Source organism: Enterobacter sp. DTU_2021_1002640_1_SI_PRY_ASU_LCPMC_013 (assembly GCF_032389435.1).
GTDB classification, from domain to species: domain Bacteria; phylum Pseudomonadota; class Gammaproteobacteria; order Enterobacterales; family Enterobacteriaceae; genus Enterobacter; species Enterobacter hormaechei_C.
Map to the genome: position 1 here is coordinate 3,564,623 of NZ_CP135594.1, position 115,343 is coordinate 3,679,965.

104 protein-coding genes, 1 tRNA gene, 3 rRNA genes, 1 other RNA gene and 1 other annotated feature (2 of these 110 running past the window's edge) are annotated in these 115,343 nt (G+C 54.9%); of the genes, 35 read left to right on the forward strand and 74 right to left on the reverse strand.

Annotated features, from left to right (window positions below):
- From bamB to RS584_RS17060, 13 genes are all read right to left on the reverse strand, one after another.
- Positions 1 to 11: the beginning of an outer membrane protein assembly factor BamB gene (bamB, locus tag RS584_RS17000; RefSeq protein ID WP_315748366.1), read on the reverse strand. The gene continues 1,168 nt to the left of window position 1, outside the view; the window shows 11 of its 1,179 coding nt (coding positions 1-11); its start codon is at positions 9 to 11; the stop codon falls past the left edge of the window.
- 10 nt (positions 12 to 21) lie between these two features.
- Positions 22 to 642 (reverse strand): YfgM family protein, encoded by a 621-nt coding sequence (locus tag RS584_RS17005; RefSeq protein WP_017383526.1) that lies wholly within the window; start codon positions 640 to 642, stop codon positions 22 to 24.
- A gap of 13 nt (positions 643 to 655) precedes the next feature.
- Entirely contained in the window at positions 656 to 1,930 is a 1,275-nt protein-coding gene (gene hisS, locus RS584_RS17010) for a histidine--tRNA ligase (RefSeq protein ID WP_022649001.1), read from the reverse strand.
- 81 nt (positions 1,931 to 2,011) lie between these two features.
- Positions 2,012 to 3,130 carry a flavodoxin-dependent (E)-4-hydroxy-3-methylbut-2-enyl-diphosphate synthase gene (gene ispG, locus RS584_RS17015; RefSeq protein ID WP_017383528.1) on the reverse strand — a complete coding sequence of 373 codons (1,119 nt, stop codon included), beginning with the start codon at positions 3,128 to 3,130 and terminating at the stop codon, positions 2,012 to 2,014.
- A 26-nt stretch (positions 3,131 to 3,156) separates the two neighbouring features.
- Positions 3,157 to 4,167 (reverse strand): cytoskeleton protein RodZ, encoded by a 1,011-nt coding sequence (gene rodZ / locus RS584_RS17020; protein WP_032649072.1) that lies wholly within the window; start codon positions 4,165 to 4,167, stop codon positions 3,157 to 3,159.
- 291 nt (positions 4,168 to 4,458) lie between these two features.
- Entirely contained in the window at positions 4,459 to 5,625 is a 1,167-nt protein-coding gene (locus RS584_RS17025) for a bifunctional tRNA (adenosine(37)-C2)-methyltransferase TrmG/ribosomal RNA large subunit methyltransferase RlmN (RefSeq protein ID WP_003860623.1), read from the reverse strand.
- 147 nt (positions 5,626 to 5,772) lie between these two features.
- The gene (gene ndk / locus RS584_RS17030; RefSeq protein ID WP_003860625.1) at positions 5,773 to 6,204 is read right to left on the reverse strand and encodes a nucleoside-diphosphate kinase; all 432 of its coding nucleotides are present in this window, start codon (positions 6,202 to 6,204) and stop codon (positions 5,773 to 5,775) included.
- A gap of 124 nt (positions 6,205 to 6,328) precedes the next feature.
- Positions 6,329 to 7,204: a 4Fe-4S binding protein gene (locus tag RS584_RS17035; protein WP_315748367.1), complete on the reverse strand. Its 876-nt coding sequence runs from the start codon at positions 7,202 to 7,204 to the stop codon at positions 6,329 to 6,331.
- Entirely contained in the window at positions 7,204 to 7,983 is a 780-nt protein-coding gene (locus RS584_RS17040) for a dimethyl sulfoxide reductase anchor subunit family protein (RefSeq protein ID WP_032103986.1), read from the reverse strand. The genes RS584_RS17035 and RS584_RS17040 overlap by 1 nt, the downstream gene beginning before the upstream one ends.
- A complete protein-coding gene (locus RS584_RS17045; protein WP_015572168.1) occupies positions 7,976 to 8,605 on the reverse strand; it encodes a DMSO/selenate family reductase complex B subunit in 630 nt (209 codons plus the stop codon). Before RS584_RS17045 ends, RS584_RS17040 begins: the two co-directional genes overlap by 8 nt.
- Positions 8,602 to 10,980 (reverse strand): DMSO/selenate family reductase complex A subunit, encoded by a 2,379-nt coding sequence (locus RS584_RS17050; protein ID WP_315748368.1) that lies wholly within the window; start codon positions 10,978 to 10,980, stop codon positions 8,602 to 8,604. The genes RS584_RS17045 and RS584_RS17050 overlap by 4 nt, the downstream gene beginning before the upstream one ends.
- A gap of 88 nt (positions 10,981 to 11,068) precedes the next feature.
- On the reverse strand, positions 11,069 to 13,396 hold the full coding sequence (gene pbpC, locus RS584_RS17055; protein ID WP_315748369.1) for a peptidoglycan glycosyltransferase PbpC: 2,328 nt from the start codon (positions 13,394 to 13,396) through the stop codon (positions 11,069 to 11,071).
- A gap of 1 nt (position 13,397) precedes the next feature.
- Entirely contained in the window at positions 13,398 to 18,350 is a 4,953-nt protein-coding gene (locus RS584_RS17060) for an alpha-2-macroglobulin (RefSeq protein ID WP_315748370.1), read from the reverse strand.
- A 286-nt stretch (positions 18,351 to 18,636) separates the two neighbouring features.
- Here RS584_RS17060 and RS584_RS17065 point away from each other — a divergent pair, with 286 nt between their 5' ends.
- The 4 genes from RS584_RS17065 (at position 18,637) to RS584_RS17080 (ending at position 23,266) form a co-directional block, all read left to right on the forward strand.
- On the forward strand, positions 18,637 to 20,181 hold the full coding sequence (locus RS584_RS17065; protein ID WP_315748371.1) for a PTS transporter subunit EIIC: 1,545 nt from the start codon (positions 18,637 to 18,639) through the stop codon (positions 20,179 to 20,181).
- Positions 20,182 to 20,193: 12 nt separating this feature from the next.
- Positions 20,194 to 21,561, forward strand: coding sequence for a 6-phospho-alpha-glucosidase (locus RS584_RS17070; protein WP_062933302.1), 1,368 nt, complete (start codon positions 20,194 to 20,196; stop codon positions 21,559 to 21,561).
- 89 nt (positions 21,562 to 21,650) lie between these two features.
- Positions 21,651 to 22,496: a 3-mercaptopyruvate sulfurtransferase gene (sseA, locus tag RS584_RS17075; protein WP_017383536.1), complete on the forward strand. Its 846-nt coding sequence runs from the start codon at positions 21,651 to 21,653 to the stop codon at positions 22,494 to 22,496.
- Positions 22,496 to 23,266, forward strand: a complete 771-nt coding sequence (locus tag RS584_RS17080; protein WP_111962606.1) for a MurR/RpiR family transcriptional regulator — start codon at positions 22,496 to 22,498, stop codon at positions 23,264 to 23,266. The genes sseA and RS584_RS17080 overlap by 1 nt, the downstream gene beginning before the upstream one ends.
- 17 nt (positions 23,267 to 23,283) lie before the next feature.
- Here RS584_RS17080 and sseB read toward each other — a convergent pair whose 3' ends face one another.
- The 11 genes from sseB to trmJ all read right to left on the reverse strand — a co-directional run bounded on the left by sseB (position 23,284) and on the right by trmJ (position 32,081).
- Entirely contained in the window at positions 23,284 to 24,060 is a 777-nt protein-coding gene (sseB, locus tag RS584_RS17085; protein ID WP_023325069.1) for an enhanced serine sensitivity protein SseB, read from the reverse strand.
- 141 nt (positions 24,061 to 24,201) lie between these two features.
- Positions 24,202 to 25,488, reverse strand: a complete 1,287-nt coding sequence (pepB, locus tag RS584_RS17090) for an aminopeptidase PepB (RefSeq protein ID WP_032649094.1) — start codon at positions 25,486 to 25,488, stop codon at positions 24,202 to 24,204.
- A gap of 61 nt (positions 25,489 to 25,549) precedes the next feature.
- Positions 25,550 to 25,750 (reverse strand): Fe-S cluster assembly protein IscX, encoded by a 201-nt coding sequence (iscX, locus tag RS584_RS17095; protein WP_003860650.1) that lies wholly within the window; start codon positions 25,748 to 25,750, stop codon positions 25,550 to 25,552.
- A gap of 1 nt (position 25,751) precedes the next feature.
- Positions 25,752 to 26,087 (reverse strand): ISC system 2Fe-2S type ferredoxin, encoded by a 336-nt coding sequence (gene fdx, locus RS584_RS17100; protein WP_003860652.1) that lies wholly within the window; start codon positions 26,085 to 26,087, stop codon positions 25,752 to 25,754.
- A gap of 1 nt (position 26,088) precedes the next feature.
- On the reverse strand, positions 26,089 to 27,939 hold the full coding sequence (gene hscA, locus RS584_RS17105) for a Fe-S protein assembly chaperone HscA (RefSeq protein ID WP_032654486.1): 1,851 nt from the start codon (positions 27,937 to 27,939) through the stop codon (positions 26,089 to 26,091).
- Positions 27,940 to 27,953: 14 nt separating this feature from the next.
- Positions 27,954 to 28,469 (reverse strand): co-chaperone HscB, encoded by a 516-nt coding sequence (hscB, locus tag RS584_RS17110; protein ID WP_003860657.1) that lies wholly within the window; start codon positions 28,467 to 28,469, stop codon positions 27,954 to 27,956.
- A gap of 76 nt (positions 28,470 to 28,545) precedes the next feature.
- The gene (iscA, locus tag RS584_RS17115; RefSeq protein WP_003860659.1) at positions 28,546 to 28,869 is read right to left on the reverse strand and encodes an iron-sulfur cluster assembly protein IscA; all 324 of its coding nucleotides are present in this window, start codon (positions 28,867 to 28,869) and stop codon (positions 28,546 to 28,548) included.
- A gap of 13 nt (positions 28,870 to 28,882) precedes the next feature.
- Positions 28,883 to 29,269, reverse strand: coding sequence for a Fe-S cluster assembly scaffold IscU (gene iscU / locus RS584_RS17120; protein WP_003860661.1), 387 nt, complete (start codon positions 29,267 to 29,269; stop codon positions 28,883 to 28,885).
- A 24-nt stretch (positions 29,270 to 29,293) separates the two neighbouring features.
- Positions 29,294 to 30,508 (reverse strand): cysteine desulfurase, encoded by a 1,215-nt coding sequence (gene iscS / locus RS584_RS17125; protein WP_003860663.1) that lies wholly within the window; start codon positions 30,506 to 30,508, stop codon positions 29,294 to 29,296.
- Positions 30,509 to 30,627: 119 nt separating this feature from the next.
- Entirely contained in the window at positions 30,628 to 31,119 is a 492-nt protein-coding gene (iscR, locus tag RS584_RS17130; protein WP_089597799.1) for a Fe-S cluster assembly transcriptional regulator IscR, read from the reverse strand.
- Between the two features lie 236 nt (positions 31,120 to 31,355).
- Positions 31,356 to 32,081 (reverse strand): tRNA (cytosine(32)/uridine(32)-2'-O)-methyltransferase TrmJ, encoded by a 726-nt coding sequence (gene trmJ, locus RS584_RS17135; RefSeq protein WP_015572157.1) that lies wholly within the window; start codon positions 32,079 to 32,081, stop codon positions 31,356 to 31,358.
- 132 nt (positions 32,082 to 32,213) lie between these two features.
- Here trmJ and suhB point away from each other — a divergent pair, with 132 nt between their 5' ends.
- Positions 32,214 to 33,017, forward strand: coding sequence for an inositol-1-monophosphatase (suhB, locus tag RS584_RS17140; protein ID WP_003860668.1), 804 nt, complete (start codon positions 32,214 to 32,216; stop codon positions 33,015 to 33,017).
- A gap of 61 nt (positions 33,018 to 33,078) precedes the next feature.
- Here suhB and RS584_RS17145 read toward each other — a convergent pair whose 3' ends face one another.
- Complete coding sequence (locus RS584_RS17145) at positions 33,079 to 34,059, reverse strand: nickel/cobalt transporter (RefSeq protein WP_315748372.1); 981 nt, start codon at positions 34,057 to 34,059, stop codon at positions 33,079 to 33,081.
- Positions 34,050 to 34,688 (reverse strand): DUF1007 family protein, encoded by a 639-nt coding sequence (locus tag RS584_RS17150; protein ID WP_048973745.1) that lies wholly within the window; start codon positions 34,686 to 34,688, stop codon positions 34,050 to 34,052. The genes RS584_RS17145 and RS584_RS17150 overlap by 10 nt, the downstream gene beginning before the upstream one ends.
- Before the next feature lie 125 nt (positions 34,689 to 34,813).
- Between RS584_RS17150 and csiE the strand changes: the two genes are divergently transcribed.
- A complete protein-coding gene (csiE, locus tag RS584_RS17155) occupies positions 34,814 to 36,091 on the forward strand; it encodes a stationary phase inducible protein CsiE (protein ID WP_193360994.1) in 1,278 nt (425 codons plus the stop codon).
- On the opposite strand, the gene RS584_RS17160 is transcribed toward csiE, so the two are convergent.
- Complete coding sequence (locus RS584_RS17160) at positions 36,092 to 37,231, reverse strand: 3-phenylpropionate MFS transporter (protein WP_315748373.1); 1,140 nt, start codon at positions 37,229 to 37,231, stop codon at positions 36,092 to 36,094. It lies immediately after the preceding gene.
- Positions 37,232 to 37,403: 172 nt separating this feature from the next.
- On the opposite strand from RS584_RS17160, the gene RS584_RS17165 reads away from it, so the two are divergent.
- Positions 37,404 to 37,826, forward strand: coding sequence for a DoxX family protein (locus RS584_RS17165; protein WP_032649105.1), 423 nt, complete (start codon positions 37,404 to 37,406; stop codon positions 37,824 to 37,826).
- A gap of 53 nt (positions 37,827 to 37,879) precedes the next feature.
- Here the strand turns inward: RS584_RS17165 and glyA are convergent, their stop codons facing one another.
- Positions 37,880 to 39,133 (reverse strand): serine hydroxymethyltransferase, encoded by a 1,254-nt coding sequence (gene glyA, locus RS584_RS17170; protein ID WP_003860678.1) that lies wholly within the window; start codon positions 39,131 to 39,133, stop codon positions 37,880 to 37,882.
- A gap of 304 nt (positions 39,134 to 39,437) precedes the next feature.
- Here glyA and hmpA point away from each other — a divergent pair, with 304 nt between their 5' ends.
- The gene (hmpA, locus tag RS584_RS17175) at positions 39,438 to 40,628 is read left to right on the forward strand and encodes an NO-inducible flavohemoprotein (protein WP_315748374.1); all 1,191 of its coding nucleotides are present in this window, start codon (positions 39,438 to 39,440) and stop codon (positions 40,626 to 40,628) included.
- Positions 40,629 to 40,704: 76 nt separating this feature from the next.
- On the opposite strand, the gene glnB is transcribed toward hmpA, so the two are convergent.
- The 5 genes from glnB to purL form a co-directional block, all read right to left on the reverse strand.
- On the reverse strand, positions 40,705 to 41,043 hold the full coding sequence (glnB, locus tag RS584_RS17180) for a nitrogen regulatory protein P-II (RefSeq protein ID WP_003860685.1): 339 nt from the start codon (positions 41,041 to 41,043) through the stop codon (positions 40,705 to 40,707).
- A gap of 80 nt (positions 41,044 to 41,123) precedes the next feature.
- A complete protein-coding gene (gene glrR, locus RS584_RS17185) occupies positions 41,124 to 42,461 on the reverse strand; it encodes a two-component system response regulator GlrR (RefSeq protein WP_015572150.1) in 1,338 nt (445 codons plus the stop codon).
- Positions 42,458 to 43,210, reverse strand: coding sequence for a two-component system QseEF-associated lipoprotein QseG (gene qseG / locus RS584_RS17190; protein ID WP_315748375.1), 753 nt, complete (start codon positions 43,208 to 43,210; stop codon positions 42,458 to 42,460). Before qseG ends, glrR begins: the two co-directional genes overlap by 4 nt.
- Positions 43,207 to 44,640, reverse strand: coding sequence for a two component system sensor histidine kinase QseE/GlrK (gene qseE / locus RS584_RS17195; protein WP_003860691.1), 1,434 nt, complete (start codon positions 44,638 to 44,640; stop codon positions 43,207 to 43,209). Before qseE ends, qseG begins: the two co-directional genes overlap by 4 nt.
- A 532-nt stretch (positions 44,641 to 45,172) precedes the next feature.
- Positions 45,173 to 49,060, reverse strand: coding sequence for a phosphoribosylformylglycinamidine synthase (gene purL, locus RS584_RS17200; protein ID WP_315748376.1), 3,888 nt, complete (start codon positions 49,058 to 49,060; stop codon positions 45,173 to 45,175).
- A 267-nt stretch (positions 49,061 to 49,327) separates the two neighbouring features.
- Between purL and mltF the strand changes: the two genes are divergently transcribed.
- A complete protein-coding gene (gene mltF, locus RS584_RS17205) occupies positions 49,328 to 50,878 on the forward strand; it encodes a membrane-bound lytic murein transglycosylase MltF (protein ID WP_058700746.1) in 1,551 nt (516 codons plus the stop codon).
- Here mltF and tadA read toward each other — a convergent pair.
- From tadA to murQ, 4 genes are read right to left on the reverse strand one after another with little or no spacing between them, the layout of a single operon-like run.
- Entirely contained in the window at positions 50,766 to 51,305 is a 540-nt protein-coding gene (gene tadA, locus RS584_RS17210; protein ID WP_022649032.1) for a tRNA adenosine(34) deaminase TadA, read from the reverse strand. The genes mltF and tadA overlap by 113 nt on opposite strands.
- Before the next feature lie 24 nt (positions 51,306 to 51,329).
- Complete coding sequence (gene yfhb, locus RS584_RS17215; protein WP_017383550.1) at positions 51,330 to 51,965, reverse strand: phosphatidylglycerophosphatase C; 636 nt, start codon at positions 51,963 to 51,965, stop codon at positions 51,330 to 51,332.
- 3 nt (positions 51,966 to 51,968) lie between these two features.
- Positions 51,969 to 53,333: a PTS transporter subunit EIIC gene (locus tag RS584_RS17220; protein WP_315748377.1), complete on the reverse strand. Its 1,365-nt coding sequence runs from the start codon at positions 53,331 to 53,333 to the stop codon at positions 51,969 to 51,971.
- Between the two features lie 9 nt (positions 53,334 to 53,342).
- Positions 53,343 to 54,239: an N-acetylmuramic acid 6-phosphate etherase gene (gene murQ, locus RS584_RS17225; RefSeq protein WP_015572145.1), complete on the reverse strand. Its 897-nt coding sequence runs from the start codon at positions 54,237 to 54,239 to the stop codon at positions 53,343 to 53,345.
- Positions 54,240 to 54,357: 118 nt separating this feature from the next.
- On the opposite strand from murQ, the gene RS584_RS17230 reads away from it, so the two are divergent.
- Both RS584_RS17230 and RS584_RS17235 read left to right on the forward strand, forming a co-directional pair.
- Positions 54,358 to 55,206 (forward strand): MurR/RpiR family transcriptional regulator, encoded by an 849-nt coding sequence (locus RS584_RS17230; RefSeq protein ID WP_003860702.1) that lies wholly within the window; start codon positions 54,358 to 54,360, stop codon positions 55,204 to 55,206.
- A gap of 56 nt (positions 55,207 to 55,262) precedes the next feature.
- On the forward strand, positions 55,263 to 55,523 hold the full coding sequence (locus RS584_RS17235) for a YfhL family 4Fe-4S dicluster ferredoxin (RefSeq protein ID WP_003860704.1): 261 nt from the start codon (positions 55,263 to 55,265) through the stop codon (positions 55,521 to 55,523).
- Here RS584_RS17235 and acpS read toward each other — a convergent pair.
- From acpS to rpoE, 11 genes are all read right to left on the reverse strand, one after another.
- The gene (acpS, locus tag RS584_RS17240; RefSeq protein ID WP_023295169.1) at positions 55,520 to 55,900 is read right to left on the reverse strand and encodes a holo-ACP synthase; all 381 of its coding nucleotides are present in this window, start codon (positions 55,898 to 55,900) and stop codon (positions 55,520 to 55,522) included. The genes RS584_RS17235 and acpS overlap by 4 nt on opposite strands.
- On the reverse strand, positions 55,900 to 56,631 hold the full coding sequence (gene pdxJ / locus RS584_RS17245) for a pyridoxine 5'-phosphate synthase (RefSeq protein WP_015572143.1): 732 nt from the start codon (positions 56,629 to 56,631) through the stop codon (positions 55,900 to 55,902). Before pdxJ ends, acpS begins: the two co-directional genes overlap by 1 nt.
- A 75-nt stretch (positions 56,632 to 56,706) precedes the next feature.
- Complete coding sequence (recO, locus tag RS584_RS17250; protein WP_015572142.1) at positions 56,707 to 57,414, reverse strand: DNA repair protein RecO; 708 nt, start codon at positions 57,412 to 57,414, stop codon at positions 56,707 to 56,709.
- A gap of 17 nt (positions 57,415 to 57,431) precedes the next feature.
- Positions 57,432 to 58,337, reverse strand: coding sequence for a GTPase Era (era, locus tag RS584_RS17255; protein WP_003860709.1), 906 nt, complete (start codon positions 58,335 to 58,337; stop codon positions 57,432 to 57,434).
- Positions 58,334 to 59,014: a ribonuclease III gene (gene rnc, locus RS584_RS17260; RefSeq protein ID WP_003860711.1), complete on the reverse strand. Its 681-nt coding sequence runs from the start codon at positions 59,012 to 59,014 to the stop codon at positions 58,334 to 58,336. Before rnc ends, era begins: the two co-directional genes overlap by 4 nt.
- 223 nt (positions 59,015 to 59,237) lie before the next feature.
- The gene (lepB, locus tag RS584_RS17265) at positions 59,238 to 60,212 is read right to left on the reverse strand and encodes a signal peptidase I (protein WP_006811565.1); all 975 of its coding nucleotides are present in this window, start codon (positions 60,210 to 60,212) and stop codon (positions 59,238 to 59,240) included.
- 15 nt (positions 60,213 to 60,227) lie between these two features.
- Positions 60,228 to 62,033 carry a translation elongation factor 4 gene (lepA, locus tag RS584_RS17270; RefSeq protein ID WP_003860714.1) on the reverse strand — a complete coding sequence of 602 codons (1,806 nt, stop codon included), beginning with the start codon at positions 62,031 to 62,033 and terminating at the stop codon, positions 60,228 to 60,230.
- A 185-nt stretch (positions 62,034 to 62,218) separates the two neighbouring features.
- Entirely contained in the window at positions 62,219 to 62,695 is a 477-nt protein-coding gene (rseC, locus tag RS584_RS17275) for a SoxR-reducing system protein RseC (protein WP_006811609.1), read from the reverse strand.
- Positions 62,692 to 63,645: a sigma-E factor regulatory protein RseB gene (gene rseB / locus RS584_RS17280; protein ID WP_003860717.1), complete on the reverse strand. Its 954-nt coding sequence runs from the start codon at positions 63,643 to 63,645 to the stop codon at positions 62,692 to 62,694. Before rseB ends, rseC begins: the two co-directional genes overlap by 4 nt.
- Positions 63,645 to 64,295, reverse strand: a complete 651-nt coding sequence (rseA, locus tag RS584_RS17285; protein WP_315748378.1) for an anti-sigma-E factor RseA — start codon at positions 64,293 to 64,295, stop codon at positions 63,645 to 63,647. The genes rseB and rseA overlap by 1 nt, the downstream gene beginning before the upstream one ends.
- Before the next feature lie 31 nt (positions 64,296 to 64,326).
- Complete coding sequence (gene rpoE, locus RS584_RS17290; protein ID WP_006176728.1) at positions 64,327 to 64,902, reverse strand: RNA polymerase sigma factor RpoE; 576 nt, start codon at positions 64,900 to 64,902, stop codon at positions 64,327 to 64,329.
- A gap of 425 nt (positions 64,903 to 65,327) precedes the next feature.
- Between rpoE and nadB the strand changes: the two genes are divergently transcribed.
- Complete coding sequence (nadB, locus tag RS584_RS17295; RefSeq protein ID WP_315748379.1) at positions 65,328 to 66,947, forward strand: L-aspartate oxidase; 1,620 nt, start codon at positions 65,328 to 65,330, stop codon at positions 66,945 to 66,947.
- Here nadB and trmN read toward each other — a convergent pair.
- Positions 66,932 to 67,669: a tRNA(1)(Val) (adenine(37)-N(6))-methyltransferase TrmN gene (trmN, locus tag RS584_RS17300; protein WP_040117999.1), complete on the reverse strand. Its 738-nt coding sequence runs from the start codon at positions 67,667 to 67,669 to the stop codon at positions 66,932 to 66,934. The two genes, nadB and trmN, sit on opposite strands and share 16 nt — an antisense overlap.
- 132 nt (positions 67,670 to 67,801) lie before the next feature.
- On the opposite strand from trmN, the gene srmB reads away from it, so the two are divergent.
- Positions 67,802 to 69,130, forward strand: a complete 1,329-nt coding sequence (srmB, locus tag RS584_RS17305) for an ATP-dependent RNA helicase SrmB (RefSeq protein ID WP_017383554.1) — start codon at positions 67,802 to 67,804, stop codon at positions 69,128 to 69,130.
- Between the two features lie 52 nt (positions 69,131 to 69,182).
- On the opposite strand, the gene grcA is transcribed toward srmB, so the two are convergent.
- A complete protein-coding gene (gene grcA / locus RS584_RS17310) occupies positions 69,183 to 69,566 on the reverse strand; it encodes an autonomous glycyl radical cofactor GrcA (RefSeq protein WP_003860727.1) in 384 nt (127 codons plus the stop codon).
- Between the two features lie 315 nt (positions 69,567 to 69,881).
- Here grcA and ung point away from each other — a divergent pair, with 315 nt between their 5' ends.
- Complete coding sequence (gene ung, locus RS584_RS17315) at positions 69,882 to 70,571, forward strand: uracil-DNA glycosylase (protein WP_003860729.1); 690 nt, start codon at positions 69,882 to 69,884, stop codon at positions 70,569 to 70,571.
- Positions 70,572 to 70,610: 39 nt separating this feature from the next.
- On the opposite strand, the gene RS584_RS17320 is transcribed toward ung, so the two are convergent.
- On the reverse strand, positions 70,611 to 71,696 hold the full coding sequence (locus tag RS584_RS17320; RefSeq protein ID WP_315748380.1) for a tRNA/rRNA methyltransferase: 1,086 nt from the start codon (positions 71,694 to 71,696) through the stop codon (positions 70,611 to 70,613).
- Positions 71,697 to 71,900: 204 nt separating this feature from the next.
- Here RS584_RS17320 and trxC point away from each other — a divergent pair, with 204 nt between their 5' ends.
- The 5 genes from trxC to RS584_RS17350 all read left to right on the forward strand — a co-directional run bounded on the left by trxC (position 71,901) and on the right by RS584_RS17350 (position 77,622).
- Positions 71,901 to 72,320 (forward strand): thioredoxin TrxC, encoded by a 420-nt coding sequence (gene trxC, locus RS584_RS17325; RefSeq protein WP_032649129.1) that lies wholly within the window; start codon positions 71,901 to 71,903, stop codon positions 72,318 to 72,320.
- Between the two features lie 70 nt (positions 72,321 to 72,390).
- Positions 72,391 to 73,089, forward strand: coding sequence for a tRNA-uridine aminocarboxypropyltransferase (gene tapT, locus RS584_RS17330; protein ID WP_015572132.1), 699 nt, complete (start codon positions 72,391 to 72,393; stop codon positions 73,087 to 73,089).
- A gap of 35 nt (positions 73,090 to 73,124) precedes the next feature.
- Positions 73,125 to 75,788: a GNAT family N-acetyltransferase gene (locus tag RS584_RS17335; RefSeq protein WP_315748381.1), complete on the forward strand. Its 2,664-nt coding sequence runs from the start codon at positions 73,125 to 73,127 to the stop codon at positions 75,786 to 75,788.
- A 109-nt stretch (positions 75,789 to 75,897) separates the two neighbouring features.
- Positions 75,898 to 77,253: a CDP-diacylglycerol--serine O-phosphatidyltransferase gene (gene pssA, locus RS584_RS17345; RefSeq protein ID WP_026094276.1), complete on the forward strand. Its 1,356-nt coding sequence runs from the start codon at positions 75,898 to 75,900 to the stop codon at positions 77,251 to 77,253.
- Between the two features lie 45 nt (positions 77,254 to 77,298).
- Complete coding sequence (locus RS584_RS17350) at positions 77,299 to 77,622, forward strand: YfiM family lipoprotein (RefSeq protein WP_003860739.1); 324 nt, start codon at positions 77,299 to 77,301, stop codon at positions 77,620 to 77,622.
- Here the strand turns inward: RS584_RS17350 and RS584_RS17355 are convergent.
- The 9 genes from RS584_RS17355 to rluD all read right to left on the reverse strand — a co-directional run bounded on the left by RS584_RS17355 (position 77,619) and on the right by rluD (position 89,595).
- On the reverse strand, positions 77,619 to 78,926 hold the full coding sequence (locus RS584_RS17355) for an MFS family transporter (protein ID WP_315748382.1): 1,308 nt from the start codon (positions 78,924 to 78,926) through the stop codon (positions 77,619 to 77,621). The genes RS584_RS17350 and RS584_RS17355 overlap by 4 nt on opposite strands.
- A gap of 151 nt (positions 78,927 to 79,077) precedes the next feature.
- Positions 79,078 to 79,530: a DUF4385 domain-containing protein gene (locus RS584_RS17360; RefSeq protein ID WP_032619240.1), complete on the reverse strand. Its 453-nt coding sequence runs from the start codon at positions 79,528 to 79,530 to the stop codon at positions 79,078 to 79,080.
- Between the two features lie 128 nt (positions 79,531 to 79,658).
- Positions 79,659 to 79,774: ribosomal RNA gene (gene rrf / locus RS584_RS17365) — 5S ribosomal RNA — on the reverse strand.
- 193 nt (positions 79,775 to 79,967) lie between these two features.
- A 23S ribosomal RNA gene (locus tag RS584_RS17370) occupies positions 79,968 to 82,873 on the reverse strand.
- A 182-nt stretch (positions 82,874 to 83,055) separates the two neighbouring features.
- Positions 83,056 to 83,131: transfer RNA gene (locus RS584_RS17375), tRNA-Glu, on the reverse strand.
- 84 nt (positions 83,132 to 83,215) lie between these two features.
- Positions 83,216 to 84,757: ribosomal RNA gene (locus RS584_RS17380) — 16S ribosomal RNA — on the reverse strand.
- Together the 16S, 23S and 5S rRNA genes with 1 tRNA gene alongside form the textbook arrangement of a ribosomal RNA operon.
- A 426-nt stretch (positions 84,758 to 85,183) precedes the next feature.
- Positions 85,184 to 87,757 (reverse strand): ATP-dependent chaperone ClpB, encoded by a 2,574-nt coding sequence (gene clpB / locus RS584_RS17385; RefSeq protein ID WP_017692862.1) that lies wholly within the window; start codon positions 87,755 to 87,757, stop codon positions 85,184 to 85,186.
- A gap of 129 nt (positions 87,758 to 87,886) precedes the next feature.
- On the reverse strand, positions 87,887 to 88,618 hold the full coding sequence (yfiH, locus tag RS584_RS17390) for a purine nucleoside phosphorylase YfiH (RefSeq protein WP_023304261.1): 732 nt from the start codon (positions 88,616 to 88,618) through the stop codon (positions 87,887 to 87,889).
- Positions 88,615 to 89,595, reverse strand: a complete 981-nt coding sequence (gene rluD / locus RS584_RS17395; RefSeq protein ID WP_017383977.1) for a 23S rRNA pseudouridine(1911/1915/1917) synthase RluD — start codon at positions 89,593 to 89,595, stop codon at positions 88,615 to 88,617. Before rluD ends, yfiH begins: the two co-directional genes overlap by 4 nt.
- A 131-nt stretch (positions 89,596 to 89,726) precedes the next feature.
- On the opposite strand from rluD, the gene bamD reads away from it, so the two are divergent.
- The 4 genes from bamD (at position 89,727) to pheA (ending at position 92,493) form a co-directional block, all read left to right on the forward strand.
- Positions 89,727 to 90,464 carry an outer membrane protein assembly factor BamD gene (gene bamD / locus RS584_RS17400; protein WP_003863164.1) on the forward strand — a complete coding sequence of 246 codons (738 nt, stop codon included), beginning with the start codon at positions 89,727 to 89,729 and terminating at the stop codon, positions 90,462 to 90,464.
- Between the two features lie 266 nt (positions 90,465 to 90,730).
- Positions 90,731 to 91,072, forward strand: coding sequence for a ribosome-associated translation inhibitor RaiA (raiA, locus tag RS584_RS17405; RefSeq protein ID WP_003863162.1), 342 nt, complete (start codon positions 90,731 to 90,733; stop codon positions 91,070 to 91,072).
- Positions 91,073 to 91,176: 104 nt separating this feature from the next.
- Positions 91,177 to 91,302 (forward strand) — a sequence feature (Phe leader region).
- A complete protein-coding gene (gene pheL, locus RS584_RS17410) occupies positions 91,178 to 91,225 on the forward strand; it encodes a pheA operon leader peptide PheL (protein WP_100229775.1) in 48 nt (15 codons plus the stop codon). Its footprint overlaps the feature before it by 48 nt.
- A gap of 30 nt (positions 91,303 to 91,332) precedes the next feature.
- Positions 91,333 to 92,493, forward strand: coding sequence for a bifunctional chorismate mutase/prephenate dehydratase (gene pheA / locus RS584_RS17415; RefSeq protein WP_045906907.1), 1,161 nt, complete (start codon positions 91,333 to 91,335; stop codon positions 92,491 to 92,493).
- On the opposite strand, the gene RS584_RS17420 is transcribed toward pheA, so the two are convergent.
- The 3 genes from RS584_RS17420 to aroF are packed head-to-tail and all read right to left on the reverse strand — an operon-like array spanning position 92,490 to position 95,625.
- Entirely contained in the window at positions 92,490 to 93,362 is an 873-nt protein-coding gene (locus RS584_RS17420) for an SMP-30/gluconolactonase/LRE family protein (protein WP_017383978.1), read from the reverse strand. The genes pheA and RS584_RS17420 overlap by 4 nt on opposite strands.
- 60 nt (positions 93,363 to 93,422) lie before the next feature.
- A complete protein-coding gene (tyrA, locus tag RS584_RS17425; RefSeq protein WP_023295266.1) occupies positions 93,423 to 94,544 on the reverse strand; it encodes a bifunctional chorismate mutase/prephenate dehydrogenase in 1,122 nt (373 codons plus the stop codon).
- Positions 94,545 to 94,554: 10 nt separating this feature from the next.
- Positions 94,555 to 95,625, reverse strand: coding sequence for a 3-deoxy-7-phosphoheptulonate synthase AroF (gene aroF, locus RS584_RS17430; protein ID WP_006811632.1), 1,071 nt, complete (start codon positions 95,623 to 95,625; stop codon positions 94,555 to 94,557).
- 211 nt (positions 95,626 to 95,836) lie between these two features.
- Between aroF and RS584_RS17435 the strand changes: the two genes are divergently transcribed.
- The 4 genes from RS584_RS17435 to RS584_RS17450 all read left to right on the forward strand — a co-directional run bounded on the left by RS584_RS17435 (position 95,837) and on the right by RS584_RS17450 (position 98,612).
- Positions 95,837 to 96,211 (forward strand): DUF2799 domain-containing protein, encoded by a 375-nt coding sequence (locus tag RS584_RS17435; protein WP_315748383.1) that lies wholly within the window; start codon positions 95,837 to 95,839, stop codon positions 96,209 to 96,211.
- A 153-nt stretch (positions 96,212 to 96,364) separates the two neighbouring features.
- Positions 96,365 to 96,901 (forward strand): YfiR family protein, encoded by a 537-nt coding sequence (locus RS584_RS17440; protein WP_015571570.1) that lies wholly within the window; start codon positions 96,365 to 96,367, stop codon positions 96,899 to 96,901.
- The gene (gene dgcN / locus RS584_RS17445) at positions 96,894 to 98,114 is read left to right on the forward strand and encodes a diguanylate cyclase DgcN (RefSeq protein ID WP_017692859.1); all 1,221 of its coding nucleotides are present in this window, start codon (positions 96,894 to 96,896) and stop codon (positions 98,112 to 98,114) included. The genes RS584_RS17440 and dgcN overlap by 8 nt, the downstream gene beginning before the upstream one ends.
- Before the next feature lie 12 nt (positions 98,115 to 98,126).
- Complete coding sequence (locus tag RS584_RS17450) at positions 98,127 to 98,612, forward strand: OmpA family protein (RefSeq protein ID WP_315748384.1); 486 nt, start codon at positions 98,127 to 98,129, stop codon at positions 98,610 to 98,612.
- A 2-nt stretch (positions 98,613 to 98,614) separates the two neighbouring features.
- Here RS584_RS17450 and RS584_RS17455 read toward each other — a convergent pair whose 3' ends face one another.
- The 7 genes from RS584_RS17455 to ffh all read right to left on the reverse strand — a co-directional run bounded on the left by RS584_RS17455 (position 98,615) and on the right by ffh (position 104,032).
- Positions 98,615 to 99,985, reverse strand: coding sequence for a PepSY-associated TM helix domain-containing protein (locus RS584_RS17455; RefSeq protein WP_315748385.1), 1,371 nt, complete (start codon positions 99,983 to 99,985; stop codon positions 98,615 to 98,617).
- Positions 99,986 to 100,023: 38 nt separating this feature from the next.
- The gene (locus RS584_RS17460; protein WP_315748386.1) at positions 100,024 to 100,428 is read right to left on the reverse strand and encodes a DUF2946 domain-containing protein; all 405 of its coding nucleotides are present in this window, start codon (positions 100,426 to 100,428) and stop codon (positions 100,024 to 100,026) included.
- A 132-nt stretch (positions 100,429 to 100,560) separates the two neighbouring features.
- Positions 100,561 to 100,908: a 50S ribosomal protein L19 gene (rplS, locus tag RS584_RS17465; protein ID WP_002914145.1), complete on the reverse strand. Its 348-nt coding sequence runs from the start codon at positions 100,906 to 100,908 to the stop codon at positions 100,561 to 100,563.
- A gap of 43 nt (positions 100,909 to 100,951) precedes the next feature.
- Positions 100,952 to 101,719: a tRNA (guanosine(37)-N1)-methyltransferase TrmD gene (trmD, locus tag RS584_RS17470; RefSeq protein ID WP_003863138.1), complete on the reverse strand. Its 768-nt coding sequence runs from the start codon at positions 101,717 to 101,719 to the stop codon at positions 100,952 to 100,954.
- Between the two features lie 31 nt (positions 101,720 to 101,750).
- A complete protein-coding gene (rimM, locus tag RS584_RS17475; protein ID WP_015571575.1) occupies positions 101,751 to 102,290 on the reverse strand; it encodes a ribosome maturation factor RimM in 540 nt (179 codons plus the stop codon).
- A gap of 15 nt (positions 102,291 to 102,305) precedes the next feature.
- Positions 102,306 to 102,554 carry a 30S ribosomal protein S16 gene (gene rpsP, locus RS584_RS17480; RefSeq protein ID WP_003863133.1) on the reverse strand — a complete coding sequence of 83 codons (249 nt, stop codon included), beginning with the start codon at positions 102,552 to 102,554 and terminating at the stop codon, positions 102,306 to 102,308.
- Positions 102,555 to 102,670: 116 nt separating this feature from the next.
- A complete protein-coding gene (gene ffh, locus RS584_RS17485) occupies positions 102,671 to 104,032 on the reverse strand; it encodes a signal recognition particle protein (RefSeq protein ID WP_003863132.1) in 1,362 nt (453 codons plus the stop codon).
- 166 nt (positions 104,033 to 104,198) lie between these two features.
- Here ffh and RS584_RS17490 point away from each other — a divergent pair, with 166 nt between their 5' ends.
- Together RS584_RS17490 and RS584_RS17495 are read left to right on the forward strand one after the other, a co-directional pair.
- Positions 104,199 to 104,990, forward strand: a complete 792-nt coding sequence (locus RS584_RS17490) for an inner membrane protein YpjD (RefSeq protein WP_014832951.1) — start codon at positions 104,199 to 104,201, stop codon at positions 104,988 to 104,990.
- Positions 104,991 to 105,009: 19 nt separating this feature from the next.
- Positions 105,010 to 106,296, forward strand: a complete 1,287-nt coding sequence (locus RS584_RS17495; RefSeq protein WP_026094274.1) for an HlyC/CorC family transporter — start codon at positions 105,010 to 105,012, stop codon at positions 106,294 to 106,296.
- A 52-nt stretch (positions 106,297 to 106,348) separates the two neighbouring features.
- On the opposite strand, the gene grpE is transcribed toward RS584_RS17495, so the two are convergent.
- On the reverse strand, positions 106,349 to 106,942 hold the full coding sequence (gene grpE / locus RS584_RS17500) for a nucleotide exchange factor GrpE (protein ID WP_003863126.1): 594 nt from the start codon (positions 106,940 to 106,942) through the stop codon (positions 106,349 to 106,351).
- 122 nt (positions 106,943 to 107,064) lie between these two features.
- Here grpE and nadK point away from each other — a divergent pair, with 122 nt between their 5' ends.
- From nadK to bamE, 3 genes are all read left to right on the forward strand, one after another.
- A complete protein-coding gene (gene nadK / locus RS584_RS17505) occupies positions 107,065 to 107,943 on the forward strand; it encodes an NAD(+) kinase (protein ID WP_017383004.1) in 879 nt (292 codons plus the stop codon).
- 85 nt (positions 107,944 to 108,028) lie between these two features.
- Complete coding sequence (recN, locus tag RS584_RS17510) at positions 108,029 to 109,690, forward strand: DNA repair protein RecN (RefSeq protein ID WP_086523996.1); 1,662 nt, start codon at positions 108,029 to 108,031, stop codon at positions 109,688 to 109,690.
- Between the two features lie 138 nt (positions 109,691 to 109,828).
- Entirely contained in the window at positions 109,829 to 110,167 is a 339-nt protein-coding gene (gene bamE, locus RS584_RS17515) for an outer membrane protein assembly factor BamE (RefSeq protein WP_003863121.1), read from the forward strand.
- Between the two features lie 108 nt (positions 110,168 to 110,275).
- Here bamE and RS584_RS17520 read toward each other — a convergent pair whose 3' ends face one another.
- Entirely contained in the window at positions 110,276 to 110,563 is a 288-nt protein-coding gene (locus tag RS584_RS17520) for an RnfH family protein (RefSeq protein ID WP_017383006.1), read from the reverse strand.
- Positions 110,553 to 110,990 carry a type II toxin-antitoxin system RatA family toxin gene (locus RS584_RS17525; protein WP_003863117.1) on the reverse strand — a complete coding sequence of 146 codons (438 nt, stop codon included), beginning with the start codon at positions 110,988 to 110,990 and terminating at the stop codon, positions 110,553 to 110,555. Before RS584_RS17525 ends, RS584_RS17520 begins: the two co-directional genes overlap by 11 nt.
- 156 nt (positions 110,991 to 111,146) lie before the next feature.
- Here RS584_RS17525 and smpB point away from each other — a divergent pair, with 156 nt between their 5' ends.
- The 3 genes from smpB (at position 111,147) to RS584_RS17540 (ending at position 113,457) form a co-directional block, all read left to right on the forward strand.
- Positions 111,147 to 111,629: an SsrA-binding protein SmpB gene (smpB, locus tag RS584_RS17530; protein ID WP_003863115.1), complete on the forward strand. Its 483-nt coding sequence runs from the start codon at positions 111,147 to 111,149 to the stop codon at positions 111,627 to 111,629.
- 89 nt (positions 111,630 to 111,718) lie between these two features.
- Positions 111,719 to 112,082: a transfer-messenger RNA gene (gene ssrA, locus RS584_RS17535) on the forward strand.
- Between the two features lie 184 nt (positions 112,083 to 112,266).
- Positions 112,267 to 113,457 carry an integrase domain-containing protein gene (locus RS584_RS17540; protein WP_315748387.1) on the forward strand — a complete coding sequence of 397 codons (1,191 nt, stop codon included), beginning with the start codon at positions 112,267 to 112,269 and terminating at the stop codon, positions 113,455 to 113,457.
- Between the two features lie 39 nt (positions 113,458 to 113,496).
- On the opposite strand, the gene RS584_RS17545 is transcribed toward RS584_RS17540, so the two are convergent.
- Positions 113,497 to 115,343, reverse strand: the 3' portion of a protein-coding gene (locus RS584_RS17545; RefSeq protein ID WP_086626570.1) for an ATP-binding protein. 139 nt of this gene lie beyond the right edge of the window; only the last 1,847 of its 1,986 coding nucleotides appear in the window; the start codon falls outside the window, past its right edge; it ends in the stop codon at positions 113,497 to 113,499.

Consider the following 115,343-nt stretch of genomic DNA (forward strand, 5'->3'; position numbering starts at 1 on the left):
CGCAATTGCATTGGGTCCCTCTCAGACGGACAAATTATTTATTTTCATCTGCATCATTTCGCTCAGCGCAGGTGAAGCTTTACTATCCACGCCAGCTTGCCACGCTTTACGCGCGCCCGCTTTATCACCTTTACTCAGCAGTGCTTCACCGCGAAGATCGGCAACAATAGCGGCAAAGCCTTCGCCTTTGATGGTATCAAGCGTTTTCAGCGCGTCGTCGGCTTTTTTCTGCTGAACCTGGATACGCGCCAGACGCAGATTGATCACCGCTTTCAGATTTTCGTCACTGGCAGCAGCAAGCCCCTGAGACAGTTGCGCAGCGGCTTTGTCCAGTTCGTTTTTATCAACATACTGCTGAGCCACTTCCAGCGCAGCCAGCGCGCCGTAGGTGTTTTTGTTGTCAGCGGCAAATTTCTCCGCAGCCGTCAACGTTTGCGGCTGATCGGCACGGATTGCGCTAACGGTATTTTCGTAGTTCAGGGACGAACCGCGAGCAGAGTCAGCCTGATGATTGTTCCAGTAACGCCAGCCTACCAGCGCACCAACACCTAAAATAACCCCTACAACCAGTGCCTTGCCGTTTTCAGCAAAGAAGCGCTTAACCGCATCAACCTGGTCGTGTTCGTTCTCGTAAATTTCCACGCAGTCCTTCTCCTTAGCCCAATAGAGTGCGCAAGTGCGCCGCAACGCCATCCTGCGTTACCGTAGTTTGCTCACCAGAGCGCAGGTCTTTGACTACCACTTCGCCGTTGGCCACTTCGGACTCACCCAGCACCAGTGCGATACTTGCGCCCCACTTATCGGCACGAGCAAACTGTTTTTTAAAGTTGCCGCCGCCGTGGTTGGTCATCAGCTTAACGTCCGGCAGCGCATCGCGCACGCGTTCGGCAAGCTGCATCGCCGCAGACTGCGTATCCGCACCTGAGGCCACCAGGTATATATCGACAACAGGATCGGCTTTAAATTCCGGATTAACTGCCTGAACCAGCAAAACAAGTCGCTCAAGGCCCATCGCGAAGCCTACAGCCGGTGCTGCACGACCACCCAGTTGCTCGACGAGTCCGTCATAACGACCGCCGGCACAGACGGTGCCCTGCGAACCGAGGCTGGTGGTGACCCACTCAAATACGGTGCGGTTATAGTAGTCCAGACCGCGCACCAGACGCTGGTTAACGGTATAAGCAATGCCCGCCGCTTCAAGCAGCTTGCACAGGCCGGCAAAGTGTTCGCGGGAATCCTCATCCAGGTAGTCACCCAGCGCTGGCGCATCGTTCAGCAGCGCCTGTACGTCAGGATTTTTGGAATCGAGTACGCGCAGCGGGTTGCTGTACATACGACGTTTACAGTCTTCGTCGAGCTTCTCTTTGTGCTGTTCCAGGAACGCCACCAGCGCATCACGATAGTTCGCACGCGCTTCCAGAGAACCGATAGAGTTCAGCTCCAGGGAAACGTGCTCAGAAATACCGAGCGCACGCCACCAGCGGGCAGTAAGCATAATCAGTTCAGCATCGATATCTGGTCCTTGCAGACCAAACACCTCCACGCCAAGCTGGTTGAACTGACGGTAGCGGCCTTTTTGCGGACGTTCGTGGCGGAACATCGGGCCGATATACCACAGGCGCTGCTCCTGATTGTACAGGAGACCATGTTCGATGCCGGCGCGTACGCAACCCGCCGTCCCCTCAGGACGCAGGGTCAGGCTGTCGCCGTTGCGGTCCTCAAAGGTGTACATCTCTTTTTCAACCACGTCGGTTACTTCGCCGATCGCGCGTTTGAATAACGGGGTCTGCTCTACAATCGGCAAACGGATTTCGCTGTAACCGTAGCTGCCGAGCACCTGTTTCAGTGTGCCTTCAATGCGCTGCCAGATGGCGGTTTCGCCAGGCAGATAATCGTTCATGCCGCGGATGGCTTGAATGTTTTTTGCCACGTTTATTCTCTTTCTATATACAAAAAAGAACCCAAAGAATGGGTTCAATCATACATGGGAAGCAGCCTGCTTCCCATCACGTTATTTTTCAACCTGCTGAACGCTGATGCGCTTCGCTTCGTCCATCATCGTCGCTTTCGCGCGAATCCGGGCTTCGAGCTGGTCGATCATATCACTATTATCCAGACGATCTTTACGAACGCCATCTTCATAGAGACCACTTTTCTTGTTACCTCCTGTCACGCCCAGCGTGGACACCAGCGCTTCACCCGGACCGTTCACCACGCAGCCGATGATGGAAACGTCCATTGGGGTGATGATGTCTTCCAGGCGCTGCTCCAGAGCATTCACGGTGCCGATAACGTCAAACTCCTGACGTGAACAGGTTGGGCAGGCAATGAAGTTGATCCCACGCGCGCGGATACGCAGTGATTTCAGGATGTCGAAACCGACTTTGATCTCTTCCACCGGATCGGCGGCCAGGGAGACGCGTAACGTGTCGCCGATGCCTTCAGAGAGCAGCAGGCCGAGACCAATCGCCGATTTTACCGAACCGCTGCGCAGACCGCCCGCCTCGGTGATCCCAAGGTGGAGCGGCTGATCGATCTGTTTTGCCAGCAGACGATACGATTCAACGGCCAGGAAGACGTCAGACGCTTTCACGCTCACTTTAAACTGATCGAAGTTAAGGCGATCCAGATGATCGACGTGACGCATTGCGGATTCGAGCAGCGCCTGCGGCGTCGGCTCACCGTACTTTTCCTGGAGATCTTTTTCCAGAGAGCCAGCGTTCACGCCGATACGGATTGGAATGTTTTTGTCGCGGGCGCAGTCAACCACCATGCGAATGCGCTCTTCGTTGCCGATGTTGCCTGGGTTAATACGCAGGCAATCGACACCATATTCAGCGACTTTCAGCGCGATACGGTAATCGAAGTGAATATCGGCAACCAGCGGAACGCTCACCTGCTGCTTGATCAGTTTGAACGCCTCGGCGGCATCCATGGTCGGTACAGAGACGCGAACAATGTCTGCGCCGACGCGTTCTAATGCTTTGATTTGATTGACCGTCGCTTCTACATCCGTAGTACGCGTATTGGTCATCGACTGGACGGCGATAGGCGCCCCATCGCCGACTGGCACGTTCCCAACGTAAATCCTTTTCGATTTTCTACGTTGAATAGGAGCCTGGTTATGCATGTAAAATCTCCCGCATTGCCCGTCTGTTACTGTGCTGCTGATTGTTCGGCATTAACGGTAAGACGCGCAACCTGGTTAGTTCTGATAAAACGGCTCAGATCGACAGGTTTTCCTTGATACTGGATCTGTACCGCTGCCGGTGCGCCGATTTTAAGCTTGTAAGGTGCCTGGCCCGTTAGATTTAACGTGCCATCTTTACGTTGCAGGCCGCTGAACAGCTTTTTACCTGTCGCGTCAGTCACTTCCAGCCAGCAATCCGCCGTGAAATTCATCACCAGCGCATTCGGGTCAACGGCAGGTGCCGCCGTACCCGCCGGGTCAGTTGGCAGTGACGCCGCGGTGTTATCTGCCGGTGCCGTTGCCGCAGGGGCGGTATCAACATTGGCCTGTGAAGGTGATACGACCGCGTTCTGATCCTGGGCCTGGGTGGCTGGCGCGGTATTCGCCGTCGCTTCTGGCGTCGTCGCTGGCTCGGTTGCAGGCGTGCTGCTTGCTGCCGCTTGAGGTTCGCTGGAGGTCGCAGCTCCTTCGGTGCTCAGCGGCACGCTTTGCGCGCCGTTATTACCAGACTGATTGAGCTCAGCGGAGGACTGATCGGCCATGGTGGTGATCTCTTCCTGCTGCGCTTTGTGGTTTTGCCACCACCATGCGCCCGTCAGGCCGACAACCACGAACAGGACCAGCCAGGTAAAGCTCATCAGCCAGCCATCGCGTTTTTTACGACGTTTACCCAGAGAGAAGCTCTGCATCGGCGCAACTTTTGCCGCACGCACAGGCGCCTGCTTCTCCATCATCGGCAGTAATTCGTCTTCAGGGATATGAACCAGTTTGGCGTAAGAACGGATATAACCGCGCAGAAATGTTGAAGCCAGATCGGCGGGTGCCTTATCTTCTTCAATATCGCGAACGGTGGAAACCTTCAGGCACAGGCGTTCTGCAACGGCTTGCTGGCTGAGTCCGAGTTGTTCACGGGCGTTGCGAAGACGAACGCCAGTGGAGAGTGCTGCATTTTGATCGTGAGTGGCTTCAGTATTCATTCGCTACAACTACTGGTACGTGAAAATAAGGGTTCAGGTGCCGGTGAGTCACAATGCCACCCGCACCGCGAAACTTTAGGTCAGTTAACCTGGAACAAACAGTATAAGACTGTCGGGCCGCAGATGACAGCGCTGGCAGGCCTTCACGCTAAACTGTTGTTACGTCGTTACATACTGCCCGAAAGTCGTATGAAACGCACCGTAATTATTAATCAGTCATAAGGATTGTGACTGAATATTCAGTAAATTAATGCTTCACGGCGCAAAAAACGCGCCGTGTCTGCATAATAATCAAACGGTTTTGACCGCGATTGACTCACCCTGCATGCGCTTACGCAGCGTACGTTTGGTACGGTCAATAACGTCACCCGCCAGCTGACCACAGGCTGCGTCGATATCATCGCCACGCGTTTTACGAACGATGGTGGTGAAACCATACTCCATCAGCACTTTTGAGAAGCGATCGATACGGCTGTTCGAGCTACGGCCATACGGCGCGCCCGGGAACGGGTTCCATGGGATCAGGTTGATCTTACATGGCGTATCTTTCAGCAGTTCAGCCAGCTCATGTGCATGTTCGGTACCGTCGTTAACATGATCCAGCATCACGTATTCAATGGTCACGCGGCCCTGGTTCGCGTTGGATTTCTCCAGGTAACGGCGCACGCCAGCCAGGAAGGTTTCGATATTGTACTTTTTGTTGATCGGCACAATTTCGTCACGGATGGCGTCGTTTGGCGCGTGAAGGGAGATGGCCAGCGCAACGTCAATCATGTCGCCCAGTTTGTCCAGCGCAGGCACAACGCCGGAAGTAGAGAGCGTAACGCGGCGCTTGGACAGACCAAAACCGAAATCGTCGAGCATAATTTCCATCGCCGGAACGACGTTGGTCAGGTTGAGCAGCGGTTCACCCATCCCCATCATCACCACGTTGGTGATTGGACGTGTACCGGTGACTTTCGCCGCGCCCACGATTTTCGCGGCACGCCAGACCTGGCCGATGATTTCCGACACGCGCAGGTTACGGTTAAAGCCCTGCTGCGCCGTAGAGCAGAATTTGCACTCCAGCGCACAGCCCACCTGAGAAGAGACGCACAGCGTGGCGCGATCGTCCTCCGGGATATACACGGTTTCAACGCGCTGATCGCCAACGGCAATGGCCCACTTGATGGTGCCATCTGAAGAGCGCTGCTCTTCCACCACTTCCGGTGCGCGGATTTCCGCCACTTCTTTAAGCTTATTGCGCAGCACTTTGTTGATGTCCGTCATGTCATCAAAGTTGTCGCTGCAATAGTGGTACATCCATTTCATGACCTGATCGGCACGAAACGGCTTCTCGCCCATCTCTTTAAAGAACTCGCGCATCTGCTGACGGTTCAGGTCCAGCAGGTTAATTTTTCCATTTTTATTGGGAACCGCAGGAATGGCGACTTCGGAGGTATTCACTAATTCAGACATAATTTTTTCCGGCCTCGTTGTTACACGTTGTGGCCCTTGGTGGGTTGAAAAGAAACGCCCCGGTAAGCAGTCTGCTCGTCCGGGGCGTTGCATTGTACAAAGTCTGGCGCAGGGATGCCACGTTTGCACGCGGCATTTACGAAATTATTAGCGAGTGCGCGGGCACACTTCGCCTTCAGCGAAGAAGAACGCGATTTCGCGCGCAGCAGATTCAACAGAGTCGGAACCGTGGGTGCCGTTCTCGGTGAAGCTGTCTGCGTAGTCGGCGCGCAGAGTACCTGCCAGCGCGTTGTCCGGGTTGGTTGCACCCAGCAGATCGCGGTGACGCTGTACCGCGTTTTCACCTTCCAGTACGGATACCACGATTGGGCCAGAGGTCATGAACTCGACCAGACCATCAAAGAATGGGCGACCTTCGTGCTCAGCGTAGAAACCGCGAGCCTGCTCAACGGTCAGGTGCAGCATTTTGGTGCCAACGATCTTAAACCCTGCTGATTCAAAGCGAGCGAAGATGCTGCCAATAACGTTTTTTGCCACCGCGTTTGGTTTGATGATGGAAAAAGTACGTTCAATAGCCATTGATAACCTCTGTAAAATGTTCTGTTGTTTTTGCATACCTGAGTATGGTGTGGCGCGGATTATAAAGAGCAATAGCGCCATTGCCTATGGTTATGCATAACATTTTTTTAAAATGAGACGAAGATTAGCAACAGCTCGTATTTCGCATACCGTGTTGATGATGAAAACAGAGCGGACACTGCTTTTCATCAGACGTAAATGACCAGAAATGACGGTGGCACGTCAGGCAAACGGCTTCATATGCCGGTATGGTCACGCTTTTCGTTGTTCCTTCTGTTTGCGTCACGTTTACCGCCGCATGCTGGCATACTGCTTCGCAGCCGCCGCACCCCGTACAGCGTCCGGTTTCCACGATCAGTTCAGCGTTCTCAAACCGAATCGCGTTTTCCGTACAACTTCGCCAGCACGCGCCGCACAGTATGCAGGATTTGGCATCGAGAGTTATCTCTGCCTCGCTAAACGCAGAAAACGCCCTGCGCAGTTCACGCTGACCGGGCACGACGCTACAGGCCCGGACATCCTCACGGGGAACGTGCATCAGCGCACGCCGGGCGGTATTAACCTCGTTGACGGGTATATGTTTAAACGCCCACGCCGCTTCACCGCGTCGACGAAGCGCCAGATTCAGCCGGGCAATCGCCAGCAACCAGTCAGGATTCTGCTCCGCGTCGATACTGATAAAACGAACGTGGTGCTGCGCGTGCCACAGCAGAAGCTCATTCACCCCTGGCGCACGGTCAGTAAACGGCCCAACAAGCGTATCGCCACACAGAAAGCGTTTTCGCGGCGTGATGCCGGTGATGGCCTCAGCGGGGCAGACGAACAGGCAGTCACCGCATTCAATACAGCGGCTGTCATCAACCGAGACGCCTGAGTCGGTAATAGAAAAAGTCTGCACAGGACAGACGTCCGCGCAGGTGAGGCAGGAGGCGTGGCGAAAACGGCGACGGACGCACGCATGCGTCACGTCCATCGCCGGGACAAAGGTCAATCCGCCCATCAGCCAATACTGAAGAAAACGAAGCGCAGCATCAGCTCACCGACAATCAGCAACGCGCTTCCCAGCAGCATGGGAGATCGCGCCGCTTTCAGACCGCCCGCAGCAAAGCACAGCATACCCGCAACGGATACGCACCAGCTCAGCAGATGCACGGTTCGCAGTTGCTCCAGCATCTGTAGCGGTGCGTGAGGGAACGTCACCACGGTGTTGTCCATAGCCGTAATATCTGCCAGCCAGACGGGCTGCATCACCAGACGCACAAGCACCAGCAGCGTGATAATGACAACCGCCGCACGCACGGTAGTCTGGGAACGCGTCCCAACGGCCATGCAGGCTGAACCGATAATCCCCACCGAACCGAAAAACAGCACCAGCGTGTTAACGTGCTGCCATGTCACCACGGATGCGTGCATGTAGATCTGCGCCATGCAGAACACATCGACTAAACCAACCAGACCTGCCACAACCAACAGTGGCTTCCAGCCTGGCTTTTTGACAAACATCAGCAGCGTTGCGAAGCCAAGTGCCGCAAGATAAAGACTGGCAAAGATAATCTCACGACTCAGCCAGGAGCTGGATACGTGGCGCAGCGCGTTAAGAGCATTAAGCGGATAGCCCATGTGCAGCGCGGAGGCGAGCAGCCCCAGGCTCGCCAGCACAAACGCTCCGGCTGCCGGCAGCAGCGCGCTGCGCTGCGTGCTTCCGAACGCCAGCCACAGCGTAACGCCAACCGATCCTTGCAGGAACAGCGTAAAAATCAGCAGCGGTAACTCATGCATGACGTTTCCCCTCTTTCTCTGCGCCCTGATGCGCTTTGATCACCAGGTTTGGTTTGGTGATGGAGGAATCAGGCAAGCCTTTCACATCACAGACCGCACCATACTTCGCCCGCAGTTCATCAATCGGCCCGAATTTAATCGCTTCGAGTGGACAGGTTGCCACACAGACGGGCTGCTCTCCCTTCGCCTGGAGATCCACGCAGAAATCACATTTGGACATCTGCCCGGTCTGCTCGTTGAGCTGTGGCGCGCCGTAAGGGCAAGACCATGCGCAGTAGCCGCAGCCGACGCACTTATCAGTATCAACGCGCACAATGCCGTCCCCCGGACGCTTATGCATCGCGGTGGTTGGACAGTTTTTGGTGCAGACAGGGTCTGCGCAGTGGTTACAGGAAATAGAGAGCGTGTAGGCAAAAACGTTGTTGCTGACGCCGCCCTGCCCGGTCGGGATAAAACTCCCGCCGTTGACTTCATAAACGCGACGGAAACGACGTCCGACCTCAAGGTTGTTTTTATCTTTGCACGCCACCTGGCATGCCTTGCAGCCCGAGCAGCGAGAAGAGTCGATATAAAAACCCAGCTGTTTGTCGCTCACCGGTGCGTAATGTTTAAACTGACTCATGCTTTAGCTACCTCCACCAGCATGGTTTGATGGGAATTCCCTTTCGCAAGCGCGGTAATACGGGCGGAACTGAGCACGTTCGCGCAGCCGCCTTTATCGATACCCTGCGCGTCCGGCTGCCACCAGGCGCCTGCCTGCATGGCCACCACGCCTGGAATGATGCGCGGCGTGACCTCCGCCGGGATCTCACAAATGCCGCGCGCGTTATGAATACGCACGGTATCCCCCTGCGCAATGCCGCGCTTTTGCGCATCCTGCGGGTTGATCCACAGCTTTTGCTGCTGCGCCTCAATTAACCACGGGTTGGCGTACTGGGTGGAGTTAGCGCGGTTTTTCCCTTTCCAGGTGATCAGCTGGAGCGGGAAGGTTTTCGCCAGCTCGTCTTCCGGCCCTTCATGGGCAGGCACGTAGTGCGACAGCGCCGGAATTTCCGGGTGCTGCATGTCGTACAGACGCTTCGAGAAGATCTCAATTTTACCGGACGGCGTCGGGAACGGATGATTCTGCGGATCGCGAATGTTGTCTTCAAAGGCAACGTACGGCGCGCTTTTGAAAAGATGCTGACGCGTCTTCTGTAGCGTCGCGAAGTCCGGCAGGTTTTCATCCGGCATGGACAGCCGCGTCTGCTCCCAGATGTGCTCAATCCACGCTTTTTCGTCACGGCCCTCGCTGAACGCTGGCTCGACGCCAAGCTTAGCAGCGACCTCCCGCAGCCAGTCGTAGTCTGAACGGCGTTCAAATTCAGGTTCAATCAGCTTTTCTGACAGGATCAGATAGCTTGCCGTGCCCCAGGTTTCGCCGATATTCCAGCGTTCCATGAAGCTGGTTTCCGGCAAAAGCAGGTCGGCGTATCTGGCGCTCGGCGTCATAAACAGATCGCTTGCGACGATAAACTCGATTTTCGACTCGTCTTCCAGGACACGGGTTGCCTGATGAAGGTCCGGGTTCTGGTTAGCCAGATAATTGCCCGCCAGCGAGAACAGGATGCGGATATTGCTGTCCAGCTTCTCAGCGTCTTTCAGGCCATCTTCCGCGGTTACCTTAGAAGCATCATCCGCGGCCTGCACCCAGTTCATGACCGAAATTTTGGCGTTGACCGGGTTCTCCGGCATCTCTGGCCCGGCCGCAAATTTGCGGTTTGCGCAGCCGCCATAGCCTGCTGCCCAGCCGCCTTTCACCCCGACGTTACCCGTTAGCGTGGCCAGTATTGTCGAGCCGCGCGCGGTGCGCTCGCCGCAGTTATGACGCTGCGGTCCCCAGCCCTGAATCAGCGCGGCGGGCTTGGTGGTTGCGTAGTCGCGCGCCAGCTGACGAATAGTTTGTGCAGGCACGTGGGTGATTTTCTCTGCCCACTCAGGCGTTTTCGCCACGCCATCCTTTGCACCGCTCAGGTAAGCCATCAGGGATTCATTGGCCGGAACGCCCTCTGGCATGGCGTCTTCGTCAAAGCCCAGGGTGTAGCGTTGAATAAAGTCGCGATCGTGCAGATTCTCCGTGACGATCACATACATCATCGCGTCCATCAGGGCGTTGTCTGTTGTGGGAAGCAGCGGGATCCACTGATCGGCAAGGGAGGAAACCGTATCGGAATAGCGTGGGTCGACAACAATGAAGCGCGTGCCGTTTTGCTTCATCTTCTGGTAGAAGTGGTTGCTGTGCCCGAAGATGGTTTCCGTCGGGTTATGCCCCCAGAGAATGACCAGTTTGGTGTCCAGTAGCGTGTCCAGAGAGCTGCCGCTGGCGGCGGTGCCATAGGTATACGGCGTTGCCGCCGCCGTGTTACCCATACTGACCGAGTGATAGCTTTCGAGATAGCCGCCGGTTAAGTTGAGCAGACGACGAACCATTTTATCGCCAGAAAAGGTCCCGCCGGACACCGCGGTGCCCACATGAACATAGCGTGACGCAGCACCGTATTTTTGCGTAATAGTTTTTAATTGATTCGCAATGAGGGTGGTGGCTTCATCCCAGGTAATACGCTCGAATTTTCCTTCGCCACGTTTACCTACGCGTTTCATTGGATATTTCAGTCGATCGGGGTGATAAACAAATTTCCGATAAGCCCGACCACGAACGCAGGCGCGCATTACTGGCATCTGCGGATCCAGCGCGTTATCCGGACGCGTTGAAATTCGGGTCACAACGCCATCACTGACGTGAGCACGAATATCACACTTCCCGCCGCAGTCAAACGTACTACAGGTTTGCACCACTTTTTCTTCAGGCGTAGCGTCTGATACCGCCGTGCCCTGTGCCTGTACTTTGCCGGTTTTGACGACAAACGGCAGGGCGGCGAGCGCTGACCCTGCCTGAATAAACTGACGCCGGGATATGGCGGGAATAAACCCCACTCCCTGATGTTTATTTTTTTTCATTGCTCGTTCCTTCAAATAAAAACGCATTCTCGTTTTTTTTCAGGAACGAATATTGATAATTATCAAGCTAACTCTTGAGGGGTAATACTTAGCGATCTAATTCAAAATTCACTGTCGCCGTTTGTCCTGTTTCATCTAATACAATTAATTGATATTTACCCGGCAAATATAATTGCAGTGAATAATTCTTCTGATGCCCGTCCAGCGGTTCGCCATTCAAAAACCACCATCGTTGTCCCTCCCCGCCGCTGGTTGAAACGTTGAGGGTCATATTTTTCTCACCCGGAAGACGTTTAATTACCGCCCCTTCTCTGACGCCTGACAACATCATCGGCGCCGCATTATGATTATCCAGCGGAGGGCAAATAGCTGAACGGGCGGGAAGACGAGCAGCCCGTTTTTCAGCAGCAGGCAGCCAGGGCTCCAGCGGTAGCGGCCAGACATCCAGCACTTTCTCTGTCGCATCAGGACAATCCGCCGCAACGCGTTTGCCTTCTTTATCCAGCCAGACCGGGAAACGGATCCCGCGAATACCTTCCTGTTCCGGCAGCAACAGCGTAGGCGGTTCACTGCCTTCCAGCAGCCAGGTTGACAGCCGACGCCGACAGTTTTCGCTCCCTTCAGGCAGGGACTGGCCCCCCGGCCAGCAAATCACGCCCCGTCCTACGCTTGCAGGACGCGGATCGCGCGGCAGGCGCGCTTCATCCACCATCGAGCGGGACTGAAGCATGTTATTGACCTGATTCAGGAGCGGTACCGCGCTGGCGAAACCAAACTGCCCGGCAACGGGCGTGCCGTCCGGGCGTCCGGTCCAGATTCCAATGACATACCGGGCATTCAGGCCGATGGCCCAGGCATCCCGGTAGCCATAGCTGGTGCCCGTTTTCCACGCCAGCGGCGCAACCTGGGGCAGCGCACTGTCCGGCAGGGGCTGTGCTTCATTAGCGAGAATGCGTCGAATGATCCACGCCGCCCCCTGCGACAGCAGCGGACGTTCGATCAGCGGATCGCCCGGCTGTAAACGCAGCCGGCCCGCCTTACCCTGACGCGCAAAGGCGCTATAGGCGGCAGCGATATCAGCCAGGCGTGCGCCTGCGCCCCCCAGGATCAGAGAGAGGTTGGGCTGTGCCCCCGCAGGCAGAATGAGCGGTAATCCCGCGTTGCTCAGCATTCCGGCAAAACGTTTTGGGCCGTACGCTTCCAGAACCTGCACCGCAGGCAGGTTGAGGGAACGCACCAGGGCTTCGCTCATACTGACTGGCCCATGGAAGCCGCTGTCAAAGTTGCCGGGACGATAATCCCCCGTTTTTCTTGGCACATCCTGTAATAACGAAGCGGGATGGATCAGACCATCGTCCAGCGCCATGCCATAGATGAATGGCTTGAGGACCGATCCCGGCGATCGGATCGCATTGACCATATCCACGTGGCTGAAACGGCTGTCATCATTGATATCTACCGAGCCTACCCAGCCACGCACTTTCATGGATGTATGATCCACGACGATCATCGCCAGTGAACTGCGGGCAGGCAGGCGTGATTTCCAGTTCATTGCCAGCTCTTCAAGCTGTCGTTGCAAAGCTGCATCCTGCGTGGTGACTATTTTTGTGTCACGACTTTTACTCAGCATCATGCGGGAAAAGAGCGGCGCCAGCTGCGGCATCTGCCGGGGAGCCAGCCAGACCGGCTCTTCACGGGACTCTGTGACCTGCTTCTCTGACCAGACGCCCTGAGTCAGCATTCGGTCGAGCACTTTGTTCCGCGCCGCTTCGGCACGTTCCGGCCAGCGATCCGGGCGCAGACGGCTGGGTGCCTGCGGCAGCACTGCCAGCAGCGCCGCGTCGGAATAGCTCAGCTGAGACGGCGGCTTTCCCAGGTAAGTCCAGCTTGCCGCGCCCACGCCCTGCAACGTGCCGCCAAACGGGGCACGGTTAAGATACAGCGTCAGGATTTCACGCTTGGAGAGATGCCACTCCAGCTGCATCGCCCGCCACAGCTGACGAATTTTACCGCCAAAGGTACGCGGATGCGGATCCAGCAGGCGCGCCACCTGCATGGTAAGCGTGCTCCCGCCGGAAACCACTCTCCCGGAGGTGAGATCCTGCCAGGCGGCACGCAGTACAGAAAGCGGATTGACGCCAGGGTGATCCCAGAACCAGCGATCTTCATACTGGATCAGCGCCTCAAGATAGCGTGGGGAAACCTCTTCAATGGTAACCGGATAGCGCCAGATGCCTTCGCTGTCGGCAAAACGCCACAGCGGAACACCCTGCTCATCCACCACCACTCGCGCTGGGTTGACCTCTTTCAGGGGCAACGGCCACACGCGGTCAGCGACGACAATCAGCCCCCCTGAAACGAGAAGCGCTCCCGCCAGCCACAGCCAGCGGGAGCGAATCAGGCGTGCTATCCGCATCTTACGGAACAACGATCAGCGGGCCACTGGCCGCCCCCGTTGCCCGCCACTGCGGAACGTACATGGACTCGACCATCGGAACAGGCACCTGGTAGGTTCCCGGCGTAACGGCACGGGCCAGGTAAACCAGCGTGACCGGCTGACCTTCATTGACCGGCACCGCGGCCACAAAGCGATCGTCGCGGAATTCCATGTGCTGAATATCAGACTGTTGCATCTGATTCAGCAGGTTTTGCACTTCACTGCCGCTGTCCTGCAAGCTGGCGCTGCTGCTCGCCAGATTCTGGTTTTCCAGCTCCAGACCTGCCGGGAGCAGATCCACCACCAGCGCATCCGGCACGTTCTGGCTGGCCTTCACCTCCAGCCACACCAGAACCAGCTCACCGCTCTTCAGAGAAGAGAGCGACTTGCTGCTGCCGTCTGTCGCCAGGATATGACGTTCAATCTGCAAGACATTAGAGGATGGCTGAGGCGCGTACTCCGGATAGCCAGTCGTGTCCAGTCGTACCCACAGCGGCGTAGTGCCGTTATTCGTCACCTGCAACGCACCAAGCTGGTCGCCGTTCAGGTTTTCTACCTGCGCTTTATCACTGCTCTGGGTCTGTTCAGAGAGGCTGGTCGTTGCCGTCCACGCGCCTGACAAGGTTTGCAGTGAACGTCCGGCCATGAATAGCGCATTGCTCTCCTGGGTAGACAGCCAGCGCTGGCTGAACGCGTCTTCAGATAACGCGTTCAGCAGCCTGTTTTGCGCATCCGGCAGCAGCTTGTACTCTTCCAGCAGGGAGAGCATCAGGGCATTATCACGCAGCTGGCTGCCGTAATCCGCCATCCAGTTTCGGCTGTCGTTACGGGGAGTTTTGAGAGCCAGATCCAGCGCCTGCTGGCTGCGCGGTGCATCCCCCATCAGTTTGAGTGCCATGCCCAGCTGCATCAACGGAAGCCCGGAAGCAGCCTGAGCGTGGCGCTCCCAGATTTCACGCAGCGCACCGAGCGGCGCTTTTTGCTGACGAGCCAGCACCAGCGAAGCGTACGCCTGAACAGCAAATTTGCTGGCCTGGGTGTCGTCGCTGTAGCGGATGGACATCATCCCCGGATCCTGTAAATAGCGCAACAGTCGGCTGTTGGCGTTATTCACTGCCTCGGCAGGCACGCTGTAACCCTGCTCCCCTGCCCGCACCAGGAAGTCCGTGACATAGGCGGTCAGCCAGTACTCTTCCGGGCCGTTTTTATCCCACAAGGCAAAACCGCCATCGTCACGCTGCATTTGCAGCAGACGGGAGATCCCGATATCAATGGCCGCACGGCGTTTATCGTCGGTATCGCCTTTAATACCCAGTGCCTTAAGTTGTGCCGCGTTGGTGTAAAGCGACGGGAACAGGCCGCTGGTGGTCTGCTCAAGACATCCGTATGGATAGGCCTGAAGTTCACGAATGTAGCGCGCCAGATTTAAAGGTGGTTTACCGCTGAGCAACAGCTGCCCCTGTAGCGTGGCAGGCGAGAAACCGTTGATATGCTGTGCTGGTGCACTCCAGGATTCGCCAGGGTTCAGCATCGTGCCCGTATTCACCGTTTGCGCCGGGAATGCGGGACGCACGCCAATTTTCCAGCTTTTCTGCTGCGGCGCAAACGTCTCACCAGGGAGCTGAAGCCCCGTCACCTGAGCAGTCACTTCACCATCACCATAGCCTTCCAGGGCGCGCACCGGAATAAACAGGGTGCTACGTGCGCCAGGCGGCAGCTTAACCGGCTCTGGCTGAGCGCCTTCGAGCGACAACTTACCGGTTGCGGTTAACGCAATGTTCAGCGTTTGCGGCTGGTCCGTCAGGTTAGTCAGGTCCAGCGTCAGGCGAGAGGTATCGCCACTTGCGAGGAATCGCGGCGTGTTAAGCTCGGTGATAATCGGAGCCGCCACAATGATTTTGCTTTCGCTGCTGCCGAAATCGTCTTCCGTCCAGGCCTGCGCCATCAGACGCAGTTCGCCGTTGAAATCGCCAATCGGCAGCGTGATGGTGCCTTCGCCGTTGGCATCAAGCGTAACCGGCTGCGCCTGCTGGGCAATTATGGTGACATGGTTCACCGGTGGCTTACCGCCGCGTTTCAGTTCATCGCCGTCTCCGCCAAAGCGCAGTGCGGCCAGACGTCCCTGACCTTCAATCACCTGGCCGTAAACATCATAGATGTCCGCGCCATAGCGCTTCTGACCGAAGAAAGCTTCCCACGGATCCGGCGTGACGTAGTCGGTAATGTTCAGCACGCCGCTATCGACAGCCGAGACCAGCACGTTCACCTTCTGTGGCACAGCCCCCTCTTTTACGCTGGCTTTCACTTTCACAGAAAGCGTCTGGTTCGGACGCATTTTTTGCGGGTTATCCAGTGCGATGGCCAGGCGACGATTTTCGTCCCCCATTGGCAGATGCAGCAGGCCAACCGCCCGTTTTGGCGTGGCGGATTTGGATTTATCGCCAGGACGAACCACCAGCGTGCTGAGGTAGAGATCGTGACGTTTCCAGTCCTTGTCCACCGGAATGGCGAGATCCAGACCGTTTGCTGGCACGTCGATCTCTTTCCACCACAGCGGTCCTTCGCTGGATTCAATCATTGCATAGCCCTTGCCTGCGGCCGGCGCTGCAATATGCAGGTTGATGGTATCGCCTGGCTGATAGGATGGCTTGTCCAGTTTCAGCGTCACACGATCCGGGCGAGCAGCGCCCGTGCCATCGCTGTTATCCTGCCAGCTGTACCCCGCCCAGAAGCGCACGCTGCTGACCATGTCATCAGGGGCTTTCACTTCCAGACGGTATGAGCCCCACTCCACCGGGAAGGTGACTTTACCGGTTTCATCGGCCTTGAGGTTTAGCTCCTGCTCGCCCTCAACCAGATCTTTTTGATCAAACTGAGACTGCCAGCCCTCACTCTCGGACCAGTTCCAGAAGTAGTCGCGACGCTCACGGATCAGACGCACCTGCAAACCAGATACCGCTTTTTTCGTCCCGCTGGCATCGGCATAGACGATGTCAAAGCTGGCGTTGCCGTTTTCATCGACAATCGGCTGATTGACGGTGGTATCGGTACGGTAGTCGTAAACGGCCTTGCTGGCGAACTGTGGGCGGATCCCCGGAAGTTCAGCCGCAGGCCAGATAGCCTGCTCGGCGCGTCGCGTTACCGGACGCCCACCTGATTCCAGCAGGCTGGCCTGCAAAATCAGTTGCAGCGGCGAGTGCGCCTCTTTCCACTGGCTTTCGGTGGTAACCTGCCCACGCCCCTGTTCGTCCAGCGTAAGCTGCACTTCATCCAGGCTGCGGCTCAGGTTCTCCTCGGCAATATCACCGAACTGGAAGCCAGGCAGCGCAGGCACCGCGTCACGTAGCGGACGCAGGAAAAGCTGGCCTTGCAGAGAATTGCCGTTAGCCGGCGCGCCATACAGGTAATAGCCAGCAACGTTAAAGTCGACATTATCCTGCGGGGAAACCGGCGTTTTTTGCCCGGTCAGATTCAGCGCCATACGCTCAGGCATAAAATCTTCGACGTGGAAATCCCACATGCGCTGCTGGTTATCGCCCGTATTAGCGCGAATATGCCACATGCCGGTCTGGGCGCCGCTATCGAGCGGATAGTTGAAGCGATAAAGGCCTTTCTCAGGTTGCACAACGACCGTACGCGCCACCTGTCCGTCCGGGCGCAGCACGTCAAGTTTTACCGGTTGATCGGGAAGCGGTTTGCCATCGCTGTCGCGAAGCAGGCCGTTCAGGATCACCGTTTCACCCGGACGATAAAGATCGCGCGGGCCAAACATAAAGAATTGTTTGCGGTAACCCGGGTTACCGGCGATATCAAACTCCGCCAGATCCAGCGCCGGAAGTTTGAGATCAAGAAGCGTGGTCTGTCCATCCTTACTGGCCAGGATCAGCGCGGCTTCTTTATCGGTTTCCAGTTTCGCATGACCATCGGCGTCGCTGTTCGCCTCGGCCAGGGTCTGCCCTTTATCGTTCAGAAGGGTAATGGCCACACCTGACTGCGCCGCACCGTTTTCAAGACTCTGGGTGAAGATGTCCAGGCGGTTATGATAACGGTGAGCGGACAGCCCAATATCACTTAAGGTAAAGAGCGTCGCGGCGTTACTGTAGTTATAGTGACCAGCCTGATTCATCACGGCGATATAGACGCCAGACTGCTGGAGCGGCTTAATATCTTTGAGCGGCAGGAGCAGTTTTTCACGCGTATTGCGCGCCGGGTTGAGGTCGAAACGGCCGGTGTAGACCAGTTCCGCCATCTTCAGCAGGTTGTCAGATTCCCAGTTGGTCAGCGAGTTACGGTACTCCCACTGGCTGACAAACGAGGCCAGCGACTCCGGCTTCACGCGATAGAAGTTCACGTCCACATTGTTGACGTTGAGCGCCATCACCGGCAACCCTTCCACCACCTTACCCGGCAGCAGCGATCCGCGGCTGGCGAATCCGACCATCGGTTCAACATCCCGGGTGGTGATCGCTTTTTCATAGTCGATGCCGAATGTCGCTTTGTTCAGCGCCAGCAAATTACGTTCGACGGTGACGACCAGATTACGATTCGGCTCCAGATGGCGCAGGCGCAGCTCTTTCAGATTGGGGGCCAGTTCCCAGGCGCCGTCCACTTTGCCGCTTTTTTTATCCACCACATGCACCGTTTTCGCAAAATCCTGGCTGGGATCCAGCGGTACAGAGAAGGTCAGAACCAGCGTCGCAGCGCCGTCGAGTTGCACTTCAGAGGCATCCAGCAGCGTCAACGCCTTGCCCTGACTCTGCGCGGCCAGCTTAGCCAGCTTTTCAGGATCCGGTTTTGCCGGGGTTTTCTGTTCTGATGCAGTAGACGCTGCGGGGGCAGCGGCCTGAGGTTTGTCGTCGCTGTTATCACAGCCGACAAGCGTAAAGGTGGTGAGCAGCGCGAGAGAGATCGCAGCTAAGCGAAACGGTTTCATCCTGTGTCCCTGGCCTGAGGGGCCTGTTGGTCATCGTCCGGATAAGTATTATCCGCAAGTTTCGTTAATACAAAAAGTCCAATTTTATAATCTGGAAATCACCTCGCAGAATGGCATCACGCAGCCAAACCGTGATGGAACGGCGATCACAGCGCATAACGTAACATGTTACCTTTCGCGTCATTTGTTTTTAAAACAAGAAGATAGCTGGATAAGCTCGCATCAGGCCTGCTAGTTTTATGACCATGACGCACCCCGAGTGCGCGGTTCAATAAGAGAGAAAGCCATGAAACGAGCCGTGAACGCCCTACAAAATTTCGGAAAATCATTGTACGGACCTGTACTTATCTTACCCATCGTCGGCCTGTTTATCGCCTTTGGGAATGTGCTGGGTAACGGCAATCTGGCCGAGTACCTGCCGTTTCTCGGCCACCCGCTGATCCAGAGTATCGGCCAGCTGATCGCCAAATCTGCCGTGTCGGTGCTGGTCAACCTGGCGCTGGTATTTGCCGTCGGGATCCCCATTGGACTGGCAACACGAGACAAAGGCTACGCGGCGTTGATTGGGCTGGTGACCTTTATCGTATTCATTAACGCGATGAACGTGACGTTACAGCTTCAGGGAGAACTGGCCCCTGCGGAACAGATGAAAGCCGCCGGACAAAGCATGGTGCTGGGCGTCCAGGTGCTGGAGATGGGCGTTTTCGCCGGGATCCTGACCGGGGCGCTCTCCGGTTATCTGTACAACAAATATTCCAGTGTCCAGTTTAACGGCGCGATGGCGATTTACTCCGGCCACTGCTTTGTCGCGATTGTGATGCTGCCTGTCTCTATGCTGCTCGGCGTGGTCATGAGCGAACTCTGGCCGTACGCACAGCATGGAATAAGCGCTCTGGCGCTGGCGATCAAAGGGTCCGGTCCGTTTGGCGTGGCGATCTACGGTTTCCTTGAACGCATTCTGGTGCCGACGGGCCTGCATCATCTGGTCTATACGCCGTTCCTGTATACCGAACTGGGCGGTACGCAGGAGGTGTGTGGCGCAACCTATCAGGGCGCGCGCAATATCTACTTCGCCGAGATGGCCTGCCCGGACGTGAAGCAGCTCAGCAGTACCGTGGTGTGGGATGCGCGCGGCATCAGCAAGATGTTCGGCCTTCCTGCCGCCGCGCTGGCGATGTACATGACCGCGAAGCCAGAGCGTAAAGCGATTGCGAAAGCGATTCTGATCCCGGCGGCGCTGACCTCGCTGCTGGTCGGCGTAACCGAGCCGATTGAATTCTCCTTCCTGTTCGTCGCCCCGCTGCTGTTCGTGGTGCATGCGGTGCTGACCGGCATCGGCATGATGCTGTTCTCGCTGTTTGGCGTTCACGCCATCGGCGCCAACGGGATTATCGATTTCATCCTCTACAACCTGCCGCTCGGCACGGAGAAGTCCAACTGGCCCATGTACATCGTGGTCGGGCTGATCATGTTCGCCCTTTATTTCGTGGTATTCCGCTTACTGATCCTGCGCTTCAACATGAAAACGCCGGGGCGTGAAGATGAGGACCAGGAGACACGCCTTTACAGCAAGCAGGAGTACCAGGCGAAGGGCAATAACGACGGGCTGGGCGAATCGATCGTCGTTGGTCTGGGCGGTCGGGAAAATATTGAGGTAGTGGATAACTGCTACACCCGCTTACGCGTTACGGTGAAGGACGTCGCCATCATCGACGAACCGCGCCTGAAAGCGACCGGCGCGAAAGGGATAATCAAACAAGGTAATAACGTTCAGGTGGTCTACGGGCTGCATGTCAAAAAAATGCGAGAAGCCGTTGAGACGTTTCTCTGAAAGGAGCTAAAGATGTTTACACCCCCATTTATTCTGTCGATTGCCGGCGGCGGTAGCACCTACACGCCAGGTATTGTGAAAAGCCTGATGGTACGTCTGCATGATTTCCCTCTGGCAGAGATCCGCCTGTATGACATTGACGAGGCGCGCCAGAACACCATTGCGCCCGTGGTGGAGAAGGTTATTCGAGACCACAGCCAGAGCATCAAATTCACCGTCACCAGCGATCCGGAAGTGGCCTTCAGCGGCGCGCATTTTGTTTTTGCCCAGATGCGCGTCGGACAGTACAAAATGCGCGAGCAGGATGAAAAGATCCCGCTGCGCCACGGGGTGGTCGGCCAGGAAACCTGCGGACCCGGCGGGCTGGCATATGGCCTGCGTACTATCCTGCCGATGGTAGAGCTGATCGATCGGGTGGAACGCTACGCGCACGAAAAGGCGTGGATCGTGAACTACTCCAACCCGGCGGCGATTGTCGCTGAGGGCGTGCGTCGCCTGCGCCCCAACGCCCGCGTGCTGAACATCTGCGATATGCCTGTCGCCGCGATGCGCAATATGGGCGCCATTCTGGGCGTGGATCGCCATAAACTCGAGGTGGACTATTTTGGCCTCAATCACTTTGGCTGGTTTACCCGCGTGCGGGTGGACGGCGAGGACAAGCTGCCGGAGCTGCGTAAACATATCGCGAAGTTTGGCCTGCTGACGGAAGATGCCGCGAAAACCGACCCGCAGCACTCGGATCCGTCGTGGGTGAAAACCTGGCGCAACATCAAGCCGATTATGGATAACTTCCCGGAGTACCTGCCGAACCCGTATCTACAGTACTACCTGATGCCTAACCAGATTGTGGAGCATCAGAACCCTGACTATACCCGCGCCAACGAAGTGATGAACGGGCGTGAGAAAAAGCTGTTTGCCGCCGCCGAAGAGTACCAGCGCAGCGGGATCTTACCGGACGCCTTCCACGTAGGTGTTCACGGCGAATTTATCGTCGATGTCGCCTGCTCGCTGGCGTTCAACCTGCGCCAACGCCATCTGGTGATGGTGGAAAACCGCGGGGCGATTACCAACTTACCGTACGATGCGGTGGTGGAAGTGCCTGCCTATATCACCTCCGAAGGGCCGGAGCCTGTCCGCGTGGGTCAGGTGCCGCTGTTCCACCAGACGCTCCTGCAACAGCAGCTGGCCTCTGAACAGCTGCTGGTTGAGGCAACCATCGAAGGCAGCTACGAGAAAGCGTTGCAGGCGTTCACTCTGAACCGCACCGTGCCGACCATGGAGCACGCGAAAGCGATTCTGGATGAGATGATCGAAGCCAACCGCGACTACTGGCCTGCGCTGCAAAAGGCCTGGCAGGACGGTGAAGCGGTGAAAAAATAGGGGCTTGCTCGCGAGTTGAACGTGGTTAGCTTGTCGGTGTCAGAAAAAACACCGACAATCCTTTTTTACGGAAAAGAATGGAGGCAACCATGTCCACCTCATATTTTGTCGCTGCCGACTGGCTGATTGAGCACGGCGACGACCCGGAAGTTCAGATTATCGACGCGCGCATGGCCCCTCCGGGCCAGGAGCATCGTGACGTTCCCGCTGAATACCGTGCAGGGCACCTGCCTGGCGCGGTATTTTTTGATATCGAAGCCCTCTCCGATCACACCTCTCCCCTGCCGCACATGCTGCCTCGCCCGGAAGCGTTTTCCGTGGCGATGCGCGAGCTGGGCATCAGCAAAGATAAACATCTTGTTGTTTACGATGAAGGTAATCTGTTTTCCGCGCCGCGAGCGTGGTGGATGCTGAAAAACTTCGGCGTGGAAAAGGTATCGATTCTGGCGGGCGGACTTGCAGGCTGGAAGCGCGACGAACTACCGCTTCAGCAGGGTGACGTCACGCTGCCGGAAGGGGAATTTGATGCCACGTTTGACGCTAACGTGGTCAAGCGCCTGACCGACGTGCTGGTCGTGAGCCACGAAAACACGGCGCAAATCGTCGATGCGCGTCCCGCTCCACGTTTCAACGCAGAAGCGGACGAGCCGCGTCCGGGACTGAAACGCGGACATATCCCGGGGGCGCTGAACGTACCGTGGGGCGATCTGGTGTTTGAAGGCGAGCTGAAAACCACCGATGAATTGCGTGCCATTTTTGAACGTCAGGGCGTGGATTTGCATCGTCCGGTTATTGCCAGCTGCGGCTCCGGCGTGACGGCCTGCGTGGTGATCCTGGCGCTGGCAACCCTTGGCGCGAATGACGTGACTCTGTACGACGGCGCCTGGAGTGAATGGGGTGCACGGGACGATCTGCCGGTTGAACCGGCGAAATAATGGATAACCGCCTGGCAACGCTGTTAACGCGCGGATCGTCGCTGACCCGCGCGGAGTATCGCGTCCTCGCCCACCTCACTGAGCATCCATTGCTGGTGGGCAACATCACGGTGCGCGAGCTGGCGCAGGCGACATTTGTCTCTACCGCGACGATTATGCGGCTGTGCCAGAAGCTGGGGTTTAGCGGCTTTAGCGAGTTTATCTGGCACTGCAAGCAGCTGCTTTCTGACACGCCGCATATCACCGTACAGCCTGAGCAACATGCGGAAATGCCCGCGCTTTTTACCCGGTTCGTTGCCAACTATCAGCTGACCTTCCAGTGGGTCACTCAGGACAAACGCCAGCAGTTTGCCAGCCTGCTGCGCCAGAAAGAGAGCTTCTTTCTCTACGGCGCCGGGTTTTCGTACCTTTTTGCCGAGTACCTGACCAAGAAGTTGCAGGTGCTGGGAAAAACGGCATTCATCTCCGGGCCCGGAGACAGCCGGAATATTTTTCTCAGCAACGCCGCGCGCTATCAGGTGTTTATTGCCGTTTCGCGCAGCGGCGAAACGGAGCAGGTACTGGATAAAGCGCGGATCGCCAAAAACGTCGGCATGACGATCGTCGCGTTTACCCGCGCGTCGGCCAATACGCTGGCGGGTATGGCGGACGTGCATTTTGCCCTCTATGACGAAGCGGTACATTTCGCCGCCGAAGCCGCAGGGGTGACGTCGTTTGAGTCGAATCTGGTGCTGCTGATGGATTTACTGCTGCTGGAAGCAACGGGGTGAAGGTCACCCCGCCGTAATCAGATAATGCGGTTGGTCTTGAGATCGCGCAGGAAGCCGCCCCAGCGACGCTCGTAGAACGGGGTGATGTGCTCGGTAATAAAGTGGCTGATCCCCTTCTCACCTTTCTTCACCTGACAGATATCAATCGGCTCATCGCCCGGCAGGGTGTCGGTTGCCACGCTTCCCGCTGCCTGGATGATCTCGTCGATATCGCCGTCGGCCTCAATCCCTATCAGCAGAACAGGCTTTTCGTCAGCGCTCTCTTTGATGGAGCAGAGAAACGCGCGTTTTACCGGCTTGATGGTTTTAAACAGCGTGGTCAGGGAGTCAATCATCTGCGCGGGCGGCTCGGCCACTTCAGAAAGCAGCAGCGTTTCGCCCCCTTCCAGCACCTCCTGAGTGCTGAGCGGGTTGCCCTCGTCACCAATCAGGTGGCTGATTTCGCGCGGAGTAAACTCTTTCCCGGTCGGCAGTTTGGCGTTGAGGAACAGCGTCTGCCCCAGGGTCATTTCGAACAACGTGCGCACCGGCATCACCACGAACGCCTGTTCGTCTTCTACCGCTTCCTGCAAGGCCTCGAGCGAAGTAAAGAACGGGATCACCGAGGTGCCGTCGTCTTTCTCCCAGTGCAGCAGATCCAGCGCGCTGTCTTCGACAACCTGCTCCCCTTCCGCCGCGGTGCCCGGCACCCAGACGGTAGATTCCAGCAGCGTGCGGAAAAAGGCCGGACGGTGGGCGGGTTCGGTCGCCGCCTGCTCCAGCAGGGTTTCTAATTCGTTTTTGGTTTCTGACATAGTTTGGCTACTTCAAAAAACGCCGGGTGGCGCTTCGCTGACCCGGCCTACAAAACCGTAGGCCCGTGCAAGCGCAGCGCCGCCGGGCAATACGATGACTCCGAAGGCGCGCGTAAGCGTAGCGCTACCCGGCAAAAAAGATCACTCAGCCGTCAGCAGGTTCGCCACGGTACGCACGCCCAGACCGGTCGCACCCGCAGACCACTGCTCAACCGCCGCTTTACGGTAGGTTGCGGAGCAGTCAATGTGCAGCCAGCCTTCATGGTAGTTCTCAACGAAGTGAGACAGGAAGCCTGCTGCGGTGCTTGCCCCCGCCGGGTACGCCGCGCTCGCGGTGTTGTTCAGCTCGGCGAAGTTGGACGGCAGCTGGCTGCGGTGGAACTCGGCCAGCGGCAGACGCCAGAACGGTTCGTTTTCCGCCGCCGCGCTGGCCAGCAGGCGAGCGGCCAGCTTGTCGTCGAAGCTGAACAGGGCGTGATAGTCGTTACCCAGCGCCGTTTTCGCCGCGCCGGTCAGGGTTGCCATGTCGATAATCAGCTCCGGCTTCTGCGCAGAGGCGTCGATCAGGCCATCGGCCAGCACCAGACGGCCTTCGGCGTCGGTGTTCATCACCTCAACGTTTTTACCGTTGCGGTAGCGAATGATGTCGCCCAGCTTGAAGGCGTTGCCGCTCACCATGTTGTCCGCGCAGCACAGGTAGAGCTTCACGCGCTTGTTCAGGCCACGGGTGATGGCGAACGCCAGCGCGCCGGTGATGGTTGCCGCGCCGCCCATGTCGGACTTCATGGAGTCCATGAACGCGCTCTGCTTCAGGCTGTAGCCGCCGGTGTCGAAGGTAATGCCTTTGCCCACCAGGCAGGCAAAGACCGGAGCTTCTTTATCGCCGGTTGGGTTGTAATCCAGCGCCAGCAGGACCGGAGGACGCTCTGAACCACGGCCCACGGTGTGGATGCCCATGTAGTTCTGCTCGCGCAGATCTTCACCTTTGGTGATGCGGTAAGACATCTTGTCGCCCGCCACGCCGCACAGCAGGTCAACCGCGCGCTGCGCCAGCTGCTCAGGGCCTAACTCTTCCGCCGGGGCGTTGATGGTGTCGCGCACCCAGTCGATGATCTTCAGGCGGCTTTCCAGCTCTTTCTGACCGGCTTCATCGAGGTTCGCCCACTCGATTTTGCGGGTGCCTTTCGGGCCTTTGTAGCCTGCCCAGAACGCCCAGCTGCGGTCGGTGTCCCAGCCTTCGCCTTCCAGAGACACATGCTTAATGCCCAGGCCGTCAATTTTACGCGCGGCGCGCTGGATCAGGCCCAAATCATCGTTGCCCGTCAGGTGCAGGGTAATACCGTCGTTGTTAATGCTGTAGGTGGCTTTTTCGCCCCAGCGTGCGTCGGCTGGCTGCGTGGAGAGCGTAATCTTCATCGCTTCGGTCATTTTATTTATCCTTATTAGCAACTAGCAAACGGGCCGCCTGAAGGCAGCCCGTTTATGTTATCTATTCTGCTTCATCTAACCAGACTAACAGAATCGCCTCCAGAATTTTTTCATTGGATGCGTTTGGATCGTCGTCAAAATCTTCCAGATCGCAAATCCACTGATGCATGTCTGTGAATCGTACGGTCTTCGGATCGAGATCCGGGTTCGCGTCGTAGAGCGCCTCGCCGATTTCACGGCTGTCTGTCCACTTCAGTCCCATATCAATGCTCGCGTGCGTGGTTGATGGTGTAACGTGGGAACTCCACGACCAGATCTTCATCGGTCACCGCGGCCTGGCAGCTTAAGCGACTGTCGGGCTCCAGACCCCATGCTTTGTCCAGCATGTCGTCTTCGTCTTCGGTGCTCTCTGCGAGAGAGTCGAAACCTTCACGCACGATGCAGTGGCACGTTGTGCAGGCACAGGATTTTTCACAGGCGTGTTCCACTTCGATACCTGCACGCAGGGCTACATCGAGAATAGTTTCACCGGTCTTCGCTTCCAGAACAGCGCCATCCGGACAGAGGTCCGCATGAGGCAAAATTACAATCTTTGGCATATTAAACCTCGTCCACGGACTGGCCTTTCAGCGCGACGCGGACAGATTTGTCCATGCGGCGAGCAGCGAAGTCCTGGGTTTGTTTATCAACGTTTTTAATGGCTTCTTCTATTGCGTCAGCGTCATTGCCTTCGGCGACTGCGCTTAAGCGCGCGGCAGCGTCGTCAATCACCTGGCGCTCAGCGGCGCTTAACAGCGCGGCATCGGCAGCGAGCGCGCCGTTCAGGCTTTCCAGCACGCGTGCGGCTTCCACTTTTTGTTCGGCCAGCATACGCGCCTTCACATCCTGCTCGGCGTAGCTCATTGAGTCCTGAATCATGGAGGCGATTTCGCCATCGGTCAGGCCGTAGGACGGCTTCACCTGGATGGACGATTCCACGCCGGTCGATTTTTCCATCGCCGTGACGCTCAGCAGGCCGTCCGCATCCACCTGGAAAGTGACGCGAATATGCGCCCCGCCCGCCGGCAACGCCGGAATTCCGCGCAGCGCAAAGCGCGCCAGAGAGCGGCAGTCCTGCACCAGCTCGCGCTCGCCCTGCATCACGTGGATGGACATCGCGGTCTGGCCGTCTTTGAAGGTAGTAAACTCCTGCGCGCGCGCCACCGGAATGGTGGTGTTACGCGGAATGACTTTCTCCACCAGGCCGCCCATGGTTTCTAAACCCAGAGACAGCGGGATGACGTCCAGCAGCAGCATTTCGCTGTCCGGCTTGTTGCCGACCAGGATATCGGCCTGGATAGCGGCGCCCACGGCAACCACTTTGTCCGGGTCGATAGACGTCAGCGGCGTGCGGCCAAAGAATTCGCCCACGCGTTCGCGCACCAGCGGCACGCGGGTTGAGCCGCCAACCATGACCACTTCCAGCACCTCGCTGGCCTCCACGCCCGCATCTTTCAATGCGCGACGGCAGGCCAGCAGGGTACGCTTAACCAGAGGCGCGATCAGTTCGCTGAACTGATTGCGGGTGATCTCACCCTGCCAGCCCGCAACGTTAACCGTGACCGACTGCGCGTCGCTCAGGGCGATTTTGGCGTCGATGGCCGCATCCAGCAGTTCACGCTGTACGCGCGCATCGCTGCGATCGCTGATGCCCGCCTGTTCGCGGATGTAATCCGCCAGCAGATGGTCGAAGTCATCGCCGCCGAGCGCGGAATCCCCGCCGGTCGCCAGCACTTCGAACACGCCGCGGCTCAGGCGCAGGATTGAAATATCAAACGTCCCGCCGCCGAGATCGTAAACCGCAATCACCCCTTCCTGACCGGAATCGAGGCCGTAGGCAATGGCCGCCGCCGTCGGTTCGTTCAGCAAACGCAGCACATGCAGGCCCGCCAGACGCGCGGCGTCTTTGGTGCCCTGACGCTGTGCATCGTCGAAGTAGGCCGGAACGGTGATTACCACGCCGTCGAGATCGCCGCCGAGTGTCGCCGTGGCGCGCGCCGCCAGCGCTTTGAGGATGTCAGCAGAAACGCGAATCGGGTTCAGCAGACCGGCAGACGTCGCGATCATCGGCAGGCCGTTTTCGCTGGCCTGTAGCTGATACGGCAGATGCGGGTAACGGGTCTGGATATCAGCCAGCGAGCGGCCCATCATGCGCTTAACCGAGCTGATGGTGTTGGCCGGATCGCGCGCGGCGTTGGTGCGGGCATCAAACCCGACCGCGTGACCCTGCTGCTGGTAGTGGACCACGGAAGGCAGCAGATGGCGGCCCTGCTCGTCAGCCAGCGTTTCCGCCTGGCCGCTGCGCACGGTCGCCACGAGGGAATTGGTGGTGCCCAGGTCAATACCGACGGCCAGACGACGCTGGTGCGGTGCGGCGCTTAAGCCTGGCTCACTAATTTGTAATAAGGCCATAATTGCTTCCGAAATTAAAAATCGAGCAGCTTTTCTTCGAGTTGTTCAGCACTGCTTCGCAGTTTATCGAGAAAACGGAGTTTGCGCACAGTGTCTGCCGCCACGTCCCAGGTCTCGTTGTTCAGTTGCTCCACCATCTGCTGATGGCGGGTATCGAACATGCCCTTTACGCGCGTGATAAAGCTTTCCAGGCGCGCTTCGTCTTTAGCCTGTTCAATTTCATCCAGCTCTTCGCGCAGCTCCAGCTGTTCCATCAGAAAGGCGGTGTCGCGCACGGTATGCTGTTCGCTCGCCAGATCGAAACCGTGGAGCGAGAGCAGATATTCTGCACGCGCCAGCGGATGACGCAGCGTTTGCCAGGCCTGGTTGATGGTTGCGGAGTGTGATACCGCAGCCAGCTGCTCTGCCTGCGTCCCGCTGGCGAATTTATCCGGATGGTACTGACGTTGGAGATCCTGAAAACGGACCGTCAGCGCCTGGAGATCGATCGGGTATTGAGCGGGTAGTCCGAAGAGAGTGAAGTAATCCATAACAATCTCAGGGGTAGCCTGTTAGAACAAACCCCACGCGTAGCAAAGCCACGGTGGGGTTTCGGATGACGCGCGGTTAAACGTGGAAGCTTTCGCCGCAACCACACTCGTCTTTGACGTTCGGATTCGTGAATTTGAACCCTTCGTTCAGGCCTTCTTTTACGAAGTCCAGCTGAGTGCCGTTGAGGAATTGCAGGCTTTTGCCATCGACCACCACCTTCACGCCCTTGTCTTCAAACACGGTGTCATCAGACGCCGGTTCGTCAACAAACTCCAGTACGTAAGCCATACCAGAACAGCCGGAGGTACGTACGCCCAGTCGCAGGCCAAAGCCTTTACCACGGTTCGCCAGAAAAGAGCTTACTCGCGCGGCAGCGCTGTCGCTAAGGGTAATCGACATACTCAAACCTCAATTATTTTGCTTCACGTTTGCTTTTGTAATCCGCAATGGCGGCTTTGATCGCGTCTTCTGCCAGAATAGAGCAGTGAATTTTCACCGGTGGCAGTTCGAGTTCTTCAGCAATATCCGTGTTCTTGATTGCCTGTGCTTCGTCCAGAGACTTGCCCTTCACCCATTCGGTGACCAGGGAGCTGGACGCGATAGCTGAACCGCAGCCGTAGGTCTTGAAGCGCGCGTCTTCAATGATACCTTCATTGTTGACTTTAATCTGCAACTTCATCACGTCGCCACACGCTGGCGCGCCAACCATACCGCTACCGACAGATTCATCGCTGTTGTCAAAAGAGCCAACGTTGCGCGGGTTCTCGTAATGATCGATAACTTTTTCGCTGTATGCCATGATTGAATTCTCCTTATGTACCGATTAGTGATGTGACCATTCAATGCTGTTCAGATCCACGCCCTGCTTGAACATTTCCCACAGTGGAGAAAGGTCGCGCAGACGGCCAATGGAGTTACGAACCAGTTTGATGGTGTAGTCAATCTCTTCTTCGGTAGTAAAACGACCTAAAGAGAAACGGATAGAGCTGTGTGCCAGCTCGTCAGTCATACCCAGCGCGCGCAGCACGTAGGATGGCTCCAGGCTTGCAGACGTACAGGCAGAACCGGAAGAAACGGCCAGGTCTTTCAGCGCCATGATCAGCGACTCGCCTTCAACATAGTTGAAGCTGACGTTGAGGATGTTTGGCGCGCCCTGCTCGAGATCGCCGTTCAGATACACTTCTTCCATATCTTTCACGCCGTCCCACAGACGGTTACGCAGCGTACGCAGGCGTGCCATCTCGGTTTCCATCTCTTCTTTCGCGATGCGATACGCTTCGCCCATGCCCACGATCTGGTGAACAGGTAGCGTACCGGAACGCATACCGCGCTCGTGACCACCGCCGTGCATCTGTGCTTCGATGCGGATACGTGGCTTACGACGAACGTACAGCGCGCCGATACCTTTCGGACCATAGATTTTGTGACCGGAGAAGGACATCAGGTCCACTTTCAGCTGGCTCAGGTCGATAGGCAGTTTGCCCACGCTCTGGGTCGCATCCACGTGGTAGATGATGCCGCGCGCACGGCACATTTCGCCGATGGTTGCGATGTCCTGCACAACGCCGATTTCGTTGTTAACGTGCATGATGGAAACCAGAATGGTGTCATCACGCATGGCCGCTTCGAGCTCTTTCAGGTCGATGATCCCGTTGCTCTGCGGCGCCAGGTAAGTCACTTCGAACCCTTCACGCTCCAGCTGACGGCAGGTGTCCAGCACGGCTTTGTGTTCGGTTTTGCTGGTGATAATGTGCTTGCCTTTTTTCTGATAAAAGTTGGCAGCACCTTTGATCGCCAGGTTGTCGGATTCGGTCGCGCCGGAGGTGAAAACAATTTCACGCGGGTCGGCACCGACCAGGTCAGCAATCTGATTACGGGCGATATCAACCGCCTCTTCAGCATGCCAGCCAAAACGGTGAGAACGGGAAGCTGGGTTACCAAAGTTTCCGTCCAGGGTCAGACACTGCATCATCTTCTCGGCAACACGCGGGTCCACCGGCGTGGTTGCGGAGTAGTCGAGATAAATCGGTAATTTCATTGCTCTATAAACTCCGTACATCGCTTCAATGCAAGGAATCAGGCAACCGGCTGGATGTACGACCGAGTACACGGGGCGAGCTAACGCCCCGGCCTGATTCTGAAATACTTATCTTTTTATTACGCGCGCAGTTTAACGTCGATTGCGTCTTGCGCGCGGGTGCTGCGTTGTGATTCATGGCTTTGCTGACGACCCGACACGTCCAGAACTTCCTGGTTATTCACCAGTTCACCCAGGGTGATGTTGTTCAGGAAGCCGGTCAGACGGTCGCTCAGATCGCGCCACAGCGCGTGGGTCAGGCACTTATCGCCGCCCTGGCAGCCGCCTTTACCCTGGCAACGGGTCGCGTCAACGGATTCGTCAACCGCGCTAATCACTTCGCCAACCGCTATACTGCCCGCGTCTTTACCCAGCAGATAACCGCCGCCCGGGCCACGAACGCTGGACACCAGTCCATTTTTACGCAGTCTGGAGAACAGCTGTTCCAGGTAAGAGAGGGAGATCCCTTGTCGTTCAGAAATATCAGCCAACGGAACCGGGCCCGCTTCGGAGTTGAGCGCAACGTCCAGCATCGCGGTCACGGCATAACGCCCTTTAGATGTCAGTCTCATGTCTTACTTAACCTCAAACTCGCCCCTGCCCGGGGTTTTTTATTGTAAAATGGGGGTATTGCATAGCAGGGCCAAGTCTGACATTCCTGACTAAATTGGTCAACTATTTACTTGACTGTTTTAGTCAGGTATTTAACCTTCTGTGCCGTTTTTTTTGTCGGGTGGCGCTTCGCTTACCCGGGCCTACGGGCTTTGTAGGCCGGGTAAGCGCAGCGCCACCCGGCGAACACACTGCACTACTCTTTATTCTTCTGCTCAATCGACGCCAGAATCCCGCGCAGGATGTTCAGCTCCTGGCTTTCCGGACGCGCGCGGGTGAACATACGGCGCAGCTTGTTCATCACCTGGCCCGGGTGGCCTTCACGGATAAAGCCGGTTGAGAGCAGCGTCTGCTCCAGATGACCGTAGAAGCGCTCGAGGTCGTCCACCAGCGGGTAGGCCGTCTCTTCTTTAGGTTCCACCGGTTTCTCCTGCGTCGCCAGCCATGCCATGCGCACTTCGTAGGCGATCACCTGCACCGCCATCGCCAGATTCAGCGAGCTGTATTCCGGGTTGGCGGCAATCGCCACATGATAGTGACACTTCTGTAATTCCTCGTTGGTCAGGCCAACGCGTTCACGGCCAAACACCAGCGCAACCGGCGCCTGTTCCGCTTCTGAGATGCTTTTCAGGCCGCATTCACGCGGGTCCAGCATCGGCCAGGGCAGCGTACGGGAGCGCGCGCTGGTCCCCACCACCAGGCTGCAACCGGCCAGGGCTTCATCCAGGGTGTCCACGATCTGCGCATTCCCGATCACGTCGCTGGCGCCGGCCGCCAGAGCAATAGCCTGAGAGTCTGGTTTCACCAGCGGATTCACCAGCCACAGGTTCGTTAAGCCCATGGTTTTCATAGCGCGGGCCACAGAGCCCATGTTGCCGGTGTGCGATGTTTCGACCAGCACGATTCGAATGTTTTGCAGCATAATTTTTAGATGTCTGGATTCAGTGTCTGAAGAATATTCGGGCATATTATCATAAACGAGAGACATAATCCGATCCCGCTGCTATACTCTGCGCCGATTTTCCTGTTCTTTAACATCCAGTGAGAGAGACCGATGCATCCGATGCTGACCATCGCCGTGCGCGCAGCGCGCAAGGCGGGTAATGTAATTGCCAAACACTACGAAACCCCAGACTCCGTAGAAACCAGCCAGAAAGGCAGCAATGATTTCGTGACGAACGTAGATAAAGCCGCAGAAGCGATTATTATCGAAACGATCCGCAAATCTTACCCGCAGCACACCATCATCACCGAAGAAAGCGGTGAACATGAAGGTACCGATCAGGATGTTCAATGGGTTATCGATCCACTGGATGGCACCACCAACTTCGTCAAACGCCTGCCACACTTCTCTGTGTCTATCGCAGTACGCATCAAAGGCCGTACTGAAGTCGCCGTTGTTTACGATCCAATGCGTAACGAACTGTTCACCGCGACCCGCGGTCAGGGCGCGCAGCTGAACGGCTACCGTCTGCGTTGCAGCAATGCACGCGATCTGGACGGCACGATTCTGGCGACCGGCTTCCCGTTCAAGGCGAAGCAGCACGCAACCACTTATATGAATATCCTGGGCAAGCTGTTCACCGAATGCGCGGACTTCCGTCGCACCGGCTCTGCTGCACTGGATCTGGCCTACGTCGCGACCGGCCGCGTTGACGGTTACTTTGAGCTGTCTCTGAAGCCGTGGGACTTCGCGGCGGGCGAGCTGATCGCACGTGAAGCTGGCGCGATTGTTTGCGACTTCACCGGCGGCCATAACTATATGTCTACCGGCAACATCGTTGCAGGTAACCCGCGCGTTGTTAAAGCCATGCTGGCAAACATGCGTGATGAACTGAGCGATGCGCTGAAGCGTTAATTCAGTCTGTTAAGCCCGGTGGCGCTACGCTTACCGGGCCTACAACACGCCTCAGATACGGCTAAAACGGCCGCAACCCCCTTCCCACCGGCACCGCACTCATCCACATTGTCACCGCCGCTACCAGCAGAATCACCCCACCCGCCAGTGCCAGCGTCGTCCAGCCAACCTGTCGCCACAATACCGGCGTTTTATTGCCGCTGAGTTTTACCGCCAGCTGACGGAAGCTGTGCACCAGCAGGGCTAACGAAGAGATCGTCAGAGACGTTCCCGCCGCCATCGCCAGCGCCGAGAGCATGCCCCAGCCAAATACGCCTGTCACTTTGCTGAACAACAGCACCATGATTGCGCCCGAGCATGGACGCATCCCCATTGAGAGAACAATCATCAGGCGCGCACGCCAGTCCTCACTGTTCTGTAATTGTTCCTGCGTCGGCAGATGCTGATGCCCGCACCCGCAGTTTTCATGGTGAACGTGATGCGGTGTAAAGGATTTGAATTTTGGTTTTCGCAGCAACGCGCGCAATTTTTTCAGCGCCCGCCAGCAGAGGATCAGCCCCAGCACGCCTACCAGCGCGTAACTCCCCTTCTCCAGCCAGAAGCTGCTCATATGCAGCTGGCGGGCCGGCAGCTGTAGCAGCGAAAGGACGACCACGACCAGCGCAATCGCCACTCCGCCCTGAAGTAAAGAAGAAGCCAGCGTCAGGCCGATACTCGATTTCAGCTTCGACGGATGCGTGGCAAGCCAGGTCGTGATGACGATTTTGCCGTGCCCCGGTCCCAGGGCATGCAGCACGCCATAGATAAAGCTGAACGCCAGAAGAGCGCCGCCCGCTTTGGTCGGATTTTCCGCCACGGCTTTCAGCAGACCGCTCATCTGCTGATTAACTTCCCGCTGCCAGAGGATGCTTTTCATCATCACCTGCGGCCATGCCTGCCACAGCCAGAGCGCGCCGCCAACCGATAACAACAAAAAGAGCGCCAGAGGCCAGAGGTGCAGCCAGCGACGCGGCTTACTGACGGGAGAGGAGATCACTGACATTGTAACGTCACCTCCTGCGCAAACTGTTTACCTAACTCCATGTCTTCGGGGGGCGCATCCTCTTTATCAAGAGAAACGGCAAAGTTCAGCATCTCTTCGCTGGGTTTCGGGGTGTGCACGGCAATTTTGCAGCTTTTTTGCAGCGCGTCCGGCAGCCGTACGTCGCTGTCATTGTCATAGCGCATATCGACATAGTAGGTTGGGTCAAACGTGGAAAACCTGTACTTCTGCCCGGCCAGCGGTTGAGGGTGCGCCAGCGGAAGGATAAAGGTCAGCACCGCCTGATGTCCGTCGCGGGTCATACCGTACACCGTGGGACGGTTGAGAAATTTCACCTTTTGTCCGTTGTGCCAGAACTCGGTGAAGTAGTGCTGACCCAGCACGTTGGCCATCACTTCCGCCGCCAGCTTTTTCCAGATCTCATCGCCAGGCTTTGCGTTTCCGGCATCGTACAGCAGGTCGGCGGAGGTGATTTCATCCATCGTCCAGCGCATTTTCAGGCCGCTGAGCTGCGTGCCGTCCGTCACCAGTTCGGTTTTCAGGCTGATAAAACTGTGAGGATGTGCGCCGGCGGCAAAAGTGAAAACCGCCAAAAATAACGCTACCGCGCTTTGTTTAACTATTTGCATCTGTTCCTCACGTCAAAAATTCTGTGATGTTCGCCAGCAATCCTGAGTGAAAGGCCTGCCGGTGCGCTTTTCAGCGCCCATCCTTTAGCTATTCTTATCAAACATTCACACTGGATACCCGACAGATGATGACGACGCTTGAAATTCCATCTGTGCTTTCCAGTTCGCAGCGCCGCTGCCAGGTGCTTTTGATGCTTTACCTGCCCGATGCTGCCGTCACCGCACAGAGCATAATCGCTGCCAACGGCGTGGACGACGTCATGGCACGGCAAGATATAGCCGAGACGCGCGATGAAATCCAGCGCTATCATCGGCTTGATATTGTCACGCACCATGATGGCTGCTACCGAATTGAGGGTACCGCCCTGAATCAACGTTTGTGCCTGCTGCACTGGCTGCGCAGGGCGCTCCGGCTGTGTCCACATTTTGTTGCCCAACAGTTTACCCCTGCCTTAAAAACCGCGCTTAAACAGCACGGCATTGCCCGCCCGCTTTATGACGATGCGAACCTTAGGGCGCTTATCAACTTTTGTGCGCGCAAGCTTCAGCGCCAGTTTGAGTCCCGCGACGTACAGTTTTTACAGCTTTATCTGCAATATTGTCTGATTCAGCATCATCTGGGCAATACGCCAGAGTTTTCGCCCGTTCAGCGCAGCTGGACGCAGTCCCGAGGGGAATACTTTACGGCGCAGGAAATTGTCCGCCACTGGAAACGGCGCGTCCCGCAGGGAACGCACAGCGATGAACAGCTGTTCCTGGCGCTGCTGTTTATGATGCTTCGCACACCAGACCCGGTGATGGATAAACACCAGCAGGATCAGCGCCTGCGTCGCGCCATCGTGCGTATGATTGCCCGTTTCCGGGCGCAAACCGGGATGAACTTCAGCGATGAGCAGGGGCTGACCGATCAGCTTTATATTCATCTGGCTCAGGCGCTGGACCGCTCCTTATTTGACATCGGCATCGACAACAGCCTGCCGGAAGAGATCCACCGTTTATACCCCCGGCTGCTGCGCACCACTAAAGAAGCGCTGTTTGAGCTGGAAGCCGAATTTGGTCTGCGATTCTCCGGTGAAGAGATGGCTCTGGTGGCGGTGATTTTTGGTGCCTGGCTGATGCAGGAGACCGACCTGCATGAAAAACAGGTGGTCCTGTTAACGGGGGAAGATAAAGCCTGCGAAGCGTTAATTGAGCAGCAGCTTCGCGAGCTGACGCTGCTGCCGCTCAATATTCGTTATCTTAGCCTGGAGGCGTTTAAGAAGGAGGGCGCCCCCCGCGAGGCGGCGCTGGTCATTACGCCTTATCCAACCGCCCTGCCGCTGTTCTCGCCGCCGCTCATTCATGCCGTTGAGGCCCTGAACACGCAGCAGCAGGAACATATTCGCGTTATGCTCGAATCATAGTTACGAGCGAGCAGCCACCTTTGGGCGGATGACGATGGCAGGTAAAGCGACCAGCGCCATCACCCAGAACACACCGTGCCCCAGGTGCTGATAGAGGAAACCGGCAAATACGGTCATCACCGCAATACTGCCGCCCATCGCCACCGCTGAATAGACCGCCTGAAGACGAATAACGTCCCCACCCTCTCGCGCCGCGATGTAGCGCATCGCCGCCAGATGGCACACGGTGAAGGTTCCGCAGTGCAGAATTTGCGCCACAATCAGCCACGGCAGCTCCGTCGTCCAGCCCATGATGCCCCAGCGCACCACGCCGCACACGGCGGAAAGCAGCAGCAGGTCACGCGCCCCGAAACGACTGAAAAGTTTTTGGCTCAGCGCGAAGATAATGACCTCCGCCACCACGCCGAGCGACCACAGGTAGCCTACCGCAGAAGCCGAGTAGCCCGCCCCCTGCCAGTAGATGGCGCTGAAGCCGTAATAGGCCGCATGTGCCCCCTGGAGCAGACAGACGCAGGCCAGGAAACGCCAGCTTTGCGCCACCAGCGAGCGCCAGGCGGGCCAGCCGGCGCTCTCCTGATGGCGGCTTTCGCCCTGCGGCATCACCGACGGACGCAGCAACATACCGAGCAGCATCGAGGCGATGCCGAGCGTTAACAGCGCCAGAATGGCACGATAGTCATAGAGGCTGACCAGTTTCCCGACCAGCGCAGAGCCGATCACGAAGGCAATCGATCCCCACAGGCGCACGCGGCCATAGTCCATGGTGATCTGCTTTTGCCAGGTGTTCGCCAGGGCATCCGTCAGCGGCACTAGCGGGGAGAAGAACAGATTAAAGCCAACCATTACCACCATCAGCCAGGCAAACTGATGGCTGACCCAGAAGCAGGCCGCAAAGACCAGCGTCAGCAGGGCCAGAATTCGCACCGCTTTAATCAGTAAGGAGGGATCGCTGACGCGGGGCGCAATCAGCAGGCTACCCAGGAAACGTGCCACCAGCCCCGCGCCCAGCAGGATGCCAATGGTCTCAGGCGTCAGACCAATTCCCTTGAGCCAGACGCTCCAGAAAGGCAAAAAAATACCGTAACTAAAGAAATAGGTGAAATAGCTGAGCGCCAGCCAGCGCGTGGAATGCAAGACCATGAATCCCTCCCGAAATGGAGGCGATAGTCTGGCGTTAATTCCTGACTTTAGCAAGTCGTTAGCGCGCTATAAATTAACGATAAATTAACATCATGGACAGCCGGTCGGCGTATGGCGAGAGCGGCAAAATTGTATTACGTTTAAAGAACATCGCCTGAAGAGGTCGTTTGCCATGAACAGCTTACGTTATTTCGATTTCGGCTCCTCTCGTTCTTTCCTGCTTTTAATTGCCCGCATTGCTATTGTGGTCCTGTTTATTATTTTCGGTTATCCCAAGCTGACGGGGTTTAGCGGCACCGTTCAGTATATGACGTCGCTCGGCGCCCCCATGCCCATGCTGGCCGCCATTGTTGCGGTGGTGATGGAAGTCCCCGCCGCGATTCTGATTGTGCTGGGCTTTTTCACCCGCCCCCTCGCGGTGATCTTTGTCTTCTATACGCTGGGAACAGCGGTGATTGGTCACCACTACTGGGATATGACGGGCGATGCGGTTCTGCCAAATATGATTAACTTCTACAAAAATGTGAGTATCGCTGGCGGCTTTATTTTACTGGCGATTACCGGGCCGGGGGCCATCTCCCTCGACCGACGTTAGCCCATAAAAAAAGGCCGCATGAGCGGCCTTTTTCAGTTCTGCGACGCAGAGAATTATGCGTACACTGGGAAGCGTGCGCAGATGTCCAGAACTTTACCTTTAACGCGCTCGATAACCGCGTCGTCATTGATGTTGTCCAGAACATCACACATCCAGCCCGCCAGCTCTTTCACTTCCGCTTCTTTGAAGCCACGGCGAGTCACTGCCGGAGAACCGATACGGATACCGGAGGTCACGAACGGGCTCTTCGGATCGTTTGGCACGCTGTTTTTGTTGACGGTAATGTTGGCGCGGCCGAGGGCTGCGTCAGCTTCTTTACCGGTCAGGTTCTTATCAACCAGGTCCAGCAGGAACAGGTGGTTTTCAGTCCCGCCAGAGACCACTTTGTAGCCACGGTTCAGGAACACTTCCACCATCGCTTTGGCGTTTTTAGCAACCTGCTGCTGATAAACCTTGAACTCTGGCTCCATCGCTTCTTTCAGCGCGACGGCTTTCGCGGCGATAACGTGCATCAGCGGGCCGCCCTGGGCGCTTGGGAACACGGCGGAGTTCAGCTTTTTGTACAGCTCTTCGTCACCGCCTTTCGCCAGGATCAGGCCACCGCGTGGACCCGCCAGGGTTTTGTGGGTGGTGGTGGTCACAACGTGCGCATGTGGAACCGGGTTCGGATAAACGCCTGCCGCAATCAGACCGGCAACGTGCGCCATGTCGACGAACAGGTACGCGCCGATGCTGTCAGCGATTTCACGCATTTTTGCCCAGTCAACGATGCCGGAGTAAGCAGAGAAACCACCGATGATCATCTTCGGCTTGTGCTCTTTGGCCTGCTTCGCCATGTCTTCGTAGTCAATTTTACCGGACTCATCAATACCGTAAGGGATGATGTTGTACAGTTTGCCAGAGAAGTTAACCGGGGAGCCGTGAGTCAGGTGGCCGCCCTGCGCCAGGTTCATACCCAGAACGGTATCGCCCGGCTGCAACAGCGCGGTGTAAACAGCGAAGTTAGCCTGAGAGCCAGAGTGCGGCTGGACGTTCGCGTAGTCAGCGCCAAAGAGTTCTTTCGCACGGTCAATCGCCAGCTGCTCAACGATATCAACGTATTCGCAACCGCCGTAGTAGCGCTTGCCCGGATAACCTTCAGCATATTTGTTGGTCAGCTGAGAACCCTGCGCCTGCATCACGCGCGGGCTGGTGTAGTTTTCGGAGGCGATCAGTTCGATGTGCTCTTCCTGACGTACTTTTTCCTGCTCCATAGCCTGCCACAGTTCGGCATCATAATCGGCAATGTTCATTTCACGCTTTAACATCCGCATCTCCTGACTCAGCTAACAAGTAAATTTTTGGCCTGAAAAGGCAGTCCTGTTGGACGACGGGCAACAGTATAACTGAATAGTTCTGCGATAACAGGTCTTGACAAACGAATTTACGCAAACGTTTACCTCCACGCCACGCAAGGGTTTGAGCAATAAAGCTCTCGCCATTTTCAACGGATTTCTTTTCAGCTTTGTGATGCATATTTTTCACGATGCAAAGAACCATTTACATTGCAGGGGTATTTTTATAAGATGCATATAAAATACATCATTAAAGTAACATCAGAAGGAAGCTGCTATGCTCGACGCCCAAACCATCGCTACCGTGAAAGCCACAATCCCCCTGCTGGTTGAAACGGGTCCTAAACTGACCGCCCATTTCTACGATCGCATGTTCGCGCATAACCCGGAGCTCAAAGAGATTTTCAACATGAGCAACCAGCGTAACGGCGATCAGCGCGAAGCGCTGTTTAACGCTATTGCCGCCTATGCCAGCAACATCGAAAACCTGCCGGCTCTGCTGCCTGCGGTGGAAAAAATCGCGCAGAAGCACACCAGCTTCCAGATCAAACCTGAGCAGTACAACATCGTCGGCCGTCACCTGCTGGCAACACTGGACGAAATGTTCAGCCCGGGCCAGGAAGTACTGGATGCCTGGGGTAAGGCCTATGGCGTACTGGCAAACGTATTCATCAACCGTGAAGCGCAGATCTACAGTGAAAACGCCAGCAAGAATGGCGGCTGGGAAGGCACGCGCGCCTTCCGCATCGTTGAGAAAACCCAGCGCAGCGCACTGATCACCAGCTTTGAGTTTGAGCCAGTGGACGGTCAGCCGGTTGCCGATTACCAGCCGGGCCAGTATCTGGGCGTCTGGCTGAAGCCTGAAGGCTTCCCGCACCAGGAGATTCGCCAGTACTCCCTGACCCGCAAGCCAGACGGCAAAGGCTATCGCATTGCGGTTAAACGTGAGGAAGGCGGTCAGGTATCCAACTGGCTGCATAACGAAGCCAGCGTGGGCGACGTGGTCCATCTGGCGGCACCGGCGGGCGATTTCTTTATGGCCGTTGAAACGAATACCCCGGTGACGCTGATCTCCGCAGGCGTAGGTCAGACGCCAATGCTGGCGATGCTGGATACGCTGGCGAAAGCAAACCACAGCGCGCAGGTTAACTGGTTCCACGCGGCAGAGAACGGTGATGTGCACGCCTTTGCGGATGAAGTCAAAGCGCTTGGAGCGACCCTGCCGCGTTTCACCGCGCATACCTGGTATCGCCTGCCGACGGAGGCAGACCGCGCAGCGACTCGTTTCGACAGCGAAGGCCTGATGAATTTAGGGCAGCATGAAGGGGCGTTCAGCGCACCGGGGATGCAGTTCTACGTTTGTGGGCCAGTAGCGTTTATGCAGTATGCCGCGAAGCAGCTGGTAGAGCTGGGCGTGAATAAAGACAACATTCATTACGAATGTTTCGGCCCGCATAAAGTGCTGTAATGCAAAAAGCCCCTCAACGAGGGGCTTTTTTTTCGCCGGGTGGCGGCTGCGCCTTACCCGGCCTACCAAATCTTTTTTAAATCGCCGCGTCGTCTTCTTCGCCAGTACGGATACGGATCACGCGCGCCACGTCAAAGACGAAGATTTTCCCGTCGCCAATTTTACCGGTCTGCGCCGTGCGGATGATGGTATCCACACAGGTATCGACGATATCATCGCTCACCACGATCTCGATTTTCACTTTCGGCAGAAAGTCCACCATGTACTCTGCGCCACGGTATAGCTCGGTGTGGCCCTTCTGACGACCAAAACCTTTCACTTCAGTTACGGTCATCCCGGTGATGCCTACTTCTGCCAGCGCTTCACGTACATCATCCAGTTTGAAAGGTTTAATAATCGCATCAATCTTTTTCATGGTGGGTCCTTAAACTCTTGCCAGTAAGCAGCCTCGTAATCGGTTGCTCACAGTATCATATTCAGGCGAATTTTGCGGTATTACTCTTTAAAATCGTTCGCTTCCAGCTCGTGGCGTGAGAGCAATTTATAAAACTCGGTACGGTTACGCCCGGCCATGCGCGCCGCGTGGGTCACGTTGCCTTTGGTGATTTGCAGCAGCTTACGCAGATAGTTCAGCTCGAACTGGTTTCGCGCTTCCGCAAACGTCGGTAAGGCCGTGTTTTCCCCCTCGAGCGCCTGCTCCACCAGCGCATCGCTGATCACCGGTGATGACGTCAGCGCCACGCACTGCTCAATCACGTTCACCAGCTGGCGTACGTTGCCCGGCCAGCTTGCGGTCATCAGGCGTTTCATCGCATCGGTGGAGAACGCGCGCACAAATGGTTTGTGGCGGTCAGCGGCCTGGCGCAAAAGGTGATTTGCCAGCAGCGGGATATCTTCCGCACGCTCGGCCAGCGCCGGGATTTTCAGGTTGACGACATTCAGTCGATAGTAAAGATCTTCACGGAACTCGTTGCGCGCCATCACCTTGGGTAAATCGCGATGGGTAGCGGAAATAATACGCACGTTGATATCGATATCGCGGTTGCTGCCAAGCGGACGCACTTTTCGCTCCTGCAACACGCGCAGCAGTTTGACCTGCAACGGCGCGGGCATATCGCCAATTTCATCAAGAAACAGCGTGCCCCCCTCAGCCGCCTGGAACAGCCCTTCACGGCTGCTCACCGCGCCGGTAAAGGCGCCGCGGGCATGGCCGAAGAGCTCAGACTCAAGCAGTTGTTCCGGCAGCGCGCCACAGTTGATGGCAATAAAGGCATTTTTACTGCGCGGGCTGGCGTTGTGGATCGCCTGGGCCAGGATCTCTTTCCCGGTCCCGCTCTGGCCGTTGATCAGCACGCTAACGTCGGATTGCGCCACCATCCGCGCCTGTTCCAGCAGGCGCAGCATCACAGGGCTACGCGTCACGATGGATTCACGCCAGGCGTCGTCGCCGGATGGCGCCGCATGCTCAAGGGCGCTGTCGATTGCTTTATAGAGGGCGTCTTTATCCACTGGTTTGGTGAGGAAGCTGAATACCCCCTGCTGCGTCGCGGCCACCGCATCAGGAATAGATCCGTGAGCGGTGAGGATAATCACCGGCATCCCGGGCTGCTGCTTCTGGATCTCCGTGAACAGTTGCAGGCCATCCATTTCATCCATGCGCAAATCACTGATCACCAGATCGATTTTCTCGCGGCTGAGCACTTTCAGCCCCTCCTGCCCGCTTTCAGCGGTGACCACGCTGTAGCCTTCGCTGACCAGACGCATCCCCAGCAGCTTTAACAGCCCGGGATCGTCGTCCACCAGTAACAGATGGGCAGGTTTACGGCTTGTCATGGCTTCACATCCTCTTGTTTCGGCGTCTCACTGTCTGGCGTCGTGCCAGAGTTGCCTTTCGACCCATCGGGCAGATAGCTGCCTGCCGGCTTACGCGTCGAGAGCTGTCTTTCGATATCGGTCAGATTTTCGAGCTTGCGGGTGGTGGTTTCCAGCTGCTCGCGCAGCGACTCCTGCTGCTGGCGAAGCGCATCAAGCTCGCTGTCGCTCGACTGCTGCAATTTACTGTAGCGGAAACGCTCTTCAGACAGCTGTAATTGCAGGGTTTGTCCATCCCGCCAGAGCTGATAGACCGGGCGAACCTGCGGGGGAATATTGATCACGTAAGTATCCAGCCGCGTCACGTTGGCGCGGCGTTCGACAGGCGTGATTCTGGCATCCGCCATCACGATCCCACGTTTAAACGCGTCCTGCCAGGTATCGTCCACCAGCATCGCCGCCTGGGCACGGGCCTCGGCGGGCGCCAGCCGCTGGGCGCAGTCTATTCCGCGCAGCCAGAACAGCGGATTGGATTCAACATCACGCCCCGACAGGTTCCAGATATCATCGCAACGTGTTGAAAGGAAATCGGCCAGCTGTTTTTGCGGCCATTTATCTTCCTGTTTGTGGCTAATTGCACTTTTCGGCGCATGGGTTACACAGCCGGCCAGCAGTAAGCAGGGCAGGCTCAGGCGCACATTTTTGCTGGAAAACACCGCGCGCAGTGCGCGGTAAAAGACGTGTGACATACTCACCAGGTTGTTATTCATTTCATTGATTTTTCCGGCTCAAGAGGCAGTTCGATACGAAAACAGACATCGGCGCGTTCATCACTCACGATGTTAAGCTCACCCTGCATGCGTCGTATGCAGTCGCGGGCAATACTCAGCCCCAGACCACTTCCTTTTACCGCACCTTTTCGCTGATGACTCCCCTGGAAGAAGGGCTCAAAGATCATCGTTTTTTCATCATCCGGAATCGGGCTTCCCGTATTCGCTACGTCAATAAATACCCGCGAACCGTTGTTATTGCTTCTGATATAAATGGTACCGGATTCAGTACCATAGTGCACCGCATTGGAATAAAGATTATCCAGTACGCTCATTAACAGCATCGGCTCTGCCAGGCAGGAAGGCGCATTGAGATCCACCTGGGTATGCATCATTTTAGCTCTTGCTGGCAGGCTATGGGCGGAGATCACCATGTCCACCAACGGTTCAATCTCAACGCTTTCAAGCACCACAGCACCATCCGCCAGCTTGCGGTTATAGTCCAGCAGTTGTTCAATAAGTTTTTGTAAATTGCGGCTACTGGCATCCAGAATCGCCACGATCTCTTTTTGCTCAGGGGTTAACGGCCCCGCTACTTCGTCTGCCAGCAGCTCCGTGCCTTCACGCATACTGGCCAGCGGTGTTTTGAGTTCGTGTGAGATATGGCGCAGGAACTGATGACGCTGCGATTCCAGCCACGCCAGGCGTTCAGAAAGCCAGATGATACGCTGACCGACCGAGCGCAGCTCGCGCGGGCCTTTAAAAACAACCGTATCCCCGAGAGATTTGCCCTCCCCCAGGCGGTTAATCATCCGCTGGATCCCCTTTACGGGGCCGATGATCATGCGGGTAAAGAGCAGTACCAGCCCAAGGCTGACGAGGAACAGCACCAGCGCCTGCCAGCCGAAGAACTGGCCGCGCTCGGCAATCTCCTGCTGGAGTTGCTGCCCACGGGAAAAGATAACCGTACGGGTGGACTGCACCATCTCCGTATTGGCGTTCGCGAAGGCTTCAAGTCGGGCGGCCGCGGCGGCATCAGGACCGCTGTTTTTGCACTGGAGCTGCGCCAGATCGTTCAGATCCTGACGCAGCGCCTGATAGAGTTTGTCATCCGGCAAGACCCCGGCATGGGCATCCAGCATTTCGCTGTAGCGTTTACGCTGGTTCTGATAGACCCTCTCCAGCGTGCGGTCGTCCAGCACGCAGTACTGGCGATAGCTACGCTCCATCTCCAGCGCGGCGTTGGTCATTGCCTCGCTACGGCGGGCATCAATAAGCGTGGTGCGGTTAGTCAGGGCCGCCTGGGCACTTAACGCATTCAGGCTTTGCCATGCCTGCCACGCCAGAACCAGCAAAGGTAGCAGGATCAGCAGGAAGGCCATCATAACGAGCTGTCGCAGGGAGCGAGGGAAAGCGGGCCAGCGTTTCAACACATTACTCTCATCATCCGGGTTTGAGGAGAGCGTAACTGAGTCTGCCCTTCAGATACAACAAAGCCGGGTAAAAACCCGGCTTTGTCATGGAATAAGGCGGTGCCTAACTCGACGTTTCGCCCTGGCCTGATAAAGCATTGCAATAATCAGTAGTTGGACGGCAGGCACCTTTTTGTGCGTCATTCGAAGTTTATGTAGCACGTCCCGAAGGGGCTGACATAAGAAGGTGAATGAGCCACTGGTTACTATTATGCAACGCGCGTGCCAGAATGCAAAAATTGATACTATCCTTATGATTAATAATCGTTTTATTATTAAAATGCATCGATTGTGAGGTGAATGATTTCCAGGCTAAGTGTCGCTATTAAGCAACACCTTAACGGGAACCCGTCCTGACATAGATAAATCAATAAGTTAAATGTCTCTTATTGGAGACACTTAACCCAGAGGATTGTCGCGATTTTGCGACAGAGACAAAAAAGCCCGGTGGCGCTCACGCTTACCGGGCCTACAGTCAGGGCGTTGAAACTTAACCCAGTTGTTTACGCGCGTTGCGGAAAATGCGCATCCACGGGCTGTCCTCGCCCCAGTTTTCCGGGTGCCAGGAGTTGCTCACGGTACGGAAGACACGCTCCGGGTGCGGCATCATGATCGTCACCCGACCGCTTTCGCTGGTGACGGCGGTAATGCCATTTGCCGAACCGTTCGGGTTAGCCGGATAGGTTTCGGTGACCTTGCCGAAGTTATCAACAAAGCGCAGCGCCACCAGTCCTTTGCTTTCAAGCTGAGCCAGGTGCGCCGCATCACGCACTTCAACCTGACCTTCACCGTGCGAAACCGCGATTGGCATCTGTGAACCGACCATTCCCTGCAACAGCAGAGACGGGCTTTGGGTCACTTCTACCAGGCTGAAGCGCGCTTCGAAGCGGTCAGACTGGTTACGCACAAAGCGCGGCCAGGCTTCGCTGCCCGGGATCAGCTCGCGCAGGTTAGACATCATCTGACAGCCGTTACACACGCCCAGCGCCAGCGTCTGCGGGCGGTGGAAGAAGGTTTCGAACTCGTCACGCACGCGGCTGTTGAACAGAATAGACTTCGCCCAGCCTTCGCCCGCGCCCAGCACGTCACCGTAGGAGAACCCCCCGCAGGCGACCAGCGCCTGGAAATCATCCAGCCCGGTACGCCCGGCCAGCAGGTCGCTCATGTGGACGTCGATGGCGTCAAAGCCCGCCCGGTGGAAGGCCGCCGCCATCTCAACGTGGGAGTTAACGCCCTGCTCGCGCAGCACGGCTACTTTCGGACGCGCACCGGTCGCAATGTACGGCGCGGCAATGTCTTCGTTAATGTCGAAGCTGAGCTTCACGTTCAGGCCAGGATCGTTGTCGTTCGCCTTCGCGTTGTGTTCCTGATCGGCGCATTCCGGATTGTCACGCAGGCGCTGCATCTGCCAGGTGGTTTCCGCCCACCACATACGCAGCGTGGTGCGGCTTTCGCTGAACACCGCGTGGCCGTCGGCTTCAATCACGAAGCGGTCGCCCTGCACCGCTTTACCGAGATAGTGTACGCAGTCTGCCAGACCGTGCTGCGCCAGAATCGCTTCCACCGCGTCGCGATCTGCGCCGCGTACCTGAATGACCGCGCCAAGCTCTTCGTTAAACAGCGCCGCCAGGCGGTCTTCGCCAAGCGTTGCAATGTTTGCTTCAACGCCGCAGTGACCGGTGAAGGCCATCTCTGCCAGCGTCACCAGCAGGCCACCATCGGAACGGTCGTGGTAGGCCAGCAGCTTACGCTGCGCCACCAGCGCCTGGATGGCATCGTAGAAGCCTTTCAGCTGGGCAACGTCGCGCACGTCGGCCGGCTTGTCGCCGAGCTGGCGATAAACCTGCGCCAGCGCGGTGGCGCCCAGCGCGTTGTGGCCTTTACCCAGGTCAATCAGCAGCAGGGCATTATCTTCGGTCGAAAGCTGCGGCGTAACGGTGTGACGCACATCTTCCACGCGGGCAAATGCGGTGATCACCAGCGACAGCGGAGAGGTCATCTCGCGCTGCTCGTTACCTTCCTGCCAGCGGGTTTTCATCGACATGGAGTCTTTACCCACCGGAATGGTCAGGCCGAGCGCAGGACACAGCTCTTCACCCACCGCTTTCACCGCTTCGTACAGGCCGGCATCTTCGCCCGGGTGACCGGCAGCGGCCATCCAGTTCGCGGAGAGCTTAATACGTTTGATATTGCCAATCTGCGTCGCGGCGATGTTGGTCAGCGCTTCACCGACCGCCAGACGGGCAGAAGCGGCGAAGTCCAGCAGCGCCACTGGCGTGCGTTCGCCCAGGGCCATCGCTTCGCCGTAGTAGCTGTCGAGGCTCGCGGTGGTCACGGCGCAGTTAGCGACCGGGATCTGCCACGGGCCGACCATCTGATCGCGCGACACCATACCGGTCACGGTACGGTCGCCGATGGTGACCAGGAAGGTTTTCTCTGCCACCGCCGGGAGGTGCAGTACGCGGTTCACCGCGTCAGCAATGGTAATATCCTGGCGATCCAGCGCTTTGCCCGCCGCTTTGCGAGTCTGCACGTCGCGGGTCATCTTCGGCGTTTTGCCGAGCAGCACGTCCAGCGGCAGATCGATCGGCTGGTTGTCAAAATGGGTGTCGCTTAAGGAAAGGTGCTGCTCTTCGGTCGCTTCACCGATGACCGCATACGGCGCGCGCTCGCGGCGGCACAGCTCGTCAAACAGCGGCAGCTGATCGGCGGCAACCGCCAGCACGTAGCGCTCCTGGGATTCGTTACACCAGATTTCCAGCGGGCTCATACCCGGCTCATCGCTCAGGATATCGCGCAGGTTGAAGCGTCCGCCGCGACCGCCGTCGCTCACCAGTTCAGGCATAGCGTTGGACAGGCCGCCCGCACCCACGTCGTGGATGAACAGAATCGGGTTGGCATCGCCCAGCTGCCAGCAGCGGTCGATCACTTCCTGACAACGGCGCTCCATTTCCGGGTTGTCGCGCTGCACGGATGCGAAGTCGAGATCCGCATCAGACTGGCCGGAAGCCATAGACGAGGCTGCCCCGCCGCCCAGACCGATGTTCATTGCCGGGCCGCCGAGCACGATCAGCTTCGCGCCGACGACGATCTCGCCTTTCTGCACATGATCGGCGCGAATGTTGCCGATCCCGCCCGCCAGCATGATCGGTTTGTGGTAGCCGCGCAGCTCTTCGCCGTTGTGGCTGTCCACTTTCTCTTCGTAGGTACGGAAGTAACCGTTCAGCGCCGGACGACCAAATTCGTTGTTGAACGCCGCGCCGCCCAGCGGGCCTTCGGTCATGATATCCAGCGCGGTGACAATGCGCTCTGGCTTGCCGAAGTCTTCTTCCCACGGCTGCTCAAAGCCCGGAATACGCAGGTTGGAAACGGAGAAACCGACCAGACCCGCTTTTGGTTTCGCGCCGCGACCGGTCGCACCTTCGTCACGGATTTCACCGCCGGAGCCGGTCGCTGCACCCGGCCACGGGGAGATCGCCGTCGGGTGGTTGTGGGTTTCCACTTTCATCAGGATATGCGCAGGCTCCTGATGGAAGTCATAGCGCCCTGCTTCGCGATCGGCGAAGAAGCGGCCCACCTCGGAACCTTCCATCACCGCGGCGTTGTCTTTATAGGCAGACAGCACGTGATCAGGGGTTTGCTCCATGGTGTTTTTGATCATTTTGAACAGCGACTTCGGCTGCTGTTCGCCGTCGATAATCCAGTCGGCGTTGAAAATCTTGTGGCGGCAGTGCTCGGAGTTGGCCTGCGCGAACATATACAGTTCGATGTCGTTCGGGTTGCGATTCAGCTTAACGAATGCATCCTGAAGGTAGTCGATTTCATCTTCTGCGAGCGCCAGGCCGAGACGCTGGTTGGCGTCAATGAGCGCCTGACGCCCCTGCCCCAGCAGATCCACGCTCTGTACCGGCGCAGGCTGATGGTGGGAGAACAGTTTCTGCGCATCATCCAGAGAGTCAAACACGCTCTCCATCATGCGGTCGTGCAGCTCTGCGGCAACCACCTGCCACTGCGCGTCGCTCAGGGTTGACGCTTCCACATAGTACGCCACGCCGCGCTCCAGACGGTTAATCTGGTTCAGGCCGCAGTTGTGAGCGATGTCGGTGGCTTTGGAAGACCAGGGGGAGATGGTGCCAGGGCGTGGCGTGGCGAGGATTAATTTGCCGGTCGGCGTATGGCTGCTCAGGCTTGGGCCATATTTAAGCAGGCGTTCCAGCTGTACGCGCTCCTCTGCATTCAGAGGGGCATTCAGGTCAGCAAAATGGACATACTCAGCGTAAATATTGCTTACCGGAAGGTCGGCCGCCTGAAAACGTGCCAGCAGTTTGTTAATACGGAAGGCAGACAGTGCAGGCGAACCACGCAGAATTTCCATCATAAGTCTCTCGTCTTCGAAGCGCCGGGGCGCTTACAGTGTGCGCAAGGGGGGAAAACGGGCGTCATTATAGAGAATCCTGAGCGCCGACGAAACCGTTTGCGTCGAAATAAAATCATCCTTTATGTTTAACAATAGATGTGACCTGTCTCTCTAATTGGTTGCCAACTGGCGCTACTTTGCGCAAAATGCCGCTCAATCAATGGCAAACTCTACTCTTAACATGACTACAGCACACTGAGGCAACCGGCGTCGCAGAGAATTAACTAATTGAAAAAATTAAAGATTAATTATCTGCTCATCGGCATTGTTACGTTGCTGCTGGCAGTGGCCCTCTGGCCGTCTATCCCCTGGTTCGGCAAGGCCGAAAACCGTATCGCCGCCATTCAGGAGCGGGGGGAGTTGCGCGTCAGTACCCTCTCCTCCCCGCTTATTTACGACGATATCAACGGTAAAACTATCGGTCTTGATTACGAACTGGCACAGCTGTTTGCGGACTATCTGGGCGTGAAGCTGAAAGTTACCGTGCGGCAGAACATCAACCAGCTGTTTGATGATTTGGACCATGACCGTGCCGATATTCTCGCCGCAGGTCTGGTGTACAACAGCGAACGCAGCAAAAACTATCAGCCGGGCCCGACCTATTACTCCGTGTCGCAGCAGGTGGTTTATCGTGTGGGTAGCCTGCGCCCACGCTCACTGGCCGACATCACCGACCAGCAATTGACCATTGCGCCAGGCCATGTGGTGATTGACGATCTGCGGGCGTTGAAAGAGAAAAAATACCCTGACCTCAGCTGGACGGTCGATCCTAAACTCGGCACGACCGAATTGCTGGAGCAGGTAAAAGATAAAAAACTGGCCTATACCATTGCTGATTCGGTGGCGATCAGCCTTTTCCAGCGCGTTCATCCTGAAATCGCCGTGGCGCTGGATGTGACCGACGAACAGCCGGTGACCTGGTTTACCCAGCTGGATGACGATCAAACCGTCTCTGCGGCTATGCTCGATTTCTTTAATTCCATCAATGAAGACGGCACCCTGGCGCGCCTGGAGGAGAAATATCTCGGTCACGGGGACGATTTTGATTACGTTGACACCCGCACCTTCCTGCGCGCGGTGGACAGCGTGCTGCCGGACCTGCAACCGCTGTTTGAGAAGTACGCCGAGGAGATTGACTGGAAGCTGCTGGCGGCAATTTCCTACCAGGAATCGCACTGGGATGCTCAGGCTACCTCCCCCACGGGCGTGCGCGGGTTGATGATGCTGACCAAAAATACCGCCCAGAGCCTCGGCATCAGCGACCGGACCGATGCGGAACAGAGCATCAGCGGCGGCGCGCAGTATTTACAGGATATGATGGCGAAAGTGCCGGAGACGGTCCCGGAAGGGGAGCGTATCTGGTTTGCGCTGGCCGCCTATAACATGGGTTATGCGCACATGCTCGACGCGCGGGCGCTGACGGCGAAAACCAAAGGTAACCCGGACAGCTGGTCAGATGTAAAACAACGCCTGCCGCTGCTTAGCCAGAAACAGTGGTACCAGAAGCTGACGTACGGCTATGCGCGCGGGCATGAAGCGTATGCCTACGTGGAAAATATTCGTAAGTATCAGATAAGCCTGGTGGGGTATCTGCTGGAGAAAGAAAAAGAGGCGGCCGAGGCGCAACAGCTGGCTGAAAGCTATCCGGTGGTCGCACCGGACGAGCTTAATCATCCTGCGGTTTCAATTCTGCCTTTTGTTGCTTTTTCTGCTGCCGACGCATTCGAAAAAAGTCACTTAACAGACCCGAACATTCTGGTGCAAGTACCCCGCCGATAGTTTTCACCTGGTGGTTCATCCCCGGATGCCCAAGTACGTCCATCAGTGAACCAGCAGCGCCCGTCTTTTCATCCCGCGCGCCAAACACCAGCGTACCGATTCGGCTGTGCACCATCGCCCCGGAGCACATTACGCACGGCTCAAGGGTGACATACAGGGTGGTATCAAGCAGACGATAGTTTTGCAGCACCAGTCCGCCCTGACGCAGCGCCATAATTTCAGCATGCGCGGTAGGATCGTGACGGCCAATCGGACGGTTCCACCCTTCCCCAATCACCTGATTGTTATGGACCAGAACCGCGCCCACGGGCACTTCGCCCTCTTCCCAGGCGCGCTGAGCCAGCGCCAGCGCATGGCGCATCCAGTATTCATGATTGTGTTCAGGGTTGGACAAGGGCTGATACTCCAGTCGAAAAGCGGGCGGCATTATACACAGCCGGTACAGATAAGACTATTCGAGTTGCTGAAGTTCGCCCAGAGGCGTGACGCGCCAGCGATGCTGGCAAAAATAGAGCAGCGGGTTGTCCTGCTTGCTGTCGCTGTAGCCGCTGTACAGACGCAGCGGCGTACCGATGCGTTTCTCCAGCTGCACTACTTTTTCATGTCCGAGGCAGCGCATAGTCAGCACCCAGCCGCCGTAGCCGCGCGCGATTTGTGTCGCGATAAGATTCACGCGCGGCAGCCAGGGCGTATCAAAATAGACATGCTCCACCAGCGTCTGCGGGGAGCCGGTAATCAGCCAGATATCGGCATCGTTGGCGTCGAGATAGCTGGTCAGGCGCGCCTGTACCACGGGAAACGCGGCGACGTGCCCGCGAAACCAGTGCGCAAAATCCTGTTCGAGCTGCTTAAGGCGCGCTTCGCTATGACCAAACGTGCATCCCCAGAGCAGCAGGCTCATCGGCCAGCGCGCTGCACGGCCTTTTACCAGCAGCGCGATGCCAATAACGGGTAACAGGGGTAATACCAGCAACGCGTTAAGGGGCTGGCGCCGCAGCAGGTAGCGCATAAAGGTGCCGAACATATCCTGCTGATGCAGCGTTCCATCCAGATCAAAAAAGACAACGCGACGCTCGTGACTGGCCAAACCTTACTCCTCTGGGTCGTTGAATCCTAACAGCCAGGTAAACAGGAACCCGGCGATCACCGCTACCAGATAGCCTAACAGATAGAGCATCACTTTTCCGGTTACGATGGTTAATGCCAGCGGTAAACCGGAGATCCCGAAGGTAATGACGGTCGCCACTTTCCAGTAGCTGATTAACGCCCCGCCCACCGCGCCACCGAGACAGGCGGCCAGGAACGGCTTACCCAGCGGCAAGGTCACGCCGAAAATCAGCGGCTCGCCGATACCGAGTAACCCGACCGGCAGCGCCCCTTTAATAACCTTTTTCAGACGCGCGTTGCGGGTTTTCATCAGCACCGCGATGGCCGCGCCGACCTGCCCAACGCCCGCCATCGACAGGATCGGCAGCAGTGCGTTATAGCCGTGCGCCTGTACCAGTTCGACATGGATCGGCACCAGCCCCTGATGCAGACCGGTCAGCACTAACGGCAGGAAGGTCCCGGACAGCACGGCCCCCACCAGCAGCCCGCCGCGATCGATCGCCAGAGACGCGCCGTGGGCGATGGCTTCAGAGATCGCGCCGCCTAACGGTTGCAGCGCCACAATCGCCACGCTCCCGGTAATCAATGTGGTCAGCAGCGGGTTGAGGATCAGTTCAATCGAGCCGGGCAGCACCGCGCGCAGCTTTTTCTCGATCCAGCACATCAGAATGACCACCAGCAGCACGGCAATCACCCCACCGCGGCCTGGCTGAAGCGCCTCGCCAAACAGCGTAATCTGCGCCAGCTGCGGGCTGGAGAGGATACCCGCCATTACGCCGCCCATCGCCAGCGAGCCGCCGAACACTTTGGCCGTGTTTACCCCCACCAGAATGTTCATGATGGCAAACACCGCGCTGCCGAAAATCGCCAGAATACCCAGCAGGTTCGGATACTGGGTGGCGAAATTCCCGACAATATCCGGACGCTTGAGGATATTGATTATCCCGGTGATCAGCCCCGATGCGATAAACGCCGGGATCAGAGGAATAAAGACGTTTGCCAGCTGGCGCAGCGCATCGCTCATGGGGGCTTTGTATTTGGCTTTCGCCTGCGCTTTGGTGCGTTCCGCGTCGTCAAAGGCGGGAGCCGTTTCACTGCCCGTCATCAGGGCGCGCATGGCATCAACCACCTGCGCCGCTTTGCCCGGACCGACAATCAGCTGGTGCTGTTGCCCCTGTTTAACGTACCCGCTCACGCCGGGGAGCTGCTTTAGGCGCGTTAAATCAAGCTTTTCGTCGTTGTGCACCTCGACGCGTACACGCGTCATGCAGTTTTCCAGACGCTGAATATTTTTTTCCCCACCGATCCCAAGCAGGATGTCGCTGGCGAGCGCTGCTGTTTTGTCCATACACGCCTCTTATTGGTGTTCTAATGCCGCCCGTAAAAACCCGTGATGGGCTTCGAGCCTGGCTCTGGCCGCGGCTGCATCCAGCCCGGTTAATATCATCAGAATGGCGGGTTTAACGTCGTAATCGGTCTGTTTGAGTACCGCTTCCGCCTCTTCCCGACCTGCCCCTGTCGCCTCTATCACCATGCGGCAGGCTCTGTCCACCAGCTTGACGTTGGTGGCCTGCATATCCACCATCAGGTTTTGGTAGACCTTACCAAATTTCACCATCGCGCCGGTGGAGATCATATTGAGCACCAGCTTCTGCGCGGTTCCCGATTTCAGGCGCGTGGAGCCGGTGAGCGCTTCCGGCCCGACGACCGGAGAGATGGCAATGGCGGCCACCTGCGCAATCGGCGAACCCGGGTTACAAGAGATGGCCACCGTGGTACATCCCGTCTGTCTGGCGTATTCCAGCCCACCAATGACGTACGGCGTACGACCAGAAGCCGCCAGCCCGACGACCAGATCCTGCGCGGTCAGGTTCAGCGCCCTGAGATCGTCTTCCCCAAGCTGTTTATTGTCTTCTGCCCCTTCCACCGCTTTCAGCAGCGCGCCGGGGCCACCGGCAATCAGGCCAACGACCAGACCGTGCGGAACGCCAAAGGTCGGGGGACATTCTGAGGCATCCAGCACACCGAGGCGCCCACTGGTACCCGCCCCCATGTAAATAATGCGTCCTCCTGCTTTCAGAGCGTCGGCAGCGGCGTCTACGGCTTTCGCCACCTCGGGCAATGTCTCTTTGACTGCCAGCGCGACGAGGGTATCCTGTTGATTAAAGCGGTTTACCAGCTCCAGCGTGGACAGTGCATCAAGATCCATGGTTTGCGGGTTACGCGTTTCAGAAACAAGAGAGCCTAGATTCATGTTATTTACCTCTGGAATTTTTAATTCATAATAAACGCACTATAATGGAATATAAAATTCATTCAGGCGAGCAAAATTCGTATTTGCGCGGGTAATCACATTTTCGCCAGGAGACCGTATGAACTGTTTAATTCGTATTCGCCAGCGCTACGCAGGGTTTGCCCAGAGTGACAAAAAGCTGGCGGATTATTTACTTTCCCAGCCCGATCGCGCGCGACACCTCAGCTCCCAGCAGCTGGCAGGCGAAGCCGGGGTGAGCCAGTCGAGCGTGGTGAAATTTGCCCAGAAGATAGGCTATAAAGGCTTTCCGGCGCTAAAACTGGCGATCAGTGAAGCACTGGTAAGCAACCCTAATCCGCAGTCAATGCCGGTGCATAACCAGATCCGCGGCGACGATCCGATGCGTCTGGTCGGCGAAAAGCTGATCAAAGAGAACGTGGCGGCAATGCATGCCACGCTGGATGTGAACACGGAAGAGAAGCTGCTGGAAAGCGTAGCCATGCTTCGCGACGCGCGGCGTATTGTGTTGACCGGGATCGGCGCCTCCGGACTGGTTGCGCGTAACTTTGGCTGGAAGCTGACAAAAATCGGCTATAACGCCATCGTTGAACAGGATATGCACGCGCTGCTGGCGACCGTGCAGGCCATGGATCCTGACGATTTACTGCTGGCCATCTCCTATTCCGGCGAGCGCCGTGAAATTAATATGGCTACCGACGAAGCCCTGCGCGTAGGAGGAAAAATTCTGGCGATTACTGGCTTCAGCCCGAATGCGCTCCAGCAGCGGGCCACCCGCTGTCTGTATACCATCGCCGAGGAACAGGCCACTCGCAGTGCGGCGATTTCGTCGACGAGTGCGCAGATGATGCTGACGGACCTGCTGTTTATGGCGCTGGTTCAGCAGGATCTGGAGCGTGCGCCAGAGCGTATTCGTCACAGCGAAGAGCTGGTAAAAAAACTGGTCTGAACAACGAATGAGCGTATAATGCCCGCCCTGTTTGTGATGTTTCTGAGAATTTCCTGATGGCGCTGTTAATCACCAAAAAATGCATCAACTGCGATATGTGCGAACCCGAATGCCCGAACGAGGCGATTTCGATGGGCGACAGCATTTATGAGATTAACAGCGACCGCTGCACCGAATGCATCGGCCACTATGAGACGCCGACCTGCCAGAAGGTGTGCCCCATTCCCAATACGATCTTAAAAGATCCGGCACACGTCGAGAACGAAGAACAGCTGTGGGATAAGTTTGTCCTGATGCACCATGCGGACAAAATTTAACTCTCGATGATCACCGTCGCACAGGCGTAGTGGCGTTCATCTGCAAGCGTTACGTGCATGTGCGCCACGCCCAGCTTTTCCGCCAGCTTAAGCGCCTCGCCCCATAAACGCAGACGTGGCTTACCCAGCTCATCGTTAAACACTTCAAACTGGTTAAACGCCAGGCCGTTACGAATGCCCGTGCCGAACGCTTTCGCCGCCGCCTCTTTTACCGCGAAACGCTTTGCCAGAAAGCGCACCGGCTGTTGATGCGTCTCCCAGATAGCCCATTCGTTATCGCTCAGCACGCGTCTTGCGAGGCGATCGCCGCTCCGGGCGATCACCGCTTCAATGCGGGCTATTTCAACGATGTCGGTGCCTAAGCCCAGAATAGCCATTACTGACGCGCTTCCAGCATCAGACGCTTCATCTCGGAAACCGCTTCTTTCAGACCGCTCATCACCGCACGGCCAATAATAGCGTGGCCGATGTTCAGCTCGTGCATTTCCGGCAGGGCAGCGATGGCTTTTACGTTGTGATAGGTCAGGCCGTGTCCGGCGTTAACCTTCAGTCCCAGGCTCGCGGCGTAGGTTGCCGCTTTGGCGATTCGCTCCAGCTCTTTCGCCTGCGCTGCATCGTTTTCGGCATCGGCATAGCAGCCGGTGTGAATTTCAATATACGGCGCACCCACGTCGGCAGCGGCTTTAATCTGGGTGAAATCGGCGTCGATAAACAGAGAAACCAGGATACCGGCATCCGCCAGGCGTTTGCAGGCATCGCGCATTTTGTCGAGCTGCCCGGCCACATCCAGACCGCCTTCGGTGGTCACTTCCTGACGCTTTTCCGGAACCAGGCAGCAGAAATGCGGTTTGGTCTCGCAGGCAATCGCCAGCATCTCTTCGGTGACCGCCATCTCCAGATTCATGCGGGTGTCCAGCGTCTGACGCAGGATGCGCACGTCCCGGTCGGTGATGTGGCGACGATCTTCACGCAGGTGAACGGTAATGCCGTCGGCGCCAGCCTGTTCAGCGATAAACGCCGCCTGAACCGGATCGGGATACGCGGTACCGCGTGCATTACGTAACGTGGCGATGTGATCGATGTTGACGCCTAACAGTAATTCAGCCATGACAATCCTCGGTATTTTTGTTCATTTACCTTCTCCCTCTCCCTCCGGGAGAGGGCTGGGGTGAGGGGTAAAACATTAGCGTTTCGGCATAAACTGCCTGAATAATTCGCGGCTCTTTAAAGGTTTGCCCCCAAGATACGGCTTGAGCGCAATTCGGGTAAAGCGTTTTGCCGCACGCAGAGTGTCGGCGTCCGGGAACTCGCGTTCATACAGTGCTCTGAGCTGGCGCCCGGTAAAGGTGCTGTTATCGACGACGACACTGGCAATAAAGCCCTTTTCCTCACGATAGCGATAGGTCATGGTGTCTTCTACCTCGTCTCCGCTTCCCGCACAGTGCAGAAAATCGACGCCGTAACCAAGGTGCCCGAGCAGCGCCAGTTCGAAACGACGCAGAACAGGCTCAGGGGTGCCGGTTGCGCCAGCAAGTGCCTGAATACAGTGCAGGTAATCAAAGAAAAGTTCAGAGAAGCGGGTCTCATGTTCAAGAACCCGTGAGATGAGTTCGTTAACATACAAACCGCTGTAGAGCGTGATACCAGAAAGAGGAAGCGCCAGGGAGACGGCTTCAGCACTGCGCAGGGTTTTGACTTCCCCTCGCCCGCCAAAGCGGACCAGCAGCGGGGTGAAAGGCTGCAAGGCACCTTTCAGATTAGAACGTCTGGAACGTGCGCCTTTGGCAACAAGGCGCACGCGACCGGACTCTTCCGTGAAGACGTCCAGCATCAGGCTGGTTTCGCTCCAGGGACGACTATGCAGGACAAAGGCGCGCTGCCATCCATCCATATGCTCGTCGTCTTAGGTTACTGATCTTCGCCGTAACCGAGGCTGCGCAGCGCACGCTCATCATCGGCCCAGCCAGATTTCACTTTCACCCACAGTTCCAGGTGAACCGGTGCTTCAAACATGTCCTGCATGTCTTTACGGGCTTCGATTCCGATAGTTTTGATCTTGGCGCCTTTATTGCCGATCACCATCTTCTTCTGCCCTTCACGCTCAACGAGGATCAGACCGTTAATATCGTAGCCGCCACGCTCGTTGCTCTGGAAACGCTCGATCTCCACCGTCACAGAGTACGGCAGTTCAGCGCCCAGGAAACGCATCAGCTTCTCACGGATGATTTCAGACGCCATAAAACGCTGAGAGCGATCGGTGATGTAGTCTTCCGGGAAGTGATGAGTCGCTTCCGGCAGATGCTTGCGCACGATACCCGCGATGGTATCAACGTTCAGACCCGTTTCCGCAGACAGCGGGACGATGTCCAGGAAGTTCATCTGGCTGCCCAGCCATTGCAGGTGCGGCAGCAGATCGGCTTTTTCCTGCACGTTGTCCACTTTATTGACTGCGAGGATCACCGGCGTTTTGCCGTCGCGCAGCTTGTTCAGGACCATTTCGTCGTCCGGCGTCCAGCGGGTGCCTTCCACAACGAAAATCACCAGCTCTACGTCGCCAATGGAGCTGCTCGCCGCCTTGTTCATCAGACGGTTGATGGCGCGCTTCTCTTCCATGTGCAGGCCCGGTGTATCGACGTAGATCGCCTGATACGCGCCTTCAGTATGGATACCGACGATGCGGTGACGCGTGGTCTGCGCCTTACGCGAGGTGATAGAAATCTTCTGCCCAAGCAGATTATTCAGCAGGGTGGATTTGCCAACGTTCGGACGTCCGACGATGGCAATAAATCCGCAATAGGTTTTGTCGATGCTCATTCCAGCTCCAGCATTTTTAACGCCTGTTCGGCGGCAGCCTGTTCAGCCTTACGACGGCTTGAACCCGTGCCGACCACCGGTTCACTCAGGCCACTGACCTGGCAATGGATGGTAAATTCCTGATCGTGGGCTTCGCCACGCACCTGCACCACCAGATAGGATGGCAGCGGCAGATGACGACCCTGCAAATATTCTTGCAGACGCGTTTTAGGATCTTTTTGTTTATCGCCCGGGCTGATTTCGTCCAGGCGGGTCTGATACCAGTTAAGGATCAGCTTTTCTACGGTCTGGATATCGCTGTCCAGGAACACGCCACCGATCAATGCCTCGACCGTATCGGCAAGGATGGATTCACGACGGAAACCACCACTTTTCAGCTCACCTGGCCCCAGACGCAGGCATTCACCCAGCTCAAATTCGCGTGCGATTTCAGCGAGGGTATTGCCGCGCACCAGCGTGGCGCGCATGCGGCTCATATCACCTTCGTCCACACGCGGAAAACGATGATAAAGCGCATTTGCAATCACGAAACTTAAAATAGAGTCGCCTAAAAACTCGAGACGCTCATTATGTTTGCTGCTGGCACTGCGATGGGTTAATGCCTGTTGCAACAACTCCTGATGATGAAAAGTGTAGCCCAGCTTCCGTTGAAGCCGATTAATTACGATGGGGTTCATGCGATACCAATAAATGAATGCGTCAAAAATGCAGCACACGAAACCGACCTGAGAAAACCAACGCGGTTTCGTGTGCCGTGGCACCCTTGCAGGGCCAACCTTAAACTTCGGGGGAATATTCTATACACAACGACAGGGGATGTCGTTAGTTCAAAGAGATTTATCGCTGAAATAATTCACGTAGCGGCGAATAAAAGCCGCTACGTGTTATTTTTGGCGAAAATTAATGAATTCCGCCAATACGATTCAGGCGAACGCCGGTCGGCCACTCGCCTTCCTGCTTCTCAAAACTCATCCAGATAGCGGTTGCTTTACCGACCAGATTCGCTTCCGGCACAAAGCCCCAGTAACGGCTGTCCGCAGAGTTATCGCGGTTGTCACCCATCATGAAGTAGTGTCCCGGCGGCACAATCCAGGTCGCCAGCTGTTGGCCTGGCTGCTGGTAGTACATTGCCAGCTGATCCTGTGCGATGGGCACGGTCAGAATGCGGTGAGTAACATCGCCCAGCGTCTCTTTGCGTTCAACCAGACGAATGCCATTCTCTTTGGTTTCACCTTTTGGCACCTGGAAGAATCCGCTGGTCGCTTCACCGCCGTTACGGCGGGCGAAGGTCTGCACAAAATCAGCTGGCTCAACGTTGGAGTAAGTGACTGGCAGCGCATTTTCACATGCGGTGCCAGAGCTACAGCCTGGCTGAATGGTCACCTCTTTTGCCACCGGATCGTAGGTCACTTTATCGCCCGGCAGACCTACCGCGCGTTTAATATAATCCAGCCGCGGATCTTCCGGATATTTAAACACCACGATGTCGCCACGTTTCGGATGACCCGTTTCGATCAGCGTTTTCTGATAGATCGGATCTTTGATGCCATAGGCAAACTTCTCAACCAGAATGAAATCACCGATCAGCAGCGTTGGCATCATCGATCCTGACGGGATCTGGAAGGGTTCATAGATAAATGAACGCACCACCAGCACAATCGCCAGCACCGGGAATACCGATGCCCCTGTTTCCAGCCAGCCCGGTTTTGGGCCGACTTTTTTCAGGGTTTTCGCGTCAAGCGCATCGCCCGTGGCTGCCTGCGCGGCAGCCTGACGTTCACGGCGTTTTGGGGCGAAGATAAACTTATCCAGGCACCACAACAGACCTGTCACCAGGGTAGCGATGACCAGGATCAGGGCAAACATGTTCGCCATGCCAACTCCTTAAGGTTATTTACCGTTACCGTCTTTACCAACATGAAGGATGGCAAGGAATGCTTCCTGCGGCAGCTCAACGTTACCGACCTGCTTCATACGCTTCTTACCTTCTTTCTGCTTCTGCAACAGTTTTTTCTTACGGCTGACGTCGCCGCCGTAGCACTTAGCCAGAACGTTTTTACGCAGCTGCTTCACGGTTGAACGGGCAATGATGTGATTACCAATGGCCGCCTGAATCGCAATGTCAAACTGCTGACGCGGGATCAGATCTTTCATCTTCTCAACCAGCTCACGACCACGGTACGGGGCGTTATCGTTGTGGGTGATCAGCGCCAGCGCATCCACACGCTCACCGTTGATCAGCACGTCCACACGAACCATGTTCGAGGCCTGGAAGCGTTTGAAGTTGTAGTCCAGCGACGCATAGCCACGGGAGGTAGACTTCAGACGGTCGAAGAAGTCGAGCACCACTTCTGCCATCGGAATTTCATAGGTCAGCGCCACCTGGTTACCGTGGTAAACCATGTTGGTCTGCACGCCACGCTTCTCAATACACAGGGTGATCACGTTACCGAGGAACTCCTGCGGCAGCAGCATGTGACACTCTGCGATAGGCTCGCGCAGTTCCTGAATATTATTCAGCGGCGGGAGCTTGGACGGGCTGTCGACGTAGATCACCTCTTTCGAGGTGGTTTCTACTTCGTAGACAACCGTCGGGGCGGTGGTGATCAGATCCAGATCGTATTCACGCTCCAGACGTTCCTGAATGATCTCCATGTGCAGCAGACCGAGGAAGCCACAGCGGAAGCCGAAGCCCAGCGCCGTTGAGCTTTCTGGCTCGTAGAACAGGGAGGCATCGTTGAGGCTCAGCTTTCCGAGCGCATCGCGGAAGTTTTCGTAATCGTCAGAGCTGACCGGGAACAGACCCGCATAAACCTGTGGTTTCACCTTTTTGAAGCCTGGCAGCGCTTTATCTGCCGGGTTACGTGCGCCGGTCAGGGTATCGCCTACTGGCGCGCCGAGGATGTCTTTAATTGCACAGACCAGCCAGCCCACTTCGCCGCATTTCAGCTCGGTACGGTCAACCTGTTTTGGCGTGAAGATGCCCAGACGGTCAGCGTTGTAGACCTGGCCGGTGCTCATGACCTTGATTTTGTCGCCTTTACGCATGGTGCCGTTTTTAATACGCACCAGCGAGACAACGCCGAGGTAGTTATCAAACCAGGAGTCGATGATCAGCGCCTGTAGCGGCGCATCCGGGTCGCCTTCCGGCGGCGGAATATCACGCACCAGACGTTCCAGTACGTCCGGAACACCGACACCGGTTTTCGCCGAGCAGCGCACTGCATCGGTCGCATCAATACCGACGATGTCTTCAATCTCTTCCGCTACGCGCTCAGGATCGGCGGCTGGCAGGTCGATTTTATTCAGAACCGGCACCACTTCAAGATCCATTTCCATGGCGGTGTAGCAGTTTGCCAGCGTCTGGGCCTCTACGCCCTGCCCGGCATCCACCACCAGCAGCGCGCCTTCGCAGGCCGCCAGCGAGCGTGACACTTCATAAGAGAAGTCAACGTGCCCTGGGGTGTCGATAAAGTTCAGCTGATAGGTTTCACCATCGGAAGCTTTATAGTCGAGCGTCACGCTCTGCGCTTTGATGGTAATACCGCGTTCGCGTTCCAGGTCCATGGAGTCCAGAACCTGGGCTGCCATTTCACGATCAGACAGGCCACCGCAAATCTGGATAATACGGTCAGACAGCGTCGACTTACCGTGGTCAATGTGAGCAATGATCGAAAAGTTACGTATGTTCTTCATATAGTTAAATAATTATGCCTTACGAATTCCTGGAGGCCGCTGTTCTTAGCCTGACGTTTTTCAGTGCGAAAACGCAGCATTCTACACTACATCCTCGTCAGCTGGAAATGCACTTAGAGCCAGGTATAGCGCGAAGAGACGGCGTTTTCTTTATTGCGATGTAAATAATAATAAAGCCCGGCAGATTACCGGGCCTCAGAAGAGAGCGTCTCAACACGAAGTTGGTCGGGTGCCAGTGCAACGCTGAGGATGACGGGCTGCCACGCTTCCCGGGCGGCAAGCCTTGGGGAAACGCCTTTAGCAAGCCAGAACCCGCCCACGCCGCCCAACGCGGCCCCGCACATGGCGGCCAAATCTGTGCCAAACAGCATCTGGAAAACCCCGCCCATCACGAACAGACCTGCCAGCGGAGAAAGGTAAACCAGCATGGCGGAAGTGAGCAGGCTACCTTCAGCGATGCCCAGCTCCACTTTTTGCCCTGCCACCAGCGGCTGATCGCTCGGCACAGCAATAGTGTGCGACGTTTGCGGCCCCAGCTTATTCAACACGCGGCTGCCGCAACCGGCTCGCGAAGCGCAGCTGCTGCATGATGCTTTAACGTCACAGCTGACAAGCGCTACGCCATCCTGCCAGGATACGACTGTGGCCCACTCTTTAATCATTGCGCAGCCCTGAATTTAATGCTGTCTGAAATACGTTTTGCCGTTGGCGGCGGTAATTCACCAACAATGGTAATTTCCGCATTATCGCGCACCGTCGTGCTGACCGTCCGGCGACCGGTACGGAGCATCTGTTCGGAACTGTTCGCCGTAGCGCGATTAATATTCACCGAGAAGCTAAACAGCCCATCGGAATAGAGTCGCGACTCAACCGGAGTTTCGATGGTTGGGAGCTGGCGACGGCTGCTGGAAACTTCGCTGAACCCTTGCGGGATCCAGGATGGTACCCAGTTAAAATTGACAGAGTCGCCGGCAGGTACGGAAAGCAAAGGCGGCAGGCTGGCTTTGGCCAGATTCTGCATGCTGTTGCCAACCTGACTGTTCACATCGAAGGAGATCACGCGGAACTGCTCCAGCGTTTCACCGTCGCGATCGAGCAGATCAACGCGCATCGGCAGCTTCGTCTCTGCGTCAATCCAGACGATATAGCTGTAACGTGTCCCATCCCGCGCAACAACGCGGATCACTTCGCACAGCCTGTCGGCAATACGCGTTCGCCCCACCGAGATAAAATCATAGTAGGGGGCGAGACGTTTAAAATCGGTGTAAATGAGCGACGGCAGGGAATCAACGATGTAGTCACCATTGAGCGTAAACGGCTCAAGGCCTGGCTCGAAATAGCTGATTTCGTTCCCACGCTGGACCACTTCCCGACGCGGGCCATCCATCTGTAAAAGCTGGGCGAGCGGCTGGTTATCAAGGCGGGCGTGGCGATAGCGTAACGATTCGACACCCTGCTTATTGATGCTGATAAATGCCAACTCGTAATTGAGTGACTGGCTGGCCAGATTCATTTGCTGCAACAACGCCCCGGATGAAACATCAGCCGAGGCGTTAGCAGAGAAGAACAGGCTACCCGCCATCAAAGACATGGCGAACCAAAGTTGCTTCATTACTGCGATTGCGTTCCTAAAGTTTGGTTTCCTGGCACCTCCACAGCAGCCTGCTGGGTTTGGGCCTGCTCAAACTGAAGCTGCTCGGAGTGCAGACGACGCTGCAACTCGTAATCCTGCAACATCGCATTAATGCGACGACGCTGCTCCTGTACCTGCTGTTGCTGTCCGCCGCTTGCGGAGGCATCTGCCGGTACGCCCAGGCTAACCGGGCTGGCTTTACCCATCATCGGCAGCGTATTGAACACTGGCGCTTCAGGCTGCTGATTAGCTTCAGACTGAGTATTATAGTGCTGGACCCCAACGATAACTGCAAGCGATACGCACGCAGCGACCCCCATTTGGGTGAGCTGGCTGGCCCATGGACGCACCTTGTGCCAGAACGGCATTTTCTGCCATTGGTGAGGTGCAGGCTGCGCTTCAGGAATCAGCGGCGTGGTCTGATGAACAGGTTCGTTCTCAATGGCCGCCATAACGCGTGCTGAGATATCGAAATGGAGAACCTCGCTGGTATCACCGCGCAGAGAGTCGCGGATAAGATGATAGCTCTCCCAGGTCTGTTGCATTTCGGGAGAATGAGACAACTCATCGAGCAGCTCATTATCCAGCGTTTCACCATCCATTAAAGCGGAAAGTTTTTCTTTCTGCATGCCTAATACCTTTTCCAGTATCCCGCTATCGTCAACGCCTGATAAGCGGTTGAACTTTATTATCAATGGCTTCTCGCGCACGGAAAATTCGTGAACGAACCGTGCCGACCGGACAATCCATGATGGCGGCTATCTCTTCATAGCTTAGGCCATCCAGCTCCCGTAACGTAATTGCCATGCGTAAATCTTCCGGGAGCGACTCGATCGTGCGAAAAACGATTTGTCTCAGTTCTTCTGACAACATTAAGTTCTCAGGGTTCGAAATTTCTTTCAGCGCGCCGCCACTTTCGAAGTTTTCTGCGTCGATAGCGTCGACATCACTTGAAGGCGGACGACGGCCCTGAGCAACCAAATAATTCTTAGCCGTATTGACTGCAATACGATACAGCCAGGTATAAAAAGCACTATCCCCCCGGAATGAATCCAGCGCGCGATAGGCCTTAATAAAAGACTCTTGCACCACATCAGGAACATCGCCTGACGGTACATAGCGGGAAACCAGACTCGCTACCTTATGCTGGTAGCGCACCACCAGTAGGTTAAAAGCTTTCTGATCTCCCTTCTGGACCCGTTCAACCAGGACCTGGTCCGTTAACTGCTCGCTCATCCGAGGTAATGTCTCCCCAAACCAAATTCCACGCGTTATCGAAACGCCACTCTAACAACATTGCACTTTGAGCAAGCACCGAATTAGAGTGTCTGTTCTTCAATAAGTTCCGTAACGCCTTTGTTTTTGTTCATCGCGCCGCAGACCGTTCATTTTCTCTCATTATAAGTCTGTTCACGATACGCACCCGCTTTCTGACAAGAATCATCAACTTTATCGTCAGAAGAGTAACGCAACACAGGCTTTATTTCACCACAAAATCTGAAGCTAACGATCTGCTTCGCAAAATATTTCCGGCCATTTAGCGCAGATTTAACTTCTGGCCTTCCGTTTAGTCATTGCAACACACATCAAAAAAAACGTGCGATATCTCGCATCACAATGCTATTCTCCCCACATCATGTTTAGTAAATTAAACAAACATCATGAACACGACGCCTGAACTTCATTGTGATGTACTGATCATCGGCAGCGGTGCTGCCGGCCTCTCCCTCGCGCTGCGCCTGGCGGAACATCAGAACGTAATCGTGCTGAGTAAAGGGCCGATGAGCGAAGGTTCCACCTTCTATGCACAAGGCGGTATTGCCGCCGTGTTTGATGAAACGGATAGTATAGCCTCGCACGTAGAAGACACCCTGATTGCCGGTGCCGGGATCGTGGATGAGCATGCCGCAGAGTTTGTCGCCAGCAATGCCCGCCACTGCGTGCAATGGCTTATCGATCAGGGCGTGCTGTTTGATACGCAGGTTCAGCCTAATGGTGAAGAGAGCTATCACCTGACCCGTGAAGGCGGGCACAGCCACCGCCGTATTCTGCACGCTGCTGATGCAACCGGAAAAGCGGTTGAAACCACGCTGGTCAGCAAAGCCCTCAGCCATCCTAATATTCGGGTGCTGGAGCGCAGCAACGCCGTCGACCTGATTATTTCCGATAAGATTGGCCTGCCCGGCACGCGCCGTGTTGTCGGCGCATGGGTGTGGAATCGGAATAAAGAGAAGGTGGAAACCTGCCAGGCAAAAGCCGTTGTGCTGGCGACCGGCGGCGCCTCCAAGGTTTACCAGTACACGACTAACCCGGATATCGCCTCCGGAGACGGTATCGCCATGGCCTGGCGCGCAGGCTGCCGCGTGGCGAATATGGAGTTTAATCAGTTCCATCCTACCGCCCTGTTCCACCCGCAGGCACGTAACTTCCTGTTAACTGAAGCGTTGCGCGGCGAAGGCGCGTATCTGAAGCGTCCGGACGGTTCCCGGTTTATGCCGGACTTCGACCCCCGAGGTGAACTTGCCCCGCGGGATATCGTGGCCCGCGCCATTGACCACGAGATGAAGCGGCTTGGCGTCGACTGCATGTATCTGGACATTAGCCATAAACCGGCAGACTTTATTCGCCAGCACTTCCCTATGATTTATGAAAAGCTGCTGAGTCTGGGTATTGATTTAACCCGCGATCCGGTGCCGATTGTACCTGCCGCACACTATACCTGTGGCGGGGTGATGGTTGACGATCATGGTCGTACCGACGTGGATGGTTTGTATGCGATCGGCGAGGTCAGCTACACCGGCCTGCATGGTGCGAATCGCATGGCCTCAAACTCGCTGCTGGAGTGTCTGGTGTATGGGTGGTCGGCTGCGGAAGATATTAGTAAACGCATGCCCTATGCACGTCCGACAACACTCCTGCCGGCATGGGATGAAAGTCGGGTAGAAAACCCGGACGAACTGGTGGTTATCCAGCATAACTGGCACGAGCTGCGGCTTTTCATGTGGGATTATGTCGGGATTGTACGCACAACGAAGCGTCTGGAACGCGCGTTACGCCGCATCAAGATGTTGCAGCAGGAAATTGATGAATATTACGCCAACTTCCGCGTTTCTAATAATCTGCTGGAGCTGCGCAACCTTGTGCAGGTTGCCGAGTTGATTGTGCGCTGTGCGATGATGCGCAAAGAGAGCCGTGGCCTGCATTATACGCTGGACTATCCCGAACCGCTTGAAATGTCCGGCCCGTCGGTGTTGACGCCGCAGGTTCACATAAACAGATAAAAGGCCTGGGTCAGGGCAGTGTAATCTTCGGAATAACGCTGGTCTGGCCCACGAATGACCATCCTGTCGATAAAGCACTCCCCCTCTTTCGGCGAGAGCGCCAGCAACACGCGGTGCGGTAAGCGTCCTTCCGTATCCGAAATATCGGTACGAAGACGCAGATTCCAGCCGATCCCCCGTGCGATTTCAATGAAGGTATTACCCGTGCTTTCAGGCAAGACCACGCAGAAAAATCCCTCTTCCGAGATGAGCTCCGCCGCACTGGTCAGTAGCGCCTTGTGATCGAGCGAGCCGGTGTAACGTGCCTGCTCGCGTTCTGGCGTTCCACATTCCACGCCTGGCGTGAAATACGGCGGATTGCTGACAATCAAATCGTAACGCGCGGTTTGCTCCGGCGCCCAGGTCAGGACATCGGCGCATTCTACCCTGATGCGATCTGCCCACGGAGAGTCGGCAGCGTTTTCACTTGCCTGCCGGGCCGCCTGAGGATCAAGCTCAACGGCGTCGATCGTGACGTGTTCTTCCGTTCGCTGCGCCAGCATCAGCGCCTGAAGTCCGCTGCCCGTACCAATATCCAGAATGCGTTTTACACCTGCGACAGGCGCCCATGCCCCCAGTAAAATACCGTCTGTACCGACTTTCATCGCACAACGATCGTGCGCCACAAAAAACTGTTTAAACGTAAAACCATCGCGGCGCAACTGCGCTTTGAGTTGAGACATGTCAGGGCAACCTTCTGAGTGAAACTGGAGTAGCATAGGGGAAAGCGAAGTGGTCGAAAAGCGATATCCATACAAACAGATGAAGATTACAGCCGTAACGTCTATAATCAGCGCCCCACACAGAGGTAGAACATGACTGTAACGACTTTTTCCGAACTTGAACTCGATGAAAGCCTGCTCAATGCCCTTGAGAGCAAAGGCTTTACACGCCCGACCGCCATTCAGGCCGCGGCCATTCCGCCTGCGCTTGAGGGCCGCGATGTGCTCGGTTCTGCGCCAACCGGCACGGGGAAGACAGCAGCCTACTTGCTGCCTGTGTTGCAGCATTTGCTCGACTTTCCGCGTAAAAAATCAGGCCCGCCGCGCATTTTGATCCTGACCCCGACCCGTGAACTGGCGATGCAGGTTGCCGAACACGCGCGTGAGCTGGCGGCGAACACCCATCTGGATATCGCGACCATCACCGGCGGCGTAGCGTATATGAACCACGCCGAAGTGTTCAGCGAAAACCAGGATATCGTTGTCGCGACGACAGGCCGTCTGCTGCAATACATAAAAGAAGAGAACTTCGACTGCCGCGCGGTGGAAACGCTGATTCTCGATGAAGCTGACCGCATGCTGGACATGGGCTTTGCCCAGGATATCGAACACATCGCGGGTGAAACGCGCTGGCGTAATCAGACAATGCTGTTCTCGGCAACCCTTGAAGGGGATGCGATTAAAGATTTCGCCGAACGTCTGCTGGAAGATCCGGTGGAAGTGTCCGCTACGCCATCGACCCGTGAGCGTAAGAAGATCCACCAGTGGTACTACCGCGCAGATAACCTTGAGCATAAGGTTGAGTTGTTGAAACACCTGCTGAAGCAGGAAGAGGCAACCCGTACCATCGTCTTCGTACGCAAACGTGAGCGCGTGCATGAGCTGGCAGAAATGCTGCGCAACGCCGGCATTAACAACTGCTATCTCGAAGGTGAAATGGCGCAGGTTAAGCGTACTGAAGGGATCAAGCGCCTGACCGATGGCCGCGTGAATGTGCTGGTTGCCACCGACGTTGCCGCGCGCGGGATCGACATCCCGGACGTGAGCCACGTGATCAACTTTGATATGCCGCGCAGCGGTGATACTTACCTGCACCGTATTGGTCGTACCGGCCGTGCGGGCCGCAAAGGTATTGCTATCTCTCTGGTAGAAGCGCACGACCATTTGCTGCTACAGAAAATTGGCCGCTACGTTGAGGAGCCGCTGAAAGCTCGCGTGATTGACGGGCTTCGTCCGACCACACGTGCGCCGAGTGAAAAAATGACGGGCAAACCGTCCAAGAAAGCGCTCGCGAAACGTGCTGAGAGAAAAGAGAAAGAAAAAGAGAAGCCGCGCGTTAAACAGCGCCACCGCGATACCAAAAATATTGGTAAGCGCCGTAAGCCAAGCTCTGCTGCGCCAGAGACAAAAACGGAAGAGTAAAAAAAAGCCGGGATATTCCCGGCTTTTTTATTCCACCCCCGAAGCTGAAACCTTACAGGCTTTCAGTAAAGGTACGCGCGATAACGTCGCGCTGCTGTTCCGGGGTTAGAGAGTTGAAACGCACCGCATAGCCAGACACACGGATGGTCAGCTGCGGGTATTTTTCCGGGTGCTCAACGGCATCCATCAGCGTTTCGCGACGCAGGACGTTAACGTTCAGGTGCTGACCGCCTTCCACGCGTACTTCTGGTTGCACTTGCATTGGAATTTCACGGTATTCAATTTCGCCCAGTTTGCTCACCGGAACGATTTCGTCTTCCGCAAAACCTGCTTTCGCTACTACACAGCGCGCTTCGTTTTTCTCGCTGTCCAGCAGCCAGAAAGAGTTCAGCAGATCGTCATTTGCAGCTTTAGTAATCTGGATACCTGTAATCATGTGTTGCCTCCCTCAGGCTACATTAACTGATGCTGGCCTTTTGCGGCCAATTGGTAAAACCATTGTTTGTTGTGTGTATATATAACATTCAGACCCGGGTGATTTATTGATTTAAATCAACAAAACCGCCAACCACACAAAGAGTGTGGTCTGTATTTTTTGTTTTAGATCAATTTTAAAGGTTTACCAATTCAACTTACTCTGCCTGGTTTTCAACATAAATTGAGTCACTTAGCCTGCTTTTCCGCGGGTAATTTTGCTCATTGGGGTTTAACAGGTAAGCTAGACACAGAATGAGATTCGCAGGAGAGCGAGATGACAACACCTTTAACCTGGCATGACGTGCTGGCAGAAGAGAAGCAGCAGCCCTATTTTATTAACACCCTCAGTACCGTTGCGGCTGAACGGCAGGCCGGCCAGACAATTTATCCGCCGCAGAAAGATGTGTTTAACGCCTTCCGCTACACCGAACTGAGTGATGTAAAGGTGGTTATCCTGGGGCAGGATCCGTACCACGGCCCCGGGCAGGCTCACGGACTGGCATTTTCCGTGCGTCCGGGCGTGGCCATCCCCCCTTCTCTGCTGAATATGTATAAAGAGCTGGAAGGAACGATTCCTGGTTTCACCCGCCCTAATCACGGTTATCTGGAAAGCTGGGCGCGCCAGGGCGTGCTGTTGCTGAATACCGTATTAACTGTCCGGGCGGGTCAGGCACACTCCCACGCCAGTCTGGGATGGGAAACCTTTACCGATAAGGTTATCAGCCTGATCAATGAGCATCGTGAAGGCGTCGTGTTTTTACTCTGGGGTTCGCATGCCCAAAAGAAAGGGGCGATTATCGATCGTCAGCGTCATCACGTGCTGAAGGCACCGCACCCGTCGCCGCTGTCTGCGCATCGCGGTTTCTTTGGCAGTAATCATTTTGTTCTGACGAATGAGTGGCTGGAAAAGCGTGGCGAAAAGCCGATTGACTGGATGCCTGTGTTACCGGCAGAGAGCGAGTAGGGTTTGAATGTGCCGGGTCAGGCCCGGCACATAAAAGGCTTATGCCTTGTTCTGACGCCACCATTCCGCCAGCAGCACGCCGGTCGCAACGGATACGTTCAGGCTTTCAACGTTGCCAGTGCCGTCGATAGAGACGCTCAGGTCAGCGCTGGAGAGTGCCGCATCAGACAGACCATCACGCTCCTGACCTAACACCAGCACCATTTTGCGCGGCAACGTCGCTTTAAACAGCGGCGTAGCGGCACGGCTTGAGGTGGTGACAATGGTGTAGCCCGCTTTACGGAACTGCTCCAGGGCTTCCAGCACGCTGTCGCCAGTGATCGGCTGAACATGCTCTGCACCGCCTTCCGCGGTACGGATTGCTGCACCGGATTCCAGCAGCGCGGCATCCTGCAACAGAACGCCTTTCACGCCAAAGTGCGCGCAGCTACGCATCATAGCGCCCAGGTTATGCGGGTTACCCACATCTTCCAGCGCCAGCACACAGTCATCGATATCCGCCTGGCTGACCCACTGCTGCACGGTAGTGCCGTTACGTTTTTTGATCAGGAAGCAGACGCCGCCGTGGTGTTCAGTCCCGGACGCTTTTGTCAGCTCGGCATCGTCAACCACGTGGTAGGCTTTGCGGTTCGCCGCCATCCAGCGCAGCGCTTCTTTAAAGCGCGGGGTCACGCTCTGAATAAACCATGCACGAACGATACACTCCGGGCGGCTCTGGAACAGGGCCTGACAGGCGTTCTCACCGTAGACACGGGTCTCTTCCGCACGCTGACGACGCAGCACTTCCGGATCGATAAAGCTTTTTCCGCTGATACCGCCGTGATCGGCTTTTTCGGTCGCCTCTTCACCGGGCGCGCGAGAAACGGTACGCCATGGCGATCCACCGTCACGGACAAAATCATCGCGTTTGCGATCGTCACGCTTACGGTCATCACGTTTGCGGTCATCGCCGCGGTTATTTCTGTCATCGCGGGCGGGGCGACGGCCACCGTCTGCACGAGAAGACGCCGGACGCCCGCCACCTTTTCCGGTACGCGGATTTTGGGTGCGTTTATCAGAGTCATCATCACTGCGGACATACATCACTTTGACCTTGCCGCTTTTGTTTTTCATTTCGTCGTTCATGCTTTTCTCCACCAGCGCTGCGCGAAGCGCGCAGATTACCCGATGTGCAAGCTCATAGCCATAATTTCGTACAAAAGCCTGTGACTATTGTTCCCATTGAATAAAACGCATTGTCGTTTCATACAAGCTCACTGATAATATGTAACATATCAGAAACATTATCGGCGTTCTGCCGTTGTTCCACGGCTCTATCAGAGGTTAGTTATGAATACCGTATGTGCCAACTGTCAGGCTGTAAACCGCATTCCGGACGACCGGATGGATGACGGTGCGAAATGCGGGCGTTGTGGCCACGAATTATTTGATGGCGATGTCATTAACGCGACGGGTGCTACGCTGGACAAACTCCTCAAGGACGATCTGCCTGTTGTGGTCGATTTCTGGGCACCGTGGTGCGGCCCCTGCCGTAACTTTGCGCCCATCTTCGAAGACGTGGCTGAAGAGCGCAGCGGGAAAATGCGTTTTGTCAAAGTGAATACCGAAGCGGAACGTGAACTCAGCGCCCGTTTTCGCATTCGCAGCATTCCAACCATTATGATTTTCAAAAATGGTGAAGTGATCGATATGCTCAATGGTGCAGTACCGAAAGCGCCTTTCGACAGCTGGTTAAACGAATCCCTGTAACATTCACGGGGCATATCTTGTGCCCCGTTCTCTCCTCTGCGAAAATGGGGTTTTTCCTGCCTTTTCGCCCATGACTGATAACGCTGTACTTCAATTACGCGCCGAGCGCCTTGCGCGCGCCACCCGCCCTTTTCTGGCCCGAGGCAATCGTATTCGCCGCTGCCAGCGCTGCCTTTTACCGCTGAAAGTGTGTCTGTGCGAAACGCTTGCACCGAGCGAGGCGAAAAGCCGCTTTTGTCTGGTCATGTTCGATACCGAACCGATGAAGCCCAGCAACACGGGGCGTTTGATCGCCGATATTCTGCCCAACACCGCAGCGTTTCAGTGGTCGCGCACTGAGCCACCTCAGGCTCTGCTCGACCTGGTGGCAAGCCCGGACTATCAGCCCATGGTCGTTTTCCCGGCATCATATGCAGGCGAACAACGTCAGGTGCTTACGGCGCCACCATCCGGTAAGCCGCCGCTGTTTATTATGCTCGACGGCACCTGGACCGAAGCGAGAAAGATGTTTCGCAAAAGCCCTTACCTTGATGCGCTGCCGGTGATTTCCGTCGATCTGTCGCGCGTTTCGGCCTATCGCTTGCGTGAAGCGCATGCCGACGGTCAATATTGCACCGCTGAAGTCGCTATTGCGCTACTGGATCTGGCGGGCGATACCCAGGCAGCCGGCGCGCTGGGCTCCCACTTCTCCTGCTTCCGTGAACGTTATCTTGCGGGAAAAACCGTTCATAAGGGTAGCGTCACAGCAACAGAGACAGAAAGCGTTTAAAATCATCAGGTCGCTTGCATTCACGGGAGGCCTGCATGAGCCAGAGAGGGTTAGAAGCGCTACTCCGTCCGAAATCCATTGCCGTTATTGGCGCCTCGATGAAACCGGACCGCGCAGGGTATCTGATGATGCGTAACCTGCTGGCTGGCGGGTTTAACGGCCCGGTCATGCCCGTTACGCCCGCTTATAAGGCGGTACAGGGGGTACTGGCGTGGCCGGATGTGCAGAGCCTGCCTTTCGTTCCCGACCTCGCCGTGCTCTGCACGCATGCGAAACGAAACCTCGAACTGCTTGAGTCGCTCGGTCAGAAAGGCTGTAAAACCTGCATTATTCTTTCCTCGCCTCCTGAACAGCAGCCCGAACTGCTAGCCTGCGCCAGCCGCTACCAGATGCGCATTCTTGGTCCAAACAGCCTCGGTCTGCTTGCGCCTTGGCAAGGGCTGAATGCCAGTTTTTCCCCGGTTCCGATCCGTAAAGGCAAACTGGCCTTTATTTCGCAGTCGGCTGCGGTATCCAATACCATCCTCGACTGGGCGCAGCAGCGTGAGATGGGCTTTTCCTACTTCATCGCTTTGGGCGACAGCCTGGACATTGACGTCGATGAGCTGCTGGATTTCCTGGCGCGTGACAGCAAAACCAGCGCTATCCTGCTCTACCTTGAACACCTGAGCGACGCCCGTCGTTTTGTGTCGGCGTCGCGTAGCGCATCGCGTAATAAACCGATACTGGTCATCAAAAGCGGGCGCAGCCCCGCGGCTCAGCGCCTGCTACATTCCCGTTCCGGGATGGATCCCGCATGGGATGCAGCGATCCAGCGCGCCGGTCTACTGCGGGTACAGGATACGCACGAGCTTTTTTCCGCCGTCGAAACGTTAAGCCACATGCGCCCCCTGCGCGGTGAAAAGCTGATGATTGTCAGCAACGGTGCCGCTCCCGCCGCCCTGGCGCTGGACGAGCTCTGGCTACGCAACGGCAAGCTGGCCACGCTGGGTGAAGAGACGCTACAGCGCCTGCGGGACGCGTTACCGGGAAGCGTTGTTCCCGATAATCCCCTCGATTTGCGCGATGATGCCAGCAGCGATCGTTACATTAAGGCGATCACGATTTTGCTGGATAGCCAGGACTTTGATGCGCTGATGATTATCCATTCGCCCAGCGCGGTTGCGCCAGGCAGCGAAAGTGCGCGAGCGCTGATTGAGGCGGTCCGAAACCATCCCCGCGGCAAATACGTTACACTGCTGACCAACTGGTGCGGCGAGTTCTCCTCGCAGGAGGCACGGCGTCTGTTTAGTGAAGCCGGGTTGCCAACCTACCGTACCCCGGAGGGCACCATTACCGCGTTTATGCATATGGTTGAATACCGCCGCAACCAGAAGCAGCTGCGTGAAACGCCTGCTCTGCCGGGCAATCTCACCGCAAATTCGGTGGATGTGCACAGGCTTTTGCAGCAGGCCATCGAAGAGGGCGCCACTTCTCTTGATACACATGAGGTGCAACCCATTCTTGGCAGCTATGGGATGCAAACCCTGCCCACCTGGATTGCCGGCGACAGCGCTGAGGCGGTACATATCGCTGAGCAGATTGGTTATCCGGTCGCGCTGAAGCTGCGCTCTCCCGATATTCCGCACAAATCGGATGTGCAGGGCGTCATGCTGTATCTGCGCACCGCGACAGAAGTGCAACAGGCCGCGGATGCCATTATCGATCGCGTAAAAATGACGTGGCCACAGGCCCGGATCCACGGCCTGCTGGTGCAGAGCATGGCCAACCGTGCGGGTGCGCAGGAGCTGCGCGTGGTTGTCGAACACGATCCGGTTTTTGGTCCGCTCATTATGCTGGGTGAAGGCGGCGTTGAGTGGCGGCCAGAAGAACAGGCGGTTGTCGCGCTTCCTCCTCTAAACATGAACCTGGCGCGTTATTTGATTATTCAGGCCATCAAAAGCAAAAAAATCCGCGGGAGAAGCGCTCTGCGGCCGCTTGATATCGCCGGGTTAAGCCAGTTTCTGGTGAAGGTCTCAAACCTCATTGTTGACTGTGCGGAGATCCAGCGCCTGGATATCCACCCCCTTCTTGCCTCCGGAAATGAATTTACCGCGCTGGACGTGACGCTGGATATTGCGCCCTTTATCGGTGATCGGGAAAGCCGTCTCGCCATTCGTCCTTATCCTCTTCATCTGGAAGAGTGGGTGGAGATGAAAAATGGGGAACGGGCGCTGTTTCGCCCTATCCTGCCGGAAGACGAGCCGCTGCTGCGGGCGTTCATCTCGCAGGTGACGAAGGAAGATTTGTACTATCGCTATTTCAGCGAAATCAATGAATTTACCCACGACGATTTAGCCAATATGACCCAGATCGACTACGATCGAGAAATGGCGATTGTGGCGGTCCGCCGTTCCGGAGCGGAAGAGGAGATCCTCGGCGTGACGCGTGCCATTTCCGACCCGGATAACGTGGATGCGGAGTTTGCCGTACTGGTGCGTTCCGATCTTAAGGGTTTGGGGTTGGGCAGACGGCTGCTCGAAAAACTTATTGGTTATACGCGCGATCACGGATTGTCACGCCTGAATGGCATTACTATGCCAAACAATCGGGGTATGGTGACCCTGGCGCGTAAGCTCGGTTTTGACGTTGATATCCAGCTGGATGAAGGCATTGTCTCTCTGTCCCTCAGCCTGATTTCGACGGATAAACAAGAGTAAGCTGCTGGAAATGTTACCCACTTTTCGCGGCACTGGGGTATCATTGTCCGCTTATGTTGTTTGCCTGGTACAGACAACCCTTCAATGAACAGAGAAGAAACGCACTGTGATGTTGTCAAAATTTAAGCGTAATAAACATCAACAACACCTTGCTCAACTACCGAAGATTTCTCAGTCAGTTGATGATGTAGAGTTCTTTTATGCTCCCGCTCATTTCCGGGAGACGCTTCTTGAAAAGATTGCCAGCGCTACGCGACGTATTTGCATTGTGGCGCTCTATCTTGAACAAGATGAAGGTGGGCGTGCGATCCTGAACGCGCTCTATGAAGCGAAACGTCAGCGTCCGGAACTGGATGTTCGCGTGCTGGTTGACTGGCACCGTGCTCAGCGCGGCCGTATTGGTGCGGCTGCCTCGAATACCAATGCTGACTGGTATTGCCGCACGGCCCAGGAAAATCCGGGTATTGATATCCCGGTGTATGGCGTACCGGTGAATACCCGTGAAGCGCTTGGCGTTCTTCATTTTAAAGGATTTATCATTGATGACAGCGTCCTTTATAGCGGTGCCAGCCTGAATGATGTGTATCTCCATCAGCTCGATAAATACCGTTACGATCGCTACCATCTGATCCGCAATCCGCAGATGGCCGACATCATGTTCAACTGGGTTGATAAAAACCTGGTTCATGGCCGGGGTGTGCACCGTCTTGACGATCCTCATCGTCCGAAAAGCCCGGAAATCAAAAACGACGTTCGCTCCTTCCGCCAGGAACTGCGCGATGCGGTTTATCGTTTTCAGGGGGATGCCAGTAATGAAGAACTGTCCGTTACGCCTCTGGTAGGCCTGGGAAAATCCAGCCTGCTGAACAAGACCATCTTCCATTTGATGCCGTGCGCGGAGCATAAGCTCACCATCTGTACCCCGTACTTCAACCTTCCCGCCGTTCTGGTGCGTAATATCATTCAGCTGCTGCGTGATGGTAAAAAGGTGGAAATTATTGTCGGGGATAAAACGGCAAATGACTTTTTCATTCCGGAAGATCAGCCTTTCAAGATCATCGGCGCACTGCCTTATCTCTATGAGATTAACCTGCGCCGCTTCCTGAGCCGTTTACAGTACTATGTGAACACGGACCAGCTAGTTGTGCGTCTCTGGAAAGATGAAGACAACAGCTATCACCTCAAAGGAATGTGGGTGGATGATGAGTGGATGCTGCTGACCGGTAATAATCTCAACCCACGCGCCTGGCGTCTGGATTTGGAAAACGCCATCCTTATTCACGATCCTCAGCATGCGTTAGCCGCGAAACGCGATCGTGAGCTGGAGCTTATACGCACGCATACCACCGTAGTTCGTCATTATCGCGATCTGCAAAGCATCGCTGATTATCCGGTGAAAGTTCGCAAGCTGATTCGCCGTCTACGTCGGATCCGTATCGACCGCCTCATCAGCCGCATTCTGTAATACACGAGCCCTGTCATCGACGGGGCTTTTTTATGGAGTCTGTTAATGCGTACGCCTTTCCTGATAATCCCTCTTTTCCTGACCGGTTGCAGCCATATGGCTAATGATAACTGGTCGGGTCAGGATAAAGCTCAACACTTTCTGGCGTCTGCAATGTTGTCCGCTGCGGGTAATGAATATGCGCTGCACCAGGGTTATAGCCGGGATCGAAGTGCCACAATGGGTCTGATGTTCTCCATCAGCCTGGGGGCATCAAAAGAACTTTGGGATAGCCGCCCCTCGGGAAGCGGCTGGAGCTGGAAAGATTTTGCCTGGGACGTAGCCGGGGCAACAACCGGCTACGCCGTCTGGCAGATGGCGCATTACTAAAGGCGGATACCTTTTCCTTTACGATGCAGCATCAGGGAGACAATAAACGCCAGCGCCCCCATGATGGTGACATACCAGAAAAAGGTCGATTCACTGCCCCATGACTTAAGGGATAGCGCGACATACTCTGCCGAACCGCCGAACAGGGCGTTAGCGACCGCATAAGAGAGGCCTACGCCCAGCGCCCTCACCTGTTCGGGAAACATTTCCGCTTTCAAAATGCCACTGATTGCCGTGTAAAAACTAATAATAATAAGTGCCACCATAATCAAAGCGAAAGCGGCATACGGAGAGGTTGTATGCTGTAGCGCCGTCAAAAGCGGAACAGTCCCCAGGGTGAGCATGCCACCAAAGATCAGCATGGAGGTGCGGCGACCTATTTTGTCCGACAGCGCGCCAACAATCGGCTGGATGAGCATAAAGACCAGTAACGCCATCGTCATGACGACACTCGCAACGTTAGCATGCATGCCCGTGGTGTTGACCAGATATTTTTGCATATAGGTGGTGAAGGTATAGAAGCTTAGCGAGCCTGCGGCGGTAAAGCCTAATACCATCAAAAACGCTTTGCGGTTTCGCCACAGCCCTTTCATCGAACCGGCTTCTTTCAGCGCCCTGACCTCCTGCTGGGAGGTTTCATCAAGCTGACGGCGTAACCACAGCGCCACAACCGCCAGGGCAGCCCCCAGGGCAAACGGGATGCGCCAGCCCCAGGCGCGTAAATCTTCATCGCTAAGGATTTGTTGAAGGATCACCACAACCAGTAACGCCAGCAGCTGACCGCCAATGAGGGTTACATACTGGAATGATGCATAGAAACCTTTGCGCCCTTCAACAGCTACTTCGCTCATGTACGTCGCGCTGGTGCCGTATTCGCCACCCACTGACAGCCCCTGGAACAGACGTGCCAGCAGCAGCAACGCCGGTGCCCATGTTCCGATTGTGTCATATCCGGGCAGGCAGGCAATCACCAGCGAGCCGACGCACATCATGCACACAGAGATGAGCATGGATGTCTTGCGCCCTTTCCTGTCCGCGATCCTGCCGAACAGCCATCCGCCAATGGGACGCATCAGGAATCCGGCGGCAAAAACGCCTGCGGTTTGCAGAAGCTGCGTTGTAGTGTTCCCTGACGGGAAGAAGATATGTGCAAAGTAGAGTGAACAAAATGAATAGACGTAAAAATCAAACCACTCTACAAGGTTCCCCGATGAAGCTCCAACGATTGCCCAAACCCGACGGCGAGTATCCTTGCCTGCTAAACTTGTGTTATCCGTATCTGCACTGGCTACGGTTTCTGTCATTTTAAAATCCCCTGTCTCACATTGCGGGCCATTGCCCACAAACAGTAAAACCGGATTTAAAACGAATCGTTAGGTAAATAAAATGTTTCCAATATGTTTCATTGGATTTTGTGAACTCGATCAGGTATCGAATTATTAGCGGACGTAGTAATTATCCCCACGCTTGCTGGTGAGCCTTTTTTCGCTGCAAATAATCTTCATCAGCACGAATTTTATCCCACCACGTTTTGAACACCGCAGCGGCTTCTGCTTTTACTGGATCGTGATCGAGGGGTTTGACCTGGCGCTTCTCATCATACTTTTTACCGCCTTTATGATTGGCGTATCGCCGGGCACGGGTGTATCCCATCTGTATGAATTTACGCGCCATATCCATGCCGACAAAATCGTTTTTCCTGCGGTATTCTTCAAAAAGGGCGTAGATCTCTTCTGCCGAACGCGCTGCGACTTCAGCATTTTTATAACGCCAGTGCGGCAGGATTTCGCTTTTATAAGGCTCGACCATCAATACGCCCTGCTCACCCCGGCCCACCTGATACCGTTCGGGATGTTCGCGAAAATTAATATTGGCAAAATCTTGTTGATAATCAAAGGGACGAGTCAAAGCGGCACCATTGTTAAAATTGTTTTAACAATTGTAGGCCGGATAAGTGGAAGCCGCCATCCGGCATGTTTTCCACGTACAAAGCAAAAAACCCCGCACCTTACGGTACGGGGTTCTTCTTAATTGATGCCTGGCAGTTCCCTACTCTCACATGGGGAGACCCCACACTACCATCGGCGCTACGGCGTTTCACTTCTGAGTTCGGCATGGGGTCAGGTGGGACCACCGCGCTAAAGCCGCCAGGCAAATTCTTGTGCTCTGTCCTGTGTCTTTCGCACTGATACTGCGTTGGCTGCTCTCGTAAAGTCAGTCACATACCTCAGTATGCTCCTTCCTTTCCTTCGTTTGCCGCCTTGTCTCAGCGCAAAATCCTTCGGACTCTGAATCTAAGCTGAAAATCGTGTCTGTCTCTTTCGCCAAAACACCTTCGGCGTTGTAAGGTTAAGCCTCACGGTTCATTAGTATCGGTTAGCTCAACGCATCGCTGCGCTTACACACCCGACCTATCAACGTCATAGTCTTTAACGTTCCTTCAGGAGACTTAAAGTCTCAGGGAGAACTCATCTCGGGGCAAGTTTCGTGCTTAGATGCTTTCAGCACTTATCTCTTCCGCATTTAGCTACCGGGCAGTGCCATTGGCATGACAACCCGAACACCAGTGATGCGTCCACTCCGGTCCTCTCGTACTAGGAGCAGCCCCCCTCAATTCTCCAGCGCCCACGGCAGATAGGGACCGAACTGTCTCACGACGTTCTAAACCCAGCTCGCGTACCACTTTAAATGGCGAACAGCCATACCCTTGGGACCTACTTCAGCCCCAGGATGTGATGAGCCGACATCGAGGTGCCAAACACCGCCGTCGATATGAACTCTTGGGCGGTATCAGCCTGTTATCCCCGGAGTACCTTTTATCCGTTGAGCGATGGCCCTTCCATTCAGAACCACCGGATCACTATGACCTGCTTTCGCACCTGCTCGCGCCGTCACGCTCGCAGTCAAGCTGGCTTATGCCATTGCACTAACCTCCTGATGTCCGACCAGGATTAGCCAACCTTCGTGCTCCTCCGTTACTCTTTGGGAGGAGACCGCCCCAGTCAAACTACCCACCAGACACTGTCCGCAACCCGGATTACGGGTCCACGTTAGAACACCAGCCATTAAAGGGTGGTATTTCAAGGTTGGCTCCACGCAGACTGGCGTCCACGCTTCAAAGCCTCCCACCTATCCTACACATCAAGGACCAGTGTTCAGTGTCAAGCTATAGTAAAGGTTCACGGGGTCTTTCCGTCTTGCCGCGGGTACACTGCATCTTCACAGCGAGTTCAATTTCACTGAGTCTCGGGTGGAGACAGCCTGGCCATCATTACGCCATTCGTGCAGGTCGGAACTTACCCGACAAGGAATTTCGCTACCTTAGGACCGTTATAGTTACGGCCGCCGTTTACCGGGGCTTCGATCAAGAGCTTCGCGTTGCCGCTAACCCCATCAATTAACCTTCCGGCACCGGGCAGGCGTCACACCGTATACGTCCACTTTCGTGTTTGCACAGTGCTGTGTTTTTAATAAACAGTTGCAGCCAGCTGGTATCTTCGACTGATTTCAGCTCCGCCCGCAGGGGCTTCACCTACATATCAGCGTGCCTTCTCCCGAAGTTACGGCACCATTTTGCCTAGTTCCTTCACCCGAGTTCTCTCAAGCGCCTTGGTATTCTCTACCTGACCACCTGTGTCGGTTTGGGGTACGATTTCGTGTTACCTGATGCTTAGAGGCTTTTCCTGGAAGCAGGGCATTTATCACTTCAGCACCGTAGTGCCTCGTCATCACACCTCAGCGTTAACAAGGAACCGGATTTACCTGGAACCTCCGCCTACATGCTTAAACCGGGACAACCGTCGCCCGGCTGACATAGCCTTCTCCGTCCCCCCTTCGCAGTAACACCAAGTACAGGAATATTAACCTGTTTCCCATCGACTACGCCTTTCGGCCTCGCCTTAGGGGTCGACTCACCCTGCCCCGATTAACGTTGGACAGGAACCCTTGGTCTTCCGGCGAGCGGGCTTTTCACCCGCTTTATCGTTACTTATGTCAGCATTCGCACTTCTGATACCTCCAGCATGCCTCACAGCACACCTTCAACGGCTTACAGAACGCTCCCCTACCCAACAACGCATAAGCGTCGCTGCCGCAGCTTCGGTGCATGGTTTAGCCCCGTTACATCTTCCGCGCAGGCCGACTCGACCAGTGAGCTATTACGCTTTCTTTAAATGATGGCTGCTTCTAAGCCAACATCCTGGCTGTCTGTGCCTTCCCACATCGTTTCCCACTTAACCATGACTTTGGGACCTTAGCTGGCGGTCTGGGTTGTTTCCCTCTTCACGACGGACGTTAGCACCCGCCGTGTGTCTCCCGTGATAACATTCTTCGGTATTCGTAGTTTGCATCGGGTTGGTAAGCCGGGATGGCCCCCTAGCCGAAACAGTGCTCTACCCCCGAAGATGAGTTCACGAGGCGCTACCTAAATAGCTTTCGGGGAGAACCAGCTATCTCCCGGTTTGATTGGCCTTTCACCCCCAGCCACAGGTCATCCGCTAATTTTTCAACATTAGTCGGTTCGGTCCTCCAGTTAGTGTTACCCAACCTTCAACCTGCCCATGGCTAGATCACCGGGTTTCGGGTCTATACCCTGCAACTTAACGCCCAGTTAAGACTCGGTTTCCCTTCGGCTCCCCTATACGGTTAACCTTGCTACAGAATATAAGTCGCTGACCCATTATACAAAAGGTACGCAGTCACCCCATAAAGAGGCTCCCACTGCTTGTACGTACACGGTTTCAGGTTCTTTTTCACTCCCCTCGCCGGGGTTCTTTTCGCCTTTCCCTCACGGTACTGGTTCACTATCGGTCAGTCAGGAGTATTTAGCCTTGGAGGATGGTCCCCCCATATTCAGACAGGATACCACGTGTCCCGCCCTACTCTTCGAGTTCACAGCAAGTGTGCTTTCGTGTACGGGACTATCACCCTGTACCGTCGGACTTTCCAGACCGTTCCACTAACACACAAGCTGATTCAGACTCCGGGCTGCTCCCCGTTCGCTCGCCGCTACTGGGGGAATCTCGGTTGATTTCTTTTCCTCGGGGTACTTAGATGTTTCAGTTCCCCCGGTTCGCCTCGTTAACCTATGTATTCAGTTAACGATAGTGCAACGGATTGCACTGGGTTTCCCCATTCGGACATCGCCGGGTCAAGGGTTCATATCACCTCGCCGGCGCTTTTCGCAGATTAGCACGTCCTTCATCGCCTCTGACTGCCAGGGCATCCACCGTGTACGCTTAGTCGCTTAACCTCACAACCCGAAGATGTTTCACTTCTGATTGCGAAAATTTGAGAGACTCGAACACACATGAGCTGTGTGTCGTTTCAATTTTCAGCTTGATCCAGATTTTTAAAGAGCAAATATCTCAAACATGACTCGCAAGTCAGTTTTGAGATATTAAGGCAGGTGACTTTCACTCACGAACCAGCAAGTGGCGTCCCCTAGGGGATTCGAACCCCTGTTACCGCCGTGAAAGGGCGGTGTCCTGGGCCTCTAGACGAAGGGGACGTACAGTCTCAATCGCAAGACGCCTTGCTATTTACTTTTCATCAGACAATCTGTGTGGACACTACAAAGGCAGGTTCTTTAAGGTAAGGAGGTGATCCAACCGCAGGTTCCCCTACGGTTACCTTGTTACGACTTCACCCCAGTCATGAATCACAAAGTGGTAAGCGCCCTCCCGAAGGTTAAGCTACCTACTTCTTTTGCAACCCACTCCCATGGTGTGACGGGCGGTGTGTACAAGGCCCGGGAACGTATTCACCGTGGCATTCTGATCCACGATTACTAGCGATTCCGACTTCATGGAGTCGAGTTGCAGACTCCAATCCGGACTACGACGCACTTTATGAGGTCCGCTTGCTCTCGCGAGGTCGCTTCTCTTTGTATGCGCCATTGTAGCACGTGTGTAGCCCTACTCGTAAGGGCCATGATGACTTGACGTCATCCCCACCTTCCTCCAGTTTATCACTGGCAGTCTCCTTTGAGTTCCCGGCCGGACCGCTGGCAACAAAGGATAAGGGTTGCGCTCGTTGCGGGACTTAACCCAACATTTCACAACACGAGCTGACGACAGCCATGCAGCACCTGTCTCAGAGTTCCCGAAGGCACCAAAGCATCTCTGCTAAGTTCTCTGGATGTCAAGAGTAGGTAAGGTTCTTCGCGTTGCATCGAATTAAACCACATGCTCCACCGCTTGTGCGGGCCCCCGTCAATTCATTTGAGTTTTAACCTTGCGGCCGTACTCCCCAGGCGGTCGACTTAACGCGTTAGCTCCGGAAGCCACGCCTCAAGGGCACAACCTCCAAGTCGACATCGTTTACGGCGTGGACTACCAGGGTATCTAATCCTGTTTGCTCCCCACGCTTTCGCACCTGAGCGTCAGTCTTTGTCCAGGGGGCCGCCTTCGCCACCGGTATTCCTCCAGATCTCTACGCATTTCACCGCTACACCTGGAATTCTACCCCCCTCTACAAGACTCTAGCCTGCCAGTTTCGAATGCAGTTCCCAGGTTGAGCCCGGGGATTTCACATCCGACTTGACAGACCGCCTGCGTGCGCTTTACGCCCAGTAATTCCGATTAACGCTTGCACCCTCCGTATTACCGCGGCTGCTGGCACGGAGTTAGCCGGTGCTTCTTCTGCGGGTAACGTCAATCGACAAGGTTATTAACCTTATCGCCTTCCTCCCCGCTGAAAGTACTTTACAACCCGAAGGCCTTCTTCATACACGCGGCATGGCTGCATCAGGCTTGCGCCCATTGTGCAATATTCCCCACTGCTGCCTCCCGTAGGAGTCTGGACCGTGTCTCAGTTCCAGTGTGGCTGGTCATCCTCTCAGACCAGCTAGGGATCGTCGCCTAGGTGAGCCGTTACCCCACCTACTAGCTAATCCCATCTGGGCACATCCGATGGCAAGAGGCCCGAAGGTCCCCCTCTTTGGTCTTGCGACGTTATGCGGTATTAGCTACCGTTTCCAGTAGTTATCCCCCTCCATCAGGCAGTTTCCCAGACATTACTCACCCGTCCGCCACTCGTCAGCGAAGCAGCAAGCTGCTTCCTGTTACCGTTCGACTTGCATGTGTTAGGCCTGCCGCCAGCGTTCAATCTGAGCCATGATCAAACTCTTCAATTTAAGTTTGATGCTCGTGAATTAAACTTCGTAATGAATTACGTGTTCACTCGTTGAGACTTGGTATTCATTTTTCGTCTTGCGACGTTAAGAATCCATGTCACTTTGAGTGCCCACACAGATTGTCTGATAAATTGTTAAAGAGCAGTGCCGCTTCGTTTTCGCTGCGGCGCGGGTGGTGCATATTACGCTTTCCCGCTTCAGAGTCAAGCGTTTGTTTTGCTTTTCTCTGCTGACCCGGCGGCTTGCGTGCCGTTGTTCCGTGTCAGTGGAGGCGCATTATAGGGAGTAATTCCGAACCTGCAAGGATAAAGTGAAAATTATTTACTGACCGCTCATTTTCCAGGCAAATCACATCCCAGACCTCAATTTTCGCCTGGTTTTTAAACAAAAACGAGCCGCAAGCGGCCCGTTTTTGCGTTTTGTGACTTACTGCACTGCCACAATGCGATCGTCGTTGGCTTCCAGACGAATAACTTTGCCCGGAACCAGCTCCCCAGAGAGGATTTGCTGTGCCAGCGGGTTTTCGATCTGCTGCTGGATAGCACGTTTTAACGGACGCGCACCATAAACAGGATCGTAACCATTCTCGCTCAGCAGTTTCAGCGCATCGTCGGAAATGTGGATTTCATACCCACGCTCTTCCAGACGTTTGTACAGACGCTGCAACTGGATCTGCGCAATCGACGCGATGTGTTTCTCGCCCAGCGGATGGAACACGACCACTTCATCAATACGGTTGATGAACTCCGGACGGAAGTTTTGGCTGACCACACCCAGCACAAGATCTTTCATATGGCTGTAATCCAGCTCACCGAAGCGTTCCTGAATCAAATCGGAACCCAGGTTCGAGGTCATGATCACCACCGTGTTACGGAAGTCGACCGTTCTTCCCTGCCCGTCCGTCAGACGCCCATCATCCAGCACCTGCAACAGAATGTTAAACACGTCAGGATGAGCCTTTTCCACTTCATCCAGCAGGATGACGGAATAAGGACGACGACGAACCGCTTCCGTCAGGTAACCGCCCTCTTCATAACCGACATATCCCGGAGGCGCACCGACCAGACGCGAGACGGAGTGTTTCTCCATAAACTCGGACATATCGATACGCACCATTGCGTCATCGCTGTCGAACATAAAGTTAGCCAGCGCTTTACACAGCTCGGTTTTACCGACACCGGTTGGCCCCAGGAAAAGGAACGAGCCGATTGGACGATTCGGATCGGACAGCCCCGCACGGCTACGACGAATGGCGTTAGATACCGCTTCGACCGCTTCGTTCTGTCCAATGACGCGCTGATGCAGATCCTGCTCCATACGCAGCAGTTTCTCACGTTCGCTTTCCATCATGCGAGCCACAGGAATGCCCGTCCAGCGCGCCAGCACTTCGGCAATCTCGGCATCCGTCACTTTATTACGCAACAGACGCATGGTTTTGCCTTCCGACTGCGTGGCGATCTCAAGCTGTTTTTCCAGCTCAGGGATCTTGCCGTACTGTAGCTCGGACATCCGCGCCAGATCTCCTACGCGACGGGCCTGCTCAATGGCAATTTTCGCCTGCTCCAGCTCCGCCTTGATTGTCTGGGTGCCAGAGAGGGAGGCTTTCTCAGCTTTCCACTCTTCTTCCAGCTCAGAATACTGACGCTCTTTCTCGTCCAGTTCTTCGTTAAGCATATCGAGGCGTTTCTTACTCGCTTCATCAGACTCTTTGTTCAGCGCCTGCTGTTCCAGCTTGAGCTGGATAATACGGCGATCGAGTCGGTCCAGCTCTTCCGGTTTCGAGTCAATCTGCATACGGATGCTGGACGCCGCTTCATCGATAAGGTCGATGGCTTTATCCGGCAACTGACGGTCGGCAATGTAACGATGCGAAAGCGTCGCCGCCGCAACGATGGCCGGGTCTGTGATCTGCACGTGATGGTGCAGCTCATAACGCTCTTTCAGACCACGCAAAATAGCGATGGTATCTTCAACGCTTGGTTCAGCGACAAACACCTTCTGGAAGCGACGCTCCAGCGCGGCATCTTTTTCAATGTATTGACGATACTCGTCCAGCGTAGTGGCGCCGACGCAGTGAAGTTCACCACGTGCCAGCGCAGGTTTCAGCATGTTCCCGGCATCCATTGCGCCGTCAGCTTTACCCGCCCCCACCATGGTGTGCAGTTCGTCGATAAACAGGATGACGTTACCTTCCTGTTTCGCCAGATCGTTCAGCACGCCTTTCAGACGCTCTTCAAATTCACCGCGGTATTTCGCCCCGGCCACCAGCGCGCCCATATCCAGCGCCAGTACGCGACGGCCTTTCAGCCCTTCGGGCACTTCGCCATTAACGATACGCTGCGCCAGCCCTTCAACGATGGCGGTTTTACCGACGCCAGGCTCACCAATCAGCACCGGGTTGTTTTTGGTACGACGTTGCAGTACCTGGATAGTCCGACGAATTTCTTCGTCACGGCCGATTACCGGGTCAAGTTTGCCCTGCTCGGCACGTTCGGTCAGGTCGACCGTAAATTTCTTCAAAGCCTGACGTTGGTCTTCGGCTCCCTGGTCGTTCACGCTTTCACCTCCGCGCATTTTCTCAATCGCCTGGGTCACATTAGCGGTGGTTGCACCGGCGGATTTCAGCAGGTCGGTTAAGGTACCGCGTGATTCAAGCGCCGCCAGAACAAACAGCTCTGACGAAATAAAGTTGTCCCCACGTTTTTGCGCCAGCTTGTCGCAAAGGTTCAGCACGCGCACCAGATCCTGCGACGGCTGCACGTCGCCGCCGGTACCTTCTACCTGCGGTAAACGGCTCAGCGCCTGATCGATGGCGGTGCGTAACTGGCCGGCATTAATGCCAGCGGACGTTAATAAAGGACGTACCGATCCCCCTTCCTGATTCAGCAAGGCGCTCATTAAATGAAGAGGTTCGATAAATTGGTTGTCGTGCCCCAGTGCAAGGGACTGGGCATCGGCGAGAGCAAGCTGGAATTTATTAGTAAGACGATCCAGACGCATAACTCCTCCCATAACAGGTCAAATTTGCTACTGGAGATTAAATGAGGTCATCCCTCAATTATTCAAGGTTAATAACCTGAATTATGTGAAAAGAAAACGGCGCGTACCGGATCGTCTTGATTCTTTAGGTTATATCAGCCAAATGAAACTTGCCATACGACCTGTCGTCTTGTCGCGGCGATAGGAGAAAAAATCACCCTTTTCGGTGAAGGTACAGCGATCTCCGCCGAAGATTTGGGTCACGCCGACGTTATTCAGGCGCTGGCGGGCAAGCTGGTAAATATCGGCCAGATATTTATCTCCGGAAGCCACAAACGCTTCGACCGCTTGCGGATCTTTTTCCATAAAGGCATCGCGCACTTCGGGCCCTACCTCAAACGCCTGCGGGCCAATCGCCGGGCCAAGCCAGGCGATGAGATTTGCAGAATCGTCATGGAAGCAGGCAACGGTCTCTTCCAGCACACCTTCGCACAGGCCTCGCCATCCGGCGTGGGCAGCAGCCACTTCAGTTCCTGCCTGATTGCAGAACAACACCGGCAGGCAATCAGCGGTCATCACCGCGCAAACCGTTCCCGGCGTATTGCTGTACGAAGCATCGGCGCGCTTAGACGCATAGGGCTCACCCGTCAGCTTCAGCACCGCTTTACCGTGCACCTGCTCAAGCCAGACCGGTTTTGAAGGAAGGTTTCCCGCAGCAAAGAGGCGTTTACGGTTCTCTTCAACGTGCTCCAGGTTATCGCCACAGTGCGCACCGAGGTTCAGAGACTCCCACGCGCCCTGGCTCACGCCACCGATACGGGTTGAACTACAGGCGGCCACGCCTTCAGGCAGTGGCCACTCCGGGACAATCAGTTTGGTCATAACCAGTCCACGTGATCCTTATGTTCTTCGAAATCTGCGCGCATCGCGTCGATAAGTTCCACCATATCCTGTGGGATCGGCGCATGCCATTCCATCTGAATTCCAGTAATTGGGTGGTAAAGACGCAGCATCGTCGCATGCAGCGCCTGGCGATCGAATTTACGCAGCACGGAGATGAATTCATCCGATGCGCCCTTTGGTGGACGCGGACGACCGCCGTAAACCGGGTCACCCACCAGCGGATGGGTAATATGCGCCATGTGCACGCGGATCTGGTGAGTACGCCCGGTTTCCAGACGCAGACGCAGGCGCGTATGAATACGGAAATGTTCCATGATGCGGTAGTGGGTTACCGCCGGTTTACCCATCGGGTGTACGGACATATGCGTACGCTTGGTTGGGTGACGGCTGATAGGCTCTTCCACCGTGCCGCCAGAGGTCATATGACCAATCGCCACCGCTTCATATTCACGGGTAATTTCGCGCAATTGCAAAGATTCCACCAGGCGAGTCTGAGCTGGGACCGTCTTCGCCACCACCATCAGACCCGTGGTGTCTTTATCCAGACGGTGAACGATACCGGCACGCGGTACGTCGGCTATCGGTGGATAATAATGAAGGAGAGCGTTAAGTACCGTACCGTCAGGATTGCCCGCGCCCGGATGAACAACAAAGTCGCGCGGCTTGTTGATGACCAGAATATCGTCATCTTCGTAGACGATATCCAGCGGGATATCCTGCGGCTCGAAGCGGACTTCCTCTTCGATTTCAGCATTGATGGCGACAGCTTCCCCACCAAACACTTTCTCTTTTGGTTTGTCCCAGATCTTGCCGTTTACCAGCACGCGCTGGTCAAGGATCCATTCTTTTATGCGTGAACGCGAATAATCAGGGAACAATTCGGCCAAAGCCTGATCTAAGCGTTGACCGAGCTGATTTTCGGAGACTGTTGCGGTGAGTTCTACTCGTTGTGCCATAAACTGCTTCTTCGTTTAACGTTGGGTTTTACGGCTTTGCCGTTTAATATAGTGTGCTATTGTAGCTGGTCTTAATCGGGAGCAGGAACTGAGTTTCTCCCGGACAAACATTTGAGGAAAGTCAAAACGTCATGACGCGCATGAAATATCTGGTGGCAGCGGCCACGTTGAGCCTGGCTTTGGTGGGCTGCTCCGGTTCGAATGAACAGGTCCCTGACAATCCGCCGAATGAAATCTATGCGACTGCACAACAAAAGTTGCAGGACGGTAACTGGAAACAAGCGATAACGCAACTGGAAGCGTTGGATAATCGCTATCCGTTTGGCCCGTATTCGCAGCAGGTACAGTTAGATCTTATCTACGCCTACTACAAAAATGCCGATCTGCCGCTGGCTCAGGCAACGATCGATCGTTTCATGCGTCTGAACCCTACCCATCCTAACATCGATTACGTGATGTACATGCGCGGCCTGACTAACATGGCGCTGGATGACAGTGCATTGCAGGGCTTCTTCGGGGTGGATCGTTCCGACCGTGACCCGCAACATGCGCGTGATGCTTTCAATGACTTCTCCAAACTGGTGCGTAGCTACCCGAACAGCCAGTACATTACCGATGCCACTAAGCGTCTGGTGTTCCTGAAAGATCGTCTGGCGAAATATGAGTACTCCGTTGCGGAATACTACACCCGCCGTGGCGCATGGGTTGCCGTGGTTAACCGTGTAGAAGGCATGCTGCGTGATTATCCGGATACCCAGGCCACGCGTGATGGCCTGAAGCTGATGGAAAATGCGTATCGCCAGATGCAGATGACGGCTCAGGCTGACAAAGTGGCGAAAATCATCGCCGCGAACAGCAGCAACACCTGATACCGCTACAACGCATAACGGCAGCCGCGGGCTGCCGTTTTTTTATTCTTTCACACTTACGCTGAAGCGGTTTAGCTTTAACACATCCATTCAACTATGACCGCAATTGTTGGCTTCGACAAGGTAAATCTCACCTCTTCCTGCCCTGCCTCACAAAAAAGATTCCCTGACAAAAACCGACAAAATAACGTGATCTAAATCACACATTTTGACATTAGGTCGGGTATGCTGGAATCACCAAGACGGAAAGACAAGAGGTAAAATTTATGACAATGAACATTACCAGTAAACAAATGGAAATTACTCCGGCAATCCGCCAGCACGTCGCAGACCGTCTCGCCAAACTGGATAAATGGCAAACACATTTGATTAATCCACATATCATCCTGTCCAAGGAGCCGCAGGGTTTCATCGCTGATGCAACTATCAATACTCCAAACGGCCATCTGGTCGCCAGCGCAAAACACGAGGATATGTACACCGCAATTAACGATTTGATCAACAAGCTGGAACGACAGCTCAATAAAGTGCAACACAAAGGTGAAGCACGTCGCGCCGCAACCTCGGTGAAAGACGCCAGCTTCGCGGAAGAAGTTGAAGAAGAGTAATCCTCTAAAATTGAGTGTACCGACAACGCGCCTTCGGGCGCGTTTTTTATTGACAGGATCAAAACAGTGCAGGTACTTTAACCCTATCAATTTCAGGATGACTTTATGAAACAGACGCCGTTTTTCTTCGCATTCTTTTTTACCTTCCCCTGACCGGGAGGCGTTTCGTCGTGTGATAAAGAATGCGAAGACGAACAACAAGGCCTCCCACACCGGGAGGCCTTTTTTATTGATAACGATAAAATGAGACAGACAACACTATGACACCGGAAAACCCGCTCCTGGATTTACGCGTAAAAATCAGTGCACTCGACGAAAAATTACTGGCCCTGCTGGCAGAACGCCGCGCGCTCGCCGTTGAAGTGGGCAAAGCCAAGCTCGAGTCCCATCGGCCGGTGCGCGATATCGATCGCGAACGTGATTTACTGGAACGGTTGATTCAACTCGGCAAAGCGCATCATCTGGATGCGCACTACATCACCCGCCTGTTCCAGCTCATCATCGAAGACTCCGTTCTGACGCAACAAGCCCTGCTCCAGCAGCATCTGAACAAAACCAACCCGCACTCTGCTCGTATCGCTTTCCTCGGCCCGAAAGGGTCCTATTCTCACCTGGCAGCTCGCCAGTACGCAGCCCGCCATTTCGAAGAGTTTATTGAGAGCGGCTGCGCGAAATTTGCAGACATCTTCAACCAGGTCGAAACCGGCCAGGCAGATTACGCCGTGGTGCCTATTGAGAACACCAGTTCCGGCGCCATCAACGATGTTTACGATCTGCTCCAGCACACCAGCCTGTCGTTAGTCGGCGAGTTGACTATCCCTATCGATCACTGTGTGCTGGTCTCTGGCTCAACCGATCTGAGTCAGATCGAAACGGTGTACAGCCACCCGCAGCCGTTCCAGCAGTGCAGCCAGTTCCTGAACCGTTATCCGCACTGGAAAATTGAATACACCGAAAGCACCTCGGCGGCGATGGAAAAAGTGGCGCAGGCAAACTCTTCTGCCATCGCGGCTCTCGGTAGCGAAGCGGGCGGCGCGCTGTATGGCTTACAGGTGCTGGAACGCAATCTGGCCAACCAGACGCAGAATATCACCCGTTTCGTGGTTCTGGCCCGCAAGGCCATCAACGTGTCGGACCAGGTCCCGGCGAAAACCACCCTGCTGATGGCGACCGGCCAGCAGGCGGGTGCGCTGGTTGAAGCGCTGCTGGTGCTGCGTAATCACAACCTGATCATGACGAAGCTGGAATCCCGCCCAATACATGGCAACCCGTGGGAAGAAATGTTTTATCTCGACGTTCAGGCCAACCTGGAGTCTGCGTCCATGCAGAAAGCCCTGCGCGAACTGGGCGAGATCACACGCTCCATGAAAGTGCTGGGCTGCTATCCGAGCGAAAACGTGGTCCCGGTCGATCCGGCTTAACGTTCGATAAAGCGGCTTTTCTTCATCCCTGCCACATTTACAGGCAGGGTGAAGATGGCACCGGAAAGCGGATATTTCGCCAGCTCCTCCGCCTCCATATTTTCCCGCGTGGTGGTGATAAACAGCGTTTTCATATCGTCGCCGCCAAAGCAGACCATTGTCGGGCAGCGTACCGGCAGCCGATACTCTTCCAGCTGTTCGCCTTGCGGTGAAAACCGTGCGATACGCCAGCCGTCAAACAGTGCGCTCCAGTAGCAGCCTTCCTCATCCATTGCCGCACCGTCGGGTATACCTTCTCCCTCGCTAAACCGGCGAAACTCTTCGCGCTTACCGGGTTCTCCCTGCTCATCAAGCGGCGTACGGTAGATCACGCCGTTCGGCGTATCAGAAGTAAACATCCACCGTTTATCAGGACTAAACGCTAAACCGTTATGCCCGTGAATATCGCACTGGATCACTTGCGGCGTCAGGTCGTTGTCGATACGCATCAGCATGGCGCCGTTATAATCTCCCGGCCCCCAGAACGTGCCCGCATAAAACCGTCCCTGATGATCGGTACCGCCATCGTTAAAGCGCGCAAGCTGCGGGTTGGACGGGTTATCGCAAACCTTACGCTGGAGCAGGCCGTGTTTATCGGTCAGCCAGATGGCGTTTCGCATCGCGACGATAAATCCGCCGCGTTCACGCAGGGCAAAACATCCAACTTCTTCATGGAATGAGAGCACCGAGTGTTCCGCGGTGGGCAGATGGTACCGATGGATCTCCCCTTCCAGGATATCCGCCCAGTAGAGCGCCTTCTCGTCTGCACTCCACGTCGGGCATTCGGGCAGATGCCCGGTATAGTTCAACAGCAGCTGCGGTTCAGCCATGACAGTTCCCCAAAATGAAAAAAGCCAGCAATGCTGGCTTTCAGTATATACATCATCGCATTACTGGCGACTGTCATTTGCCTGGCGCAACAGCGTGCGGCTTTCACTCTGGAATCGCGTGGCGTAATCACCGAACCAGTGCTCCACTTTACGGAAACTGTCGATAAAGGCTTGTTTATCGCCGTGTTCCAGCAAGGTGATCGCTTCGCCAAAACGCTGATAATAGCGCTTGATCAGCGCCAGATTATTTTCAGACGACATGATGATGTCGGCGTAAAGCTGCGGATCCTGGGCAAACAGTCGCCCGACCATCGCCAGCTCCAGACGATAGATTGGCGAGGAAAGCGCCAGCAATTGTTCAAGCTGAACGTTCTCTTCCGCCAGGTGCAGCCCATAGGCGAAGGTTGCAAAGTGGCGTAGCGCCTGAATAAACGCCATGTTCTGGTCATGCTCTACCGCGCTAATGCGGTGCAAACGTGCCCCCCAGACCTGGATCTGTTCCAGGAACCACTGGTAGGCTTCCGGCTGCCGTCCGTCACAGTAAACCACTACCTGCTTCGCCAGGCTTCCGCTGTCCGGGCCAAACATCGGGTGTAACCCAAGCACGGGGCCAGTGTGCGCCGCCAGCATTGCCTGTAGCGGACCATTTTTAACGGAGGCCAGGTCCACTAGAATGCAATCTTCCGGCAGCGGAGGAAGTTTCGCGATTATTTGCTCCGTCACATGGATCGGCACGCTGACGATAACCATTCCGGCGTCTTTCATCAGCTCCGGCGCGTGCGACCAGTCCTCTTTCTCCAGAATACGCACCTGATAGCCAGAAAGCGTCAGCATTTTCTCAAACAGACGCCCCATCTGCCCGCCACCACCGACGATAACCACCGGGCGCAGCGACGGACAGAGGCTTTTGAAGCCCTTGTCGTTTTCGCTGGAATAGGACTCCCGCATCACGCGACGCAGGACGTCCTCAATCAAATCAGGTGAAACGCCCAAGGCCTGCGCCTCTTTACGGCGGGAGGCTAGCATAGAGGCCTCACGCTCCGGAACGTAAATCGGCAGTCCGTATTTACTTTTAACCTCGCCGACCTCAGCAACCAGTGCCATGCGGCGCGCCAGAAGATCCAACAACGCCTTATCCACTTCATCAATTTGATCGCGTAATGCGGTCAATTCAGCAACCATAACTACCCTCTTATGCCAGACGCGTCGCCAGCTGGCCGTTCAAATCTTTGTGGATCTCACGCAGCAGCGCATCGGTGGTTTCCCAGCTAATGCAGGCATCGGTGACCGAGACGCCGGGCTTCATCGCGCTACGCGGCTGTTCCGATGACTGATTGCCTTCATGAATATTACTTTCAATCATCAGGCCGATAATTGAACGGTTGCCATCTTTAATCTGAGCAATCACAGATTCTGCAACCGCAGGCTGGCGACGGTAATCTTTATTCGAATTACCATGACTGCAATCTACCATCAGCGCCGGACGCAGTCCCGCCTGTTCCATCTCTTTTTCACACTGCGCGACATCCGCCGGGCTGTAGTTTGGCGCTTTACCACCGCGCAGGATCACATGCCCGTCCGGGTTGCCCTGCGTTTGCAGCAGGCATACCTGGCCCGCCTGGTTGATCCCGACAAAACGATGGGGCATGGCGGCGGCGCGCATGGCGTTAATCGCCGTGGCCAGGCTGCCGTCGGTACCGTTTTTAAAACCAACCGGCATAGACAGGCCAGACGCCATCTCGCGGTGGGTTTGTGACTCGGTGGTGCGCGCCCCAATCGCAGACCAGCTAAACAGATCGCCGAGGTACTGCGGGCTGTTCGGATCCAGCGCCTCGGTTGCCAGCGGCAGCCCCATGCTGACCAGCTCTACCAGCAGGCGACGCGCAATTTTCAGGCCGGCCTCCACATCAAACGAGCCATCCATGTGCGGATCGTTGATCAACCCTTTCCAGCCAACGGTCGTACGTGGCTTCTCAAAATAGACGCGCATCACCAGATAGAGGCTATCGCTGACCTCCTCCGCTAATGCTTTAAATCGACGAGCGTACTCAATGGCGGTTTCAGGATCGTGAATAGAGCAAGGACCACATACCACCAGCAGGCGCGGATCGCGGCCAGCGATAATGTCAGAAATGGTCTGGCGCGAGTGCTCAATCTGAGCTTCCTGCGCGACGCTTAGCGGGAATTCCGCCTTCAGTTGATCCGGGGTGATTAACACCTGTTCGTCAGTGATATGTACGTTGTTCAGCGCGTCTTTTTGCATGATTGCGATCCTGTCAAACTCGTTTGCGATAGTGGTTTTCCTCGAAGAGGTGACACAACGATATCACATTAAGTAAAGATTTCAATCCAAAATACGTACACATTACTTTACATCAACCCTTTAAGGCAAAAGTCATGGCCTAAAATCGTAAAGTTAAAATTACACACGCACGCCTGTAAGTCAGGCTATGCTCACAAAAAGGAGAATAGCCATGCGTTCAATTATTTTTATGTTGTTGTCGCTGATTTTGTCGGGTTGCCAGATCAATCCTTATACTTTTCAGCCTGACTGGACCAGCCCGGACTGGTTCACGGCCGGTAAAGAAGACGCTATGAATGGTGTTCCGGTTAAAGATAACCAGTCTCTGGCCGATAGTTTTAATGACCCTCAGGTTGATCGAGCGGAATATCTTCGTGGCTACGCTAACGGACAGAAAAAAATATGCGAAGAGGGCTTTATTCACGCCTGGGGATTAGCGGCCAAATCATTTCCTGCCAGCTGCGATGCAACTGAAAATGCAGTAAAACTGCATGAATCCTGGCAACAAGGATTGGATGAAAGTATGCGTTCCAGCAGGCTTAATTGAGCCTGCCTTAATTCCTCTGAATATAGCTCACTGTAAGATTTAGCTTAGGTCAAAACAGGGATATTTCTGACATAATGACGGCTTTGATAAACAATGGTATTCTGCCGACAATTCTTAAGGACATCTATTTCCGGGGCGGTTTGGCGGATTCTGATGAGAAATGCAATCTTGATCGCTTTGCTCCGACTCCCCCTGGTGCTAATACTGTTCATTTTAGTAGCCCCTGCAACGGCAGGCTCGTTCACGGAAACGGATAAATCAGTACGTTCGATTGTTTCTGGTATTGTGAGCTACACCCGATGGCCAGCACTGTCCGGCCAGCCTAAGCTCTGTATTTATGCCTCTTCCCATTACAGACAGGCGCTCAGCAGTGAAGATGAACACAACCCGTTGCCCTATAGTCCTGTCATTGTGCATAGCGATCGGGAAGCACTCGCAGCAAGGTGTGATGCCCTCTATTTCGGGAGCGAGTCGCCGGCAAAACAACAGGAAATAATAAATCAATATCAGGGCCAGGCGTTGCTATTAATGTCAGAACAAAATCCTGAATGCGTTATTGGCAGCGCATTTTGTCTGATAATAGAGCACAACCTCGTCAGGTTTTCCGTAAATCTGGATGCGCTGGCGCGCAGTGGCGTAAGAGTCAATCCGGATGTATTAATGCTCGCACGGAATAAGAAGCATGAATAAGGAAGTCGCACCAACACCGCGTCCGACATTTAAAAGAACGTTGCGACGAATCAGCATGATAAGCGTCATTATAACGATGACGTTTATATGGTTGCTGCTGTGTTTCGCTTCCGTGGTGACATTAAAGCAATACGCGCAAAAAAACCTCGAACTTACCGGCGCCACCATGAGCCACAGCCTTGAAGCCTCTCTGGTGTTCAACGATGCCGTGGCGGCAAATGAAACGCTGGCGACCCTCGGCAAGCAGGGGCAGTTCGCCGTGGCGGAAGTGCTTAACGCACATCATAAACGGTTTGCCTGGTGGTCCTGGAACCCGGCGGATAATACCGACACGCTGGGCGCGCTGGTCAACCGGTGGTTGTTCCCTGTTCCTGTCGCACAGCCCATCATTCATAACGGCAATGTGATTGGCGAAATTCGTCTGACCGCGCGAGACAGCCTGATTAGCCACTTTATCTGGCTCTCATTTGCGGTCCTCACCGGCTGCATTCTTTTTGCCTCTGCCGTCGCATTGACCATCACCCGCTCGCTACATCATGGCATGGTTGTTGAAATGCAAAACATCACTGACGTTGTGCATGACGTTCGCACTAACCGCAACTTCTCTCGCCGGGTAACGGAAGGCCGCATTGAAGAGTTCCACCAGTTTGGTGAAGACTTCAACAGCCTGCTGGATGAAATGGAAGAGTGGCAGCTCAAGCTACAGGCGAAAAACGCTCAACTGTTGCGTACCGCCATGCACGATCCGCTCACGGGGCTTGCAAACCGCGCCGCGTTTCGCAACAACATTGCGGCATTAATGAACGACGCTTCAGCAAAAACCAATTCTGCCCTGCTCTTCCTGGACGGTGATAACTTCAAGGTTATCAATGACACCTGGGGTCATGCCGCGGGTGACTGCGTACTGATCGAAGCCGCCAAAAGGATGGTCGAGTTTGGCGAAAAACGTCATCAGTCTTACCGTCTTGGCGGCGATGAATTTGCCATGATCCTTTACGGCGTCCACACCGCACGTGAGGTCGAATTTATTTGCGCTGCGCTGTCGCAGCAATTTATCCGTCCGTTTGATCTGCATAACGGGCACACAGCATCAATGTCCCTCAGCATTGGCTTTGCTCTGGCGTGGGAAAATGCCTCCGTTGAAGCATTACTGGAGCAAGCCGATCGCAATATGTATCTGGTCAAAAACCAGCGTTCGAAAACAATATCCTGAAAGGAAGACGATATGTTAAAGCGATACTTTGCGCCGTTAATACTGGCATCACTGGTAATGTCCGGATGCCAGTCATCCCCTGAAGGGAAATTCACGCCAGAGCAAATTGCGGCCATGAAATCCTACGGCTTTAACGAACTGAATGGCGACTGGTCTCTGGGCCTGTCGGATAAGATCCTGTTTGATAAAAATGACGCCAGGCTGCGCCCGGAAAGTGAAACGCAGATCCAGACTATGGCCTCACGCCTGGCGGCAACCGGTCTGAACCACGCCAGGATGGATGGCCATACGGATAACTATGGCGAAGAGAGCTACAACGAAGCGCTTTCGTTAAAACGTGCCAATGTTGTGGCGGATGCCTGGGCGAAGGGCGCGAACATCCCGTGCAGCAATCTCACTACGCGGGGCTTAGGCAAAAAATACCCTGTCAGCAGCAACCGCACTGCGCAGGGGCGCGCTGAAAATCGCCGGGTTGCGGTAGTCATCAGCACGCCTTAAGGCTATTTAACGGATGTTCCGGCGAGCGACACGCCTGAAACCGCTCGCCAGCGCAGCCAGTCAATCACAATAAAGACCGCCAGACTGACGCCCATTACCGGCAACGCCAGCCCCAGCAGGAGGCTTATCAGGAACGTCACTCCCCTTCCCCACAGCGGCAATGCCAGCCAGCTTTGACAGAGCGTCTTTACCGGGTTCGCGGCTGACGTTGCAGGGCGACGCATCCACCACATCCGGTATCCCCAGATAATTAACACACACAGCGCAACGCCAAACGCGATGAGCAGCAGCTGATTTGCCAGACCAAACAGGATCCCCATATGGAAATCCACGCCCCAGCGGGTGAGTTTAGCCATCAGCGGGAAATCCCCGAAGCGAGTGCTGTCCAGCACCTTCAGTGAGTGGGGATCCACGGCAACGGCATCAACCTGCGTAGGCCAGCGGCGATCGATTTCCGTCACCGTCCAGGCCTGGTCGACCCTGCTTGCCGGACGGATCTCAACGTTGTTCGCATCAATCCCTGACTGGCGGGCGACCTGCAATACGCTGTCAAAAAGCGACAGTTTGACTGGCATTTCAGGCATCGTCATTCCCCCGTGATGACCACGATGTTCGGCGTGTTCATCCCTCATTTCCGGCGCACCGGAAAGGGTGGTATTTACCTGCGGCGTCAGCCAGTTCATCTCTGCACGCAGCTTATCGACGTTGCCACCGGCCCATTGTGACCAGGTTAACCCGGTGACTGAGAACAGCAGCATTCCCGCCAGTAACGTCCAGCCTAAGATCACATGCAGGCGACGACGATTCTGGAAACGATTGTTAATACGGCGCTTCGGACGGGTGTAGAACCACAGCGCGATCCCGCCCAGGGCAGCAACCCACATCCACGAGGCGGCTAACTCGCTATAGAGGCGCCCGATGTTGCCCAGCATCAGCGAGGTATGCAGATAATCGATAGTCTGACGCAGCGGTAAAATCCCGCTGGTGCCGTACACGGTCATATCCCCTCGAATCTCAAGGCTGGTGGGATCAATAAAAATAGCCCGATGCTCGGAGGGACCCAGCGCCGGGTCGGCAAACATCACGCGGGTCGTTTCGCCCTCTTCCAGCCCCGGACGTACAGCATGTAAACGCAGCGCTGAACCCACGGCCTTTTCCGCCACGGCAATTTGTTCAGCAAGAGGCTGCGCCTCACCCACGGCATCCGTGTGGAGTGCATGATGGTACAGCGCCTTTTCAAGCTGCGGCGTGGCGACATACAGCGTTCCGGTCAGCGCTGCGAAGAAGATAAACGGACCGACAAACAGCCCGATATAGAAATGGAGGCGACGCAGCAGGTTTCCCCATGCCGCGCGCGGAGTGCAGGTAGTCATACTTTTCCTTTTTAAGGCAAAAAGTGAGTGATTTTGTTTTAAAGGGAGAAAGCAGACCGACGCGGCGGCGCGCGGGTATCGGGGTAAAGCCAGGGGAAAAAGTGCCAGTGGCTGACCGCCTGACGAGGCGGTTTCACGCGCAGCCGCTGCAACACCACGCTGAGCAGAACGATAAGCGCCAGCATCACGCCCGGCACATGCGCTAACAGCACGCAGTAGCCGCATGCTTCCGCATGGTCAACTGGCATAGAATGCGGCATATCACCATCATGCTCGTCCATCGACATCATGCTCATGTCATGGTGCATACCCGGCATGGCGCTCATGGGATCTTTTTGCAGCGAGACGGAGATCAGCGGCGCCACGACGATCAGCAGGATCGCAAACAGCGCGGTCAATGCCGCTGCGCGTTTCCAGTTACGCTGATGCAGTACGTTATCCACTTACCCTCCACCCAAGAGGTGAACATTGTAAATGATTTATGACGGAAGGGTTAACATGAGAGGTGCGATGGGATAAAAAAAGGGCCAGCCTTTCGGCCAGCCCTTTCTAACAGGATGTCGCTTAAGCGAATCTTAGTTCAGACGCTCTTTAATACGAGCAGACTTACCAGTACGCTCACGCAGGTAGTACAGTTTAGCTTTACGTACAGCACCACGACGTTTAACAGCAATGCTGTCAACTACCGGAGAGTGAGTCTGGAAGACACGCTCAACGCCTTCGCCGTTGGAAATTTTACGAACAGTGAATGCAGAGTGCAGACCGCGGTTACGAATAGCGATAACCACGCCCTCGAATGCCTGCAGACGTTTTTTGGAACCTTCAACAACCCATACTTTCACTTCCACGGTGTCACCTGGACGGAAGGAAGGTACGTCCTGCTTCATCTGCTCTTGTTCAAGTTGCTTAATAATGTTGCTCATAATTTAATCTCTTATCCTGGGTAAACTGATATTCGGGAGCGTATTACGCTTTCCCATCATGTTCATGCTGCTGGTGCGCGTGTTCAGTTTTGAACTCGGCCAGCAACTTTGCTTGCTCTTCAGTCAGAGCCAGGTTTTCCAGAAGTTCAGGTCTTCTAAGCCAGGTTCGGCCCAGCGACTGCTTCAAACGCCAGCGACGTATCTCGGCATGGTTTCCAGACAGTAACACTGCCGGGACTTCCATCCCTTCTAACACTTCAGGACGAGTATAGTGTGGACAGTCCAGCAACCCATCGGCAAAGGAATCTTCCGTTGCCGAAGCTTCATGGCCCAGAACCCCCGGAATAAACCGGGCGACGGAGTCAATCAGCGTCATTGCCGGTAACTCACCACCGCTGAGAACGTAATCGCCGATAGACCATTCTTCGTCAATCTCGGTTTGAATTACGCGCTCATCTATCCCTTCGTAGCGACCACAGACCAGAATCAGCTTTTGATTCGTCGCCAGTTCGCTCACGCCCGCTTGATCAAGCTTGCGTCCCTGAGGTGACAGATAAATCACCTTCGCGCCTTCACCTGCCGCGGCTTTTGCTGTGTGAATGGCGTCCCGTAAGGGTTGCACCATCATCAACATCCCCGGTCCGCCGCCGTAAGGACGATCGTCCACGGTACGGTGCCGGTCGTGCGTGAAGTCACGAGGACTCCAGCTCTGGATGCTCAGCAGGCCATTCTTTACTGCCCGGCCAGTTACCCCGTAATCGGTAATCGCGCGGAACATTTCAGGAAACAGGCTAATTATGCCAATCCACATAGCGCCGTCTTTTACCGTTTATCCGGAGAATTTAAAAACCAGGATCCCAATCTACTTCAATGGTTTGAGTAGTGAGATCGACTTTCTTGATAACCTGTCCATCGAGGAACGGAACCAACCGCTCCTTGATGCCAAATGCATCTTTCAGGTTTGCCTTAATGACGAGAACGTCATTTGACCCGGTTTCCATCATGTCGATGACTTTCCCCAGGCTGTAGCCTTCAGTGGTCACTACCTGGCAACCCATAAGGTCTTTCCAGTAGTAGTCACCCTCTTCCAGCTGTGGCAACTGCGACGAATCCACGACAATTTCACAATTAGTCAGCGCATTCGCGGCATCACGATCGTCAATGCCTTTCAGCTTGATGATGATGTCCTGATTGTGGTGACGCCAGCTTTCCAGCTCGACCTCTTCCCACTTACCGGCTTTCTGGATAAACCAGGGCTGGTAATTAAAAATGCTATCAGCGTCTTCAGTGGAGGAAAACACTCTGAGCCAACCACGGATACCGTAGCAAGAACCCATTTTTCCCAATACGATCGGTTCAACAGGTGCTTTATTGCTCATCATGACCACCGTGACAGATTAAGCTGCTTTGTTTGCTGCTTTGATCAGCGTAGCAACGCGATCGGAAACAGTAGCGCCCTGGCCAACCCAGTGAGCGATACGATCCAGATCCAGACGGGTTTCTTCTTCTGCGCCAGCGGCCAGTGGGTTGAAGAAACCAACGCGCTCGATGAAGCGACCGTTGCGTGCATTACGGCTGTCAGTCACAACAACCTGGTAGAACGGACGCTTTTTAGCGCCGTGACGAGCTAAACGAATAGTTACCATAACATCCTCTTGTGTGAATAAAACAACCGGGCCCCATCGAGGAACGGAGCCCGGGTGTCATATTAAAAGCCCGAAAATTTTACTCATTTTCGGGCAAAAAGCAATCTCAAAAGCGATTAACGCCCAGGAAAACCGGGAGGCATCATGCCTTTCATGCCGCGCATCATCTTCGCCATGCCGCCTTTCTTCATTTTCTTCATCATGCGCTGCATGTCGTCGAACTGTTTCAGAAGGCGGTTAACGTCCTGCACCTGCATGCCGCAACCGGCTGCGATACGGCGTTTACGGGAACCTTTGATGATTTCTGGCTTCGCGCGCTCTTTCAGCGTCATCGAGTTGATGATGGCCTCCATACGCACCAGCACTTTGTCATCCATCTGGGATTTGACGTTGTCCGGGATCTGGCCCATGCCTGGCAGTTTGCCCATCAGGCTTGCCATGCCGCCCATGTTTTTCATCTGACGCAGCTGCTCAAGGAAGTCGGTCAGATCGAAACCGTCGCCCTTTTTCAGCTTGCTGGCGAGTTTTTCCGCCTGCGCGCGGTCAACCTTGCTTTCAATATCTTCGATCAGCGACAGCACGTCGCCCATGCCGAGGATACGGGAGGCAATACGATCCGGATGGAACGGCTCCAGCGCTTCGGTTTTCTCGCCCACGCCGAGGAACTTGATTGGCTTACCGGTGATATGACGAATAGACAGCGCCGCACCGCCGCGGGCATCGCCGTCCACTTTGGTCAGCACCACGCCGGTTAACGGCAGGGCTTCGTTAAACGCTTTTGCGGTGTTCGCCGCATCCTGACCGGTCATGGCGTCAACAACAAACAGGGTCTCTACCGGATTGATAGAGGCATGCACCTGCTTAATTTCGTCCATCATCGCTTCGTCAACGTGCAGACGACCGGCGGTATCCACCAGCAGCACGTCGTAGAATTTCAGCTTCGCCTCTTTCAGCGCCGCGTTAACGATATCGACAGGCTTCTGCGCCACGTCGGACGGGAAGAAGTCTACGCCAACCTGCTCGGCCAACGTTTCCAGCTGTTTGATCGCCGCCGGGCGATACACGTCCGCCGACACCACCAGCACCTTTTTCTTGTGCTTTTCGCGCAGGAATTTCCCCAGCTTACCGACGCTGGTGGTTTTACCCGCACCTTGCAGACCCGCCATCAGCACGACGGCCGGCGGCTGAGCCGCCAGGTTTAGCACCTGGTTCTCTTCGCCCATCGCCGAAACCAGTTCGTTACGGACGATTTTGACGAACTCCTGACCCGGAGTCAGGCTCTTGTTCACTTCATGGCCAACCGCTTTCTCTTTCACGCGGTTGATAAAATCACGCACGACCGGCAACGCGACGTCTGCTTCCAGCAGCGCCATGCGCACTTCGCGCAGCGTTTCCTTGATGTTCTCTTCGGTGAGGCGTCCACGGCCGCTGATGTTGCGCAGCGTGCGCGACAAACGATCGGTTAAATTATCAAACATTGTCTCTCGCCTGGGGTAGAAACGTTGGGTCGCTTAAGCGACACATACACAGAATTTTGCCGGAGTATAACATGAAGGCGCCTTTGTTGTTATGCAACGGTTGGAGCAGGCGTCACGTAACGTTATACTGCTTCTCTTTCTTATTAAGACAACTGTCGACGCCTATATGCCTGTTTTCGCACTGATCGCCCTTGTTGCCTACTCTGTCAGCCTCGCGCTGATCATTCCTGGCCTGCTGCAAAAAAACAGCGGCTGGCGGCGCATGGCTATTCTTTCGGCAGTGATCGCACTGATTAGCCATGCGTTTGCGCTGGAATCACGCATCATTCCCGGCGACGGCAGCGTGCAAAATCTGAGTGTACTGAACGTCGGCTCGCTGGTCAGCCTGATGATCTGTACGGTCATGACCATTGTCGCGTCTAAAAACCGTGGCTGGCTGCTGCTGCCGATAGTCTACGCCTTTGCGCTGATCAACCTGGCGTTAGCCACGTTCATGCCCAATGAGTTTATTACTCACCTGGAAGCCACGCCGGGGATGCTGGTGCATATTGGCCTGTCGCTGTTCTCCTACGCGACGCTGATCATCGCCGCCCTTTACGCCATGCAGCTCGCCTGGATTGACTACCAGCTGAAAAATAAAAAGCTGGCGTTTAACCATGAAATGCCGCCGCTGATGGTGATTGAGCGTAAGATGTTCCACATCACCCAGGTCGGTGTGGTTCTGCTGACACTGACGCTGTGCACGGGCTTGTTTTATATGAAGAACCTGTTCAGCGTGGAGAATATCGATAAAGCGGTCCTCTCCATCATCGCGTGGTTTGTCTATATTGTCCTGTTATGGGGCCATTATCATGAAGGCTGGCGCGGTCGCCGCGTGGTCTGGTTCAACGTAGCGGGTGCGGGCATTCTCACGCTTGCCTATTTTGGTAGCCGCTTCATACAGCAATTTGCTGGCTAAGTAACAAAAGGAGTTCCCCCTGGAACACATCTCTACCACCACGCTGATCGTCATTCTGGTCATCATGGTGGTCATCTCCGCTTATTTCTCTGGCTCTGAAACCGGCATGATGACGCTGAACCGCTACCGGTTACGTCATCGCGCCAAGCAGGGTAACCGTGCCGCGCGTCGTGTCGAAAAGCTTCTGCGTAAGCCGGACCGGCTGATTAGCCTGGTGCTTATCGGTAACAACCTGGTCAATATTCTCGCCTCTGCACTGGGCACCATCGTCGGGATGCGTCTGTACGGCAACGCAGGCGTGGCGATTGCCACAGGTGTGCTCACGTTTGTGGTGCTGGTGTTTGCGGAAGTGCTGCCCAAAACCATCGCCGCGCTTTACCCGGAAAAAGTCGCCTACCCGAGCAGCTTCCTGTTAGCACCGCTGCTTATTCTGATGATGCCGCTGGTCTGGCTGCTGAATATGGTGACACGGGTGCTGATGCGCATGGTGGGTATAAAGGCAGACGTCACCATTAGTAGCGCGCTCAGCAAAGACGAACTGCGTACCATCGTGAATGAATCCCGCTCGCAGATCTCCCGCCGCAATCAGGACATGCTCCTGTCGGTGCTGGATCTGGAAAAGGTCAGCGTTGACGACATAATGGTGCCGCGCAATGAAATCGTCGGGATTGATATCAACGACGACTGGAAGGCCATTGTCCGCCAGCTGACGCACTCCCCGCACGGGCGTATCGTCCTCTATCGCGATTCCCTCGACGATGCCATCAGCATGCTGCGCGTGCGCGAAGCCTATCGTCTGATGACTGAGAAAAACGAGTTCACCAAAGAGGTGATGCTGCGCGCCGCCGACGAAATTTACTACGTGCCGGAAGGCACCCCACTCAGCACGCAGCTGGTGAAGTTCCAGCGAAACAAGAAGAAAGTCGGCCTGGTGGTGGATGAATACGGCGACATACAGGGGCTGGTGACGGTCGAAGATATTCTGGAAGAGATTGTCGGCGACTTTACCACGTCGATGTCGCCTTCCCTTGCGGAAGAAGTCACCCCGCAAAACGACGGGTCAGTGCTTATCGACGGCAGCGCCAACATTCGTGAAATCAATAAAGCTTTCAACTGGCATTTGCCGGAAGACGAAGCGCGGACGATGAACGGAATGATCCTGGAAGCGCTGGAAGAGATCCCGGCGGCAGGCACGCGCGTGCGTATTGAACAGTATGATATTGATATTCTGGACGTTCAGGACAACATGATTAAGCAGGTGAAGGTCCTGCCCGTTAAACCTTTACGCGAAAGTATCGCCGAGTAATGTTGTAGGCCGGGTAAGGCGAAGCCGCCACCCGGCACTACGGGTCGGCAAATTACGCTTTCGCTTTCGCCACGGTCACCATCGCAGCGCGAATAGTACGACCGTTCAGGGTATACCCTTTCTGCATCACGCCCAGCACGTTACCCGCGGCAACGTCTTCGGATTCCACCATCGCAATGGCCTGGTGAACGTTTGGATCCAGCGGTACATCCGTATCGGCAATCACTTCAACACCGAACTTACGCACCACATCCAGCATGGATTTCAGCGTCAGCTCAATGCCTTCAATCATCGCCGCGTTATCCGGGTTAGCTTTATCCGCCACTTCCAGCGCGCGATCCAGGCTGTCGATCACCGGAAGCAGTTCGTTGACGAATTTCTCCAGCGCAAATTTGTGCGCCTTTTCAACGTCCAGCTCGGTACGACGGCGCAGGTTTTCCATTTCCGCTTTGATACGCAGTACGCCATCGCGTTCGCGATTCTGCGCTTCTACCAACTGAGCTTCCAGGTTGGCAATTTTTTCATCGCGCGGGTCCACCTGCTCAGCAGACGTGTCTGGCTCTACTGCCTCAACTTCATCGTGCTGTTCCGTGATAATTTCTTCAGGGGCTTGCCCCTCAGGCGTTTTCTGTTCTTTACTACTCATGAATTTCTCCGCGTTTTTCTGCATTCATCTCGCTAACTTCGCTTATTATGGGGATCAGTTTCCTGGATTCAAGGGAACAAGGCAGATTGTCATCATTCATCAGGCACAAGGACCTCCAGAAAATGAATAATCATTTCAGGTGTATTGGGATCGTCGGCCATCCGCGTCACCCTACCGCATTGACGACACATGAAATGTTGTATCGCTGGCTGTGTGGTAAAGGCTATGAAGTGATGGTCGAGCAGCAGATCGCCCAGGAGTTGCAGCTTAAAAGCGTCAGAACCGGCACGCTGGCGGAAATTGGCCAGCAGGCGGATCTCGCCGTGGTGGTCGGTGGCGACGGCAATATGCTGGGCGCGGCGCGAACGCTGGCTCGCTATGATATTAAGGTTATTGGTATTAACCGTGGCAATCTCGGTTTCCTGACCGACCTCGACCCGGACAATGCGCAGCAGCAGCTGGCGGACGTGCTGGAAGGCCACTATATCAGTGAAAAACGGTTTTTACTGGAAGCCCAGGTGTGTCAGCAGGACTGCCAGAAGCGCATCAGCACCGCCATTAACGAGGTGGTTCTCCATCCCGGTAAAGTGGCGCACATGATCGAGTTCGAAGTCTATATCGACGAAATATTCGCTTTCTCGCAGCGTTCTGACGGGCTGATTATTTCAACCCCGACGGGGTCAACTGCCTACTCGCTTTCAGCCGGAGGCCCAATCCTGACGCCATCGCTGGATGCCATTACTCTGGTGCCGATGTTCCCGCATACGCTCTCGGCGCGTCCGCTGGTGATCAACGGCGACAGTACCATCCGCCTGCGTTTTTCCCATCGCCGTAACGACCTGGAGATCAGCTGCGACAGTCAGATTGCGCTCCCCATTCAGGAAGGTGAAGATGTCCTCATTCGCCGCTGCGATTACCATCTGAACCTGATTCACCCGAAAGATTACAGCTATTTCAACACATTAAGCTCCAAGCTCGGCTGGTCAAAAAAATTGTTCTGATTTTGCATCCAGCACTTTACTGTATATAAAACCAGTTTATACTGTATACAAACACAGTTATGGTTTTTCATACAGGAAAACAATTATGCTGGCACAACTGACCATCAGCAACTTTGCCATTGTTCGTGAGCTTGAGATCGACTTCCATAGCGGAATGACGGCGATTACCGGTGAAACCGGTGCAGGTAAATCCATTGCCATTGATGCCCTCGGCTTGTGCCTCGGCGGTCGTGCAGAGGGGGATATGGTGCGCACAGGCGCCGCCCGTGCCGATCTCTGCGCCCGCTTCTCGTTGAAAGACACACCTGCCGCCCTGCGCTGGCTGGAAGCGAACCAGCTCGAAGACGGACGTGAGTGTTTACTTCGCCGCGTCATCAGCAGCGATGGCCGCTCCCGCGGTTTTATCAATGGTACAGCGGTTCCCCTCTCCCAGCTTCGCGAGCTGGGCCAGCTGCTCATCCAGATCCATGGTCAGCATGCGCACCAGCAGTTAATCAAACCCGAACAACAGAAAGCCCTGCTTGATGGCTACGCAGGTGAGTACGCGCTTACTCAACTCATGGCGGAGCACTATCGCCAGTGGCATCAAAGCTGCCGCGAACTTGCGCAGCATCAGCAGCAAAGCCAGGAGCGTACCGCGCGCGCCGAGCTGCTGGAATATCAGTTGAAAGAGCTGAACGAATTTAACCCACAGGTGGGTGAATTTGAGCAAATCGACGAAGAGTACAAGCGTCTGGCCAACAGCGGTCAGCTGCTTTCCACCAGCCAGACTGCCCTTAACATGCTGGCGGATGGCGAAGACGTGAATTTGCAGAGCCAGCTGTATAACGTGCGTCAGCTTGTGACCGAACTGACCGGCATGGACAATAAGCTTTCTGGCGTACTGGAAATGCTGGAAGAGGCCGCGATTCAGATTTCAGAAGCCGGGGATGAACTGCGCCACTACTGTGAACGTCTGGATCTCGACCCGAACCGTCTGTTCGAACTTGAGCAACGCATCTCCCGTCAGATTTCACTGGCGCGTAAGCATCACGTAACCCCGGAAGAGCTGCCGAATTACTATCAGTCTCTGCTGGAGGAACAGCAGCAGTTGGACGATCAGGCCGATTCCCTTGAAACCTTGTCTCTGGCGGTTAATCTGCATCATCAGCAGGCGCTGGAAACGGCGAAACGGCTGCACGACGTGCGGCAACACTATGCGCTGGAGCTTAGCCAGCACATTACCGACAGCATGCATACGCTGGCGATGCCGCATGGGGTGTTCACCATAGATGTTCGCTTTGAAGAGAATCACCTGACGGCGGAAGGCGCAGACCGCGTAGAATTCCGCGTCACCACCAACCCGGGCCAGCCTTTGCAGGCGATTTCGAAAGTGGCTTCCGGCGGTGAACTGTCGCGTATCGCCCTGGCCATTCAGGTAATTACCGCCCGTAAAATGGAAACCCCGGCGTTGATTTTCGATGAAGTGGATGTGGGTATCAGTGGCCCGACCGCGGCCGTTGTCGGCAAACTGCTGCGTCAGTTGGGTGAATCGACGCAGGTCATGTGTGTGACTCACCTGCCGCAGGTTGCCGGATGTGGTCATCACCACTTTATCGTCAGCAAGGAAACCGATGGCGAAATGACGGAAACGCATATGAAGCCGCTGGATAAACGCTCACGCTTGCAGGAGCTGGCACGCCTGCTCGGCGGCAGTGAAGTCACCCGCAATACGCTTGCGAATGCGAAAGAACTGCTGGCGGCATAAACTTTTTCGGGATCTCAGGGTCATACAGAACAACAAAAACGCCGCCAGACCGGTTTCAAAGTGGGGCAAGGTCTATTATCATCGGCATATTACATATGAGCCGCGTACTGCTCGGGCCCGAAAAGGAATCAAATCACTATGCGCTGTAAAACGCTGACCGCTGCCGCAGCGGTTCTTCTGATGTTGACCGCAGGCTGTTCCACTCTGGAGAAAGTGGTTTACCGTCCTGACATCAACCAGGGGAACTACCTTACCCCTAACGATGTGTCCAAAATCCGCGTGGGTATGACACAACAGCAGGTCGCTTATGCCCTGGGAACCCCGATGATGTCCGATCCGTTCGGCACAAACACCTGGTTCTATGTATTCCGCCAGCAGCCTGGTCATGAAGATGTGACCCAGCAAACCCTGACGCTGACCTTCAGCAGTGCCGGCGTGCTGACCAACATCGACAACAAGCCTGCCCTGACCAAATAATCAGGCGTCAGCAACGCAAAAAGGTGCTCAATGAGCACCTTTTTTGTATCTGAATTCTTACGCAGAATCGTAGCCCCGGTAAGCGAAGCGCCACCGGGGGAGAAAGCGCTACTTACCCGATTTCTCCGCTCGCTGACGGCGCAGCTCTTTCGGGTCAGCAATCAGCGGGCGATAAATCTCAACCCGATCGCCATCCTTCAGCGCATCAGCGAGCTTTACCGGACGGCTATAAATGCCGACTTTATTCTTCGCCAGGTCAATATCACGGCGAAGTTCAAGGATGCCGGAGGCCCGGATAGCCGCCTCAACGGTGGCGCCCTCTTCAAGCATTACGCGCTGCAAATACTGCTTCTCCGGCAGCGCATACACCACCTCAACAGCAATCTTATGCGACACTGTAAACCTCTTTGGCGCGGGTGGTGAACGCCTGAACCATATTCGAGGCCAGCTCTTTAAAGATACGGCCAAACGCCAGTTCGATCAGCTTATTGGTAAATTCAAAATCCAGATGAAACTCAATGCGGCAGGCGTCAGCGCTCAGCGGCGTAAACTTCCACCCCCCCATCAGTTTTTTAAACGGACCATCCACCAGATGCATCAAAATACTCTGATTGCTCGTCAGGGTATTGCGCGTGGTGAACGTTTTGCTGATCCCCGCTTTGGAGACATCCACGGCCGCAGTCATCTGCGTCGGGCCGGATTCCAGCACCCGGCTACCGGTGCATCCCGGAATAAATTCCGGATAGGACTGAACGTCGTTCACTAACTGATACATTTGTTCCGCGCTGTAGGGAACAAGCGCGGTACGGCTAATCTGAGGCATAGCATTTTCCATGGTCACACAACAGACAAATAATAACATTTATCACCTGTTAAAAAAACGCTAAGCCTTATCTCGTGCTAAGATAGCGCGTTAGACCTCACAGGACGCAATGAGGTGACTTTTTAAAATCAGATTACCGACGGCTTTACGACACTTATGACGAAGAAAAAAGCACATAAACCTGGTTCGGCGACCATTGCGCTTAACAAGCGTGCTCGCCACGAGTATTTCATCGAAGAAGAATTCGAGGCCGGCCTTGCGTTGCAGGGCTGGGAAGTAAAATCGCTGCGTGCCGGGAAAGCCAATATCGGCGACAGCTACGTGATCCTGAAAGACGGTGAGGCCTTCCTGTTCGGCGCGAACTTTACGCCGCTGACCGTCGCCTCTTCACATTACGTCTGCGATCCTACCCGCACCCGTAAGCTGCTGCTGAACAAGCGCGAACTGGAATCCCTCTACGGACGCATCAACCGCGAAGGCTTCACCGTGGTGGCGCTCTCTTTGTACTGGAAAAATGCCTGGTGCAAAGTGAAAATCGGCGTGGCGAAAGGTAAGAAACAGCACGACAAACGTACTGACCTGAAAGCACGCGAGTGGCAGCTCGACAAAGCACGTATCATGAAAAACGCAGGACGTTGATTCTGCGCACTTATTGTACTATTCAATAAGTTAGCGTTTCGGGCTGGTGTCGAGGAAGTAAAATCTGGTATACTGAGTTCAACACTATTGGGGCTGATTCTGGATTCGACGGGATTTGCGAAACCCAAGGTGCATGCCGAGGGGCGGTTTGCCTCGTTAAAAGCCGCAAAAAAATAGTCGCAAACGACGAAAACTACGCTTTAGCAGCTTAATAACCTGCTAAGAGCCCTCTCTCCCTAGCTTCCGCTCTTAAGACGGGGATCAAAGAGAGGTCAAACCCAAAAGAGATCGCGTGGAAACCCTGCCTGGGGTTGAAGCGTTAAAACTAATCAGGCTAGTTCGTCAGTGGCGTGTTTGTCCGCAGCTGGCGTGCGAATGTAAAGACAAACTAAGCATGTAGTACCGAGGATGTAGAAATTTCGGACGCGGGTTCAACTCCCGCCAGCTCCACCAAATAATGATCCGGATACGTCCGGTGAAGTACAGAAAGCCCGCATGGCACAAGCCCTTCGGGCTTTTTTGTGTCTGTCGTTGTCCGAGAACATCCGGCTAAATCCGGTGATTATTGGTATACGTTTAGGTATACGGTAGGATGTATACCTAAAAGCGTATACCAATTCATGAAGGAGCGGCCACAGTGGCACGGACAACACGCCCCCTGACCAACACCGAAGTTCTACGCGCTAAAGCGTTAGAGAAGGATCTAACGCTGCATGATGGCGATGGGCTTTTCCTGATAGTGAAAACCAGCGGGAAAAAGCTCTGGCGTTTCCGTTATCAACGCCCGGCAACAAAGCAGCGAACAATGATGGGGCTCGGTGCCTTCCCTGCACTTTCACTTGCTGATGCCCGAGGGTTAAGAGCTGATTACCTTGCCTTATTAGCCAACGGAATCGACCCGCAAATTCAAGCTGAAGTTGCAGAGGAACAGCAGCAGATCGCACTGGACAGTATTTTTTCAACGGTCGCCGCTAACTGGTTCCATCTTAAAAGCAAAAGCGTTACCCCTGATTACGCAAAAGACATTTGGCGCTCACTGGAGAAAGATATATTCCCTGCCATCGGAGAAATCCCCGTTCAGCAAATTAAAGCCCGGACACTGGTTGAAGCTCTTGAGCCAATCAAAGCTCGTGGGGCGCTTGAGACTGTACGCCGACTGGTGCAACGCATTAACGAGATAATGATTTATGCCGTAAACACGGGTCTGATTGATGCGAACCCAGCATCAGGAGTTGGGATGGCCTTTGAGAAGCCCAAAAAGCAAAATATGCTGACGCTGCGGCCAGAGGAATTGCCAAAGCTGATGCGTTCTCTAGTCATGTCGAATCTATCTGTTTCGACTCGCTGTCTAATTGAGTGGCAGCTCCTGACCCTTGTGCGTCCTTCTGAGGCTTCCGGAGCTCGGTGGGAAGAGATCGATCTTGATGCGAAGCTTTGGACGATTCCAGCCGAACGGATGAAGGCTAAACGAGAGCACATCGTACCTTTGTCTCCTCAAGCATTAGAAATTTTAGAAGTGATGAAGCCAATCAGTGCCCATCGAGAACATGTTTTTCCTAGCAGAAAAGACCCTAAGCTGCCAATGAATAGCCAGACTGCTAATGCTGCGCTGAAGAGAATTGGTTATGGTGGAAAGCTTGTTGCACATGGTTTACGTTCTATAGCCAGTACTGCCATGAATGAAGCAGGATTCAATGCTGATGTTATTGAGGCAGCACTAGCTCATAGTGATAAAGATGAAGTACGAAGAGCTTATAATCGCTCTATATATCTTCCGCAAAGAATAGAATTAATGAATTGGTGGGGTAATAAAGCATCCAGTCTTTAAGAAACTCGCCAGAATAAACTGGCGAGCCTTTCAATTATGTTAATCTATATACACATCCTGTGATTCATTTTCAAATACAACGCCCTCAGTGTACTCAGCATACTTTTGCTTTAAGAACTGTAGTCCATCTTCACGGTCATACGATATATTAAGCTGATTTTGTAGAAAACCTAATCTATGTTTGTTCTCTTGAATAAGTTGAGACCAAGTTTTTATCCAAATAGTCATTTCTTCAGCTTGATATATTGCACCTTCAGGAAGGTTTTTTTGTTTTAATTCTCTGAGAGCATAAGTTGTGAGCTCATTCGATATAACCCAGAAGTTCCACTTTGTTTTTAAACCATTAAATCTTGCGTCTTCAGCAACTGCATACGCATAGGATTTGACCTGTTCTATTTCTGATTGACCTATATTTACTTTAGGTGCCTTTAACTCGATAATAATATGCTCACGCTCATCCGGGTAATTTTTGCCTATACTTCTAGTAAGCATTAAATCAACAATACCTACACTACCATCTATCCTTGTTACTTTCTCATCAACTGGAATATCAATCCCTTGCTTTTCTAAATGTACTCTTAATACTTCAGTTAGTGACTTATCATTGACACTCAATGTAAAAGACTCACCAAAAAACCATGTATTATCCGCCATTATTTTATGAAGCTGACTTCTCTCTTTGAATACTTTTCTTGTATTCGGATGAAATAATACATTCTCAAGCCCAGATATGAACTTCAATCTATCAGTAATTATTTTGGAAACACTAATAACAGCTGACAATGAGGCATCCCTTAAGATCTCAGCCAATTCAGTTTGTTTTTCCTTAGGAAGCGAGAGAACCTCCTCCAATATAGTTCTCAAGTCATCAGGGCAACTCCCAACAATATGCTTGAGTAATTTAAACTGAAATTTCTTAAGTTTAAGATCGCCATTATCAAATTGTGGTATGTATTTTATAACATTGATGGCCATAATATCGAATACTTTTCTTTCAGCATCCTCAACAATATTTTCGGCCTTACCAACATACGGATAAACACCTTCATTTTTCCATTTATCAATTAACTCCCTTGACTTTTCATGATCTCTTTTCCGGAAGTGTTCCTTTATCAAACCTTCGACTTTATTTAATACAGGACTTAAAGAAGGCTCTAAATCCATGAGCGACAAAGTACCCTCATGGGAAAGTTTGGTCAAATGTGTAGACTTCAAATAAACAGAATAAGAATATGTACCAGTCCCTCTAATTTTCTTCTCATAACTTATTAAGGGAAAACCTTCTTTGTCGCATAAAAAAATCTCATTTTCTTTAGCTGACTTCCATTCAATAACTTGTAACTCATATGAATGTAATTCATCACAATAAACCACATCATCTAATTTATAGCTTGTATCAAATAAAATCTGTGCTGTTGGATCGATTTGTTCTCGATTTACAAATACTTTTACGGATGGGTATTTACTAAGATATAAAGCAAGTGTAGTGGAAAGAAACTCAGATAGTTTTTGAGGTGTCAAAGAGGTGAAGTTTTTCACCAATTCCAATATAGAAACAACTGTTCCTGATTTAACTTCACTTGATACTACCTTATCAGAAACTGAAATCTTTTTCTTATTATCAGCTATTCCTTTTATTTTATATTCATAATATACATCATCAAGTAAATAAGTAGTATCCCACTCAATATATCGACCTATTGAGAATGCCTTAAAACGTCCTTGCCCTTCTTTTCCGTGTAAAAAACGAGATTTTCTTTCTGATAAAACCTTGTCTTTTTTCCATGACCCGCCCAGTGAACTAAATAATTTTTCTGCATTCTCATAGGGAATACCATTACCATCATCCCTGATAAATATATGCGAGAGTCCTAATTCAGACTCTG

What these genes read in the sequence shown, in the direction of transcription:
- ispG (WP_017383528.1), bottom strand. Translation starts at nt 3,130, where the DNA reads ATGCATAACCAGGCTCCTATTCAACGTAGAAAATCGAAAAGGATTTAC.
- rodZ (WP_032649072.1), bottom strand. Translation starts at nt 4,167, where the DNA reads ATGAATACTGAAGCCACTCACGATCAAAATGCAGCACTCTCCACTGGC.
- RS584_RS17025 (WP_003860623.1), bottom strand. Translation starts at nt 5,625, where the DNA reads ATGTCTGAATTAGTGAATACCTCCGAAGTCGCCATTCCTGCGGTTCCC.
- ndk (WP_003860625.1), bottom strand. Translation starts at nt 6,204, where the DNA reads ATGGCTATTGAACGTACTTTTTCCATCATCAAACCAAACGCGGTGGCA.
- RS584_RS17035 (WP_315748367.1), bottom strand. Translation starts at nt 7,204, where the DNA reads ATGGGCGGATTGACCTTTGTCCCGGCGATGGACGTGACGCATGCGTGC.
- RS584_RS17040 (WP_032103986.1), bottom strand. Translation starts at nt 7,983, where the DNA reads ATGCATGAGTTACCGCTGCTGATTTTTACGCTGTTCCTGCAAGGATCG.
- RS584_RS17045 (WP_015572168.1), bottom strand. Translation starts at nt 8,605, where the DNA reads ATGAGTCAGTTTAAACATTACGCACCGGTGAGCGACAAACAGCTGGGT.
- RS584_RS17050 (WP_315748368.1), bottom strand. Translation starts at nt 10,980, where the DNA reads ATGAAAAAAAATAAACATCAGGGAGTGGGGTTTATTCCCGCCATATCC.
- pbpC (WP_315748369.1), bottom strand. Translation starts at nt 13,396, where the DNA reads ATGCGGATAGCACGCCTGATTCGCTCCCGCTGGCTGTGGCTGGCGGGA.
- RS584_RS17060 (WP_315748370.1), bottom strand. Translation starts at nt 18,350, where the DNA reads ATGAAACCGTTTCGCTTAGCTGCGATCTCTCTCGCGCTGCTCACCACC.
- RS584_RS17065 (WP_315748371.1), top strand. Translation starts at nt 18,637, where the DNA reads ATGAAACGAGCCGTGAACGCCCTACAAAATTTCGGAAAATCATTGTAC.
- RS584_RS17070 (WP_062933302.1), top strand. Translation starts at nt 20,194, where the DNA reads ATGTTTACACCCCCATTTATTCTGTCGATTGCCGGCGGCGGTAGCACC.
- sseA (WP_017383536.1), top strand. Translation starts at nt 21,651, where the DNA reads ATGTCCACCTCATATTTTGTCGCTGCCGACTGGCTGATTGAGCACGGC.
- RS584_RS17080 (WP_111962606.1), top strand. Translation starts at nt 22,496, where the DNA reads ATGGATAACCGCCTGGCAACGCTGTTAACGCGCGGATCGTCGCTGACC.
- sseB (WP_023325069.1), bottom strand. Translation starts at nt 24,060, where the DNA reads ATGTCAGAAACCAAAAACGAATTAGAAACCCTGCTGGAGCAGGCGGCG.
- pepB (WP_032649094.1), bottom strand. Translation starts at nt 25,488, where the DNA reads ATGACCGAAGCGATGAAGATTACGCTCTCCACGCAGCCAGCCGACGCA.
- iscX (WP_003860650.1), bottom strand. Translation starts at nt 25,750, where the DNA reads ATGGGACTGAAGTGGACAGACAGCCGTGAAATCGGCGAGGCGCTCTAC.
- fdx (WP_003860652.1), bottom strand. Translation starts at nt 26,087, where the DNA reads ATGCCAAAGATTGTAATTTTGCCTCATGCGGACCTCTGTCCGGATGGC.
- hscA (WP_032654486.1), bottom strand. Translation starts at nt 27,939, where the DNA reads ATGGCCTTATTACAAATTAGTGAGCCAGGCTTAAGCGCCGCACCGCAC.
- hscB (WP_003860657.1), bottom strand. Translation starts at nt 28,469, where the DNA reads ATGGATTACTTCACTCTCTTCGGACTACCCGCTCAATACCCGATCGAT.
- iscA (WP_003860659.1), bottom strand. Translation starts at nt 28,869, where the DNA reads ATGTCGATTACCCTTAGCGACAGCGCTGCCGCGCGAGTAAGCTCTTTT.
- iscU (WP_003860661.1), bottom strand. Translation starts at nt 29,269, where the DNA reads ATGGCATACAGCGAAAAAGTTATCGATCATTACGAGAACCCGCGCAAC.
- iscS (WP_003860663.1), bottom strand. Translation starts at nt 30,508, where the DNA reads ATGAAATTACCGATTTATCTCGACTACTCCGCAACCACGCCGGTGGAC.
- iscR (WP_089597799.1), bottom strand. Translation starts at nt 31,119, where the DNA reads ATGAGACTGACATCTAAAGGGCGTTATGCCGTGACCGCGATGCTGGAC.
- trmJ (WP_015572157.1), bottom strand. Translation starts at nt 32,081, where the DNA reads ATGCTGCAAAACATTCGAATCGTGCTGGTCGAAACATCGCACACCGGC.
- suhB (WP_003860668.1), top strand. Translation starts at nt 32,214, where the DNA reads ATGCATCCGATGCTGACCATCGCCGTGCGCGCAGCGCGCAAGGCGGGT.
- RS584_RS17145 (WP_315748372.1), bottom strand. Translation starts at nt 34,059, where the DNA reads ATGTCAGTGATCTCCTCTCCCGTCAGTAAGCCGCGTCGCTGGCTGCAC.
- RS584_RS17150 (WP_048973745.1), bottom strand. Translation starts at nt 34,688, where the DNA reads ATGCAAATAGTTAAACAAAGCGCGGTAGCGTTATTTTTGGCGGTTTTC.
- csiE (WP_193360994.1), top strand. Translation starts at nt 34,814, where the DNA reads ATGATGACGACGCTTGAAATTCCATCTGTGCTTTCCAGTTCGCAGCGC.
- RS584_RS17160 (WP_315748373.1), bottom strand. Translation starts at nt 37,231, where the DNA reads ATGGTCTTGCATTCCACGCGCTGGCTGGCGCTCAGCTATTTCACCTAT.
- RS584_RS17165 (WP_032649105.1), top strand. Translation starts at nt 37,404, where the DNA reads ATGAACAGCTTACGTTATTTCGATTTCGGCTCCTCTCGTTCTTTCCTG.
- glyA (WP_003860678.1), bottom strand. Translation starts at nt 39,133, where the DNA reads ATGTTAAAGCGTGAAATGAACATTGCCGATTATGATGCCGAACTGTGG.
- hmpA (WP_315748374.1), top strand. Translation starts at nt 39,438, where the DNA reads ATGCTCGACGCCCAAACCATCGCTACCGTGAAAGCCACAATCCCCCTG.
- glnB (WP_003860685.1), bottom strand. Translation starts at nt 41,043, where the DNA reads ATGAAAAAGATTGATGCGATTATTAAACCTTTCAAACTGGATGATGTA.
- glrR (WP_015572150.1), bottom strand. Translation starts at nt 42,461, where the DNA reads ATGACAAGCCGTAAACCTGCCCATCTGTTACTGGTGGACGACGATCCC.
- qseG (WP_315748375.1), bottom strand. Translation starts at nt 43,210, where the DNA reads ATGAATAACAACCTGGTGAGTATGTCACACGTCTTTTACCGCGCACTG.
- purL (WP_315748376.1), bottom strand. Translation starts at nt 49,060, where the DNA reads ATGATGGAAATTCTGCGTGGTTCGCCTGCACTGTCTGCCTTCCGTATT.
- tadA (WP_022649032.1), bottom strand. Translation starts at nt 51,305, where the DNA reads ATGCCGCCCGCTTTTCGACTGGAGTATCAGCCCTTGTCCAACCCTGAA.
- RS584_RS17220 (WP_315748377.1), bottom strand. Translation starts at nt 53,333, where the DNA reads ATGGACAAAACAGCAGCGCTCGCCAGCGACATCCTGCTTGGGATCGGT.
- murQ (WP_015572145.1), bottom strand. Translation starts at nt 54,239, where the DNA reads ATGAATCTAGGCTCTCTTGTTTCTGAAACGCGTAACCCGCAAACCATG.
- RS584_RS17230 (WP_003860702.1), top strand. Translation starts at nt 54,358, where the DNA reads ATGAACTGTTTAATTCGTATTCGCCAGCGCTACGCAGGGTTTGCCCAG.
- RS584_RS17235 (WP_003860704.1), top strand. Translation starts at nt 55,263, where the DNA reads ATGGCGCTGTTAATCACCAAAAAATGCATCAACTGCGATATGTGCGAA.
- acpS (WP_023295169.1), bottom strand. Translation starts at nt 55,900, where the DNA reads ATGGCTATTCTGGGCTTAGGCACCGACATCGTTGAAATAGCCCGCATT.
- pdxJ (WP_015572143.1), bottom strand. Translation starts at nt 56,631, where the DNA reads ATGGCTGAATTACTGTTAGGCGTCAACATCGATCACATCGCCACGTTA.
- recO (WP_015572142.1), bottom strand. Translation starts at nt 57,414, where the DNA reads ATGGATGGATGGCAGCGCGCCTTTGTCCTGCATAGTCGTCCCTGGAGC.
- era (WP_003860709.1), bottom strand. Translation starts at nt 58,337, where the DNA reads ATGAGCATCGACAAAACCTATTGCGGATTTATTGCCATCGTCGGACGT.
- rnc (WP_003860711.1), bottom strand. Translation starts at nt 59,014, where the DNA reads ATGAACCCCATCGTAATTAATCGGCTTCAACGGAAGCTGGGCTACACT.
- lepB (WP_006811565.1), bottom strand. Translation starts at nt 60,212, where the DNA reads ATGGCGAACATGTTTGCCCTGATCCTGGTCATCGCTACCCTGGTGACA.
- lepA (WP_003860714.1), bottom strand. Translation starts at nt 62,033, where the DNA reads ATGAAGAACATACGTAACTTTTCGATCATTGCTCACATTGACCACGGT.
- rseC (WP_006811609.1), bottom strand. Translation starts at nt 62,695, where the DNA reads ATGATTAAAGAGTGGGCCACAGTCGTATCCTGGCAGGATGGCGTAGCG.
- rseB (WP_003860717.1), bottom strand. Translation starts at nt 63,645, where the DNA reads ATGAAGCAACTTTGGTTCGCCATGTCTTTGATGGCGGGTAGCCTGTTC.
- rseA (WP_315748378.1), bottom strand. Translation starts at nt 64,295, where the DNA reads ATGCAGAAAGAAAAACTTTCCGCTTTAATGGATGGTGAAACGCTGGAT.
- rpoE (WP_006176728.1), bottom strand. Translation starts at nt 64,902, where the DNA reads ATGAGCGAGCAGTTAACGGACCAGGTCCTGGTTGAACGGGTCCAGAAG.
- nadB (WP_315748379.1), top strand. Translation starts at nt 65,328, where the DNA reads ATGAACACGACGCCTGAACTTCATTGTGATGTACTGATCATCGGCAGC.
- trmN (WP_040117999.1), bottom strand. Translation starts at nt 67,669, where the DNA reads ATGTCTCAACTCAAAGCGCAGTTGCGCCGCGATGGTTTTACGTTTAAA.
- srmB (WP_017383554.1), top strand. Translation starts at nt 67,802, where the DNA reads ATGACTGTAACGACTTTTTCCGAACTTGAACTCGATGAAAGCCTGCTC.
- grcA (WP_003860727.1), bottom strand. Translation starts at nt 69,566, where the DNA reads ATGATTACAGGTATCCAGATTACTAAAGCTGCAAATGACGATCTGCTG.
- ung (WP_003860729.1), top strand. Translation starts at nt 69,882, where the DNA reads ATGACAACACCTTTAACCTGGCATGACGTGCTGGCAGAAGAGAAGCAG.
- RS584_RS17320 (WP_315748380.1), bottom strand. Translation starts at nt 71,696, where the DNA reads ATGAACGACGAAATGAAAAACAAAAGCGGCAAGGTCAAAGTGATGTAT.
- trxC (WP_032649129.1), top strand. Translation starts at nt 71,901, where the DNA reads ATGAATACCGTATGTGCCAACTGTCAGGCTGTAAACCGCATTCCGGAC.
- tapT (WP_015572132.1), top strand. Translation starts at nt 72,391, where the DNA reads ATGACTGATAACGCTGTACTTCAATTACGCGCCGAGCGCCTTGCGCGC.
- RS584_RS17335 (WP_315748381.1), top strand. Translation starts at nt 73,125, where the DNA reads ATGAGCCAGAGAGGGTTAGAAGCGCTACTCCGTCCGAAATCCATTGCC.
- pssA (WP_026094276.1), top strand. Translation starts at nt 75,898, where the DNA reads ATGTTGTCAAAATTTAAGCGTAATAAACATCAACAACACCTTGCTCAA.
- RS584_RS17350 (WP_003860739.1), top strand. Translation starts at nt 77,299, where the DNA reads ATGCGTACGCCTTTCCTGATAATCCCTCTTTTCCTGACCGGTTGCAGC.
- RS584_RS17355 (WP_315748382.1), bottom strand. Translation starts at nt 78,926, where the DNA reads ATGACAGAAACCGTAGCCAGTGCAGATACGGATAACACAAGTTTAGCA.
- clpB (WP_017692862.1), bottom strand. Translation starts at nt 87,757, where the DNA reads ATGCGTCTGGATCGTCTTACTAATAAATTCCAGCTTGCTCTCGCCGAT.
- yfiH (WP_023304261.1), bottom strand. Translation starts at nt 88,618, where the DNA reads ATGACCAAACTGATTGTCCCGGAGTGGCCACTGCCTGAAGGCGTGGCC.
- rluD (WP_017383977.1), bottom strand. Translation starts at nt 89,595, where the DNA reads ATGGCACAACGAGTAGAACTCACCGCAACAGTCTCCGAAAATCAGCTC.
- bamD (WP_003863164.1), top strand. Translation starts at nt 89,727, where the DNA reads ATGACGCGCATGAAATATCTGGTGGCAGCGGCCACGTTGAGCCTGGCT.
- raiA (WP_003863162.1), top strand. Translation starts at nt 90,731, where the DNA reads ATGACAATGAACATTACCAGTAAACAAATGGAAATTACTCCGGCAATC.
- pheA (WP_045906907.1), top strand. Translation starts at nt 91,333, where the DNA reads ATGACACCGGAAAACCCGCTCCTGGATTTACGCGTAAAAATCAGTGCA.
- RS584_RS17420 (WP_017383978.1), bottom strand. Translation starts at nt 93,362, where the DNA reads ATGGCTGAACCGCAGCTGCTGTTGAACTATACCGGGCATCTGCCCGAA.
- tyrA (WP_023295266.1), bottom strand. Translation starts at nt 94,544, where the DNA reads ATGGTTGCTGAATTGACCGCATTACGCGATCAAATTGATGAAGTGGAT.
- aroF (WP_006811632.1), bottom strand. Translation starts at nt 95,625, where the DNA reads ATGCAAAAAGACGCGCTGAACAACGTACATATCACTGACGAACAGGTG.
- RS584_RS17435 (WP_315748383.1), top strand. Translation starts at nt 95,837, where the DNA reads ATGCGTTCAATTATTTTTATGTTGTTGTCGCTGATTTTGTCGGGTTGC.
- RS584_RS17440 (WP_015571570.1), top strand. Translation starts at nt 96,365, where the DNA reads ATGAGAAATGCAATCTTGATCGCTTTGCTCCGACTCCCCCTGGTGCTA.
- dgcN (WP_017692859.1), top strand. Translation starts at nt 96,894, where the DNA reads ATGAATAAGGAAGTCGCACCAACACCGCGTCCGACATTTAAAAGAACG.
- RS584_RS17450 (WP_315748384.1), top strand. Translation starts at nt 98,127, where the DNA reads ATGTTAAAGCGATACTTTGCGCCGTTAATACTGGCATCACTGGTAATG.
- RS584_RS17455 (WP_315748385.1), bottom strand. Translation starts at nt 99,985, where the DNA reads ATGACTACCTGCACTCCGCGCGCGGCATGGGGAAACCTGCTGCGTCGC.
- rplS (WP_002914145.1), bottom strand. Translation starts at nt 100,908, where the DNA reads ATGAGCAACATTATTAAGCAACTTGAACAAGAGCAGATGAAGCAGGAC.
- trmD (WP_003863138.1), bottom strand. Translation starts at nt 101,719, where the DNA reads ATGTGGATTGGCATAATTAGCCTGTTTCCTGAAATGTTCCGCGCGATT.
- rimM (WP_015571575.1), bottom strand. Translation starts at nt 102,290, where the DNA reads ATGATGAGCAATAAAGCACCTGTTGAACCGATCGTATTGGGAAAAATG.
- rpsP (WP_003863133.1), bottom strand. Translation starts at nt 102,554, where the DNA reads ATGGTAACTATTCGTTTAGCTCGTCACGGCGCTAAAAAGCGTCCGTTC.
- ffh (WP_003863132.1), bottom strand. Translation starts at nt 104,032, where the DNA reads ATGTTTGATAATTTAACCGATCGTTTGTCGCGCACGCTGCGCAACATC.
- RS584_RS17490 (WP_014832951.1), top strand. Translation starts at nt 104,199, where the DNA reads ATGCCTGTTTTCGCACTGATCGCCCTTGTTGCCTACTCTGTCAGCCTC.
- grpE (WP_003863126.1), bottom strand. Translation starts at nt 106,942, where the DNA reads ATGAGTAGTAAAGAACAGAAAACGCCTGAGGGGCAAGCCCCTGAAGAA.
- nadK (WP_017383004.1), top strand. Translation starts at nt 107,065, where the DNA reads ATGAATAATCATTTCAGGTGTATTGGGATCGTCGGCCATCCGCGTCAC.
- recN (WP_086523996.1), top strand. Translation starts at nt 108,029, where the DNA reads ATGCTGGCACAACTGACCATCAGCAACTTTGCCATTGTTCGTGAGCTT.
- bamE (WP_003863121.1), top strand. Translation starts at nt 109,829, where the DNA reads ATGCGCTGTAAAACGCTGACCGCTGCCGCAGCGGTTCTTCTGATGTTG.
- RS584_RS17525 (WP_003863117.1), bottom strand. Translation starts at nt 110,990, where the DNA reads ATGCCTCAGATTAGCCGTACCGCGCTTGTTCCCTACAGCGCGGAACAA.
- smpB (WP_003863115.1), top strand. Translation starts at nt 111,147, where the DNA reads ATGACGAAGAAAAAAGCACATAAACCTGGTTCGGCGACCATTGCGCTT.